A 114,528-nucleotide genomic window follows, 5' to 3' on the forward strand; every position below is an offset into this window, starting at 1 on the left:
GGGAGTTGTTTTTCTCTTTGCTGCTGTATGCCTATCGGTCGGGGGTATTTGTTCCCCCCGGTGGTGGCGGGTTGGCGCCGTTCGGGGCCCGGCCCCCCACGCGGGTCAGCGGGCTGCGAAGTCGAGCCCGTCGTCGGCGACGGCGACGACGCTCCACGCGCTGCCCTCGTCGTCCGTGAGCTCGTAGCTCGGCACGAGCACGCTCGACCCGTCCGCCTGCGCGACCATCGCGAGCCCGAGCCGCGCCGACGTCAGCGTGACCTCCTGGACCGGCCACGAGATCGGCGAGCCCGCCGGGGTCAGCGCCGGGACCGTCGGCTCCTGCCCGGCGCCGTCGGGCGACACGGCGCCGGCGTCGTCGGTCGCGATCATGGGCTCCGCGAACGCCGCGCGGGCCTGCCCGGCGAGCGGCATCACGCCCACGGGCGACGAGCCGAAGCGCGGGTCCATGAGCCGCTCGACCGCCACCGCCGGGCTCACGACGTCGTACTCGCCGAGCTCGACGACGGGCGCGAGCGAGCCGTAGAGGGCCTGCACGCCGTCGGCGACGAACGTCAGGCTCCACGACACGCCGCTGCGCTGCCCGTCGAGCACCTGGTGGGCGTAGACGGTCGTCGCCGCGGGCTGCCCGGTGTCGGTCGCGACCTCGAGCTCGTACCCGTCCGCGTCCACGCCGAGCCGGCCGAGCAGGTCACGGGTCTGCGCGATCGCGTCGTCGCCGCTGGGCGCCGGCCCCTCGGACGCGCACGGGGGCACCGCACCGAGTCCCGGGTCGCCCTCCCCCTCGGTGAGCCCGCTGGTCGCGGGGCCGTCCGGCTCGGCCACGTCGGTGCCCGGCTCCGCGGGGGCGACGTCCAGGGTCTCGGGCGCCGACCGTACGCAGCTCCACGGGTCGCGCGCGGGGTCGGACCAGCTCAGGCTCGCGAGCCCGTCGGGCTGGAGCTGGAGATTGGGCCCGGTGCCGTCCTGCGCACCGACCGTCCACGCGCCCCACTGCTGCGTCGCGGCGCCCTCGACGCCGAGCACGCCCGCGACCCGCTCGGCGGTCTCCTGCGAGAACACCGACGCCGGGTCGAACGTCCACGCGCGCGCCGACCCGCCCTCCTCCGACAGGCCGACCCCGGTGAACACGGTGCGTCCCCAGAAGCCCGGCGCGATCATCTTGGTGGCGGCGGTGCTCTGGTCGGCGGCCATCGACTCGGCACCGGACGCCGGGGCCGCGGCCCGGCCGGCACCGTCGAGCGTGATCGGTGCCGCGGCCGGGGCCGGGACGTCACCGCGGCCGAGCGCGTAGGCACCCGAGCCGATCACGGCGGCGCCCGCGACGACCGCGGCGACCTGCAGCCACCGGGCCGGCCGCCGCGCGGTGCGGGCGTCCCGCGCGGCCCCGAGGTCGGTGACGCCCGACACGTCGGCGCTGCCGCTCGCCGCCCGCGCCGTGACCGCCTGCCGCAGCGCCGGAAGGTCCGCGACGGTCGACGCGGCGGGGTCGGCCGCCCGCACGCGGTCGAACGCGACGTCGGGCGTGGGCTCGGGCGCCGCCGAGGGCTGCGGGCCGTCCGGCGTGGGCCCGTGCGCCGCCGCGGGCTGCGGGCCGCCGGGCGTGGGCGCGTCGGTCGGGCCGGTCGGGCCGTCGGGGGTCGACGTCATGGTGCTCTCCTCGGTGTGGTGCGGAAAGTGCCGCTACCCCACCTGTGTCCCGGGCGGCCTGGTCCTTGCACGGCCGACGACCCCGGCCTACGACCCCGGCGCGTCCGCCCACGCCTCGCGGAGCCGGGCCCGTGCCCGCGAGAGCGCCGCGTCGGCCCCGCCGCGCGAGATGCCCAGCACGTCCGCGAGCGCGTCCCCGGTGAGCCCCTCCCACGCGTTGAGCAGCAGGACCCGGCGGTCGCGCGGGCTCAGCGCCGCGAGCACCTCGCGCACCCGCTCGTCGGTCACCGCGAGCTCCGCGGGGTCGTCGTCGGCCGCGACGTCCGGCACGTCGCCCACCGGGACCGGCCGGCCCTTGCGCCGGTGGTTCGCGAGAACGAAGCCGGCGGTGCGGTACAGCCACGGCAGCTCGGCGCCGAGCGGCACGTCGCCGCGCCGGCGCCACGCGACCGCGAGCACGTCCGCCGCGAGGTCCTCCGCGTCACCGCGCGCCCCACGCCGCACGAGGTACCGCAGCACCGCGGTGGCGTGCTCGCGGAAGAGCCCCTCGAACCAGGCGTCGTCGCGCGGGCCGTCCGGCCGGGTCGGCGCGGCGGGACGGTCGGGGTCGACGGGGACGTCCGGGCTCGGGTCGGTCCGGGGCTGCACAGGGGCTCCTGGGGCTCGGTGGCGCGTCCCGGGCGGACGGGTGCCTGTACCCGCACTGTGTCGCGGCGCCCCGCCGTCTTGCACCGGCGGCGGGACCGGCGGGACCCGCCGCCGCGCGCGGGGGCTCAGAGCCCGTCGGCCACCGTCGCGGTCACCTGCAGCCACGCGTCGCGCGTGCGGCGGTGCAGGGACTCGTACTCGATGGGTCCGCCCGGGATCAGGCGCTTGTCGTGCGGGACGTCGAGCACCGCGCGGGTCAGCGCACCGAAGTGCTCGTGCAGGCGCTTGCGCAGGTGCTTGTCGACCTTGGGCTCGGGCGCCGAGAGCACCGTGACCGCGTGGCGCACCATCTCGGCGTGCCCGGTGGCCCGGAGCGCGTCGATCGCCCACGCCGCGGACTGCGCGGTGTCCTCGCGGACCGTCGAGACGATGACGAGCTGGTCGGCGGCGTCGATCGCGGCCTGCCAGTTCGAGGCGCGCATGTTGTTGCCGGTGTCGATGACCATGACCCGGTAGAACCGCGAGAGCGCGGTGTGCAGCGACGTGAACCCCTGCGCGTCGACCGACGCGGCCGACGCGGCGTCCTCGTCGGACGCCAGGACGTCGAACTGCGAGCGGCCCTGCGAGCGCACGTAGCTGTCGAGGTCGCCGACGCGCGCCGAGGCGAGGTCGGTGAACCGGCCGATGTCCTGGAGCAGGTTGACCGCGGTGTTGGAGTGGCGGGCGTGCGTCGAGCGCCAGCCGAGCGTGCCGCGTGTCTCGTTGTTGTCCCACGCGAGCGTGTACCCGCCGCGGTGGATGCCGAACGTCGCGGCCATGAGCAGCGTCGCGGTGGTCTTGTGCGCGCCGCCCTTGGGGTTGATCACGACGATCGTCTTCGGGCCGTCCAGGCTGCGCTGGACGGAGTCGATCGCGGCCCGGCGGGCGCGCTCGGCACGGCCCGGAGCGGGCGAGACGAGGCCCCCGGTGACGCGGCGGAGCCCGGCCTGCCAGCCGTTGTGCGCGGCGCCCTGCTGGCCCGTGCGCCGGCGGGTCGCGAGCAGGTCGTCGAGCGTGGGCGCCTGATCGGCGGCGGCGGCGGCGACGGTCCGGTGCTCGCCGGTGCGGGTCCGGGTGCGCTCCTCGGCGCGGGTCTCGGACACGGGCGCGGGGGCGGCAGGGGTCGCGCCCGACGCGGTGTCGGGGACCACGCTCGGGGCCTCCTCGACGCTGCCGTCCGGGTGGATCAGGAGCGACCACACGCCGTCGGGGTCCTCGACGGTCGCGGGCACGGGGCGTCCGAGCCCGGCGGCGATCTCGGCGACGAGCCCGGTGACCGCGGCACCGGCCTCGGCGACGCTGCCGAGGGCCACCCGACGGACGGATCCGTCGACGACGACCTCCGCCGTCCCGTCCGCCCGGACCACTGCCTGGACGGCGGACGGACCGGGTGACGGGTCTGCCGTCAGGGCACTGCTCTCGCTCATGGGTCGGCCTCTTTCGTCGACGGTCACGCCAGGCACGAACCTACGCCGCATCGCCCTGACGTGCCCAAGTGTGCCCGAAGGTCCGGTATCGGACTCCACCCGCGCCACTCCTCACGGGTGTCGAAGCGGTTCCGATGGAGGGGTCATGACGATGTCGACGACGCGCGTGGGGAGCCCGGCCGCGGTGCCGTGCGCCGCGCGGCCGTACGCGTCGCTCGTCCACACCGACGGTGCCTGCCGCTGCTTCACCGGCGGGCCGCCGCCCGAGTACGCGGCCCCGCGCCCGCTCGGCGCCCGGCTGGGTCTCGTCGGCGGTGGGCTCACGTCCGGCACCCGGTGGGTCCCCACCACGACGACGACGCAGGCCGAGCGCGCCTGCTGACGCCGGCGTCGGACGCCCGCAGCGCATCTCGGGGAAGTCGTGCACGAGCCGGCGCAGCGTCTGGTTCTCGTGCTCCTGCCCGATGCGGAACCACCCGGTGTTCGCCGTCCCCAGTCGGTCAGCATGAGCGGCCCCGGGAGACCGCCCGCGCGGGTCCGGACCCCCGCCCCTACGCTCGTGGCGTGCGGCCGTTCCTCCTGCTCGCGTCCCGCGCCGACGACCCCGCTGCCGACGGCGAGTACGCCGCGATGCTCCGCTACGGCGGTCTCGCCCCTGAGCGCCTGCACCGCGTCCGCATGGAGGCCGGGCCGCTCCCCCGGATCGACCTCGACCGGTACGCCGGCGTCCTCGTCGGCGGGAGCCCGTTCAACTCGGCGGACCCTCCCGAGCACAAGTCCGAGGTCCAGCAGCGCGTCGAGGCCGAGCTCGCCCCGCTGCTCGACGAGATCGTCGCGCGGGACCACCCGTTCCTCGGCGCGTGCTACGGCGTCGGCACGCTCGGCGCGCACCAGGGGGCCGTGATCGACGGCACGTACGCCGAGGAGATCGGCTCGGTCGAGGTCACGCTGACGGACGCCGGTGCGGCGGACCCGGTGCTCGAGGGCGTGCCGCGGGCGTTCGAGGCGTTCGTCGGGCACCGCGAGGCGTGCCGGACTCTCCCGGCGCACGCGGTGCTGCTCGCGTCGTCGGCCACGTGCCCCGTGCAGATGTTCCGCGTGCGCGAGCACCTGTACGCCACGCAGTTCCACCCGGAGCTCGACGTGGAGGGGATCGTGACGCGGATCGAGGTCTACCGGCACGCCGGCTACTTCCCGCCGGAGGACGCGCAGCGGGTCGAGGAACGGGTGCGACGCGGCACCGTCACGCACCCCCCGACCATCCTGCGGAACTTCGTGCGGCTCTTCGGGTGAGCGCGACGGGCTGACGAATCGATTCGAAACGCCCCCGCCGCATTGTTACCGATCGGTACCTATTGTTCCGGCCCCGGGGGCTGGCTAACTTCGCCTCGCCGCACGCACCTGGCGGCGAGGCGTCGGCGCGTACCGGCGCGAGCCGACCCGAGGAGCCGCACCGTGGTGACCCGCCGAGAGCTGTCGACCGCCTCCCGCGGCGTCCCGACCGTCACGTCGACGCCGGGACCCGCCCCCACCACGCCGCCGCCCGCGGGCGGCCGGTCTGCGACACCGGCGTGGCTCCCCGTCCTGCTCGGTCTGCTCGCGCTCGTCCTGGTCGCCGGCAGCGCGCTCGTCGGCGTGCGTGACGCCGCGTTCGAGGCCGAGGCGGAGTACGGCTGGGTCGTCGTGCGGGACGTCGGCGACGGCTCCGTCACCGCGGTCCAGGACCTCGACCCGGACGGCCCGACGCTCACCCTCGACGTCCCGACGACCGCGGGCCTCGAGGCGGGCTCACGGATCGCGGTCCGCTACGACGCGGACGACCCGTACGACGTCGTGCTGGCCGACCACCCCTCACGGCTGCCGCTGCTGCTCGGAGGCGGGGTCGCCGGGCTCGTCCTCGCGGGCGTCGCCCTCACGCTCGCGGCCCGGGTCCGCCGGGCGCGCGCCCAGGTCACGCGCCGGTCGTGAGGTTCCGCTCCGCACGACGGTCCGCCGTCGCCCAGCCGTGCACCGCTCGCGCCAGCATGACCCCGCCCGCGAGCACCGCGGTCGCCGAGAGCGCGGTGCCGAGGGTCCGCAGCGTGGACGCGTAGGACGCGACAGCGGCGGCCGCCCCGACACCGACCACGAGACCCCAGATGATCATGGCGTTCTTGGCACGCTCGCGGAGGGCGTCGAACTCGCGGTTCAGCTTCCACTCCGGCAGTGCGGTCTCGTGCGCGGCCATGGGGCCCTCCTCGTCGGTGTCCACGGTGACGAGGAGCGCATCGGCACCGTGCGGCGGATGCTGAGGAGCGGGCCGTTGCGGCACCCCGGCGCGCGACACGATTCACTCGGACGGGCGTCCAGGACCCGTCCTGGCGCCCGGCCCGCGCTGGGTCCTAGCGCTCGGCCTCGGGGTCGACGGTGAACCAGACGGTCTTGCCGCCCGGCTCACGACGCTCGATGCCCCACGCGGTCGACAGCGCCGCCACCAGCGCCATGCCGCGGCCGCTCGCCGCCGTCGGGGCCGGGTGCAGCACGCGCGGGCGGTCGGGGCTCTGGTCGGTGACCGAGACCTTGACCGCCTCGCCGTCGACCCTGACCTCGACGCGGATCTCGCCGTCCGGCGGCCCGTGCAGCACCGCGTTCGCCACGACCTCGCCCGCGAGGAGCTCGATGACCTGGTTCGAGACGCCGTGCACCCCCGCCTCGGCGATCGACCGCATGATCCAGTGCCGGGCGGCGCGCGGGGCCGCGCGCTCGGGCGTCAGGACCAGCTCGACGGTGTGCGCACGGGCATCCTGACGTCGCGCGCTCGCAGCGCTCCGCAGCTCCCTGACATCGCCCACCGGTCCACTGTGCCCGACTGCGCGGGAGTTCGCCGGGTGAACAGTCGACCCGATCCGGTGAGCGGCGCCCCGGATCAGGGTCCCGCGACCGACCAACGCACGGTCATCGGCCGGTCAAGTGCGGGCTCCGGGGGTCGGCAGGTCGCCTCCGGCTCCGGGGCGGACACCGGCCCCGGGGCGTGGCAGCCTGGACCGCATGACCTTCCCGCGACGACGTCTCGGACGCTCCGGGCTCGACACCGGCGCGCTCGGCCTCGGCTGCTGGGCCCTCGGCGGCCGGATGGCGAGCGGCGACCAGCCCCTCGGGTACGCGGGTGTCGACGAGGACGAGGCGACCCGCGCCCTGCACCGCGGCGTCGAGCTCGGCGTGACGCTGCTCGACACCGCCGACGCGTACGGCGCGGGCCGCAGCGAGGAGCTGCTCGCCCCCGCGCTCGCGGCGCACCCCGACGTGCTCGTGGCGACGAAGTTCGGCAACACGATCGACCCCACGACCCGCCAGCTCACGGGCGTCGACGTCTCCCCCGCCTACGTGCGCGGCGCGCTGCAGGCCTCGCTCCGCCGGCTCGGGCGCGACCACGTCGACGTGTACCAGCTGCACACCCCGACGGCAGGCGCCGCGGTCGCCGAGGAGCTCGCCGCGACGCTCGAGCAGCTCGTCGACGACGGGCTCGTGCGGTGGTGGGGAGTCAGCACGGACGACCCCGACGAGGTCGAGGTCCTCGCGCACGCCCCGCACCTGGCGGTCGTGCAGGTCCAGCTCAACGTGCTCGACGACAACGCCCCGATGCTCGCGCTCGCGGAGCGGCACGACCTCGGGGTGCTCGTGCGCTCGCCGCTCGCGATGGGCCTGCTCGGCGGGCGCTACGCCGCGACGAGCCGGCTGCCGGAGGACGACGTGCGCGGGCGCGAGCCCGAGTGGATGCGCTGGTTCACGGGCGGGTCGCCGGCACCCGAGATGCTCGAGCGCGTCGACGCCGTGCGCGAGGTCCTCACCGCGGACGGCCGCACGCTCGCGCAGGGGGCGATCGGGTGGATCTGGGCGCACGACGAGCGCGCCGTACCGCTGCCCGGCTTCCGGGACGTCCGCCAGGTCGAGGAGAACGTCGGGGCGCTCGCGGCCGGACCGCTCGACCCGGCCGCGCACGGGGAGATCGAGCTGCTGCTGGGCCGCGGGTCGGGCTGACCGGGCTGCGGGTCGGGCTGACCGGGCCGCGGACGGCTCCCCGGGCCCGGCACGCACCGACGGGCCGCGGGTCGCGCGTGACGGCTCGCCCCGGCCGGATCGGGGATGTGGGCGCCGTGCAGGACGATGGGCCGGTGCCCGACTACCTCGCCCGCATCACCGTCCAGGACGTGCCCGACGACGACACCCGCGCCGGCATGGCCGACGCGCTCGGGGCCGTCGACGACGTCGCCGACGAGGCCGCGCTTCCCGGCGCGCCGCTGCCCGGCCCCGTGACGTTCACGGTGCCGGGCGAGGCGCCCGACCTCGAGACGGCGACCGGGGTCGCGCAGCGCCACGCGGCGGAGCTGCTCGACGGGTTCGAGTTCGAGGTGGACGTCACCGAGCGCTGACGGCCCGCCGGCCCGGCCGGTGCGTGGCCCGCGCGGTGCGGGGCGTCACGCAGCCGGCGGCGTCGAAACACCCGGAGCCGGGTAGCCCGCGTGCACGCGGGCGAGCTTCTCCTCCGCCGGCATGAGGATCCAGAGCACCGGGTACACGATGAGCTGGCTGCCCGGGATCACCATGAGGACGAGCAGGAAGAGCAGCCGCGCGGGCCAGGGGTCGAGCCCGAACCGGCGGCCGAGCCCGGCGCACACGCCGCCGAGCACACGGCCCTGGACGGGGCGGATCAGGCCGTCGCGGCCGAGGGTCTCGTGGATGCTGGTCACGGGGTTCACGTTCCTTCGTTCGTGGGGTGTCGTTCTGACACCTCCACGGTGCCCCCGCAGCACCCGCCCCCACATCGGGGACGTGCCCTGAGCCGACCCGGACCGCGCCCTGACGCCGCCCTGACCGCGGCCCGAGCCGACCCTGACCGTCGGCCCGTCCTGACCGGCTGCCCGCGGAGCCCGCCACGCGGGCATCCCGCCGCCCCTGCGATGGCCGTGCGTCCGGCAGGACCTGGACCCAGCCGGCGTCGTCCTGCCGACCGGCTCACCCGACCGCCGCGCCGCCTGCAGCAGGCCTCCGTGGCGTGCGGGTCCCCTGGGGTCGGCGATGCCGGGAGTGGCGGGTTGCTCGCTAGAGCCACTTCTTGAGCTTGAAGATCACGTAGAGCCCTCCGCCGAGGAGGAGCATCGCGACGAGCGCGATGGGGTAGCCGTAGGTCCAGTGGAGCTCGGGCATGTCGTCGAAGTTCATGCCGTAGACGGCGCCCACGAGGGTCGGGGTGAACAGGATCGCGGCCCAGGCGGAGATGGTCTTGGTGACCTCGTTCTGACGCTGGCCCACGAGCGTGGCGTTCACGGTGAGGATCTGGCCGAGGACGTCCCGGATCTCGGTGACCCGGGTGTTCACACGCGCGAGGTGGTCGGCGGCGTCCTGGAGGTAGGTCTGGAGCTCGTCGGCGGTGCCGTGCTTCTCGAAGCCGGCGCGCAGCGCGTCGACGACGTCCACGAGCGGTGCGGTCGCGTGCTGGAGGTCGACGACCTCGCGGCTGAGGCGGTAGATGCGCTGGGGGACGGCGGCGTCGCCGCTGAAGACCTCGCGCTCGATCTCCTCGACGTCGAGGCTGACGCCGTCGAGCACGGCGAAGTAGCCGTCGACGATCTTGTCGATGATCGTGTAGAGGATCGCCTCGGGGCCGAACCGGAGGAGGTCGGTCTGCTGGCGGAACCCGTCGAAGTCCCACGGCGGGTCGCCGGGCTCGCCCTGGCGCATGACGGCGGTCCAACCGCCGCGGATCACGACGTGGAGCTCGGCGGTGACGACGTCCTCGGCGTCGTCCTGGTAGGCGGCGGCGCGCAGCACCACGAAGAGCGTGTCACCGTAGCGCTCGAGCTTGGGGCGCTGGCGCTTGTGCAGGAGGTCCTCGAGCAGCACGGGGTGCAGGTCGAGCAGCTCGCCGAGCTCGCGGACCTCGGCCTCGCTGGGCCGGTCGTAGGCGAGCACGGCCATCTGGTGGGGCGGATCGAGCGTCGCGGCGGCGAGCTCGGTGGCCGTGCGGATGTTGTCGTCGGTCACCGGCACCCCGTCGTCCAGCGCGACGAGGTGCCGGAGACCGCGGCCCGGCGGGGCCGACGGCGGAGCGGCGTCACGGTCCCGGCGCCCGAACAGCGCGATGGTGTGGCCGCGGCGTGCAGGGCCGGGGGTGGGACGAGCCATCGGAGGTTCCTTCCGGCGGGGCGGGTGCGGGACGGGGCCCGAGGTCAGGCCTACGCCCTGCGGACGGGGAGCTGCAGGTACGACGCGCGGTCGCCCCCGGTGTGGATCACGTGCTGCCCGGTGTTCGCGGGGACGTACTCGCGGATCCCGGGCATGAGGGTGCCCAGGAGGTTGCGGGCGCTGATGACGAAGCGCAGCTGCTCGCCGGGGTGGAACGCGAGGCCGACGGGGAGCAGGTCGATCGCGACGTCGACGACCTGGCCGGGCGTGAGCTTCTCGACGCGGTCGAACGTGTGGGCCGGCACGTCGTCGGTCGCCAGTGCCGCATCGAGGTGGCGGGCCGAGACCCGCAGCCGCCCGTCGGAACCCTTGTAGCGCAGGATCGTCGCGCCGTGGTCGGTGAGGTCGTGGTTGACCGCGCCCTGGTTCGGGACGGTGAACGCCTGCAGCGGGGTGCCGTGCGCGTCGAGCTTCTGCACCAGCACGAACAGGTCCAGGTCGTCGGCTCCGCGGGCCTGGACCCACAGGTGCGCCTTGGGGTAGCCGACCAGCACGGTCTCCTCCGCGAAGCGCACCAGGAACGAGACGGCGGCCGGGTTGCCGTCTGCGGCGTAGGAGGTCTCGGCGCCGTCCGCGGGCGCGTGCGTCGTCAGCGCGCGGGTGCGCGCGTCGAGGTAGTACCGCGTCGGGGTGACGTCCTCCGGCGGGAACGACTGCGCGGGGACGCCCACCTGATCCCCGCCCTGGAGGTCCAGGACGGAGTAGCGCACGCGCGGGGTGGTCTCCCAGCCGTTGTCCTGGTCCTTGAGGTAGCGGTCGAAGAACCGGCGCAGGTCCTCGACGTTCGCCGGCTCGTAGTAGTCGGGCCACTCCTGCCCGTTGTGGATGCGCAGCCACTTGTGCTCGGACGCGATCCGCCGCCACGCGCGGAACGTCCCGGCGGTGTGCAGGGTGTTGGAGTAGCTGGACACGACGTAGGCGGGGACCGTGATCCGGTCGAAGTCCGGGATCTTCTCGGCCCAGAGCTCGTCCATCAGCGGGTGCTGCCGGACCTCGGTGAGGATGTCCTCCTTGCGGCCCCGGCCGAAGAAGCTGCCGTCCTGGAGCTGCTGGGCGAACCCGGTGTCGGGCATCCCGCCGCGGTGGACGAGGTCGCGGTACACGTCGCTGACGCCCTCCCAGGGGTTGATCGCCGCCAGGTGCGGGGGCTGCTCGGCGGCGGTGAACCACTGGGCGACGGCGAGGTAGGACGTGCCGCTCATCCCGACCTTGCCGGTGCACCAGTCCTGCTCTGCGAGCCACTCGACGAGGTCGTGGCAGTCGCGGCCCTCCTGGCGGTCCCAGAGGACGCTGTCACCCTCGGAGTCGACGACGCCGCGGACGTCCGGGTTGCACACGGCGTACCCCTGCGCGCACCAGTACGCCGGGTCCGGCCCCTCGAACTTCTCCAGGCCCGAGACGATCGCGTTGTCGAGGCCGACGAGCCCGAAGACGCCCATGACGCTGCCCGAGGTGCCTTGACCCTTGCCGTACGGGCTCCACGCCACGATGACCGGGACCGGACCGGCGCCGGCAGGGCGGAACACGTCGACGTAGATCGTCACGCCGTCGCGCAGGCGGACCGGGACGTCCTTGTCGAGCACGACGTCGACCGGCAGCGCCCGGAACGGCGGGGCGATCCGGGTCCCCGCGGCCAGGGTCCGGGTGCCGGGGTCGAAGCCGGTCAGCAGGCCGGTGCGGCCGGGCGGGAGCGGGCGGGACGGGACGAACACCTTCTCGCTGCTGACGCTCATGACGAGCTCCTCTGTCTCTGCGGGACCCGGGACCAGCTCTCAGGCCGCGGCGAGCGTAGGACCGCCCACGGCAAAAACTCAACACCTGTTTATATTTTCGCCCGGTGCGAGGTAGGTTCACGTCGTGACCACGCACGCTGACCCCCCGACGGCCGCCCCGCGCGGGCGTCGGCGCGGAACGAGCACCTCCCGCCAGGCCGTCCTGGACGCGGCCCGGGCCCGCTTCGCCGCTGACGGCTTCGCCGGCACGACGATCCGCCGGGTCGCCGCCGACGCCGGGGTCGACGCCTCCCTCGTCATGCAGTTCTTCCGGTCCAAGGACGAGCTGTTCGCCGCCGTCATGGCGATCCCGCCGGAGGCGCTGACCGGCTTCACCGCCGCGTTCGACGGGCCCGACGACGGCCTCGGCGAACGCGTCGTGCGCGCGTTCCTCGGGATATGGGAGGACGACGCCGCCACCGCCGAGCCCCTCATGGCGATGCTCCGCGGCGCCCTCGCCCACGAGCAGGCGAACCGGCAGCTGCGCGAGTTCCTGCACGAGCGCCTCCTCGCCGGCGCCGTCGCCGCACGCACCGTCGACGACGCCTCGCTCCGGGCCGGCATCACCGCCTCGATGCTCGTCGGGCTCGTGGTCGGACGCGACGTCGTTCGAGTCCCCGACCTTGCCGCGGTGGACCGCGAGAGACTCGTCGCCCTCACGGCCCCGGCCGTGCAGTGCGTGCTCGTCCCCTCGACATCGGTCTGAACGCCGTCGAGCTCGGGCACGTTGCTCCGGTCGTCACGCGAGTACCGAGGTGACGGACACCGGACACCGCCAGGTGGTCGTCGTGACCGCAGGCGCGCCGCGCGGGGTGGTTCAGCCGGTCGGGGGCCGCGGGATCCGGCCGTCCGCGCGCAGCGGGTACCAGCGGTTGCCCCAACGTCGCGTGACCTGCGGCTGGTCCACGGTTGCGAGCGCCGTCACGGTGCGGGTGACGACGCCGGCGACGTGCAGCGCCGCGGGGTCGTCGTCGGCGGTGAACCGCACCGTGATGCGGGCCCGGCCGCGCACGACCCCCAGGTCGTACGCCTCGACGGTCACGAGCTCACGGGCCGCAGCGGTGGCGGCGGGGAGCACGTCCTCGGGCGCGGTCGACCCGCGCAGCAGCCCGACGCCGAGCGTCACGCGGTACGAGGGCACGTCGCTGTGCGGGGTCTGGCGCGGGGCGGTCGGGTGCGGTTCGCGTCAGGCGGCGAGGACGCGGACGCCCGCGCCCGAGACGTCGAACCGCACGGCACCGAGGTCGGCGACCACGACGTCGGCCGTCAGCGCGTCCCCGTGCGACTGGGTCGCGAGCGCGAGCGTCGCCGCACCCGCGTCGCGGCCCGACTCGAGCCCCGCGGCGGCGTCCTCGACGACGAGGCAGCGCGCCGGGTCGACACCGAGCCGGCGTGCACCGAGCACGTACGGCTCGGGGTCGGGCTTGCCGCGCGCCACGTCGTCGGCGGTCACGACCACGTCGGGGACGGTGAGCCCGGACGCCGCGAGGCGCGCCCGCGCGAGGGTCAGGTCGCACGACGTGACGATCGCGCTGCGCCCGCTGCCCACGAGCGCGGCGAGCGCCTCCGCGGCGCCGGGCAGCACCTCGATGTCGCCCGTGTCGGTGACCTCGAGCTCGACGATGCGGCGCAGCGCCCGGGCGCGCTCCTCGGGCTCCCGGTCGGCGAGCAGCGCGTCGACGATGTCGCGCGCGGGCACGCCGTGGAACCGGAACTCGCGGGCGCGCACGTCGTCGATCCTGAACTCGTGCGCGAGCCGGGTCCAGCTGCGCACGACCGACGCGAGCGAGGAGATGAGCGTGCCGTCCATGTCGAACAGCACGGCGTCGAACGTCGCGCCGTCGAACAGCACGGAACCGGGGGCAGCGGTCGACAGGGGCATGGCCCGAGGGTGTCACGGGCCGCGTACCGGGACCGAATCCGCTGGCCGCGCGCCCGGGGACGGCGTGGCGGTCGGCGACGGCGGACGCACGCGTGACCGCACCTCAGGCGTGACGCGGGGCGTCTGAGGTACCTCAGGGCCTCCTCAGGCACGGACCGGTGCGCACGACCCGTCGACCGACCGATCCGCTCCCACCCCCCTCAGGACGAACGTGAAGGTCGTGCAGGAGCGGGTCCTGCGCCACGGAGGAGGAGCCGACATGAACGGGATGTGGGGACCGGCGCTCGACGCCGAGGTGGCCTACCGGGTCGAGCAGCTGCACGCGGCGTCGCGGTCGGGCAGCGCGCAGGGGCGCAGGGCCGAGCGGGCCGACGGGCGCGGCTCCCGGTCCCGGGTCCGCACGGCCGCCGGGGTGCGACCGGGCCGTGGGTGGCACCTGCCAAGATCGGGGGCATGGCACGCAGCGCGGTGAGCACCCCGTTCGTCGCCCGGGCCGACGAGGTCCGGCGGCTCACGGACGCGCTGGGGCGCGCCGGCGCGGGGCAGCCCGGCGTGGTGCTCCTGGGCGCCGACGCCGGGGTCGGCAAGACGCGGCTGCTGCGCCGCGCCGCCGAGCTCGCGGAGCAGGCGGGCGCGACGGTCGTGACGGTGCACTGCGTGGACCTCGGGGAGATCGGCCTGCCGTACCTGCCGTTCGCCGAGGCCCTCGCGCGCCTGCGCGACCAGGTGCCGGGGGTCGTCGAGCCGGCCCTGGACGCCCGCCCCGTGCTCACGCGGCTCGTGCCGGCGCGGCGCGGGGCCGGCCTCGCCGCCGTCGGTGCGGGCGGGCACGCCGGTGCGGGCGGGACGGGTCCGGGCGGGACGGGCGCGGGTCGCGCCGGTGGCGAGCAGGGGGCGCCGCCGGACGACGCGCGCGACCTCGGGCCCGGCGAGGACCAGGCGGGCCGCCTCCAGCTGTTCGACGGGATCGCCGCGGTGCTCGGTGCCGTCGGCCGGCCCGGGGCGCCGCTGCTGCTCGTCATCGAGGACCTGCACTGGGCGGACGCGTCGAGCCGGGACGTGCTGCGCTTCCTCGTGGCGCGGCTGCGCGACGAGCACCTCCTCGTCGTCGCGAGCTACCGCACCGACGACCTGCACCGGCGCCACCCGCTGCGCCCGATGCTCGCCGAGATGTCGCGGCACCCGCGCGTCGAGCGCATCGACCTGCCCGCCTTCACGCGCGACGAGCTGCGCGAGTTCGCGGCGGCGTTCGTCGGGCACCCGCTGCCCGAGGCGGACCTGCTGCGCGTCGCCGAGCGCTCGGAGGGCAACGCGTACTTCGCGGAGGAGCTGCTCGACGCCCGCTCGGGCCCGGAGACGCTGCCGTGGACCCTCGCGGACGTGCTGCGTGCGCGCCTCGAGCACCTCGACCCGGCGGTCCAGCAGCTCGCGCGCATCGCGTCGGTGGCGGGCCGCCGGGTGACGGAGCCCCTGCTGCGCGCCGTCGCGGCGGACCCGGAGGCGGGGTTCGGCACGAGGTCGGTCGACGACGCGCTCCGCGAGGCCGTCGCGCACCACGTGCTCGTCGGCGAGGAGGGGCGGATCGCGTTCCGGCACGCGCTGCTCGCGGAGGCCGTCTACACCGACCTGCTGCCCGGCGAGCAGGTCGCGCTGCACCGCGCCTACCTGCGGGCGCTGCGCGCCGAGCCGTCGCTCGGGCCGCTCTCGCGCCTCGTGGTGCACGCGCTGGAGTCGCACGACCTGCCCGTGGCCGTGGACGGGTCGTGGCGTGCCGCCCAGGACGCGGCGTGCGTGCTCGCCCCGGCGGAGGAGCTCCGGCACCTCGAGACCGTGCTGCGGCTGTGGGAGTCGGTGCCGGGCGTGGACGGGCTCGTCGGGGTCGTCCGGGTCGACGTGCTGGAGCGGGCGGCCGACGCCGCGAGCCGGTCCGGGCAGGTCGAGCGCGCGATCACCCTCGCCCGGGAGGCCGTCGCGGCAGCCGAGGACGACCCGCGCCGCCGCGTCGCGCTCCGCACCGAGCTGGCCCGTCACCTGCTCGCGGCGGACCACGAGCTCGAGGCCCTGCGCAACGCGACGCGGGCGCTGGAGGACGACCCCGAGCCCCGCCAGCTCGGGTGGGTGCTCGCGACGCACGCCCGTGCATCGCTCCGGGCCGACCGGGACGACGACGCCCGCGCCTCGGCCACCCGGGCCGTCGAGGTCGCGCGGGAGCACGGCGAGGCCGCCGCGGAGTCCGACGCGCTCGCGACCCTCGCGGTGCTCGTCGTCGACGATCCCGCACACGCCGCCGAGCTGCTCACCACCGCCGAGCGCCGGGCCCGCGACGCGGGCGACCTCGTGACCGTCCAGCGCTGCACGTACAACCTGGCGACGACGCTCTACTACGACGGTCAGCTCGGCGAGGCGTCCCGCGTCATCGCGCGCGGGCTGGACGAGTCCGCGGCGACCGGGCTGGCCTGGACGGAGTTCGGCGTCGCGCTGCGCTTCTTCGGCGAGCTCGTGCGGTACGCCCTCGGGGACCTGACTCCGGCGCGCCTCGGCAGCGAGCCGCTGATCGAGCTCCAGCCCGGGCTCATGGCGTCGGTGGGCCTGTACGCGGCGGTCGCGCGCGGGGACGCGGACGCCGTCACCCGGGGGCGTGCGTTCGAGCCCGGCTGGGAGCGCGACGCCCAGATCGCGCTGCTCAGCGGCGGCTGCCTGATCGACGCGCTGACCTGGTCGGGCGAGGTCGAGGAGGCCGCGTCCGTCGGCCAGCGGCTCATCGACCACCTGGGGCGCACGTGGAGCGAGACGTTCCTCGGCGCCATCTGGCTCGCGGCGCTCACGATCGCCGCTCTCGCCGACGACGCGCACGGGCGCCGGCTCGTCGGGGCCGACGCCGCCGACCTCGTCGAGCACGGCACGGCGCTCCTCGCACGTGCAGCGCGGGTCGCCGAGCGGGGACGTCCCCGCGGCGGGCGGCTGGGGCCCGAGGGTCGGGCGTGGCTCGCGCGCGCCCATGCCGAGCACGCGCGGCTGGTCGGCGCCGACGACCCTGCGCTCTGGCGGGCCGCGCGCGACGCCTACGCGTACGGGTACCGCTACGAGGTGGCCCGGTGCGAGTGGCGCTGGGCTGCGGCGCTGCTCGACGCGGGCGACCGTGCGGCGGCGACGGAGCACGCGCGGATCGCCCACGAGGAGGCGGAGTCGATGGGTGCCCGGCCGCTCGCCGGCGCCGTCCGCGACCTCGCGCGCCGCGGCCGGCTCGACCTGCCCGGCGTGCGCCCCACCGGGGTCGACGTGCTGACGGCGCGCGAGGCCGAGGTCCTGCGGCTCGTGGCGCGAGGGCTGTCCAACCGGCAGATCGGCGAGGAGCTGTTCATCAGCGCCAAGACCGTCAGCGTGCACGTGTCGAACCTGCTCGCGAAGCTCGGGGCGTCGGGGCGCACCGAGGCCGCGACCCTGGCGCACCGGCGGGGTCTGCTCGACGGGTCGTGACGCCGGCAGCGGGCGGGCGCGAGGGCCGTGCCGGGGCGGTGGCCCGCACCTCCGGTCCGGCGAGAGTGCCGTCACGCGTGCGTGCGGAGTGCGTCGGGAGGCGTCGGGGTCGGACGTGAGGTAGTTCACCCGGCGTTCACGAACCCCCGGGGTTACCGTGGAGGTCGGCCCACTTTCCCTGTGCATCGCCACGCGCCTCCTCGAGAAGAGCCCCTCATCACGCGTCCCGTCGTCCTCGTCCACGGTGTCCGCACGTCGTCCGCGATCTGGACGCACCAGGTCAGCGCGCTGGCCCGCAACGGCCACCGCACGATCGCCGTCGACCTGCCCGGCCACGGCCGGCGCGCGCACGAGCGGTTCACGCTGTCGGGTGCGCTCGCGACGATCGACGACGCGGTCGCCTCGTGCGATGTCCCGCCGCTGCTCGTGGGCCTCTCGCTCGGCGGGTACATGTCGCTCGCCTACGCGGCGCGCCACCCGTCGAAGCTCGCCGGTGTGCTGCTCGCGGGCTGCTCGACCGAGCTGCGCGGCAAGCCGCTCGGTGCCTACCGCCGGCTCGCCCACCACGTGACCGGGGCGCTGCGGATCGGCGGCGGCACGTGGCACGTCGTGACAGACATGCTCGCGGCGGTGCGCGGGTACTCGCCGCTGGCGGACCTGCGCCGCGTGCACGTGCCCGTCTGGCTCGTGAACGGGCGCCGCGACCCGCTGCGCCTGGACGAGCGCCGCTACGTCAGCGCCCGCCCCGGCACCCGGCTCACCGTGGTGCCGCGCGCCGGGCACGACGTCAACAGCCACGCCCCCGCGGCGTTCAACCGGGTGCTGCTCGCGGCGATGCACGAGCTGCGGCTCCCGGAGCCGGCGGTCGTCGCGCGGCTCGCGTCGGCGGCCTGACTTCGCCCGTCCGGCACGGCGACACGTCCCGGCCTGACAGTCCCCCTCCGGGCACGGCGACAGCCCTCCGCCCGACCGTCTCCCGCCGCGGACGGCGTCAGGCCTCCGCCTCCCGGCGCACGACCCGCACGAGGTTCTCGACGCTGAGCCCGAGCTCACGCGTCCGCCGCACGTACTCCCGCGCCGCGACCGACGCCTCGCGCTCGCGGTCCGCGCCGCGCACCGCCACGAACGTCCCGAGCCGGCCACGCGTCTCGACGACCCCGGCCTGCTCAAGCTCGCGGTAGGCGCGCGCGACGGTGTTCGGGGCGAGCCCCAGGTCGTCGGCGAGGCGGCGCACGGTCGGCAGCCGGTGGCCGGGCGGCAGCTCCCCGGCGACGGCCTGCGCCTCGAGCTGGCTGCGCACCTGCTCGTAGGGCGGCACGTGCGAGGCGGGGTCGACGGCGAGCGTGGACGGCATGACCGGGCTCCTCGTGTCGCGGTCCGGACGGGGGCGCCGGACGATCTGTACCGCGTTCGTCTCACCTCGACGGTACAGACGTGCGACAGACGGTGTCAGGAGTCGGACCCGTCCGCGTGGCGCTCGACCTTGGTGTCCGGGCCGGGGAACACCAGCGTGCGCTCCCCCGTGTCCGACCACTCGACGACGAACGGCGGCTGCCCGTCCGGGTGGCGCAGCTCGACGACCACACCCTCGCGCACATGGCCGCCGACGATCGTCGGCCGGCTCACGATCAGGTCCCCTACGGCCGCTCTCATGGCACGTCTCCCCTCACGAGCGGGTGCCCTCCCATCATGCGCGCGCGGCGCCGCCCACGGAACCTCGCCGAGCACCGCGCCGGCTTCCCCTCCGGGACGACGTGGGACCGCGCGGGCCTCCCTCCGGCGCGACCCGAGACCCGCGCCGGTCGCGTCCGCGCAGGTCCGGACCGCACCGGCCCGAGCGCCGCACCACCGGCACGCCGTCGGGAACCGGTGCGCCCGTGGGCGCCCGCGTCTACGGTGAGGCGCATGGCGCCGTCGAAGACACCTGCGGTCGAGCTCGAGGTCGAGGGCCGGACCGTGCGGGTCACCAGCCCGGACCGGCTCGTCTTCCCCGAGAGGGGGCTGACCAAGCTCGACGTCGTGCAGTACTTCGTGTCCGTCGGCGGCGGGATCCTCGGGGCGCTGCGAGAGCGGCCGACGACGCTCGAACGGTGGCCCAAGGGCGTGTTCGAGGGCGCCCGGCTCTCGACCCGCACCGACTCGACGGGCGACGCCTTCTTCCAGAAGCGTGTGCCCCAGGGCGCCCCCGACTACGTCGAGACCTGCACCATCGCGTTCCCGAGCGGCCGCACGGCCGACGAGGTCTGCCCGACCGAGCTCGCGGTGGTCGCGTGGGCCGCCAACATGGGGACCCTGACGTTCCACCCGTGGCCGGTCCTGCGCGCCGACGTCGACGCCCCCGACCAGCTCCGCATCGACCTCGACCCCCAGCCGGGCACCGACTACGCCGACGCCGCACGCGTCGCCCCCGAGCTCCGGGCGATCCTCGAGGAGCACGGCCTGCAGGGGTTCCCGAAGACCTCAGGCGGGCGGGGCCTGCACGTGTTCGTGCCGATCCAGGCGCACTGGACGTTCACGCAGGCCCGCCGCGCGACGATCGCCGTCGGCCGCGAGCTCGAGCGGCGACTCCCCGACCAGGTCACCACGAAGTGGTGGAAGGAGGAGCGCGGGTCCAAGATCTTCGTCGACTACAACCAGATGGCCCGCGACCGCACGATCGCCTCCGCGTACTCGATCCGCGCGAACCCCCGCGCGACCGTGTCGGCGCCGCTGCGCTGGGACGAGGTCCCCGAGGTGCACCCCGACGACTTCGACGTGCTGTCCATGCCCGCACGGTTTGCGCAGGTCGGCGACCTGTTCGCTCCCCTCGGCCCCGACCGCAGCGGGCTGCCCGACGACGGGTACTCGATCCGTCCGCTGCTCGACCTGGCGGACCAGGACGAGCGCGACCACGGGCTCGGCGACCTGCCCTACCCGCCGGAGTACCCCAAGATGCCCGGGGAGCCCAAGCGCGTGCAGCCGAGTCGCGACCGGGACCGCCCGGCGGCCGCCGCGGAGCCGGACGCGCCCGCCGCGGACTGACCCGAGTCCGGGTCGCTGCACCCGCGACTCAGCACCGACACCGAAGCCGACCCGGAGCCTGGTGCCTGGTGCCTGGTGCCTGGTGCCAGGTGCTCAGGTGCTCAGGTGCTCAGGTGCTCAGGTGCCAGCACGCTGCCCGGACGAGGCGGTCCGCGGCGCACCCCCGACGCGCCAGGAGGGCGTTCGACGGCGCGCGGTTCGACCGGTCGGTCGTCGACGGCGCGCGGTTCGACCGGTCGGTCGTCGACGGCGCGCGGTTCGACCGGTCGGTCGTCGACGGCGCGCGGCCCCGCCGGTTCAGTCCCCAGCGGTTCAGTCCCCGCCGCGTCGGTCCTCGACGGCAGGCGGCCGCGTGATCCGCACGACGCCCGCGTCGAGGTCGACGTCGAACGGCGGCGCCTCCGACGGGCGCTGCACGATCGCGGTCCGCTGCCGCTCGCGCTCCTGCGTCAGGTGGGTGCGGCTCGGCTGGAACACCTCGACGAGCTCGCCGAGCATCCCGGCACCGGCACCGGCGCCGTCGCTCGCGGCGCCGCGCGCCCCGCGCAGACCACGTGCGCTCAGGCGCTCGAGCAGCACGAGGACGACCGCGACCAGCACGACGACCGCCACGAGGACGCCCCACCCGCTACCCATCACCCGAGCGTACGGCGGCGTGCGCAGCGCCGTCCGACCGGGCGCCGACGGCACGCCGCGGCGGCAGTCGTTAGCGTCAGGGCATGTTCCTGCTCGACGACGGCGCGCCCGTGCTCAGCCCGAGCGACCTGGCTGTCTCCGCGACGTGCGAGCTCGCGGTCCTGCGGCGCCTCGACGTGCAGCTGGGCCGGGCCGAGGCCGTCGTGAGCCCGCCCGGTGCGCTCGACGTGCGCACGGCGCAGCTCGGCGACGCGCACGAGCAGCAGGTCCTGGCCCGGTACCGCGCGCTGCACGGGGCGTTCGACCCGGCGACGGGGCGGGGGGTCGCGGTCGTCGAGCGGCCGCCGTTCGTCTGGGCCCGCGACCGGCGGGTGCTCGAGGACAAGCACGCCGAGACGCTCGCGCTGCTGCACGGCGGCGCCGACGTCGTGCACCAGGCCGGGCTCTTCGACGGCGGGCTCAGCGGCTGGGCGGACTTCGTGGTCCGCGAGGGCCACGGCGACGCGGGGGGCGACGTCGCACCCCGTCCCGGGCACACCACGCAGTACACGGTCGTGGACGCCAAGCTCGCGCGGCACGCCCGCACCACGGCGCTGCTCCAGCTCGCGGCGTACGGCGACCTGCTGGCCCGCGCCGGGGTGCCGGTGTCGCCGCACGTGCACCTCGTGCTCGGCGACCGCACGGTCACGAGCCACCGGCTCGACGAGCTCGCGCCCGTGTACCGCGAGCGCCGTGCCCGCCTGGAGCGGCTCGTCGAGGCGCACCTCGCGCAGCCCGGGCCTGCGGTGTGGGGCGCGCCGGGCGTGCGCGCGTGCGGGCGCTGCGACGTGTGCGCGGCCGAGGTCGAGCGGACGCGGGACGTGCTGCTCGTCGCGGGGCTGCGCACCACGCAGCGCGCGCGGCTGCACGAGGTCGGGGTGCGCACGGTCGACGAGCTCGCCGCGAGCACCGGCCCGGTCCCCGGGGTCGGCGCGGCGACGCTCGACACCCTGCGCGCCCAGGCCCGGCTCCAGGTGCGGCAGTCACCGCCCGGCGGGACGGGCGCTCCCTGGGCGGGGGATGCCACCCGCGGCGACGCCGCGCAGCCGGACGGGTACGGCGACGTCGAGCCCGACGCGCTCGGCCGAGCCCGCAGAGGCGAGGCCCCGCTCGTCGTCGACCTGTTCGCCCCGGAGGTCGTCGGCCTGCTGCCGGCGCCGGATCCCGGGGACCTGTTCTTCGACTTCGAGGGCGACCCGCTGTGGGTCGACGGCGACTCCGGCGAGTGGGGTCTGGAGTACCTGTTCGGCGTGGTCGAGGCCCCGGCCCGTCCCGGCGACGAGCCCGTGTTCCGCACGTTCTGGGCGCACGACCGCGCGGCCGAGAAGGGGGCGCTGCTGGACTTCCTCGACTACCTCACCGAGCGTCGCCGGAACCACCCGCACCTGCACGTCTACCACTACGCCGCGTACGAGAAGTCGGCGCTGCTGCGCCTCGTGGGCCGGCACGGTGTCGGGGAGGAGGTCGTCGACGACCTGCTGCGCGACGGCGTCCTGGTCGACCTGTACGCGACCGTGCGCGCGAGCCTGCGGACGGGCGCGTCGTCGTACTCGATCAAGAAGCTCGAGCCGCTGTTCCGGACCGGCGCCCGGGACGGGTCGGGGGTGACGACCGCGGGCGACTCGATCGCGGAGTACGCAGCGGCGTGCACGCTGCGGGCCGTCGGGGCGCTCGACGAGGCGCAGCGCCGCCTCGACCAGATCGCGGCGTACAACCGGGACGACTGTGTCTCGACGCTCGGCCTGCGCGACTGGCTGCTCGCCCGGGCGGCGGAGCACGGCGTGCACCCACGGCCGCCGATCGACGCCGAGCCGCTCGACGGGGTCGACGACGAGGCGCCCGAGCGCGACCCGCTCGTCACGACGCTTCTCGCGTACGCCGACGACCCGGCGGGCACGCGGGCACCCGCAGACGCGGCGCCGAACGACGCCGAGCCGACGCGCACCGGGCCTCCGCCCGCCGGGCCCGGACGCACCGCCGCCCACGGCCGCACCGCCGACCAGCAGGCCGTCGCGCTCCTGGCGGCCGCGCTCGGGTACCACTGGCGTGAGGACAAGCCGTTCTGGTGGGCGCACTTCGACCGGCTGAGCGCCGCGCCCGACGAGTGGACGGAGCGGCGCAGCACGTTCGTCGCCGACGAGGTCGAGGTCGTCGAGGGCTGGTCGACCCCGCCGCGCGCCCGCACCGCGCGACGCGTGCTGCGCCTCGTCGGCCGGCTCGAGCCGGGCAGCGACCTGCGCGTCGGCGCCACGGCGTTCGCGCTCTACGACCCGCCGCTCCCGTCGGCGGCGAAGCGCAGCGAGGGCGGCCTGCGCGGCTGGACGGAGCGCGTCACGGTGCGCGCGGTGGGCACCGAGACGACGCTCCAGGCACCGGACCGCGACGTCGTGCTCGTCGAGGACGCCCTGCCGTCGGACGCCGCCGAGCACGACGCGCTGCCGATGGCGCTGGGTCCGTGCGCGCCGCCCCGGACCGCCTCGATCACCGCGGCGGTCCGCGCGCTCGCCGAGGACGTCGCCGCGCGGCTGCCCGCCGTCCCGCACGGCCCCGCGCTCGACCTGCTCCGCCGCGTCCCGCCGCGCACCCGCACCGGCGCCCCGCTGCCCGGGGTCGGACGCGCGCTCGACGGCACCCCGCGCTACGTCGAGGCGATCACGGCGGCGCTGCTGGACCTCGACGAGTCCTACCTCGCCGTCCAGGGACCGCCGGGCACCGGCAAGACGTACACGGGCGCGCGGGTCGTCGCGGCGCTCGTCGCGCGGGGGTGGCGCGTCGGCGTCGTCGCGCAGTCGCACGCGGTCGTCGAGAACTTCCTGCGTGCGCTCGTCGCCGCGGGCGTCGACCCCGACCGCATCGGCAAGAAGCCGTCCGAGGCGACCGACCCCGGCGCGCCCTGGCGGCACCTGCGCAGCGAGGTGCAGTTCGCCGAGCTCCTCGGGGACCCGGGTGCCGGGGGCGGTGCGCGCACGGGCGAGGGTGCGGTCGTCGGCGGCACCGCGTGGGACCTCACGCACACCGGCCGGGTCCCCCGCGGCTCGCTCGACCTGCTCGTCGTGGACGAGGCCGGGCAGCTCTCGCTCGCCGACACCGTCGCGTGCTCGGTCGCGGCGCGGCGGCTGCTGCTGCTCGGCGACCCGCAGCAGCTCCCGCAGGTCAGCCAGGGCGTGCACCCCGAGCCCGTCGACCGCTCGGCGCTCGGCTGGCTGACCGACGGCCACGACACGCTCCCGCCGCACCTCGGGTACTTCCTCGCGGAGACGTGGCGCCTGCACCCGGCGCTGTGCGCGGCGGTCTCCCGGCTGTCGTACGAGGGGCGGCTCACGAGCGTCCCGGCCGCCGGTGAGCGCTCGCTCGACGGGGTCGAGCCGGGCGTGCACCGGGTGGTCGTCGAGCACGAGGGCAACGCCGTGGCGTCGGTCGAGGAGGCCGCGGCGGTCGTCGCGCTCGTCCGCGACCTCGTCGGGCGCCGGTGGTGCGACCCGTCCGCGCACGCGCCCGGCGCCGCAGTGGACCGCCCGCTCGAGGCCTGGGACGTGGTGGTCGTCGCACCGTTCAACGCGCAGGTGTGGACGGTCCGCCGCGCGCTCGACGCCGCGGGGTTCACCGGCACGCGCGTCGGCACGGTCGACCGGTTCCAGGGCCAGGAGGCGCCGGTCGCGGTCCTGACGACCGCCGCGTCCTCGGCCGAGGACGTGCCGCGCGGCATCGAGTTCCTGCTCGACCGGAACCGGGTGAACGTGGCGGTCTCGCGCGCGCAGTGGTGCGCGTTCGTCGTGCGGTCGGACGGGCTCACCGACCACCTGCCGGCGACGCCCGAGGCGCTCGCGCAGCTCGGGGCGTTCGTCGGGCTCTGCGAACCGGCCCGGACCCCTGCCGGGGCGCACCCCGGCGGCGCTAGCGTGGCGACGTGAACCGTCGCCCGCTGCCCCAGTCCCTGCTCGGTGTGCTGGTCGTCGCCGTCGGGGTCGCCGCGCTGCTCGACGAGCTCGACGTCGTCGACGTGAGCCTGGGCGACATCGTCTCGACGTGGTGGCCGCTCGCCGTCATCGGTGTGGGCGTCGCCGCACTCGCGACCGTCCCCCGGGCCTGGGTCGGCCCCGTGGCGGTCCTGACGGTGGGTCTCCTGCTCCAGCTCGGTGAGCTCGGCCTGCTCGACGTGAGCTTCTGGGGTCTGCTGTGGCCGATCGGAATCATCCTCGTGGGCATCTCCCTGATCACGCGGCTCGGCACCCCCGGAACCGACGACGCGGTCGTCAACTGCGCGGTCGTCTGGTGGGGCGCCGAGCGGCGCTCGACGTCGCGCACGTTCCAGGGCGGCAGCCTCACGGCGATCATGGGCGGCATCGACCTCGACCTCCGCCAGGCCGACATCGCGGGCCGCGCCGAGATCGCGGTGTTCGCGCTGTGGGGCGGCGTCGAGATCAAGGTGCCGACGACGTGGCGCGTGACCGTCACCGGGCTGCCGGTGCTCGGCGGCTGGGACAACAAGACGACCCCGCCGCTCGACCCGGACGCCCCGGAGCTCGTGGTGCACGTCACGGCGATCATGGGCGGCACCGAGATCCGCAGCGGCGTCCTGCTCAGCAAGGACTGAGCCGGGATGCCCCCGACCGGCACCCGGCACGACGTGCGTCTCGACGACGGCCGGACCCTCGCGGTCCACGACACCGGCCCCGTCGCCGGCGCCGGCGGCGGCTCCGCTCCCGGCGCGGGCGACGCCCTGACGCTCGTCTGGCACCACGGCTCGCCGCAGACCGGCGCCCTGCTCGACCCCCTGGTCCGCGCGACCGCGTCCCGCGGGATCCGGATCGTCTCCTACGGGCGCCCGGGCTACGGCGGGTCGTCGCCGCTGCCCGGCCGTGACGTGGCGTCGGCGGGGCGCGACGTCGAGCAGCTCGCGGACGCGCTCGGGATCGGCCGGTTCGCCGTCATGGGCTCGTCGGGCGGGGGTCCGCACGCGCTGGCGTGCGCCGCCGCCCTGGGTGACCGCGTGACCGGGGTGGCGACGTTCGCGAGCCCGGCGCTCTGCACCGGGGACGACGCCTGGTTCGCCGGCATGGCCGACGACGCGGCGCTGCGGGCCGCGCTGCTGGGCCGGGACGCGCGGGCGCGCTTCGAGCTCACCGCGGAGTTCGACCCGAGCGTCTTCGTGGCCGCCGACCGGGAGGCGCTCGCCGGGCCGTGGGCCGCGATGGACGACGACGTCGCGCTGGCCGCGAGCGCCGGCAGCGACGGGTTGGTGGACGACGACGTCGCGCTCACCCGGCCGTGGGGCGTCGAGCTCGGGCAGGTCGGGTCGCCGGTGCTCGTGGTGCACGGCGAGGCGGACCGGATGATCCCGGTCGCGCACGCGCACACCCTCCTGCGCGGCTGCCCGCGCGCGGAGCTGTGGCTGCGGCCCCGCGACGGGCACGTCTCGGTGCTGGGCGCGGTCCCCGTCGCGCTCGACTGGCTGCTCGACCACGCGCGCGACGCGGCGGACGGCACGTCCTCCGACGGGCGGGCCGCCGCCCCGCACGTCGCACGGGACGCACCGGCCTGACGCGGTCGCCCGCGGACGGACTCACCGGCGTGAACCGGTCGCCCGCGAACGCGCCCCGGGTCAGGGCACCGGCACCGGGTCGCCCTGACGCACCCGCGCCCGGTACGCCTGCGGGCTGACCCCGTGCGCGCGGCGGAACGCGGCGCTGAGCGCGAACGCGCCGCCGTACCCGACCTGGCGGGCGACCGCCCCGAGGGTCGCGTCGGTGCTGCGCAGGGCGTCGGCCGCGAGCGCCATGCGCCAGCCCGCGAGGTACGTCATGGGGGGTTCCCCGACGAGCTCGGTGAACCGGCGGGCGAACGCTGCGCGGGACACCCCGACCTCGGCGGCGAGGCCGGCGACGGTCCACGGCGCGTCGGGCCGGTCGTGCACGAGCCGCAGCGCGCCGCCGACGACCGGGTCGCCGTGCGCGCGGAACCACGTGGGGGCGTCGGCCCCGGGGCGTGCGCACCACGCCCGCACGGCGGCGACGAGCACGAGGTCGAGGAGCCGGTCGAGCACGACGGCCTGACCCGGTGCGTCGCGCCCGATCTCGGCCGCGAGGGCGTCGACCACGGCCGTCGCGCCCTCACCGTGCCGCACCACGACGAGGGGCGGGAGGGCACGCAGCAGGCGCTCGCCGACGACGCTGTGCTCGGGGTAGGTGCCGACCAGCATGAGGTCGGGGCCGTCGTGGTCGTTGCCCCAGGTCCGCACGCCGAGCTGCATCGCGAGCTCGAGGCTGCGGCCGTCGAGCGTCGTGCAGCTCTGGTCGGGGTGGATGACGACGCTCGGCGGGGTCCCCGGCTGGTCGGCGAGCGTGTACGGGTCCGGCCCCCGCAGGATCGCGACGTCGCCGGGACCGAGCGCCTCGGGTTCCCCGGAGTCGGGCAGGGCCCACGCGGAGCCGCGCAGGAGCGCGACGACGGTGATCGGCGCGCGGTCCTGCACCCGGATGGACCACGGCGGTGCCATGACCGCGCGGAGGAGGAACGCGCCGAGCGCGCGGGGTGAGTCGAGCAGCCCGGAGATCGGATCCATGACCCCACCGTAGACGCACGCACATGCTCGTGCGCGTCTCGGCCATTCACCGTCTCATCTGGGCGCGGTTGGCTCGTCCCATGACGACGACACCGAGCTCCCCGACCACCACCCCGACGACCGCAGCAACCGCCCCGGGCGGCGACCCCGGCCGCACGACCTCCCCCAGCCCGGGGACCGTCCTCGTCCTCGGCGGCACCGGCAAGACCGGTCGCCGCATCACCGCCCGCCTGCGCGACCGCGGCGTGACCGTGCGCGTCGGCTCCCGCTCGGCGACCCCGGCGTTCGACTGGGAGGACGCGACCACCTGGGACGCCGCGCTCGACGGCGTCGACGCCGTGTACGTGTGCTTCGTGCCCGACCTCGCCGTCCCCGGCGCCGCCGGCTCGATCGCTGCGTTCGTCGCCCGGGCCGAGGCCGCCGGCGTCACGCGGCTCGTGCTCCTCTCCGGGCGCGGCGAGGAGGGCGCGGAGGAGTGCGAGCGCCTCGTGCTCGCGAGCCGGATCCCCGCGACGGTGGTCCGGGCGGCGTGGTTCGACCAGAACTTCAGCGAGTACTACCTCGTCGACGGCGTGCTCGCGGGCGAGGTCGTGCTCCCGGCCGGCGACGTCACCGAGCCGTTCGTCGACGTCGACGACATCGCGGACGTCGCGGTCGCCGCGCTCACCGAGGACGGCCACGCGGGCGAGCTGTACGAGGTCACGGGGCCGCGGCTGCTCACGTTCGCGCAGGCTGCGGCGGAGATCGGCGCCGCGACGGGTCGCCCCGTCGCCTACGTCGAGGTCCCCGTCGCGGACTACGCCGCGGCGATGACGGGCATGGGGGCGTCCGACGACGAGGTGTGGCTGCTCACGTACCTGTTCTCGACGGTGCTCGACGGGCGCAACAGCTCGCTCGCCGACGGTGTGCAGCGGGCGCTCGGCCGCCCGCCGCGCGACTTCGCGGAGTTCGCGCGCGACGCGGCCGCCGCAGGCGCGTGGGGCACGCCGGCCGCGGGCTGAGACGACGACGGGGGCCCCGCACCGTCCCGGGTGCGGGGCTCCCGTTCGTGCGGGTCCGGCGCGTCAGCGGCGGAAGTACCCCGACACGTCGACCACGAGGTCGGTGCGGTCGTTCGCCGAGTAGACCGACACCTTCCCCCCGGTGCCGAGCCGCACGATCGCGAGGTTCGGCTCGTCGCGCCCGGGCACGAGGTTCAGGTTCGAGATGTCCGGGAGCGTCGCCGGCACCGTCGTCGGGAACACCCGCACGTGCGTCCGCCCGCGCGGGTCGGACGCCGTGACGTTGAGGACCACCGCCCCCGCGTCGACCGGGACGCCCGCGACACCGCCGACCGCGAGCACCGCGGGGACCCCCGTCGCGAGGGGGCCGGCGGGCAGCCCGAACCCGCTGCGGGTGTCCGCGATGCGCTGCGGGGCGAGCGGCACGTACCCGTGGTCCCCCGTCGGCGTGTAGTAGCCGGCGAGGTCCGCGAGGAGGTCGAGGTCGGAGCCGTGCGTGTAGAGCCGCACACGCCCGCCGTCGCCGACCCGGACCGTCACGAGGTTCGCCTGGTCCCGCCCCGGGTACAGGTTGAGGTTCGAGACGTCCGGCAGCTCCTGGCTCTCCGACGCCGCCGGCGCCGGGACGACCCGCACGTGCGTCTCCCGCTGGACGTTGGTCGCCGTCACGTTGAGGACCACCGCGCTCGCGTCGGCCGGGACGCCGTTGCGCCCCGTGACGACGAGGTCGACCCAGCGCCCGGCCCGGATCCGGGCCGAGGGGACCCCGCCCGTGCCGTTCCGCGTGTCGAGCGCGCGGACCGGCGCCACCGGGACGTACGCCGTCCCGCCGCCGGCGGTGTAGTACCCGGCGAGGTCAGCCACCAGGTGCGTGCGGGTGCTCGACGCGAGGAGGCTCACGTACCCGTCATCCCCGAGCGCGACCGTCACGAGGTTCGGCTGGTCGACGCCGCGCACGATGTTGAGGTTGGACACCCCCGGAGCGGCCTGGCCGGCGCGCGTCGGGTACACGCGCACGTTGCCGGCACCGGTCGCCTGCGTGGCCGTGACGTTGAGGACGACCGCGGTCGCCTCGCCGGGCACCGCGTCCCCGCCCAGCTTCAGGTCGACGACCTCGTCCTCCTCGAGCATGCCCGCACCGACGCCCGTGCCGTTGCGCGTGTCGAGCACGCGCGCCGGGTCGACCGCCGTGAAGCGGTCCCCGTCCGCTGCGACCGTGAACCAGGTGCGGAACACGTCGGGGTGCACGCGGCCCTCCGTGTCGGTGACCCCCGCGACGACGACCTCGTAGTGCGTGCCTCGCGCGAGGTCGGCGGTCGGTGTCAGCGACACCCGCCGCGTCGCAGGGTCGTAGCCGACGGACGCCGGTACGTCGGCACCCGTGGCGCCGTCGACGAGCCGCACCGTCTGCGCCGAGACCGAGGACCCGGCCAGGTCGCGGCCGGTGGTGACGGTCGCCGTGGGTCGCACGCCGACGCCGGCGGTGTGCGGTGCGGGATCGGCCGCGTCGACCCAGCCGCGCGGGGCCGGGTCGTCGAGCCGGACCTGGCGCAGAGCCACCAGGGCGTCGCTCGCGAGGACGGCGTCGAGGTGACCGTCGCCGTCCAGGTGCGCGAGCTCGAGCGCCCCCTCGGTGAGGAAGCCCCAACCGCCGACGGCCGTCGTGACCGGGGCGCCGAGACGCCCGTCCGCCTTCTGGTGGAGGGCGCTGACCTCGTGGTCCTGCGACCCGGAGCCCACGAGGACGTCCGTGCGCCCGTCACCGTCCAGGTCGCCCAGCGCGTGCGTGTCGAGCCCCCGCGCGAGCGGGTAGGCGGTGCTCGGCCCGAAGCCGCCGTCCGGGAGCTGCGGTGTGACGTACAGGCTGTCGGTCCACGGGTCGGAGCGCACCACGTCCGCGCGGCCGTCCCCGGTCACGTCGCCGACCTGGGGAAAGTAGCCGGTCGCGTCGAGCGGGATCGCGGTCCCGAACCCGGCCCCCGCCACCCGCGGCAGGACGCCGTCGCGGCAGACCGCGTCGGGCAGACCGTCGCCCGTCACGTCGACGACAGCGGCCGTGCAGGCCGGCAGGTCGCCGCCCCGGGTCAGCCGTCCCGTCCCGTCGTTCAGGTACGTCGTGGGGACGCGTGCCCCGAAGTCGGCGCCCACCGCCGTCGCGGCGTCGACGTCACCGTCCGCGTCGAGGTCCACCAGGGTGAGCTCGTGCGCCCCGCCGGGGACGGCGAGCGCCGCGCCGAGCACGAGCGCGTCACCGTCCTGCTCGAGCACCTGGAGCCCGGCGGTGGTCGCCACGACCGCGTCGGCGTCACCGTCGCGGTCGAGGTCCGCGGACGCGACCCCGCGCCGGGCGCGGACCTGGCCGAGGGGGACGTCCGTGAGCGGCGCGAGGGTGCCGTCGCCGAGACCCCGGTACACGTGCGCCGACTGCATGCCCTCGACGACGACGAGCGCGTCGGTCGCAGGGTCGCCGGTCAGGTCGCCCACCGCGACCCACGCCGAGGCGTCGACCACGTAGGGCTGCCGGCTCGCGGTGAACTGTGCCGGGCCGTCCGGCGTGACGCTCACGCGGTACGTCTCGTCGGTGACGGCGCCGCTCGCCTTCGCGACCCGCACGTACAGCGGGCCCGCGGACGGGCTCGGCACGCGCACGTGCTCCTCGCTCCCCGAGCCGCTCGCGTCGACCTCGGCGAGCACGCCGTCCGCGGCGCTGCGCACCTCGAGGGACAGGTCGGCCTCGGCCGAGGCGCTCGGTCGGCCATCGACGAGTGGGTCGACCTGCACGCGGTACCACCCGGCGGCCGGCACCTCGAGGCGGAGCCAGTCGACATCGCCCTCGGGGCTCAGGTTCGCGACGACGCTCGAGCCCAGGACGCGCCGGGCGCTCGCTCGGGTGTCGTCCGGCGTCGCCTCCCCCGGCGCCCGGTCCAGGGGCACCGCCGGCGCCACGGTCCTCGCCGGGGCGTCGACCGCTGCCGCCGCGTCGAGCACGCCACGCCCGTAGAACGGGTCGACGCCGCGCGGTCCCGCGTCGCGTGCGGTGCTCAGGATCCGGTCCTCCACCACCGCGGGCGTGGCGCGCGGCGTGCGCGCGAGCACGAGTGCCGCCGTGCCGCTGACGAACGGGGCCGCGAGCGACGTCCCGCTCGCCTGGTTGTACCCGCCGCCGAGAGCGGGCCCGACGATCTCCGAGCCCGGCGCCGCGATCGAGACCCAGTCGCCCCAGCTCGAGAAGTCCGTGAGCGCACCGTCGTCGTCGGTCGCGCCGACCGCGAGCACGCCGGGGACCTGTGGCGCGTACGCCGCGGGGTACTGCGCGACGTCGCTCCCGTCGTTCCCGGCGGCGACGACCACGACGACCCCGCGGGCGACGGCCGCCTGCATCGCGGCGAGCAGCACGGGCGACAGGTCCGGGCCCCCGAGCGAGAGGTTGAGGACGTCGGCGCCGTGGTCCACCGCCCAGGCGATGCCCTGCGCGACGACCGAGTCGGAGCCGCGGCCCCGGGCGTCGAGCACCTTGACCGGGAGGAGGCGCGCGCCGTGGGCCGCCCCGACCGCCCCCACGCCGTTGTTGCCGTGTGCCATCGCCGCGCCGGCGACGACGGTGCCGTGGCCGTGGTCGTCGGCCGGGTTCGCGTCCCCGTTGACGAGGTCGGTGCCGGGCTCGATCGAGCCGGCGAGGTCGGGGTGCGTCGCGTCGACGCCGGTGTCGAGCACCGCGATCACGGTGCCGGCGCCCGTGCTCATGTCCCAGGCGCGCGGGAGCCGGGTCAGGTCGAGGTACGGCCACGTGTACTCGACCAGCGGGTCGTCGGTCCACGCGGCGGCGGAGCGCACGTGGTCGAGCTGGACCTCGGCGACGAGCGGGTCGGCCTCGAGGCGCGCGACGACGTCCTCGGGCGCCTCGTCGCCGAGCGGGACCTCGACGAAGCCGGTCCCGGCGACGTCGTCCGTCGCCCGGACGTCGAGCGCACCGAGCGCGGACCGCTGCTGGTCCTCGCCCGCGCCGTCGACGAACCGGACGAGCACGCTCTGGGGCGCGGGCAGCTCGGCCTCGGCGCCCCGCTCGTCGCCGAGCGCGCGGACGTCACCGCGGTCCGTCGGGCGCTCGCCCCCGGTCGGGTCGAGCACCTCCTCCGACGGCGCGGCGGGCGCCTGGAGGGCTGCGGGGCCGGCGGCGGCGGGGAGGACCCCCGCCGCCAGACCGAACCCGACGCACACGGCGGTCAGGGCGGCGATGCGAGGACGCACGATTCTCCCGGTCTCGTTCCCCAAGGACGTGCTCACGCCCCCGGCCACTGCACGCAGCGGGCGCGTCGCCGGCCGCGTCGTCGGACGCGTCGGAGACCCCCTGCACGCCGCCGTGCCCGCGCTGCGCCGCAGGTCGGGCGCGCGGCTGGGGACGGCGGCGTGTGGAGGATAGGCCCCGGGCGGCTCACCCGGACAGGGACTTCTTCCTCGCCCGGCGAACATCACCCCCACGGGTGCACGTCGCCCTCCCCGGCGGCGGCCGGGGAGGGCGAGGCGTTGACGACCGGGTGGTGTCGGGTCAGGTGCCGGCCATCGGGTTGGGCCCTTCCATACGGGTCGCTCCGCGCCGCCGGACCGACGTGACCGGCTCGGCGATGTCCTCGAGCGACTGGCGCTCGGCGTTGATCCCGATGAACCACGCCACGAGCCCACCCGTGAGCATGAACGCCGCACCGACGAAGTACCCCACGGTCAGCGGGCCGCGCTCGCTGCCGTCGCCGACGAGCGAGGCGTACACGACTGCCGAGACCGCGCCGGCGGCCTGCGCGATGCAGAAGAAGAACGCGATCGCCTGGCCGCGCAGCTCGATCGGGAAGATCTCGCTCACGGTCAGGTACGCGGACGACGCCCCGGCCGACGCGAAGAAGAAGCAGATGCACCACAGCAGCGTCTGCGTGGTCGCTGTCAGCATGCCCGCGCTGAAGAGCACGGCCGCGAGCGCGAGCACCACCGACGCGAGCCCGTACGTCAGCAGGATCATCCGCCGCCGGCCCCACGTGTCGAACAGGTGCCCGAGCAGGAGCGGACCGGCGAGGTTCCCGATCGCGAACGGGATGAAGTACAGCGGGACCCGCTCGTCGGGCACACCGAAGAAGTTGCTCAGCACGAGCGCATAGCTGAAGAAGATCGCGTTGTAGAGGAACGACTGCGTGATCATCATGGTCGCGCCGAGCACCGCGCGCCGCGGGTACTCCCGGAACATGATCCTCGCGACCCGGGTGAGCGGGATCGACTTCTCGCCGACGACCTCGATGGCCTTGGACTCGTCGACGGGCGGGAGCTCGCCGCCCTGGCTGCGGACGGTCGCCTCGATCGCGTCGACCGTCGCCTCGGCCTCCTCGGTGTACCCGTGGGTGAGCTGCCAGCGTGGGCTCTCGGGGATGTGCCGCCGGATGTAGATGATGACCAGGCCGAGGACGGGGCCGATGAAGAAGCAGATCCGCCAGCCCCAGAAGATCGGCACGAGGTCGGGGTCCAGCAGGACGAGCGCGCCGAGCGACCCGAGCAGCGCGCCGCCCCAGTAGGTGCCGTTGACGGCGATGTCGACGCGGCCGCGGTAGTGCGCCGGGATCAGCTCGTCGATCGCGGAGTTGATCGCGGTGTACTCCCCGCCGATGCCCATGCCGGCGATGAACCGGAACAGCAGGAACGAGTACAGGTCCCACGACAGGCCCGCGAGCCCGCTGCCGACGAGGTAGATCATCAGCGTCAGGATGAACAGCCGGCGCCGCCCGAGCCGGTCGGTCATCCGGCCGAACACGAGCGCCCCGACGACCTGGCCGATCAGGTACACCGACGCGAGCAGCCCCACCTCCGTGTTGGAGATGCCGAGGCCGCTCTCCTCCTTCGTGAGGATCGAGCCGACGTTCGCGACGAGCTGGATCTCGAGCCCGTCGAGGATCCACGAGATGCCGAGCCCGACGACGACCATCCAGTGGAACTTGGTCCACGGGAGCCGGTCCATGCGGGCGGGGATGAGACTGCGTACTGCGGGCCGCTCGGTGAGGCCCTGGGCTGTCGCGTCCATGCGGACTCCTGTGTGCGCGTGGCGACGGGAGGGCGAGGGGACTCCGACCACGCCCGAGTCCGGACGCTAGGCGCGCCGCACGAGGCCCGCAACACGAACCGCTCAGCGGGTCCCGCGGTACGCGCCCCGGCACGCCGAGCCGTCGTCGGAGTCCACCGGTGCGCCGGCGTCGAGCACCGCGGCGGCCCGCGACCGTGCGAGGTGCGCGTCGCCGATCCCCTCGGGCACGACGACGCGGCGGCCGTCGAGCACGCACGAGCGCAGCGGCTCGTCGAGCACGTCCAGCGCGGGCACCGCGTCCGCAGACAAGCCCCGCAGGTACAGCACGTCGAGCTGCTCGCGGGCCTCCTCGGTGGTGTTGTGCCGCACGATCAGCGCGTCGGGGTTCGCGAGCGCGAGCGCGAGCATCGCGACCGCGACGACCTGGACCGCGGCGCGCGGCAGCCAGGTCCCGCGCCAGCGCACGCCCGCGGCCATGACGAGCACGAGGAGCGCCGCGAGCACGATCTCCCCGACGAGCACGAGCAGCCGCAGCCGGGTCAGCCCGAACGTCTCGACGTACAGGTCCATGCGGCGCAGCGCCGACGCGACGACCCCGAGGGACCCGACGCACAGGAACGCGAGCGCGACCCGGGAGACGAGCCGGTCCTGCGAGGTCCCGCGCGGCGCCCGGCGGGCCGCGACACCGACGACGACGAGGGTCAGCGCGGTCACGGCCACGAGCTGCGCGAAGCCCTGGCGCGCGTACTCCGCGTAGGTCAGCCCCAGGGTGTCGAGCACGTGCCGGTGCCCGTCGACGAGCGCGCCGACCTGGACGAGCACGAACGCGAGCACGAGGAACCCGAGGGCGACGACCGGCAGCAGCCACTCGCCGCGCCGGGCGGGCCGCCCCTCGGGCAGCCGGTGGTCGGACCACGCGGGCGGCGCGAGCGCGAGGTGGGCGAGCGTCGCGGTGACGAGCGCGACGAGGGCCCCGACGGCGAGCTGGGCGGGCAGCAGCCCGACCCCGAACCGCGGGAGGTAGCTCGCGAAGACGGTGTCGGCGCTCGCGAACAGGGCACCGAAGACGACGAGCAGGGCGACCGTGACCGCGATGCTGCGGAGCGCGACGAGCAGCTCCGCGCGGCGCGTGCCGACGAGCGCACCCGCGCCGTGCCGGACCCACGGGAGCGCGCGCAGCAGGCCGGCCCCCCAGCCGAGCAGGCTCGAGGCGACCGCCGGTGCGCTGCGGGCGGACGTCGCCGCGACGGCACCCGCGATGGCGGCGACCGTCAGGCAGAGCGCGACGACCCAGTCCGCGTCCCGCACCGCGACCACGGCCACCAGGGCGACCGCGAGCGCCGCCGTCACGAGGGAGCCCCACGCCCTGCGGCGCGCGAGCACCGGCACCGCCGCAGCCCAGACGGCGAGCCCGACGAGCGCCGCCCCGAGGCCGAGGGGGTGACCGACGAGCAGCACCCCGCCGACCGCACCGACGCCGGCGCAGGCCGCGAGCGTCGGCGCGGGAGCCGGTGCCGCCCGGCCCGCGGCCCAGAACGCGTCGCGCGCGAGCGTGAACCGGGTCGGCGGCAGCGGGGGCGGCAGGTACGTGGGGGCGGGCCACGTCGTGGGCGGGGCGGCGGTCGCGACGCCACCCCGCGCCGGGGCGCCGTACGGCGCGGCTGCAGCAGGGGCGTGCGGGGCGGTCGCGGACGAGGTGGGAGCAGGGCCCCGCGGGGCGGTCGCCGGCTGCGCGGGGTTCGACGTCGCTGCGTCCGGCGGCCCGGGCGACGGCGCCACGGCCGGCGCTGCCGGAGCGGGCGAGGCGGCGGTCGGCGGGGCGTCGGGGTGCGGTTCGGCGGGGGTGGCGGGCGGGCCGGCGTCGGTCATGGGGCCACGCTAGGGAGCGCCGCGAGCCCGCGACGGCCGTGCCGGGGGCGGTCCGGTGAGGGTTGTGTCAGGGTCCGTGCACATCCGGTGACGGCGCCCCGCAGACACCCCTGCCGCGCAGGTCAGAACGTCGCCCGGCCGTGCTCCGGCATCGGGTGGTCGGCGGCCGCGAACGGGGTCGGGCGCAGCGCCGAGTAGACCGCACCGGCCCGGGTGCGCCGCTGCTCGACGAGGTCGAAGCCGGTCGGCGGGGCGTCCTCGGCGAACAGCCGCTTGCCGTGCCCGACGGCGACCGGGAACACGAGGAGCCGGAACTCGTCGACGAGCCCCGCGGCGTGCAGCGCGCGCACCAGCGCACCGCTGCCGTGCACCTGCAGCTCGTCGCCAGGCTTCTCCTTGAGCGCGGCGACCGCCTGCACGACGTCGCCCGCGAGCACGGTCGTGGAGGCCCAGCCGGGCTCCGTCACGGTGCGCGACGCGAGGTACTTGGGCAGCCCGTTGAGCGCGACGCCCACGAGGTCGCCGGGGTCGGTGACCTGCGTCCAGTAGTCGCGCATCATGTCGAACGTCGTGCGCCCGAGCAGGATCGCCCCGGCGCGCGTGAACCAGTCGTCGACGATCGCGCCCATGTCCTCGTCGGCGTACGGCACGAGCCACCCGCCGCGCGTGAAGCCGCCGGAGGGGTCCTCGTCGGCCGCTCCCGGGCCCTGCATGACGCCGTCGACGGTGAGGAACGTGTGCACGGTGAGCCGCATGGGTGTCTCCTCCGGAGCTGGTCGTCGGTCCGGGGGTGGACCGGCAGGCGCCCGGGAACTCATCGTTCGCTGCGGGCGGACCTCGGGTCCGGTGCGCACGCCGCGCGCGCTGCTACGTTCGCCAGGAGACGACCCGGGAGGTCCCCATGGCGCGTGAACCCCTGCTGCGGCGGCTCGTCGGCGCGATCCTGCGGGCGCGGCGCGAGGCCCAGGGCCGCACGCTGCGCGACGTCGCGACCGACGCCCGGGTGTCGGTCGCGTACCTGTCCGAGATCGAGCGCGGCCGCAAGGAGGCGTCGTCCGAGGTGCTCGTCGCGGTCTGCGGCGCGCTCGGGATGGGCCTGGCCGACCTGCTCGCGGAGGCGCACCGGACGCTCGTCGGGCACGTGCAGGTCGTCGACCTGACGGCGGCCTCGGCACGGACGAGCGGCGGCACGCTGCACGTGCTGCAGCCCGCGCACGCACCGGGCCCGGCGACCGGCACGTCGCCGACCGTGCTCCTGCGCGCGGCCTGACCGGGCGCAGGGACCCGGGCCGCAGGGCGTCCCCGACCTCCGCGACGGCCGGGCACGGGCCGGCGCCCCGGCCCGGCCGCCCCGCACGGCTACGCCGCCTGCACCGCGCCCGCCTTGAGCGTCCGCACGACCCCGTCGACCAGCCCGTACGCGACCGCCTCGTCCGCCGTGAGGATCCGGTCCCGGTCGGTGTCGGCGCGCAGCTTCTCGACGGTGTGGCCGGTGTGCCGCGCGAGCACCTGCTCGACCTGCGCGCGCAGCCGCAGGACCTCGCGGGCCTGGATCTCGAGGTCCGCCGCGGTGCCCTCCCCGCCGCCCGACGGCTGGTGCAGCAGCACCCGCGCGTGCTCGAGCGCGAACCGCTTCCCCGGCGCCCCGGCCGCGAGCAGGACCGCCGCCGCCGACGCCGCCTGCCCCATGCAGAACGTCTGGACCTGCGGCTTCACGAACTGCATCGTGTCGTAGATCGCCATGAGCGCGGTGAGCGAGCCGCCGGGCGAGTTGATGTAGAGGCTGATGTCGAGGTCGGCGCTCTCCGACTGCAGGTGCAGGAGCTGCGCGATCGTCACGTTCGCGACGCCGTCGTCGATCTCGGTGCCGAGGAAGATGATCCGCTCCGACAGCAGCCGGCTGTAGACGTCCGAGAACCGCTCCCCCGTGGGCCGCTGCTCGACGACCATCGGGACGGTGTACTGCCCGGCCATCAGAGGCCGACCTTCGCGCGGCCGGCGTCGGGGCGCACGTCGTCGAGCTGCGTCACGACCCGGTCGACGATCCCGTACTCGCGCGCCTCGTCGGCCGTGAACCAGCGGTCCCGGTCGCTGTCGCGCTCGATGGTCCCGACGGGCTGGCCCGTGTGCTCGGCGATGAGCCCCTGCATGGTGCGCTTCACGTGCGCCATGTTCTGCGCCTGGATCGCGATGTCGACCGCGGTGCCGCCGAGCCCGCCGGACGGCTGGTGCATGAGCACGCGGGCGTGGCGCAGCGCGAACCGCTTGCCGGGCGTCCCGGCCGCGAGCAGGAACTGGGCGGCGCTCGCGGCGAGCCCCATCGCGAGGGTCGCGACGTCGTTCGGGATGAGCCGCATGGTGTCGTAGATCGCGAGCCCGGCGCTCACCGAGCCGCCCGGGGAGTTGATGTACAGCGCGATGTCGCGGCGCGGGTCCTCGGCGGACAGCAGCAGGAGCTGCGCGCAGATGCGGTTGGCGATCGCGTCGTCGACCTCCCGGCCGAGCACCACGATGCGCTGGTGCAGGAGCCGGGTGGCGAGCTGGTCGTCGAACGGCGCGAGCGGCGCCTCGGTGCGCGCCGTGGGTCGGGGGACGCTCGTCGGGAGCACGCCGAGCAGGGACGGGACGGTCATCGTGGTGCCTTCCGGTGCGGGGTTCGGTCCCCCCACCGTCACACCGACGGAGCCCCCGGGACCCGCCCGTCTGCCTGCGGCAGATCTGCCGACGGCAGACGCGTCCGTCGCGCGAGCACCCGCCACACGATCCCGCCGGCGAGCATGAGGAACCCGACGAGCCCGAGCCCGATCGTGAGGAAGACCCCTAGGATCGACCCGAAGATCCCCGTGAGGAACGGCGCGAGGTCCTGGTCCGGGGCGAGCAGCACGGTCGCGGGCGAGCCGTCCTCGGTCGGCGGGGCGGCGACCGTGTACGTGCCGGGCTCGGTGATCGTGAACGACGCGACGGTGCGCGCGGTGACGCCGCCCCCGCCCGTGGTCGACGTGACCTGGGGCCCCCGCGAGGTGTCGACCGCCGCGCCGTCCGCGGCGGTGACCACGAGGTCGGACGCGAGCCCGGACCCGGCGCCGTCACCGCGCTCCCGGTCCACCGACGGCTGCGCGAGGTAGACCGCGTACCGGTCGGCGGCGAGCTCGACCTCGGTGACCCCGGGGGCGTCGAGGCTCGCCACCACCGCGGAGCCGGGCTCGCCCTGCGACGTGACGACACCGAGCGGCAGCACGCCCAGGAACACCCGGGCGACGCCGGTGCCGAGCGCGAGCGTGAGGAGCAGCACGAGCACCCCGCCGGCGATGAGGATCGTCGCCCCGCGCGTCGATCGTCGGGTGCTCGCCGCCGCGGGGCTCGGCCCGGTCGGGCGGTGCGGCGCCGGGTGATCGCGGGGGGTCGGGCCGTGCTGCGGGACGGGGGTGCTCATCCGCGGACCGTAGCGCCCGGCGGCCCGAGCGGGGATGCGCGACGCCGGTTCCGTTGACGGGACAAGACGGAACGTAGTACATCTACTACACAACATCACAGGCTGACGACAGACGAGAGGTGAGCGCGTGCGCCACGACGAGGTGGTCATCGACGTCCGCGACCTGCGGATGCGCTACGGCAGCACCGACGTGCTGGACGGCGTCGACCTGCACGTCCGGCGCGGCGAGGTCATCGCCCTGCTCGGGCCCAACGGCGCCGGCAAGACCACGACCATCGAGATCCTCGAGGGCTTCCGGAACCGTTCCGGCGGCGAGGTCCGGGTGCTCGGCGAGGACCCCGCGAGCGCCGGCGAGGACTGGCGCGCCGGCATCGGCATCGTGCTCCAGTCGTGGCGCGACCACGGCCGCTGGCGGGTCCGCGAGCTGCTCGCTCATCTCGGCCGCTACTACCTGCCCTACGGCGTGCCCGGGCGGCCCCGGCCGCGCGACACCGACGAGCTCATCGCGACCGTCGGGCTCACCGCGCACGCCGACCAGAAGATCTCGACGCTGTCCGGCGGCCAGCGACGGCGGCTCGACGTCGCGATCGGCATCGTCGGGCGCCCCGACCTGCTGTTCCTCGACGAGCCCACCGCCGGGTTCGACCCCGAGGCCAGGCGCGAGTTCCACGACATCGTCGCCAGGCTCGCCGACCTCGAGGACACCACGATCCTGCTCACGACCCACGACCTCGACGAGGCCGAGAAGCTCGCCGACCGCATCCTCATCCTCGCGGGCGGCCGGATCGTCGCCGACGGCAGCGCCGACGCGCTCGCCCGCGAGGTCGCCGGGACGTCCGAGGTCCGCTGGGCCCGCGGCGGCGAGAGGTTCGTGCACCCCGCGCACGACGCCACCGCGTTCGTCCGCGAGCTCCTCGCGCAGCACGACGACGTCACGGACCTCGAGGTCCGCCGCACCACGCTCGAGGACTCGTACATGACCCTGGTGCACCGGCACGAGACGGCCCCGGACAGCCGCCGGCTCCTGGAGGTGACCCGGTGAACCGCACGACGTACGCGGTCCGCGTCGGGATCCACCGCGGTCTCGCGGAGTTCCGGCAGAGCCTGCGCAGCTCGCAGGACTGGATGTTCTACGTCGTCGTCGGGCTCGGGTCCCTCGCCTACCTGTGGGCCAACCGCGCCACGCCCGTCGAGGGGACGGGGCTCCTGCTCCCGAGCCTCATCCTGCCCAGCATGCTCGGCGGCCTCGTGGTCTTCGGCGGCGTCGTCGGCCCCGCGTTCACGCTCTCGATCGAGCGCGAGGACGGCACCCTGCTGCGTGCCAAGGCGGTGCCGCACGGCATGACCGGGTACGTCTCCGGGCAGTTCCTGTTCCAGAGCATCGGCGTGCTGCCCATGCTCGTGGTGCTGCTCGTGCCGAGCGCGCTGCTGTTCGACGGGCTCATGCACCAGGGAGCGCAGGGCTGGCTCGCGGTCGCCGGCTACCTCGTGCTCGGGCTCGCCACCTGCCTGCCCATCGGCTTCATCATCGGCTCGCTCGCCGCGAGCCCCAACAAGGTCAGCACCTGGGGCATGCTCCCCGTCCTCGGGCTCGCGGCCATCTCCGGCATCTTCGTGCCGCTCAGCTCCCTCCCGGGGTGGCTGCAGAGCGTCGCCCAGGTCTTCCCGATGTACTGGGTGGGGCTCGGCATGAGGTCCGCCTTCCTGCCGGACGCCGCCGCCGCGCTCGAGATCGGCGGCTCGTGGCGCACGCTCGAGACGCTCGTCGTGCTGATCCTGTGGGCGTTCGTGTCGATGCTCCTGCTCCCCCCGCTGCTGCGCCGCATGGCCCGGCGCGAGTCGGGCTCGTCCGTCGAGGCCCGCCGGCAGGAACGGATGCAGCGCGTTGGCTGAGGCCGTGGGCCGGGAGGCGGAGGGACCGCAGGCCGCGGGGTCACGGGCATCCGAGACCGTCCACAACCGCATCGCGGTGCTGCGCGCGGAACGCGGGATCTCGCGCCGCCAGCTCGCCGAGGCCCTCGACGTGCACTACCAGACCGTCGGCTACCTCGAGCGCGGCGAGTACAGCCCGAGCCTGTTCCTCGCGCTGCGCATCGCCGAGCACTTCGAGGTGCCCGTCGAGGTCGTGTTCTCGACACGCCCGTTCCCCCGCATCGGGAGCTGACCGGCGAGCCCGCCCACCGGCGAACCACCACGGGTCCGTGCCGTCAGGCCCCCGGCTCGGGCTCGGGCTCCGGCTCGGGCGGGAGCGCGGCCTCGACGGACGCGAAGCCGCACCCGGCGAACGGGACGAGCAGGACCCGCCGGTGCGCGGCGGCCAGCGCGTCGCCCGCAGCGAGCGCGGTGGCGGCGTTCTGGATGCCACCGGCGACCCGCGAGACGTACACCCCCTCGGGGACGTCGTCGTCGGTGAGCCCCGTGCTCCGGAAGGCGGCCAGGGAGTCGCTGTACAGCGAGGTCTTCACCGACGCCGGCAGTGCGACGTCGTTGAGGGCTCGACCGGCCGCGACGACGGCACGACTGGGCACCGCGAGCTCCGCGTACCGGCGCCACACGGGCTTCCCGGTCGAGCGCACCTCGTCGAGGAAGGCCTCGACGACCTCGCTGTGGGCGCCGTACTTGTTCGTCATCTCCGCCTTCCGTCTCATGTACCCGACGCGGCGACCGCGTCGACCACCCTGATCCGCACGTTCATCCGGACGTCCCCGAGAAGGTGCGGCGGTATCCCGGACTCGGCCGTCACGGCGTCGAGCTCGAGCCGGAGCGTCTCCGCGTTGCGGCCGGCACCCCAGCCCCAACCGTAGGCGCTGTTCACGCCACCCTCGCCGAGCCCGGTGAAGTGCCGCGGGTTGCCGCCACCGCGCTGGTCAGGGCCGTGCAGCGCGAACTCGTTCGCGAGCTCCGTGCGCGCGCGGGCGAACGCGTCCCGCCTGCCGACCCCCTCCCGCATGAACCCCTCGGCCATGAGGCGGATCTGCGCGCGGCGGTACTGCCCCTGGAACTTCTCGTCCGTCCGGCCGTGGGTGTCGTAGTTGCTCATGCGCTGGTTCCAGTCCGCGACCGACTGCTGGTTCACGCTCTGCTGCTGCAGCCGCCCCTGCCGCGCGAACTCCGCGGCGTCGTGGTTCGGGTTCGTGCGCGTGAAGGTCACCTCGATCGGCTCGGCCATGCGGAGCACGCCGTCGTCGATGACGACCACGCCGCGGTCCACGAACGGCTGCAGCTGGTCGGGGACCAGCGCCGGGTGCAGGAGCCGACCGCTGTTCGTGAGCCCGCTCGGCGAGATCGTGTCGGGGTCGATGGTCCCGACGTTGCCGTGCTGACCGCGCGGGACCGCGTCGTAGTGGGGGTGGGCGGGGTCGAGCTCCGGGTTGCCCCAGTGCTCCTGCGGGACGACGCGCACGTCGGGCCGGCCGTTGACCCGCGTGGGCCCGTTCCACTCGGGCGCGTGACCGTTCGACAGCGGCGAGCTGCCGCCGCCGGTGCCGTGGCCTGCACCGCCGCCGCCCGGCGTCGCACCGCCGCCGCCCGGCGTCGCACCGCTGCCGCCCGGCGTCGCACCGCTGCCGCCGCGTGCGGTCGACGGGAACAGGTCACCGCTCACCGGGGTCCGGTGCGGCACGACGTGCGACGGCGTGCTGTCACCGACAGCGTTCACGAGGCCCGTGAGGCTCAGACGGACACCGCCGCCCGCGGCTCCCGCGCCGGCCAGCGCCGGGCCGCGGAAGCCTCCTGCCATCAGGTCACCGCCGAGGACCAGCGACTGGCGCAGCCCCGACGCGAGCCTGATGCCGCCCTTCACGACCCACGACCCGCCCTGGACCACGAACTCGGAGCCGGCGGCGGCGATGCGCGCGACCTTGGCGCCGACCGAGCCGGCCTTGAGCCCCGCACCGACCTGCCCGGCCCCTGGGATGAAGAAGGTGCCGATGCTCAGCACCGCGCCGGTGCCGGCGGCGACACCGTCCTCCTTCCACTTGTGCCAGCCGTCCTCGGCGCCGTGGTCGTAGCCGATCAGGCTGCCGAGGCCGCCGACGACCGTGTCGTAGCGGTCGTCCATGAACCGGACGAAGTCGTTGTCGGTGTGCCCGGTCGCCTGCATGCCGATCCCGACCCAGGCGACCGGTGTGGCGAAGAGCGCGATGGACCCGACGAGGTCACCGAGCCCACCCCACGCCTGCCCGTACGCCTTGCCCTCGAACCAGCCGCCGGTCTCCGGGTTGTAGCCGAGGACGAGCTGCCCCGCGCCCTGCAGCAGGTCCTTGCCGAACGTGTAGGTGCCGCTGCCGACCGACTCCGGGCAGTTGCGGTCCTCCTCGCGCGGCTCGCCCCACGGCATGGGCTGCGCCGGGTTGGTGAACGCCTCCGCCGGGATGGCCTCGACGGGCGTCACGCACATGTTCGTGACGAGGCGGTTGATGTCGTTGGCGCACTGCGCACTGGCCGTCGAGACGTCCTCGAGGAGCTCCGCGTACTCGGCGAGCAGGTCCTTGTTGCGCTGGACGGTGTCGCCGTCCTCGTACCAGGGGACGGTCACCTGGCGCTCGTCGACGCCGGGGATCCAGTCGACCGCGCCCTTCGCGTAGTCGCCGAAGCCCGCCTCGTTCGACGACGACGCGTCGACCTGCACGCCGTTGACGACCTCGGCCCGGAACGCCGCCGCGCGCTGCTCGAACGACGCCAGCCGCGGCTTGATCCCCGCGAGCGCCGTCGCGTACGTCTCCAGGTGCCCCGCCATCGTGTGGAACGCGGTCCTCAGCTGGTTCGCGGACGTCACGGCCGGGCGCATCAGGTCGTAGACCCGCTGCTGCTCGGGTGCCTCGTAGCTGTGCGTGAGCCCGTTCCAGCTCGTCGCGATCGAGCTCGTCTCGTCCTGCACCGACGTGCCCATCGTCTTCACGGACGCCGCCGAGACCCGAACCTTGTCCGGGTCGAGGTCGGCGGACTTCGCCGGGAACGCCGCCGGGTTGATGAGCCCGCCGTCCGCGACGCACTGCGTCGGTGTGACCGTCATGTGTGCCCCCTCAGGCCTTGTACCCGTGCTTCACGAAGTACGAGAAGTCGCCCGACTCCGCGGACTTCAGCAGCTCCGCCTGGTACGACCCGGCCATGTCCTCCTGGCCGTTGTTGTACGCGATGACGGCGTTCGAGACGCCGACGACGCCCGCGTTGATGCGGTTGCCGATGTTGCGGAGGTTGGCGCTCTGGTCGCCGAGGACCGCGTTGACGGCGGCCGGGACGTCCTGCGTGAGCGGACCGCCCCAGAGCAGGCCGTCGAGCACGCCCTGGAACTTGTCCTCGGTGAGCGCCTTGCCCAGCTGCTCGGCGTCCGCGTTGACCCCGGTCAGGATGCCCTGCACGTCAGCCGGCGTGATCTTCCAGCGCGTCATGCCCGCTCCCCTCTCCCCCTGGTGACCGCCACGGTGGTGCGGGCGGTCCTGATGGTCCTCGTGCCGGTCGTGCTGCTCGTGCTGGTGCTCCGGCCGCCGGAGCCCGCGCCGCCCCTGCTCGTGCCGCCCCTGCTCGTGCCGCCCCTGCTCGTGCTGCTCGCGCTCGTCAGGCCCGTGCGCGTCGGGCCCCTGCGCGTGCTGGTCATGCCCGCTCCCGGATCACGCCGCCCACCGCCTCGGCGATCGCCTCCGCGAGAGCGCGCGCCGTCTCCGGTGCGCCGTACGGGACGGCCAGGTCGGTCCAGAGCGCGAAGGACTGCGGCGGGTCGTGCACCGCGGCCGCCGCCTCCCGCGGGACCGAGACGGGCCGCGTCCGGTAGACCTGGAGCAGCGCCCGGCCCTCGGCGTCGACGAGCTGGCGGATCTGCCCGTCGCGGTACTCGAGGAACGTCCCCAGCGGGTGGTCGACGGACGCGGCGCGCACCATCGCCTCCGACGTCGGCTCGACGTCGCTCAGCAGCACGAGCTCGGTGGGCACCTCACACCTCCCTGTCCAGCCCGGTGGCGGCAGCGATCCGGTCGGGCCCGAGGTCGTGCGCGAACGCGACGAGCTGCGCCCAGAGACCCACGTCGGGGTCGCTGAACCGCACGAGGACGCTCGGCAGCCGCGTGCGGCCGAGCACCGTCACGTCGTGCCGCTCCGCGAGCTGCGCCGGGTCGACCCGCAGGTCGTGCACGCCGCGCGGGCCGATGACGACGGCGAGCGGGACCTCGAGCCGCTTCGCCGACGCGCCCTGCGTCGCACCCTCGTCGGTCTCGGCGAGGGACACGAAGCCGATCGTCGGCTGGAACCGCTCCGCGACCGTCGCGAGCGTCGCCGACGCCTGTGCGACGACCCCGGCGATCGTCCGGGGGTACGCCCCGACCGGGACCCCGCCTTTGACCCGCTCGAGCACCCCCCGCCGCGTCCGCGCGACCGCCACGTCCACGAACGAGCCGTCGGGCCCGCGCGCGTGCATGAGCTCGGACGCCGGCATCCCGCGCCGCGCCGTCTCGGTGAGCACACCGGTGTCCCACCCGTCGACGAGGGGCTCGTGCAGGCCCCACACGTCGAGCGCCTGCCCGCCGAGCGAGCCGACGACCGACACGGCGAGGTCCCCGATGCGCGTGTCCGCCGCGGCGCGCTGGTGCGCGAACACGTCGAACATCAGCGTCCCGAGCGGCTCCGGCGACGAGCGCTCGAACGTCCCGAGCCGCTCGCGGTCGGTGCCCGAGCGCTGCCACAGGTCCGGGAACGCGTCGATGCGGTAGCCCGACAGCCCGTCGAACACCCGGCCGTCCTCGTGCCGCACCGCCCAGTGCCCCGCGGCCCGGCGCATCGCGAACGAGACGAACGGGCTCAGGCGCGCGTCCGACGACGTCACGAGGACCGGGCGCAGGTGCTCGGTCGTCGCGTGGTCGAGGAACGCGGCGAGCGGCTCCGACAGCAGGACGGAGCGGCCCGACGCCACGAACACCGAGTACTCGTCATCCCACTCGTCGGCGACCGGGTGGACGATGTGCACGGTCAGTCCGGGATGTAGGACGCGGCCTGCTGCAGGCCACGACGCGCGATCTCGTCGTTGTCGGCCAGCGAGTTGCGGATCGCCGCGATGATGCCGCGGACCTCCGTGCCCGCCGCGTTCCACTGCTGCTCCATCGCCGCGTAGCGGTCGCTCACACCGTCGGCCTGGTACACCGCCATCGCGGCCTTGACGTCGGCGTCGCGGCGGGCGAGGGCAGCCTCGAGCGCGCTCGCGGCCCGCTCGAAGTTGGCCTGCGCCGACTGCGAGGCGTTGATGTCGTAGTCGTTGCGGTCCAGCTGGTTCGTCGACATGGCGGTCCCCCTCAGGCCCTCGGTGCGAACTTGGACGTGTCGGCACCCGCGAAGTCGGCGGAGCCCTCGGCCGCGCGGTGGACGTCGGCCCCCTCGTCGGCGGTCGTGACGAACGCGCGGTTCTGGCCGGCGATCGACTCGGTGATCCCGACCAGGGCGTTGTTCAGGACGGTCGAGATGTCGTCGGTGCGCTCCTTGAACGACACGAACGACGCCTTCGCAACACCGTTGAAGGTGCCCTCGAGCGGCTCGGCCGCCTCCTTGAGATTCCGCACGAGCTGCCCGAGGTCGTCGGACTCCGTCGCGGTCTTCCGGCCGAGCACCTGCAGCGCGTCGGCCTCCATGGCGAACTTCATGAACCCTCCCCTGCACGTCATGAATCCACCCGAATCGGGCAGCTCGTCGATCGTAGGGCGGGCGTCCGACACGCGCTACGGAGTACTGCCGACCGGCACGGAACCTCCACGACAGATGTGGGCGGCACGCGCTAGCGTCGAGGCCGGTCAGCCAGCACAGGGGGTCCCATGCCGACGTTCACGAGCTTCACCCGCACCTCGGCGGTCGCCGAGGAGACCGTCGCGCGGTTCGAGGCGTCCGTGCCGCCGGAGATCGCCCGGGTGTGGCGTGAGGACGGCGCGGGTCGCGTCGGCGACGGCTTCGTCCGCGTCGTCGACCCGGACCGCGCGACCACGATGCTCGAGGGGGTCGTCGGCATGCCCGCGGGCGCCGTGCCGGTCCTGACGACGGCCCTCGCGGACCTCGTCGTCTACATCCGTCCGCTGTTCCACGTGCTGCGGTTCCGGTTCGGGGTCATCGACGTGATCGGCTTCGACGCGCCGCAGCTGCTCGCGGACCTGGAGGACGAGACGTTCCTCGACGAGGTGCTCGCCCGGCAGCCCTACCCGGCCGGGGTCGAGCGGCTCGGCGTGCCCGGGCCCGACGAGTGCTTCGGGTTCGTCCCGCTGCTCGCGCTCGGCGGCGCGCCCGACCCCGCACGCCTCGACCGCGGCGGGCTCTGGGAGCACATCGCGATCATCATGGAGCTCGCCGGCCCGCCGCGATCGCGCGCGAGCTCCTGACCCGCCGCCGCACCGCCCGCCCACGGACCACCGCCGGTCGCCCCCGATGACAGCCTTCACCGCCGTCGACCCGCCGCGCACGGACGCGCCGTCCGCCGTGCCGCGCCCGCCCGTGCCCGCGGCGGTCCTCTTCCACGGCGTCGTGCTCGCCGAGACCCGGCGGACCTGGGCGCTGCTCGTCGACGCGGGCGTCGTCGTGCTCGCCCTCGTCGTCGGGCTCGGGGTCACGCCGCTGCTCGGGCTCGCGCTGCCCGTCGTCACGCTCCTCGTGATCGTCGCCGGGCTGATGCGGCACGGACGGACCCCGGGCCACCGGGTCCTGCGGCTGCGGACCGTGGACGCCCGCACGGGCCTGCCCGGGAGCCCGCTCGCGCTGCTGCCCGCGCGCGGTGTGACCGCCGACCTCGTGCGCGGGCGCGACCCGTTGCAGGTGGTCCCGTCGGCCCTGGCGCCGGTTCCGCGGACGTCCGCCCCGCGCGCCGCCGACCCGTGGGCGGCGGGCCGCCGGCAGCCGTCGACCGTCGTCCTGCTGACGGACGACGGCTCGGTGCTGCAGGTCACGGGCCCGACCATCGTCGGGCGCAGCCCCGTCGACCCGACCGGCGCCCACCTGCTGCTCGGCATCCCGGACCTGAGCCGGAGCATCTCGCGCAGCCACGCCCTGCTCGAGCCGCACGGCGCCTCGGTGTGGGTCACGGACCTCGGGTCGGCGAACGGCACCGCGGTCGCGCTGCCCGGGGAGCCGCTCGTCCGGCTCGCCCCGAACGTGCGCGTCGAGGCCCCGTTGGGTGCGCGGCTCGCGCTGGGCGACCGCGTGGTGCACCTCGCGCAGGCGCAGCCGGCGGAGCGCGGGGACGCCGGCGGGCGCGGGGACGCCGGCGTGCGCGTCACCGGGCGCCGCGCGGCGGGCCCCCGACCGGGCGCGGCGGACCTGGGACCGGCTGACCCGGGCGCGGCTGACCCGGGGCCGGAGGGAGCACGGTGAACGACCCGGACCGGACCCTGATCGAGACGACGCGGACGCACCGCGACCGGCTCGCGTCGGCGCTGTCGTTCGGCGCGCTCGACCGGCGCCGCCCGGTCAACACGAACCTGCGCCGGTTCGTCGGCTCCGTGGTGCTCGCCGCCGTCGCCGGTGTCGGGTGCCTGACCTTCTCGCTCGTCGTGCACCTGCTCGACGACCGGCGGCAGGACCAGGCGCTCGCCGCGTTCCGCGCCGCGCTGTCCGCCAACCCGATCCAGCCGACCGACCAGATGCCCGAGGACCCGCTCACGGGCTTCCTCGAGGACCCGGCGTCCGAGGACCTCGTCGACCCGCAGACCGGGTTCGTCGTCGACCGCGAGACCGGGCTGGCCCGTGACCCCGAGGGGAACACCATCGACCCGCGCATCGACTGGTACCTGGACCCGGCGACCGGGTACTACACCGACCCGGCGACGGGCGTGACGATCGACCCCCGCACGCTGCAGGTCGTCGAGGAGGACCGGTGACCGAGTACACGCGGGTGACGGTGCAGGGCGAGGGCCGCAAGGCCGACCTCGTGCTGCCCGACGACGAGCCGGTCGCCGCGATGCTGCCGGACGTGCTGTCGCTGCTCGACGACGGCCAGGCCCGCTCGGCGCGTCCCGTCGCGCTCGTCACGACCGTCGGCGACCAGCTCGACCCGTCGCTCACCCTCGCGGAGCAGGCGGTTCCGCACGGCACGATCCTGCGCGTCGTCCGGGTCGACCAGGCCCCGCCGCCGCCCGAGGTCGCGGACGTCACGGACGTCGCCGCGGACGCGGTGCAGTCCCGGTCCGACGCGTGGCGACCCGTGTGGGGCGTGGTCGCCGGGGCGGTGCTCGCGGGCGTCCTCGGGTTCGTCGCGGCCGGGCTCGCCGTGCGTGACCTCGACGTCGCGGCCGGCACGCTGCTCGGGGTGTGCGCCGCGCTCGCGGTCGTCGCGGCGCTGCTCGCGCGCCGGGGGCGCACGGAGCCCGCCGTCGTGGCCGTCGCCGCCGCGGTCGGGGCCGCCGTGGTCGCCGCCCGCGAGGCCACGTCCGGCGCGCCCGGGGAGACGGCGCTGGTCGCGTTCGGGCTCGTGGGCCTGCTCGTCGCCGTGGTCGCCGGGGCCGGGACCCGCGACGCGGGGCTCGCGCTCGGCGGGGTCACCGCGGCCGCCCTCGTGGGTGCCGTCGCCGGCATGCACGCGCTCGACGCCGAGCCCACGCACACCGCCGCGGTCGTCGCGGTGCTCGGCTGCCTCCTGGTCGGGCTCCTGCCCGGCGTCGCGATGTCGGTGAGCGGCCTCAACGGGCTCGACGACCGGGTCGTCGAGGGGCGGCGGGTCTCGCGCTCGGAGGCGCACCGCGCGGTCGGCACGACGCACCGGGCGCTCACGTGGTCGACCGTCGCGACCGCCGTCGTGGCCGGGGCGTGCGCCTGGGTGCTCGCCGGCGGCGAGGACCCGTGGAGCCGGCTGCTCGCCGTGGCGGTGGCCGGGGTGCTGCTGCTGCGCACGCGCATCTTCCCGCTCGCGCCGCAGCGCCTCGCGCTCCTCGCCGCGGGCGCCACGCCGCTCGTCGCGCTGCTGGCCCAGCTCGGGCGGACCGACCCGGCTCGCGCGCTGGCCGTCACCGCGGTCGCGCTCGTCGCGCTCGCGCTCCTCGTCGGAGCACGGCCCCGCGAGCACGTCGTCGCGCGTGCACGCCGGCTGGGGAACGTCCTCGAGCTCGTCGCCGTCGTCGCGCTCGTCCCGCTCGTGCTCGCGCACCTCGGCGTGTTCGCGGACCTCGTGGAGACCTTCTGATGGGACGTGCGTGGACGACCGTGGTCTCGTCGCTGCCCGGGCGCGTCGACGAGCTGCGCAGGCTCGACGCGGCGGTGCGCGCACCGCTGCCGCTCAGCACGCGCGTCGGGTTCACGGGCGTCGCCGGCGGGATCGGCTGCTCCGTTGCCGCGGGGCTCGCGGCGTCGGTGCTCGCCCGGCGGCGGGACCACCGCGTGCTCGCGGTGAACGCCTCGCCCTCGACGCGCTCGCTGCTCTGGCACGCGGGGCTCACGTCGCCGGCGGCGAGCACCCCCGCGCACGAGGTCGAGCGCCGCGCCGCACGGCACTCGTCGGAGGCGACCGCCGGCCTCGCGCTCACGCCCGGCGGGCTGCACTGCCTCGACCTGCACGCGGACGGCACGCCCGTGCGCGACGCGCGCTGGTGGGAGGCCGTGGCGCCCGCGGGCCGGTTCTTCGACTTCGTGGTGACCGACTGGGGCGTGCGGGACGCGGCGACGATCGGCAGCGTCGTCTCGGCGAGCACGGTCGTGTGCGTCGTGACCGCCCCGGACCGCGCGTCCGTGCAGGCCGGGGTCGACCTCGCGCACACCGTCGACGACCCGGCGGTCCGCGTGCTGCTCGCCGTCGTCGACGCGTCCGGGTCGCGGCGGCCCGCGACCGGTGAGCTCGTGCGGCTGCTCCCCGTGCCCGCGGTCGAGGTCCCGCGGGACCGCGCGCACGGCGCCGCCCGACCGGCGCCCGGTGCGCGGCTGCGCGCGTCGACCCACCTCGCGGCCCTGCGGCTCGCGGCGGCGCTCGTCGACGCGGCGGCGCCCGGCGCTCCTCGGCCGTCCGCACGGCCCCGGCGGGAGCACGCGGCATGACGCTGACCCTCGTCCACCGGCCCACCCGGAGCACGGTCCCGCTGACGCGCCCCGACGCCGAGCAGATCGCGCCGCCGCCGCCGCTCGGCGACGACCCGGGCGGGCGAACCCCGCTGCAGTTCCTGCTGCCGGTCGTCGGCGCGATGTCGTCGGTCGTGATGATGGTGGTGCTGCGCAACGGGCAGCCGCTGTTCCTCGTCGTCGCCGCGCTCGTGTTCGTCGTCGCGGTCGTCGCGGGCGTCGGGTTCGCGATCTCGTCACGCGGCGCGCAGCGCAAGCAGCACCGCGCGCAGCGTGAGCTCTACCTCGACTACCTCGAGCAGCTGCGCCGCGACCTCACGCGGCGCACCGAGGACGCGCGGCTCGACGCCGCCGTGCTGCACCCCGAGCCGGCCGCGCTCGTGCCGCTCGTGCGCGACCCGGCACGGCTGTGGGAGCGGCGGCGGCGTGATGCCGACTTCCTGTCCGTGCGGCTCGGGACCGGCTCGGTGCCGTGGTTCGGCCTGTCGGTGCCGCCGCCCGAGTCCCCGATGCAGCCGCACGACCCGATCCTGCTCTCGGAGGCCCGGCTCATCGCCGAGCAGGCCGAGCGCGTCGAGGCGATGCCGGTGACGGTCGACCTGCGCGGCGCCGGGGTCGTCGCGGTCATCGGGGACCGCGAGGGGGCCGTGGGGGTGGTCCGCAGCCTGCTCCTGCAGCTCGCCGCGCACCACGGTCCCGACGACGTGGCCGTCGCCGCCGCGTTCGACGAGGACCGCGCCGCCGACTGGCAGGGCCTCGACCTGCTGCCGCACGTGCAGGACCCCGAGCTGTTCGACGGTCCGGTCCCCGCGCGCCGGATCGCACCGGACGTCGACGCGCTCGCGCACGTGCTGGGCGCCACGCTGACCGACCGCCTCCAGCACGCGCACTCCGCCCGGCGCACCGGCGCGACACGCACGCAGCCGTCGCGGCTGGTCGTCGTCGTCGACGACCACGGCCGGCGTGCGTCCCGGCTGCCCGTGGGCGGCGGGGCGTCGCTGCGCGAGCTCGGCGTGACGGTCGTGCACGTGCTCGCGGACCGGCTCGACGAGCCGAACGACGTCGACGTCCGGGTCACCCTGCGCGACGCCGGCTCACCGGGCCCGTCCGGCGGCGGCGGTCCGGTCGGGACGGCCGTGCGCGAGCGCGCCCACCGGTCGGCCACCACCGCCGCCGGCCCCGCCGTCGGCACCGGCGACCGACCCGTCGACGGGCCGAGCGTCCTGACCGTCGACGCGGGCACCCCCGCGGCCGTCGACGTCGCGCTCGTCCCGGACGTCACCGGCCCGGCGCTGTTCGCGTCGACCGTCCGCGCCATGGCGGCGCTCCGCGTCTCGGCGGCGGCCGCGCAGGACGAGCAGGGCAACCGCACGCTCGACGTCGCCGAGCTCCTCGGCGTCGAGGGCGTCGAGGACCTCGACCCCGAGCTGCTGTGGCGGCCGCGCGCCGCGTCGGAGTTCCTGCGCGTGCCGTTCGCGACCGACGACCTCGGCGGCCCCGTGCACCTCGACCTCAAGGAGAGCGCGCAGCTCGGCATGGGCCCGCACGGCATCTGCATCGGCGCGACCGGCTCCGGCAAGTCGGAGATGCTGCGGACGCTGATCCTGTCGCTCGCGCTCACGCACCCGCCCGAGGACCTGTCGATGATCCTCGTCGACTACAAGGGCGGCGCGGCGTTCGCGCCGTTCGTCGGGCTCCCGCACCTCGCCGGGCTCATCGACAACCTCGCCGACGACCCGCAGCTGACCACGCGGGCCCGGGCGTCGATCCAGGGCGAGGTCGTCCGGCGTCAGCGGCTGCTCAAGGACGCGGGCTCGTCGCCGTCGATCACGCACTACCGGGAGCTGCGCCGCGAGCGCCCCGACCTGCCGCCGCTGCCGCACCTGTTCGTCGTGATCGACGAGTTCGGCGAGCTGCTCACCGCCGAGCCCGAGTTCATCGACCTGTTCCTGCAGATCGGGCGCATCGGCCGCTCGATCGGTGTGCACCTGCTGCTGTCGAGCCAGCGCATCGAGGGCGGCAAGCTCCGCGGGCTCGACACGTACCTGTCGTACCGGCTGGGGCTGCGCACGTTCAGTGAGCCCGAGTCGCAGATGGTGCTCAGCACGGCCGACGCGTACCACCTGCCCGCGCTGCCCGGGTACGGCTACCTCAAGGTCGACACGAGCGTGTACACGCGCTTCCGGGCGGGCTACGTCTCGGGCCCGGTCGAGCGCCTGCGAGCGCCGCGCGACGAGGCCGCCGAGCCCCGCCCGCTGCTGCTCCCCCGGTACAACGGCATCCGGCGGGGGCGGTCCGACGACGGCGCCCCCGTGCTCTCGCGCCCCGGGACCGGGCGCACGTTCATCGACGAGTCCGTGCAGCGCGTCCGGGACGACGAGCGCGCAGTCCGGCCCGTGTGGCTGCCCCCGCTGCCCGACCGGCTCGCGCTCGGCCTCGTCGTCGACCGGGCGGGCGACCGCGGCCCCGGGCTCAGCACGGTCATGGGCCTCGAGGACGACCCCGCCCAGCAGCGCCAGGAGCCGTGGCGCCTCGACCTCGCGCGCGCCGGTGGCCACGTCGCCGTGATCGGCGCACCGCAGTCGGGCCGCAGCACCCTCCTCCGCACGATCGCGGCGTCGCTCGCCCTGACCCACACGCCCCGCGACGTCGCCGTCTACGGCATGGACCTCACGGGCGGCGGGCTCCAGCGCATCGAGCAGTTCCCGCACGTCGGCGGCGTCGCCACGCGCGCGAACCGCGACCGGCTCGCGCGGCTCGTCGAGGAGCTCGGCGGGATGCTCGCGCTGCGGGAGCAGGTCTTCAAGGCCCGGTCGATCGACTCGATGGCGCAGCTGCGCGTGCAGCACGCCGCGGGCCGGGTCCCCGAGCTCGACGCCGCCGACGTCGTGCTCCTCGTCGACGGGTACGGGCAGATCCGCCAGGACTTCGAGGAGCTCGAGGGCGCGTTCGTCGACATCATGCTGCGGGCCGCCGGGTTCGGGATCCACCTCGTGCTCGGCATGACCCGGTGGAGCGAGCTGCGGATGGGGCACCAGGCGCTCGTCGGTACCCGCGTCGAGCTGCGCCTCAACGACCCCACGGAGTCGAGCATCGACCGCAAGCTCTCCTCGACGATCTCGGTCGACACCCCCGGTCGGGTGCTGCTCGACAGCAAGAACTTCGCCCACGTGGCCCTCCCGGTGCTCGACGTCGTCCCGGACGAGGCGGTCGGCGACGAGCTCGAGGCCCTCGCGCGGCGCACCGCGCAGTCGTGGAGCGGCCCGGCCGCGGCGCCGATCCGGCTCCTGCCGCTGCACGTCGACCCCGCCGAGCTGCCCGACGCGTTCGACGAGCCCGACGTCGTCCCGATCGGCCTGCGCCAGGACACCATGGAGGCCGCGCTGTGGGACTTCGCGGGCGACGACCAGCACCTGCTCGTGCTCGGCGACGCGCGCTCGGGCAAGTCGACGCTGCTGCGCACGATCGCGCGGGGGCTCCAGGCCCGGTTCTCGAGCGACGAGCTCGCGATCGCGGTGGTCGACGTGCGCGGGCACGTGCCCGGCGTCATCGACGACGACTACCTCGCGGCGCACGCCCGCACCGCCGCGCAGGCCCGCGGGCTCGCCGCGTCGATCGCGGCCGAGCTCGAGAAGCGCCCGACGCGGGACGCCGAGCAGCGCGCCAGGGAGCCCCGCATCGTCGTGCTCGTCGACGACCACGACATCGTCGCGGCGGGCGGCGACGACCCGCTCGCGCCGCTCCTGCCGTACATGCCGAGCGCCCGCGACCTCGGCCTGCACGTCGTGCTGACGCGGCCCGTCGCCGGTGCGAGCCGCGCGATGTACACGCAGGTCGTCCAGACCACGCGCGACACCGGCGGCTCGGTGCTGCTCATGTCGGGCGAGCGCAGCGAGGGGCAGGTCGTCGGCCGGATCTACCCCGAGCGCTTCCCGCCCGGGCGCGGCCGGTTCGTGCGCCGCGGCGTCGCGCCCTACGTGGTGCAGGTCGCCGCGACGCCCGAGGGCGAGGCGTCGTGAGGACGCTCGCGCGGGACGCGGCGACGACCAGGCGGTGGCGCGTCGCGAGGGCTCGTGCGCGGGGCGCGGCGACGACCGGGGGGTGGTGCGTCGTGAGGGCTCTCGCACGGGGCGTGGCGGCGTCCGGGGGTGGCGCCTCGTGAGGACGCTCGCGCTCGTCGCAGCCTCGTCCGGTGCCGGGGCGACGACCCTCGCCGCGCTCGCGTTCGCGGGTCTGCGGGGCGAGCCGCGCGGTGCGCCCCGGCTCCTCGGCGCCGCCCACGGCGGGCTGCGCGAGCGGGCCGACGGCGCGCAGGCGGACACGGTCGACCCGGAGCGCGCGGTCTGGGACGCCGGGGTCCGCCCGCTCGGCGAGGTGCTCGCGGTGCTCGGTCCGCACGACCCGCTCGTCGTCGTGGCCCCCGCGACGCCCCTCGGCGCGGCCGACGCCCGGCGGCTGCTCGACGAGGTCGCCGCGACCGACCCCCGCGGGCTCGACCGGGTGACCGTCGTGCTCGCAGAGGTGCACGGCCGCGCCCGGACGCTCGCCGCGCCGCCGGGTGCCCCGGTGCTGCGGCTCCCCCACGACCGGGCGCTCGCGCGGCCGGGTGCCGTGCCGGACGCGGCTCGGTTCGCGCGCCGCACGCGGGCCGCCGTGACCGCGTGGCAGGACTGCTGCGCGGAGCTGCTGAACCGCTGAGGGGATGGGCGGCCTGGGCGGCGCGGTCACGCGCCGGTGCGCCGGTGCGTGACTGCGCCGGTGCGCCAGTCGGCGGTGTGCCCCGCGCGTGGGTGCGCCGCCCGGCACTCGCCCTCTGCCTCGGCGAGACGTGAAACCGCTGGCCAGGCGCCCGGGGTGGTCTGGCACCATGTGCCGCTCGACACCGAGGAGGGCGCATGGCCGACAGGCAGCGCGACGGCTACGAGCTGACGCAGGACGCGGACCGCATCGACCTGGACCGGGTGCACCGCTGGCTCTCGGTCGAGTCGTACTGGGCGACGGGACGCGAGCGCGACGCGATCGAGCGCTCGATCTCCGGGTCGCGGCCGTACGCGGTCCACCTCGACGGGACGCAGGTCGCCTTCGCGCGCACGGTAACCGACGGAGCGACGTTCGCGTGGGTCTGCGACGTGTTCGTCGACGAGGCACACCGCGGCCGGGGGCTCGGGACGTGGCTCGTCGACAGCATCGTCGAGGACCTGACGCAGGCGGGTGTCCCCCGGATCCTGCTCGCCACGCGCGACGCCCAGGAGGTCTACGCGCGCTCCGGCTTCACGGTGCTCGACGCGGGCGGGCGCTACATGGAGATCGACCACCGCCCGACGCGCGCGGCGGTCCTCGGGCTGTCCTGAGCACCGGGCACCCCGGCCTCTCCGCCGCCGTGCCCGCCGCCGTCCTGGTCGGCCGGAGTCGTACCGTGGCGGGATGGACGAGCCGACGGCGCTGAGCCCGCGGGACCTCGCGCACCTCCGCCGCTGCGTCGAGCTCGCCCGCGAGGCGCTGGCCGACGGCGACGAACCCTTCGGGTCGGTGCTGGTCGACGCCGCGGGCGCGGTGCTGTACGAGGACCGCAACCGCACCGCGGGCGGCGACCAGACCCGGCACCCGGAGCTCGCGCTGGCGCAGTGGGCGGCGGCGCACGTGCCGGCCGAGGTGCGGCCCACCTGCACGGTCTACACCTCGGGAGAGCACTGCCCGATGTGCGCCGCCGGGCATGCCTGGATCGGGCTCGGCCGCATCGTGTACGCGGGCTCGGTCGGGCAGCTGACCGAGTGGCGGCGGGGCTGGGGGCTGCCGCCGTCCCCGGTCGCGGCGCTGCCCATCACCACCGTGGCGCCCGGGGTGCCCGTCGCCGGGCCGGCACCCGAGCTCGCCGACGAGCTGCGCGACCTCCACCGGCAGCACGCCGAGCGGCACACCGCGCCCTGACCCGGATCGACCTCGTCGTATCAGCGGCCCCCGTCGAGCGTCTCCACGAGCACGCGGGTCTGCGGCAGACGCGTCGTGAAGCTCACCCCGGGCGCGGTCAGCGCCAGCCGACCGACACCACTGACCGGACCCGCGAGCCCCCGGGCGCGCGCACACCGGACCGCGCGACCCTCGCGAGGCCCGCTCCCGGCTCCGCACGAGCCGGGCACGCCCGACGCGAACGAGGCCGATCATGTGCTGGCACAGGGAAGACAACGCACCACCGACCTACGCGTGGACCCTCACGACGACGACCGTCGCGGGCACCACCGTGCGGTACCACAACCCGCCGGGCGCGCTCGGGCTCGTCATCCTCTTCGACGGCGGTGGCGGCGGCAGCGTGTGGTTCACGCTCATGGAGAACCGTCTCCTGGTCGAGGCGCTCGTCGACGCCGGGTACGCGGTCGCGGCCCTGCAGAGCGCGGGACCCAGCGGCGACTTCGACATGACCGACGACCCGCTGACGAACCAGGACCTGCAGAACGTGGAAGGCACCATCACGGCCCTCGGCTTCGCGGGCGCGGACCTGTACTACGTCGGCTTCTCCTCGGGCGGGCTGTTCACCGGCATCGCGACCGTGTACACCCCGGCGCGCGCGATCGCGCTGCTCAACGTCCGCGGACTCGCGAGCACCTACACCAACCCGCTGCTCCCCCCGCCCCCCACGTTGTGGGTCGTCGGCCGCAACGACCTGCGCGTGCCACCGACGGACGCCGGGCTGGCCGCGAACTGGGCGGCCATCGCGGCCAGCGGCATCGACTGGGAGCTCTACGTCAACGAACCGGCGGGCCTGCTGCCCGAGGCCTTCGAGCGCATCAGCGACCCCGTCTCGAGCGTGAGCCCGGCCGACTCGAGCGCCGCCGTCGCGGACCTGCAGGCCGGCGGGCAGCTCGACGCCTGCGGAGTGCCGATCGGCCCCGCGAACACCCTGAACTGGGGCGTCGTCTCGCCGGGCCCGTCGTTCACCGCGGCCTTCCAGGCCGAGGCGCAGCGGCAGGTCAACGAGCTCTACGGGTCGCACGTGGTGACGGCCGACTTCCGGCAGCAGATCGCCGACTTCTTCCTCTCGCACCCCTGAGGGGTTCTCCCGGCCGGTAGCGCGAGCAGAGCAGGCGGGTCCTGGTCTTTCGGGGCGAGCGGGACGCCAGACGCGAGCGGCCCAGCGAGCACCCTCGCACACCCTCGCGGGGCTGTAATTCACCCTGCCCCCCGGCGCAGAACGGGCGGATCATGGCAAACGGGACATGTGCGCCGTCGCACGTCGAGCCCGGCACCGGGGGGTGGGGCATGGTGGAGCCGTTCGCAGACCTCGAGATCGCCCTGCGCTGGAAGGACGACGACCGAGCGTTCGACGTCGGTCTGCGATACGTCCGGTCCGACCAGAACGTCGACGAGTGGGAGCACCCCGACGAGCTGCTGCTGCTCGACCTCGAGCAGCTGGCGCTGCACGCGAACGACGTCGACCGGTACGCCGCCGAGCTCAGCCGCGCTGTCTTCCGCGAGGACGTCGCCACGTTCTACGACAAGAGCCGGGCGCGCTCCCAGGGGACGCCGATGCACGTGCGCCTGACGCTCGACGCGCCGCCGACGCTGCACCGGGTGCGGTGGGAGCTGCTGCGAGACCCCCGGGAGGACCATCCCGTCGCGACGGCCCCGGACGTGCTCTTCTCGCGCTACCTCACGAGCGCGGACTTCCGGACGGTGCGGTGGAGCACCCGGCGCGCCAGTCGGGCGCTCGTGGCCATCTCCAGCCCGACGGACATCGAGTCCTTCACACCGAACGGCCGCCCCCTCGCCCGGGTCGAGGTCGACAAGGAGCGCCGTTACGCTGAGCAGGCCCTGACGGGAATCCAGACCGTGTTCCTGGACGGCGGCGGCACGGCGACACTGGCGAACATCGCGCGCGAGCTCGCCAAGGACATCGACATCCTCTATCTGGTGTGCCACGGCGCCCTGCTCACGGACGTCCCGATGATCTTCCTCGAGCACCCGGACGGCACGGCGCACGACGTGGACGCGCGTCGGCTCCAGGAGATGGTCGCCTCGCTGCCCCGGCGCCCGACCCTGGCGCTCCTCAGCTCGTGCCAGTCCGCCGGCCCGGGGGGTGCCGAGACGACCACGGACGAGGGCGTGCTCGCCGGCCTCGGACCGCGTCTGGCCGCCGCGGGCGTCGCGACCGTCATCGCGATGCAGGGCAACGTGGCCGTCGACACCGCACGGCGTTTCGCGGAGCGCTTCTTCACCGAGCTCCAGGACGACGGGGTCATCGACCGGTCCGTCCAAGCCGCGCGCCGCGTCCTGCGCGACGAGGGGCGGACCGACTGGTGGGTGCCCGTCCTCTTCTCCCGGCTGCGGACCGGCCGGAGCTACTTCAAGGCGCAGTTCACCGGCGACGGCGAGCGGCTCTGGCAGCAGCTCGCGGCACCGCAGAACACGGAGTACCAGATCACACCGGTCCTCGGCCCGGGCATGAGCGACGAGATCATCGGCCCGCGGCAGGCCATCGCGGAACGGTGGGCGAAGCACTGGCAGATGCCGCTCGCCGCCCACAACCGCGAGGACCTGTCGAAGGTCGCCCAGTACCTGAAGGTGCACTTGCGGGCGCCCGGCGCGATCGCCATGCGCGTCGCCGAGTACCTGCGCGAGGAGATCGAGCAGCGGGTCGAGGACGCCCACGACAGGCCCGACGACCCGTTCCACGGCGTCGACGCCGACCAGCCGCCGCAGGACGCCATCCTCGCCGCAGGTCGCCGGCTGCTCGCGAATGACGAGGGATACGCGTACCGCGTGGTCGCGGGCATGCCGGTCCCGGTCTACATCACGACGAACTGGACGCCGCTGCTGAAACAGGCGCTCGAGGCACGGACGCCTCGCCGGACCCCCGAGACCGCCTACTTCGAGTGGACCGACCACGCCGACTGGCCGAAGCGGCCGCCCAAGAACTTCGTGCCGACGGTCGAGCGGCCGTTGATCTACCACCTGTTCGGGCGGATGGACGACCCGGACTCGCTCGTGCTGACGGAGGACGACTACTTCGAGTGGCTCGTCGCCTGGGTCGCACGCCGCACGACCGTCCCGGACGAGGTCCAGAAGCGGCTCACGAAGCGTGCGCTGATGTTCCTGGGGTACAACCTCGACGACTGGGACTTCAAGGTCGTGTTCCAGAGCATCAAGAGCTACCCGTCGAGCACGACGCTGCTGCGCAGGAACGCGCACGTGGGCGTCCAGCTGACGCCCGGGACCCGAGACATCGACCCCGAGTCCGCACAGGAGTACCTGGAGTCCTACCTCGACAGCGACAACGTCGGAATTTACTGGTCCGACACCCGCCGGTTCCTCGACGAGTACCGACAGCGGACGGGGATCGTGACATGAAGTGGTCCTCGGCGCCAGGTGCGCCCGTCGTGCCGACAGCTCCGCAGCGCCAGCGCCGCAACCCGTTCCGCGGACCGCGGCAGTTCGACCGCAGCGACCTGCTGCCGAACCGCCGCAGGGAGTCCGAGGAGCTCGCCAACCTGGTCATCGCCAATCAGGTCGTGCTCCTGCACGCACCCTCCGGCGCCGGCAAGACGTCGCTCATCGAGGCAGGCGTCGTGAGGGAGCTGGAGCGCGAGGGCTTCCACGTCACCCCGCGGCTGCGGGTCAGCACGCCGACGGGGCTGCAGAACGGGAACCCGTACATCCAGAGCCTCGTGGGCTACCTGCTCGCCGGGTCCTCGGCGCCGGCGTCCGAGGCGACGACCCTGCTGCAGGCGGTCATCCGGTGGGAGGCCGAGCAGGAGCGGCCCGACACCGGTCTCGAGCCGATGACCGTGCTCGTCATCGACCAGCTCGAGGAGGTCCTCACGTGCGACCCGACCGACTGGTCCGCCCAGGAGGGGTTCTTCCGTGAGCTCGGCGACCTCCTCAGGACCCGACCCGTCTGGGCGCTGCTGTCGATCCGTGAGGACTACATGGGGGGACTGGACCGGTACCTCGACCTCGTTCCCGGGTTCCTCCAGACGCGGTACCGGCTCGACTTCCTCACGCACGAAGACGCGAAACTGGCGATGCAGGTCCCGAGCCGGGAACAGGGCGTGACCTTCCACGCCGACGCCGCCGCCGAGCTCGGCCGCAGGCTCGCGTCGGTCGAGGTCCAGCAGCCCGGCAAGGACACGGTCCAGCGGACCGCGCGGTACGTCGAGCCGTTCCAGCTCCAGGTCGTCTGCCGGCAGCTGTGGAAGAAGATCCGCAAGGAGCGGGGTGACGACTTCCCCGACATCACCCTCCACGACGTCCACGAGTACGCCGACATCGACCAGGCTTTGACGCGCTACTACGGCGACACGATCGCGACTGTGGTCGCGCGGACCCGCGTGGACGAGCGGGTGCTGCGCGACTGGTTCGAGACCGAGCTCGTCACCAAGAACTCGATCCGCAGCCAGACGCTCGAGCAGCCGGCCACCGCAGACCCCTCGGCCGTGCTGCGCGAGCTCGAGGACGGCTACCTCGTCCGGGGCGATGTGCGGGGCGGCTCGACGTGGTACGAGCTGACCCACGACCGCCTCATCCGGGCCGTGCAGCGGAGCAACGAGACGTGGCGGTGGGAAAAGCTCGAACCGTGGCAGATCGCGGCGCACAAGTGGAACCAGTTCGACCACCACCCCGCGTTCCTGCTCACGCCGTCCGAGCTGCCCGGACCGTCCGTCGCCACGACGCGCCTCACCGACGTCGAGCGGGACTTCCTGCGGGCGTCGAACGCGGACGCGCAACGCAGTGCGCTCATGAGCCGGCTGCGTTCGACGAGCCGCATCGGCTACCTCGCCGCGGCCGAGGCGGTCGTCATCCTCGTCCTCGTCACCCTCCTGCTCGTCTGACCGGCGGGAGGTGACGATGTCGGACAGCATGGGCCTCGACGACCTGCCCCACCTCGACGAGGACGAGCTCGTCTTCAACGGCGTCGAGCTCGAGACCGGGGCTGCGCTCTTCCCTCCGACGCGCCTGTCGGAGCTCGCCATCGCCGTCCGCGGCGACGCGCGCGACCCGGCGCACGTCGCCGACCTCGCCGCCCGTCACCGCGCGGACACCGAGGACCACCTCGGCGTCGTGTACGGCCGGGCACCCGACGACCTGCGGCAGGTCGGTTGGTGCCTGGTCGCGGCGGACGACGTGGGACCGGACGTCCGGGACGCGCTCGCACCCCTGTGCGACTGGCGTCGTGAGCAGTCCGGTGACCTGTTCCGGATGCTCACCGGCCCCAGCGACGGCGTGCACCGGTCCGAGGGCAAGCACGAGTTCCTGCTCCGCCACAGGGTCGCGACGATGGACGTCGTCGACCCCCGGCAGCTGCCGTACTACCTGCTCCTCGTCGGCAGCCCCGAGCAGATCTCCTTCTCGCTGCAGTACCAGCTCGACGTGCAGTACGCCGTCGGGCGCGTGCACTTCGACACCGCGGAGGAGTATGCGCAGTACGCCCGCAACGTGGTCGCGGCGGAGAAGCGGGACAGGACGGCGTCCGGGGTCTCGTACGTCTTCGCACCGCGCAACCCTGCCGATCTGCCGACCGCCCTGAGCTCCTCGCGGCTCGCCCTCCCGCTCGTCGAGCACCTCCGCGAGGCGGGCGCCGACGTCGACGCGGACCTCGCGGCAGGTGCGACGAAGCGCCGGCTGGGTGAGCTGCTCCAGGGCGACCGGCCGCTCGACCTGCTGTTCACCGCGACGCACGGGGTGGGGACGGCCGGCCCGCGGCAGCGGGACATCCAGGGGGCGCTCCTGTGCCAGGACTGGGGCGGACCGACACGTACCCAGCCGCTCACCGGCGAGGAGTACCTGAGCGGCGCCGACCTCGACACGGCACGGGCCGTCGCCCCGAACGTGGTGTTCAGCTTCGCCTGCTACAGCGCGGGGACCCCGGACGTCTCCGACTTTCTGCACGCGCCGACGCCTGCCGCGAGCGCGGACCCACCGTTCGTGGCGCGGCTGCCGCAGCGTCTGCTGGCACACCCGAGGGGCGGCTGCCTCTCGTTCGTCGGGCATGTGGACCGGGCGTGGAACTGCAGCTTCCTGTGGAAAGGGCTCGACCCACGGATCATCCGCTTCACCTCGTGCGTGGACGCGTACCTGGCGGGCGCCCCGATCGGGCTCGCGATGGAGTACGTGAACGCGAGCTACGCGACGTCGGCGACGGACCTCGTGAACCTCCAGCACCGGATGCGGAGCTCCGGGCTGAACGTGCCGGACCGGACGCTCGCCGAGCTGTGGCTCGCGACGAACGACGCGCGCAACTTCCTCGTTCTCGGCGACCCGGCGGTGCGTGCGCCGTCCTCGCCCCGACCGACCATCAGCGCGTAGCGCGAGCACGACGGAGGTAGACGTGTCACTCGAGCGGTCTCCTGACCACGACGTCCCATACCACCTCGTCGCGTTCGACCGGGAAGGAACGGAACGTGCGGGCGCCGCCGGGCCGGCGAGCGCCGCGCTCGTCGACGCGGTCGAGCTGGAGGAGCCGACGGACGTCTTCCTCTTCAGTCACGGATGGAACTCCGGGCCGCGCGACGCGCTGGACCAGTACGGGGCGTGGGTCGACGCGATGGCCGCACGCGACGTCGACCGAGCTCGGCTGCACGACCGCACAGGCGGCTTCCGCCCGCTGCTCGTCGGTCTCCACTGGCCCAGCAAGGCGTGGGCGGACGAGGACCTGACGAGCCTGGCGTACGGGGTCGACGCAGTGCAGCGTCCGGCGGCGAGCGGCGTACCGCAGGACACTGCACCATCCGAGCATCAGCAGGGCGGGCTCGGACCTGCGACGGAGGAGTACCTCGAGAGCCTGGGCGACGACGAGACCACGCAGGCGGCGCTGCGCACGATTCTCGCCGCGGCGCATGACGACGCGGCTCCCCCGACGCTTCCCCCCGAGGTCAGGCGCGCGTACGAGACGATCGACACCAACCTCGCATTCGGCGCCGCCGGTGCGGGAGCACCGCCGGGAGCCGACCGGGAGCCGTTCGACGCCGAGGAGACCTATCAGGCCGGGCTGCTCCTCGACGTGGTCGACGCGGTGTCCTTCGGTGGGCTGTCCATGGGCGGGCTGCTCGCCCCCCTGCGTGTCCTCTCGTTCTGGGCGATGAAGCGGCGGGCACTCCACTTCGGCGAGAACGCCGCCGCGCGGCTGTTGGCCACGCTCCAGCGGACCGCGGGACCCGAGACACGGGTCCACGTCGCCGGGCACAGCTTCGGCTGCATCGTCGCGTGCGCCGCGGTCTCCCGCGCAGCGATCGAGGGCGGCGGCGGCCGCCCGGTCACGACCTTGGTGCTGCTCCAGGGCGCGATGTCGCACTGGTCCTTCAGCGACGACATCCCGGCCCGCCCGGGACACCCCGGGTACTTCCACGGCCTCGTGCGTGACAGCCTGGTCAGCGGCCCGGTCCTCGTCACCACCTCGGTGCACGACCGGGCGCTCCGCTCCTTCTACCCGCTCGGCGCAGGTGCTCGTGCGCAGGTCGAGTACGGGACGGCGCTCCCGCTCTACGGCGCTGTCGGGACGTTCGGCACCAACGGTCCGGGGCTCCGGGTCGTGCGCGAGCGAGTCGAGGACGTGGGCGACGCGTACGCCTTCGAGGGCGGGACGGTCTACAACCTCAACGCCGACGCCGTCATCGCGAACGGCTCGGGTCCGAGCGGCGCTCACAGCGACATCGCTCGGCCGGAGATCGCCCGCGCGGTCCGGCGGGCGGTCGAACGTCGCTGAAAGAACGCGTCCATGACGACCTCGGCGCGTTCTGCGAAGGAAGGGCGCCTTGCCGGGCGACTACGCCGGGCAAGGCGCCCTTCCTTCGTGGAGCCGCCTAACAGAATCGAACTGTTGACCTTCTCATTACGAGAGCGTTCCGTGCGCCTTCCGGCAGGGCGGTGCAGCGGTGAACACGGTGCTTCGGTGCCTCACGACGCACACGATTTTCGGTGCGGGGGGCACCGGGGGGCACGCCCAGCGTCGGTGATTCTGTGTGTCGCCCGCGTGGCATCCGCGAGCCACGGCTGGCGGGTGGGAACTTGAAGTGTGCGTCCGGTAGCGACGCAGGGGGCCTCGCGCGCAATGACGCGTGCGACGAGTTGCGAGCAGGTGCTCGACGTCCTGAGGCGCGTCACGCGCCCCACACCAGAGAACCAGGACACATCCTCACCGGAGGCAGTCATGAGGGCTGTATCGAACGCGCACGCGCTGGCGACCCAGGTCGGCGGTTTCGGGACGACGGGCCTGTCGGCATGGATCCAGGACAACGTCATCACAATCATCCTGCTGATGATCGCGGCGACGGCGCTGTGGGCTGGGAAGAACGGGAACATCTCCAAGGTCGTGACCATCAGTGCGTGCGCCGTGATCGGCGTCGCCGTGCTGGCTCTCGCGACGACGGGCGCGGCTACGGACGTCGGCGCCTGGCTCGTGGGTCTGTTCCGATCGGCCTGAGGTGCGTCATGCGCCTGCCCGACGATGACGAGATCTACGACGTCGACCAGACGTACCTCGGGCCTCCGGGGCGGTACATCGGTCGCTTCCGGTACCGCGCGATCCTGATCGGCCCGGTCGTGTTCCTGGTCGGGTTGGTCGCGGTCAACCAGAGCGGAGTCGGATACTCACTCCTCTCTATAGGGCTGCTCGCGATCGGGACCGGCTGGCTGACGGGATGGATCGTCGACCACACGAGCCAGGAGCGTCCCGTCGGTGTGCTCATCCAGACGATGGCGCACGAGCTCACCGCCCGGCGCGCTCTCACCAAGGGCAGCCGGAGCCGGCCGACGCGGGCGTTCCAAGCCCGCACCACCGAGATCTGCGCCGTCCACGAGCTGCCTTCGGGGCGTCGTCGGTGGCGCTCGTACGCGAACCGCGCAGCAAGCGAGGGGTCCTGATGCACGTCAACCTCACCGGCCTGTTCGCCAAGGGCAAGCCGCAGGCGGCCGAGGAGCCGCTCATCGAGTACGACCCCTCGGAGGAGTCGGCGACCGGGCGTCCAGCAGTGGGCACCCGGCGCCGGTCCTCCTACCCCGACGTCCCGAAGTCGCACGGCGTGCAGATGAAGTGGGCGCTCTCGCGAGTGGCGAACCACGTCACCTTCACCGACCGGCGGATGACGGCGTGGTACCTGCTCGATCCGCAGATGTGGAGCTTCCGCTCCGTGGCGGACGGCGAGGCACTCATCTCCGCGATGGCGGGACAGCTCGCGGAGCTGACCGGGCGCACGATGTACGGACGGATCACCAATCGTCCGTACCCGGTCGCGAGCTGGGCAGAGGCGGCCTACAAGAACTCCCCCGCACCGACCCGCGGGTTCGAGCAGATCCTCGAGCGCGATCAGCTCCAGCTCGCGACCCGGATGCAGAGCGACAAGCTCGTGTACTTCGGGGTCGACCTGGGCACCCGATCCACCGTCGTCGACGTGACCTCCCGCGTGGTCTCGGACGTCGCACGCCGCGAACGTGCCGCGCTGCAGGCCAAGCTCGATGAGACCGACGCGATCATGACCGGGCCCGGTATCGAGGCGATCCCCGCGGTCGGGAACGACATGGCGTGGCTACTGGCTCGGTCGTTCGCGCTCGGGTGCCCGGTGCCGCAGCAGGACACGGTCGAGGAGTTCTCCTGGACGACGGAGGACCTCGACGAGTTCGCCGGCGCCGTGGACTGGACCGCGGAACCGCTGGCGCTGTCGACCCGGATCGAGTCGACGATGGGCGACCGGCGGCTCGTCCGTCACGTCGTCGTGCTCACCGTGGGACGGATGGGCGAGCTGTTCATCCCGGAGAAGGAAGAGCCCTGGATCGCCAAGACCGACAAGCTCCGCTTCCCGGTCGAGTGGTCCTTCCGTGTCGACGTGCGACGCCCGGAGGAGACGTCGCGCGAGATGAACAAGCTCTCCGATCGGATCGTGTCGCAGATCGACCACTACATGAAGGACCACGACAAGGAGCCGCCTCGCCAGCTCAGCCGTCAGTCCTCGCGGGCGAGCGAGGTCGAGGACGAGATGCGCTCCGGCTTCGACGGTCTGCGCACCCGCACCCGCGGCTGGTTCCGGATCGCCGTCTCGGCCCCGACGGAGGACGAAGCCCTGGCGCGGGCGACCGCGGTGCAGAACCTCTACAAGCCGAACATCCGGCTCGAGCGCGAGTTCGACCAGTACCGCCTGGCCCGCGAGTTCGTCCCCGGCGAGCCACTCGCCAACTCCGGCCACACCCGCCGCATGCCCGTGCTCAAGCTGGCCTCCGGAGTGCCGGCTGCGACAGCGGAGGTCGGGGACAAGCGCGGAGTCCTGCTCGGGTACACCGCCGGATTCGCCGAGCGGGCCGTGACCTGGGACCCCTGGTACGGCCCGGAGGTCGTCGAGGGGTCGGGGCTGGTGCCGCTGGTTGGCGGGCTCGGTGCCGGGAAGTCCTGGCTCATGGGCGGCATCGTCTACAAGACGTGTGCACAGGGAGTGGCCTGGACGATCATGGATCCGTCGGGCCGGCTCGGGGCGCTGACGACCCTGCCGGAGTTCCGCGGCATGGCACTGAACGTCAACCTGCTCGACTCCGAGCCGGGCACGCTGAACCCGTACGCGATGGTGCGGAACCCGCTGCTGCAGTGGTTCGCCGACGAGGACCAACCTGAGGTCGCCTGGCGCCTGGCGATGAGCGCCGCGGAGGCTCAGCGACGGGACCTCGCTTACGACACGCTGCGGTGGTGCCTGCCGCCGGCAACCGCCGTGCGCGAAGACGTGCAGAGCGTGCTCCGCGACGCCATCTCCGCGTCGGCGGCCACACCTCAGTCGACAGTCGAGGCGGTGCTGTCGGTACTGCAGGGTCGGGCGAACCATGACGACGCTGTCGGACGGACGATCCACGCGCGGCTTCAGGAAGCGAAGGAGCGCGAGCTCTCTCGGCTGTTCTTCGCCACGCCCGGTCGAGGTCACGACGGAGGCGAGGCCCGGACGCCGCGGCTGACAGTGTTCAACCTCAAGGGGCTGGTGCAGGCGCAAGAGGGAAAGCCGCGTGAGGACTGGTCCTACGACGAGCTGATGAGCCGGCCGATCATGAACCTCGCCGCGTGGTCGGCCCTGCGGAACGTGTACCGGGCCGACGTGCACGAGCGGAAGGGCATCGCGATCGACGAGGCCCACGAGATCACCAAAGTCGGCACCGGCGCGACGCTCGTGCAGAAAGTCGCCACCGACACCCGCAAGCACAACATCGCCGCCCTGCTCTCGACCCAGAACGCGAGCAACGTGCTCGGCCAGAACATCAACAACTTCGTCGGCGCGGCCTTCGTCGGGAAGACCACAGACGAGCAGGCGCAAGCCGACGCATGCCGGCTGCTCGGCCTGCCCGTCGGCGTCGGATACGAGACGGTGATGGGTCGGCTCAGTCCACGCTCACGCCGGTCGAACGAGCGCAACCAGGAGCCCCGCGAGTTCATCTTCCGCGACGGCATGGGAGGCGACGGCGGCCGCGGCGGCATCGAGAAGATCCGCATCGACTTCACCAACCACCCGGGACTGTCCGCGGCGCTCGACACGACGGCCGACCCGACGAAGAGACGGTCGCTGCGCGTAGTCAGCGACGGCACCGAGGGGGTGGCGTGATGCCAACCCGCACTAGGAGATGGGCACGGCGCCTCGGCATCGCGGTGATCGTTGCCGCTGCCCTCGCTGTGTGGCCGGTTCTAGCGGCGGCCGGACTGTCGTCGGCTGTAGCCGCGCCAGCACGACCAGTGGTGACCGCGCTGAAGGCCTGCGCCCCGCCGCCCGCGCCCAACCGGCCGACCGCTGGCCTGCCCGGCAAACTCTCCCCCGGCCACCCAGCCGCCGATCCCGGCGACCCGTTCACCGACACGGACGTGGCGATCTCCGACGTCTACGGCTACAGCTACCGCTGGGTCAACTACGACACCGGATGCGTGCCCGGCTCCAGCTGGGGCCCAGCGTTCGTCACCGGCGTGGGCAACCTGCTGCTGGCGGGAGCCGCGAGCACCAACGCGCTCGTGCACAGCACGCTCGGATTCGTCGTCGAACCGACCTGGCTGCGACCACTGGACCGCACCATCACAGAGGCCACCGAGACCGTGCGGTCAGGGGTGTGGACCCCGTGGATCTCCGTGGCGCTGATCCTCGTGGCGGGGACGGTGCTGGTCGCAGCCGCGCGGGCGGAGATCTCCAACGCCGTGACGTCGGCGGCCTGGGCGCTGCTCGTTCTCATCGCGACGACGTATGTCATGAGCTACCCCGTCTCGTCGGCGCAGGCGGTGGACGGGCTGATCCAGGAGACGGTCACCGCCTCCGCCCGCGCTACCACGACGGGTAGTGCAGACGACGCGACGACGTCGCTGAGGCTGCAGATGGACACGATCAACCGCAACACCCTCTACTCCGGATGGCTCGAGGGCACCCTCGGTTCCTCGGACAGCGCCGTCGCCCGCGAGCACGGACCGGACCTGTTCCGCGCCTCGCACATGACGTGGTGGGAAGCCGAGACCCTCGACGAGGACCCGGCCGCGGGGCAGGCGATCATCGAGGAGAAGAAGAACCTGTGGGCCACGACCGCGGCGAAGGTCGAGACCGCCGACCCTCTCGCCTACCAGCAGCTCACCGGCAACCAGGGCCGCTGGGACGCCGCGGCGACCGTCGCCATCATGGCCGCCATCACGATGCCGTTCCTGCTCGTGGCCGGCGTATTCGTTGTCATCGCCTACGCCGTCACCCGGCTGTTCATCCCGCTCGCACCGGCGCTCGGGGTGTTCGGGATGCTCGAGCTCGCGCGCGGCTGGGTCATCGGCGTGGTCGGTCAGCTCGGGCGGTTCCTGATCCTCGGACCGCTGTACTGGATCGGGGCGCTGATCAACCTCACGCTCATGTCCTCGGTGTTCCAGTCCGACCTGCCGTTCGGCGTGCAGGCGGTCATCGCGCTCGCACTGCCCCTCATCCTGTTCAAGCTCTTCCGACCCAAGAGCGGCATGCCCGGCGGACGCCTCCTGCGACGGATGGGGCGGCTCGCCGTGGACGCGGCTGCGACGAAGGGCGCGGTGAAGGCCGGGATCGACGAGGCGGCGCTGTCCGATGAGCAGCCGGCGTCGAGAAGTGCAGGACCTGTAGCTCACAGCTCGCGGCCGACTGATGCCGCTCCCCCGGCGGCCGGGTCTCTGCCTGGCGGTCCGCCCGGGACCACCGGCACAGCGGTAGCCACTCGTCAGACGTTCGTCGCTACGGGCCAGCGTTCACACGACAACGACGGACGGCAGCCCGGGAACGACATCGGCTTCGTGACCGGAGGTGGCGTGACCGCGCGGCGGGCGGGCTCATCGGCGATCACGGACGGCTCTCTCGAGCGAGGCGTGCTGCGCGAGAACCGAGGACTGGCCTGGCGCGAACATCCGGCGCTCACCGCGGGAGACTTCGGCGACCAACCGAACGGCCGTCCCCCGAGCGACTATCGCGGCACCGGTCGGCCTCACGTGGCGACCCCGGCCGACGGGGACCTTGCCGCACCCGCATCGTCTCGGCTGATGCGCCCCGAGGACCCGATGCCCGTCGGGATCGCGGAGGCCAACGTGCGAGACGTCGACGGGGAAGAGGTCTTCACGCTCTGGCGACCCGCTCGCCCTGGATCAGCGGACGACGACGACGCGGACGGCTCGGAAGGTGAGCGCTGATGTGGCACCTCCTCGGCCCCTTCGTCCGCTGGCCTCTCCACTCCCCCTGGCGCCTCCTCGGAGTGGTCGCGGCCGGGATCGTCGCCATCGCGCTCCTCGGTGCGATCAACGACCGCGGTGCAGCGCCGACCACGGCTCCTCACGAAACGCGAACGTCGAACGCAGCTCAGTTGCAACGTGATGTGCCGCCGTCCCATTCGACTGGTACTCCCCTGCCCACCTCATCTCGCACCGAGCGACCCGGCGTCGGCGCCGGCGGAACCGATGCGTGGAGTGACGACCCGGCCGATCAGGACCCGCTCGTGGCAGCCGAGGAGGCTACGGCGCAGTTCATCGCCGCCTGGGCCCGGCCCGACCTCGACTCGACCGCCTGGCAGGCCGGACTCGCACCGCTCACGACTCCACAGTTTCTGCAGGCCCTGACGGATACGGACCCGAGCAACGTCCCCGCCGTGACTGTCGCCGGTCAGCCGGTCCGGGTCGCCGCCAACGCGGAGGCAGGCGTGTTCGACGTACCCACCACCGGCGAGTTCGTGCGGGTCTTCGTCCAGCTCGTCGACGGCGTGTGGCTCGCCGCGGACGTGCAACCGACCACCTGATCACGCCGCGTCGCCGAAGGAGGTGACATGGACATCCTGACCTACCTCGCGAAGTGGGCAGCGCTGCAAGGCGCGTCATGGCTGCTCCGCCACCGCGGCAGCCTCCTCGGGTTCATCGGGCTGGTGAGCGTGGCTGCGCTCCTCGTAGGCGCGGGGCTCGGCGCCAGCGTCTCTGCCGGAGGAGCAGACGAGCAGGCTCGTGCGACGTGTCGAACTATGGGGTTCGACGTTGCGAGCGCTCCTGGAGGAGCAGAGGCGGGCTACGTCCCGGCGCCCGTCGATGCAGTTCTCGAGATCCCCGAGGGCGGCGCCGTTGACGGATTTGGCCCTGGCGAAAGCGAGCAGATCGCGGTCGCCCAGGCCATCATCGCCGCCGGCTATGCTGCCGGCGTCGGCACCCGCGGACTGGTGATCGCAATCGCGACCGCCCTGCAGGAGTCCGGACTGCGCGAGCTCAACTACGGAGACCGCGACTCGCTCGGGCCATTCCAACAGCGCCCATCACAGGGATGGGGTACTCCCGAGCAGGTCACCGACGCCGGCTTCGCGGCTCGCGCCTTCTTCGGCGGCCCTGCCTCACCTCATTTCCGACCTAGCACCGGCCGGGCGAGCCCGGGAGGGCTGCTCGAGATCGACGGCTGGATGGAGATGCCGGTCACCGTCGCCGCTCAGAAGGTGCAACGGTCAGCGTTCCCGAACGCGTACGCCAAGCACGAGGCGCGGGCGACGCGGATCCTGGCGGCGCTGACGGGAGCTGCTGGTCCCCTCGCTGCGCCGATGGCTGTTGCACCGACTCGCGTGGAGATGAGCGGCGCGGCGAGCATCCTCAGCGTCGAGGACTACCGGTCATCTGGCTTCGACATCGACGCCTTCTGTGCCGCCAACGTCGCTGGTGATCAAAGCCCGGCGACCGCTGACGGGGAGATCATCCTCAGCGGGTCATGGACTGCTCCCCTGACCAGCCCGATCACCTCGGAGTTCGGGATGCGCCTTCACCCCGTCCATCGCGTGTGGAAGTTACACGCCGGCACAGACTTCCAGGCGACTGTAGGGACGCCCCTGCGTGCCGCGTCAGACGGCGTGGTTACGACCGTCACGTGGTACGGCGGCGGCGGGCTGATCGTCGCGGTCGAGCATGCCGACGAGGCGGAGACGTGGTTCCTGCACCTGTCGCAGGTTCTTGTTCGACCCGGAGACGTCGTGGCAGGCGGGGAGGTGATCGCCCTGTCCGGGAACACGGGCGTCGCGACGGGGCCGCACTTTCACTTGGAGACGCACGTCCGCGGGGTCCCGGTCGACCCAGTGGCGTTCTTCCGCACCCGCGGCGTCGAACTGACCGTCGGCCAGCGCTGACAGGTTCCTCCGGGAGAGATCGCGCCGCTTTACAGCAATCTGTGGGACGTAACCGACCGTGAGCTGATCGAGGCAAAAGGCATCGGTACCCGCAGAGAGCTGCGCACGGCCGTTGCTCAGCTCTCCGACTACGCGCCCTTTGGGGACGACCACTAGAGGGCGGTACGCCCTACCGAACCCCTCCGCCCGGACCTCGTTGCATACCTGCACTCACTCAGCATCGCTGCTATCTTCCCCGACGGCGACGACTTCGCGCGCTCGAGGAAGGTCTACGGTGCCGAAAAGCGCGCAAGCGCGGGGGACCTGGACGGGAGTCCCTGGCGGGGAGATGACACAGGGTCAGACGAGAGGACCGCCTGGTCGGACAGCCGCCGAGCACGCCGACCACTCTAGGCTGGCGATGCGACGGCGCGTCGTCCCAGCTTGCGCGGACTGCGGAGGAGATCAACGAAGTGGTGTCTACAGATGCGGCAGGTCGGTCGTGAGGTTCGCCAAGATCGACGTGCCGCAAGAGTTGATCGCCGCTCACTCAGATGGCGAGGTCGTATTCTTCGTGGGCGCGGGCGCGTCGATGCCCGCACCGACAAAACTACCAAGTTTCATCGAGTTGACCAGAGAGATAGCACACCTCACGGCGTCCACTCCGCCGACCGGGGCGGACCTAGCAGAGCCGGACGTATATTTAGGGCGCCTCGACGCTGACCCTGCGATCGATGTGCACGGACTGGTCGAACGGCGAATACGGCTAGGACGCTATAGGAATCCTCTTCACGATGCCCTGGCCAAGTTGGCGACAGCTTCCGGACACCCGCGCATTGTTACCACCAATTACGACAACCACCTCCACAACGCCCTGAAGCAGGTTGGCGTTAGACATGCCGTGTTTGAGGCACCCGCACTCCCGGCGGGGAATGACTTTGAGGGGCTCGTGCACCTGCACGGACGCCTAGGACAGCCGGCGAGGCGTCTCGTTGTCACTGACTCAGACTTCGGCACCGCCTACATCACCCGTGGCTGGGCACCAGATTTCTTGCGCGACGTCTTCGCGCACTTCGTCGTGTGCTTCATCGGATACAGCCACAATGATCGAATGATGGAATATCTGGCCAAAGGTTTACCCTCACAGGCGCGAGCCAGGTACATCATCACGGACGAGGACGACCCAGCTAAGTGGAAGCGGTTACGCATCTCGCCGATTTTGTACGCACACCGCGAGCACCATCTAGTCGTAGATCTACTCAATCGATGGGGGACATGGGCGCGCGACACGCCTTTCGACCGCGCGGCCCACATTCGCCTGCTCTCCGGAGGCACACCGCCCGCCGATCCGGACGACCATGACTTTTTGGTGGCCTCGGTTGAGGATCCGAGACTGGCTCAAGAAGTGTGCCGAGTGGCAACGGGCGCAGAGTGGATCGACTGGATGGTCCAGCGGAAGCCGTTCCGCTTCCTCGTCGGCGACGAAAAAGAGCCCTTCCACTCTGAGATTCTCCGGTGTGTCGCAAGTTGGGTAGCCCGGGAAGGGATAGGCACCGAGGAAGGCGAGCGCTTAGAACACGCGGTCGCACAGGCGTCCGGGCCAATACACGACACGCTCTTTTCGGCGGTTCTGGAGAAGATTACCTATGAAGAGGTAGATGACAAGCAGCGTTCCGTCTGGCTGCGCTGGCTACTGCGCCATGAGGATCGGCGACGGACTGAGGCATACTCCTTGGGGCTCCTTTGGGCCTCCCAAGTCAAATTGTCCTGGGCCGACTCGCTACTGCTCGTGGACCATCTTGCGAATAAGTGGCAAGAGTCGCGCCCTGTATGGCACCGCGGATTTCAGCCGCCCGACCTGACAGATGACTGGTATTTCCGGGAAGGCATCAGGCGACTTCGCGACGCGCCGGACGACGATGGGCTCCGTGAGGTATTGAATTGGCTGACGTCCTATCTTGAGCTTACTCATTACCGCATCAAGACCTATGGGAGCGGCTTCGATCGCTGGTCCTTCGCGCGCGCATCGATCGAACCTCACGAGCAGGACCGACAGGGCGGCGGATCAGACCCGTCAGACGTGCTGATTGACCTCGCGCGGGACACGCTGGCCGAAATGCGGCGGCTCTCGCCCGAGGTCGCTGTAGTCTTCCGCTCGATTTGGCTGGCGAGCAACGCGCCCCTACTAAGACGGCTCGCATTGAATGATCTCGCCAGATCGACGTCGGAACCGTCCGACCTTGAGGCTATCTTGTGGGACCGCGAGGCCGTCTTTGATAGGGAACTTCGACACGAGATTTATGAATTGCTCGCGGTGAGTCTTCCCGCGATGTCGGACGAGCAGATCACTATGCTGGTGGACAGGATCGCCGAGGGACCGCAGCCACGTGGTCGGCAGGGCGATCCACTAGCACAGTCCGCCCGCGACCGCTCGGTCTTCGACTTGCTGCACTGGGTGACCAGGCACCGCACGGACTTAAGCGCTCCGGAGGCTTTGAGCGCCATCCAGACAACGTACCCAAAGTGGAGGGAAGATGACCAGTCTTCCTTCCGTAGTTTTGTCACGGTGAGTTCTAGAAGCATCGAAGACGACTGGCCGTGGCAGCCGGATGAGTTACACCGGATGATCGACGACGACGCCATCGATGCGACTGAGCAATTGGAGGCTCACCCTGCGAAGGACGCGGACTTCGGCTGGTGGGGTGCCGGGAACCTGTTGGCTCGGACTGTTGAAAGGTGGCCGGATGACGGGTTCTTGCTGTGGCCCGTAGCGTCCAAGGTGGTGCGCGCATGCATCATCGTTGGTTGGTCGGGTGCAACGATGTCAGACGCGCAGCTGGATGGTGTGGCCAGCCGTCTCTTAGACATCGACCTCCAAGGTTTGGATCACGAGCTCGCCGGGCTTCTGCGCCCCTGGACGAGCGATGTTTCCCTTCGCGATAGATGGATATCCCGACCGCAGGGTCGCGAACTGGCTCGACGAGCATGTGCCGCCGTGAGGAACTTGGAGGTTGTGGCGAGTTCAGACCTCTACACGCAGGCGATAAACACGACGCCGGGAATTTTGGCCGAGTACTGGATCGGCGTCGCAGTCCAAGAGGCGCGAGAAGGGGTCTACCCCGGAGGGGGACTGTCGAGCGAGGTCGCGGCAGCCCTACAAGATTTGCTTACACCATCCTCCTTTGCCCCACTAGCGCAAGCGGCTCTGCTGCGGCAACTCAACTTCATTCATAGAGTAGACCCGCAATGGGCACGAGAGCATCTCCTTTCAGAAATTGATCCGGAGCTGCACCCATGGTCTGAAATCGAGGCGCTGTGGTCGGTGCTCCTTAGCGGTCAGTTGAGCGACGATCTACTAGACGATGGCTTCTTGCGATGGATAACGCAGGCGGCTGGCCAGGTTGAGCCATCCGCGGGAATCGCCAAGGATTTTTCTCGTGTCGCCGCACTCGTCGCGGTTCACAGCGGCATGGACGACTCTTTGCGTCTTGAATGGTTGACTGACTTCACAGCCGGATCGCCCGTCGACGTTACAGTGCTGTGGCTGCAAGAAGTGACGGAACAAGTAGCGGGTTTGGAGCCAGACGCGCAGGCATCGTTGTGGCGCCGGTGGATGTTCCCGTATCTTTCTCGAAGGGTCGTAGGTGTGCCACGCACGCTCACCGCGGCTGAAGTGACTGCGCTGGTCGGTTGGCTCCTGGTGGTTCGGAGCGAGCCTGAGCTTCGAGCCGGGATCGATGCGCTGCTGAGGGCGCAGGTGGGACTCGCTCCGGCTCACGGTCTATGGCACGGATTCGATCTGCCGACGGGCGGCATACAGAAGTGGCCCGATCTGTGGGTGCGACTCCTAACTGGTCTACTGCAGCGCACGTTCGCGCCGCCCCATGGGCTCCAGCGCCACTTGCGGCTTATGCTGACGAGTCTCGAGGGGGCGCTTCACGAGTCGGTCGCTCTTCAGACGCTTAGGGCCGAGATGTACCGGCTGTTTGGTGCGTGAATCGTGTGGCGTTGCATTCGACGCCTCGCCGGCACGTCGCCTCGGCGCCCGTCCATCTGCCTGCACGCTTCCGCGGGACGGGCGCCGAGGACGGCGCGCCAGCGCCGCCCGGAGGCGCCGCGCCGGCGCAGCCGGCGCCTTGATCCCATAGAGGCCGATTCGGCAAGACCGCGTGGGTTATTGGGCAGGAGAGTGCCGCTTGAGGCCGGTACTCTTCTTGCCGCGCTGGAGCCGCCAGTCACCAGTTGGACTTGCGCGACCAACGGCTCCGGAGTGTCGTGAACCGGGGATTCACCGAGATGACCGTCGTTTGGGGGGATGGCCACCCGGCGGTGTCAACTACGGGGGCTAAGCAGAACCGCACGGCCGCGGGATGATGCCAAAGGTCTGGGCACGTCGCCGCGCCAATCAAGCGCAAGAGACTCAACTTGTCGGCGGTGCTTAGCGATGATTGCGCCGCGTACGCAGCCGCTACGTGATCAAGCCCATCCGCCTCGACAGACGCCAGTCGAGGCGGAGTCCGCCCCAGCGATCTCCTCGGATAGCAGATCGACCCGAAGCGGGACGGGAGTGGCCATGCCACGGAGGCGGGCAGGTGCCTGCTCGCGAAACGTGCAACGATGCTGCACCATATGTGGGAGTCGACGACGGTGTGTGCAGCGACTTCCGAGCGAACGATCGGAATGGCGTCTCGCGTCAGCCGATCGACAAAATCGCGCCGGGCGAGACGTTCGACGTCGGTGGCAGCTAGACTTGCATTCGCCACGGCGATGAAGAACGCGTGCAGCCCTTCGTCGACGAGGAGCGTCTCAAGCCAACTCGCCCCGCTTCTGACGTCTAAAGACATTGTCGCTACGGCAATGGCGGACGGCACGGGCCGGCCGCGGCGTGTCGGCACAGCGACATCGCGCTCGCTACTATGGAAGCCGCCGAACGCCCGTTCGAGGTCATCTAGGAGCGCGGTCATGTCCGCCGAGTTGGAACAGGAGGCCGCGCGGGCTACAAGGTCGTGTTGATGACCGGCTCCGTGGCAGAAGCACTTGCAGTCCGCCTGTGCGGCGTTTTCGCACGCATGATTGTGCTCCACAGCTGGGGTCGGCGCGCTCATGACGCCGCCCGTGAGTCGCTTCCAAGAACGCGTGAACGACTCTTCGCTGCGCTGCGACCTCTGTGCGACATAGCGCCCACATTGGCCCTGTATGGCTTCCGAGCAAAGAGTTAGTCCAAAATTTCACCCGGCGCGCAAGGGCGCGCCCTTCCTCGAGGGCTAGAGGAAGCGGTCGACGCACGCGGCTCGCGAGGTGCGCGTGGACGCAGAGCCTCGACGGCCATGTCAGCGGCTCGCGGAGCTCCGCCGGGTGTCCACGTGGGAGATCTGTGTGTCGGCGCCGGGCCAGGCCGTCTGAGGGCGCCACGTGGCGTTCACCAGGTCGCGTTCGACGAGTGGACGAGTCCGGACCAGCGCATCCCGGTCGCAATTTGACGGATCCTACGTAGGCTACGTAGAGTCAGAGCACCGCACCTCACGTAGGTTGGCGCCAGCGAGGTGCGGTGCATGTCCGATGTAGCCACTACGGACCCTTAGGAGGGTACCCAGTATGAGCACTCAGCTCACCTTCAAGCCCGCGTTCCTCTCCAGCGACGGCGGGGAGGAGGTCTTCGAGCTCCGCACCACGCTGCGCGAGATCGTCAGCCTGTATGACTCCGGCATCCTCGAGGTGGGAAACATCCGCCCCGATCACGCGAAGGTCGTGACGAAGCGCGGTGGGGAGCGCTTCAAGCGCACCTCCGACCGGCAGAAGCGCTGGACCGAGCAGCTCTCTCGTGGTCGCGGCATCCTGGGCAACCTGTCGTGGAACGCGGACCCGACGTTCAACGAGATCGAGTGGGACGAGGAGGATGGCCGGCTCTTCGTTCGAGGCCGCGACGGAGGTGAGCCGCAGCTGCGGACTCCCGATAGCGCGACGCGTCATCGCTCGATCATCGACGCAGCGAAGGCGCCGATGCCGACGGTCGATCTGGATCGTCCGGTCTCGGTCCGCGTCTGGATGGTTCCGGTGCAGGGCGCCGCTCCGGACGAACTCACGGAGCCCGCGGTCTTCGACAGCTACAACCAGGACGGACAGCCGGTCAACGCCACGGTGGCCAAGCACTCTTACCAGCGGGATGGTCTCGAGGTTCTCGTCCGCGAGCTCGTGTACAACAGCCCGCACCTCGGCCTGGACAACGTCGAGACGATCCAGAACAGCGTCGCGCGGGAGTCCAGCAAGCTGGTGGCGTACAACACGTTGTTCACTGCCTTCAAGGACGGCTACACCCTCGACGTGGACGACCCGGACGCGCGCAAGACGGAGCTGGCGTGGCTGCTCCGGTTCTGGGATGCGCTGGTCGCGGCGGTTCCCGAGGTTGGGCGCGTAAGCCTGGCTCAGCGGAAGGAGTACCGCCGGGACTCTGTCGCGGGGTCTGCCACTCTCGTTCACGCATACGTGCGGCTGGCCAACTACCTCCGCACGCAGGGCATGGACCCCGAGCTCGTCGGGGCTCTCGGCGGTCGCAAGGTGGTGCTCGAAGAGGACGGGGTGCGCACGGTCATCGATCCGGTCACGGGCAATCGCCGGGCCCTGTACGGCAGCGGCGATCGCGTCGAGTTCTTCTCTCCGGACAACCCGCGCTGGGTCACCGCCGGCGTGGTCGTGGCGAAGCCTCAGAAGGACGGCTCGACGGCCGCTGAGGTCCGCAACGCCTTCCAGACCCGCGTCGCAGCAGCCAACGTCCTGGTCGAGGAGATCGAGCCGGCCGCGCTGCGCACCAAGCAGGACGCGCTGAACTACCTGTGCGACCTCCTGGGTATCACTCGGCTCAGCATCGGTGTCGGGAGCAGCGTTCCTGCGGCGCTCTTCGACGCGATCGCGCTGCGCGTCGGCGTGGAGTCCGGTCCCATGCCGGTCGTGGCGCGTCGTGTCGTGGAGAAGGCTGGCATGTCGTGGTCTGCCTCGTCGGACAGCACGGGCACACCGTCGGGTGGCGGCTCCACCGTGACGCTGGACGGGCTGCGTCAGATCACCAAGGCCGTCAAGCAGCTCATCGACGCCGCCTGACGCGACACTGCCGGGAGGGGCGCTTCACCGCTCTCCTCCCGGCAGTCGGTGTTTCGCTCACCGGGTGGCCGATGCCGTTGCCGCTTGTGTGGAGCGGGCCCAGGCTCGCATGTCGGCGCTGAAGACATCAGCGGCTTCACCCGGAGAAAGGCTGGCGTCAGCAGGCCAGCACAGGTGCGCCACGTTCACGTCGCCGACATGCAGCACGGGGAGCGCTTCCTCGCGGCCGTGGCGGGCGAACGTGACTACCGCGGCGTGGTCTGCCCGGTAGCCGGTGGCGAACGCCACGACTTGGTAGAGGTCGGAGTTGTTCCACTCGCCTGAGTGCAGTTTGTACTTGACGTCCCCGACGGCGCGGCCAGCGTCGAGAACGAGGTCGGGGTTGAGGGTTTTCGTGCTCGGGGCCAGACGCCGCGCGCCCTTGGTCACTTGATGCTGGGGAAGCGCTGCCTGGATCGTGCGGCGGATGCCCTCCTCGATGGCCTCGGGCGTGCGGAGCAAGAAGGCCCAGGCAGACGCCGGACCATCGTCGAGGTTTCGTGCGGTGCTGGTGAGGATGTGTCGCGCGAGGATGAGTGCGGGTGCGTAGTGGCGATCGCGGGGGTCGGTGGCTCGGTGGTCGGGAGCCGTAAGTGGGCCTACTCCGTCGAACCGTCGAGCAGCGCGAGCTGCACGAACGGCTGTCGTCGGCCGGGTCCGCGGCGAAGAGCTGACGGCTCGCAAGCCGGCGAGGAGCATGCGGTTCGCGGGGTTGTCAGCGTCGAACTCCTGCACCTCGCAGTGCACGGCGAGGTTTCCGCGCACCATGCTCGCAACGGTGCGAGGCGCGTCGACACGGCCTCGGACGACGCGCAGGACGTCTTGGGTCGTGCGGTAGTCCCGAATGAGGTCGCGACGCAGGACGTCCTCGATCGTGGCGCAGTACCAGCGGCTGATGAGGTCCCACAGAGAGTCCCCTTCCGCGAGCTGCGCGTGCGAGGCGTCCATCCGAGGGATGACACCCGCGGCTGCGAGCAGGGCCAGAGCGTGCGAGATGGGGATCTTCGGCTGTACGACGAGGCTCATTCCACTCGTAGCGATGACGCCGATGGCGTCATTCACGCGTATGTCCCACGCAGTGGCGGTGGCCTGGCGAACCGTGATCGCGCTCGGCAGGTCCCGTGAGGCGGCCGCGCTCGAGGACGCACCCCACCACTCGCGTGCCCCAGCAAGGCGCCTGCCCAGCGCAGCCAGGCTTTTCGCCTGCTCTGCAGTGAGTGTAAGGCGCGTAGTCACTGACTCGACGAGCGTGACCTCAGTCGACCGCATCAGGCCAGAACTCCTCCATGCGCAGGCCTTCAGCGGTCTCCGGCTGGTCGAAGAAGTACTCCTCGAACAAGGGCTGCAGCTGACGCTGCCACACGGCTCGCAGTCGACGGTTGTCGAGTCCGTCCGCCATGAAGAACGAGTGGCCCACGGTGTGGTGGCGGTCCAGGAGCTGCGTCAGCCGCAGGTTCAGCTCGATGAAGCCCTTGAGGAGCCCAGGAACCTCGCACCGGTGTGTCTCGTAGTACTTCGCCAGGACCTGAGGAGACGGTGGGCACTCGAAGACCTCGAAGCGGCGGCGCAGGGCGATGTCGAGACTGCGGATGCTCCGGTCAGCGGTGTTCATCGTGGCGATGAAGAGCAGGCGCCCAGGGAGCGTGAATCCGGTGGAGTACATCAGGTCGGCGGGCTCGTCGCGGTACTCCAGTAGGTAGAGGAGCTCACCGAAGACCCTGGGGACGTTGGCTCGGTTCAGCTCGTCGAGGATCATGACGTTGGGGTGCGTCGCGGTCTCGGTCATCTCTGCCGCCATCCTCAGCACTGCGCCGTCGACGCGGTCGAACACCAGTCCGTTCTCGTGCGGCTCTGGGCGCAGACCTTCGATGAACTCCTCGTACCCGTACGACGGGTGCATCTGTAGGACCCGGGACGCGAGCGGCTGGTCGCCGGTCAGGTAGCGAGCGAGCGCCTTGGCAAGCCATGTCTTCCCCGTGCCGGGCGGTCCCGCGAGGATGATCTGCGGTCGCCGCTGCAGCGTCTCGAGGACATCCTCCAAGGCTGCCGGGTCCCACAGGGTCTGCTCGACGAGCCACTCCATGTCGAGCCCAGCTGGTGACTCAGCGGCGACTTCAAGAGAATCAGCGGGCACGTGCTCATGTCTCGCACCTGAGTCGGTGCGTCGGCGCTCGTAGACGCGCAGCGGGCTCGTCTGGTTGCCGAGCGCTCCCGGCAGCGCGGCAGGGTCTGGGTTGCTGGCCAGCAGCAGGTTCTCCAACGCCCAACCCGGGGGCATCTCCTCGAAGTCGGAGAGCTCGACGAAGACCTGGCATTCGTCGGCGCTGTAGTAGTCGGGTAGACGCGCAGGGTCGACCTTGTCGGCATCGGCGGTCAGGCCGTGCAGGCGGGTCCGCCACAGCTCGTCCCGGCGGTACAGGTAGCAGTGGGTCAGGGTCCCGCCCGCGATCTGCCGATTGAGGTCCTCCAGCGAAGCGCTGAGCGGGCGGAGTTGACCGAACTTGCCCCACCACACCCGGCCGTGCTGGTCGGCCAACGCGCGGTGGTCGGTGACGGTGGAGGGCCGGCGATCCGAGTTCCACTTCAGGAGCAGGTGCGACGGCTCGTACTCCTGATCTAGCGCCATTCCTGCATCCTCCAACGCGGACAGCATCTCGACGAAGCGCATGAGGTCCGCGCGGAACTGCTCTGCGTCTGGGAGTGATCCGCGCTCGTAGACGGTGGCGTAGGCGGTGGCGGCCTCGTAGTTCTTGGGCCGCTCGACCGAAGATGCCAGGGAGATGCTCGTGAGAAGGTCACTCGCCGGCGGTAGGGCATCGCGCACATCGAGGGCCCGTTTGCGGAGTACCGCGGTCCCCCCGCGCACACTCTCCGTGCCCTGGTTGAGGGTCAGGTACGCGCGCGAGCCGTCGGCCGCGAAGAGCAGGACCACGTAGACCCCGCTCTTCGCGGACGCGTTGGACGAGCGGAAGACACCCACCCACGGCACGTCCGCGACATCACCGACGCCGACGCGCCCTCGGACGCCGAACCGTTCAGGAAGGACGGCGCGAAAGGCGCCCGGTATCCCGTCCTCGACCGCCTCCCGGTAGACCTCTGCGCTGCGTGGGTTCCCCGCTCGGCGGCTCAGCGAGGTAAGCACGTGCTCGACGAGCGCTGGGATCCGGTCCCACCGTGCCGCGCTCGTGCGCCCCTCCGTGCCGTGCCCAGCAGGACGGACGTCGTTGAGGGGCGGGTTCAAAGCGTCCATCACCTGGGCCTTGAGCGCCGTCGGTTCATCGGTGTAGGCCACGGCGAGCCAGCCCGCTCGCAGGCGATCTGCGATCTCGTCTCGACTAGCCGGTCTGGCGAGGGACGCATCGAGCAGCTTCCCGACCTTCTGGTGCAACGTCGAAGCCGTGCGGTCTCCGGTCAGGTGCTGGCGCAGTCGCGTGCGGGTCCGTCCGCTCGACCCGACGTAGAGCAGTTCCCCGTCCGGTGCCCAGACGACGTGGACACCTGGCTTCTCTGCCGCGGCTCCCACGGCGTCATCGGTGAACTGGCGAGGGGTCTCGAAGTGCTCGAGTACTGGGGCGTCAAGGAACGCTAGCGGCGCTTCCGTGGTCACCGACCCACCCTAGGTTGCCGTCCGAGCGCATCAGCCGCCCCTGAGCGACGTGTCTCCTGCCTGGGCGTTCCTGCTCTGTCGGCGAGGCGGGCTAAGCTTCCCTTATGCCCGCAGATGCAGCAGCGCCCCCCTGGACGTTCATCGACTTGTTCGCGGGCATCGGCGGCTTCCACGGAGCGCTTGGTGCGCTTGGCGGACGGTGCGAGTGGGCCAGCGAGATCGACACGGCCGCCGCCGACGTCTACCGACGCAACTGGGGCCGGGCTCCGGCTGGCGACATCACGCGCTACACGCAGCCTGAGGTCACCGCCGAGGTCCCTGAGCGATTCGACGTCCTGGCCGCGGGCTTTCCGTGCCAGCCGTTCTCCAAGTCAGGCAAGCAGCACGGGTTCAAGGACGAGACTCGCGGGACGCTGTTCTTCGACATCTGCCAGATCCTGGAAGCGCGCCAGCCGAAGGTGATCTTGCTCGAAAACGTGCGCAACCTCGCCGGACCTCGTCAGCAGGAGACGTGGACGACAATCGTGCGCAGCCTCCGGGATTTGGGGTACCGGGTGAGCGACGTCCCCACGGTGTTCAGTCCTCATCTGCTGCCGCTTGAGCTTGGCGGAGCGCCCCAGGTGCGTGAGCGCGTCTTCATCACCGGAACCCTGGTCGGCCCTGAGCGCGCGTGGGCGGAGGCGAGCAGTGAGCCGGTGGTGCCGCTGCGCCCCGTGATGGGCTGGGACCCGAGTGTCTCGTGGAACGTCGCGGACGTGCTTGATCCGGACGGTCCGGCGACCGAGCCATACCGGCTTCGGCCAGCGGAGCGTCGATGGATCGACTGCTGGGACGATCTCGTGGGACGGCTCCTTGAGGAGCGCGAGGGGGTACGGCTCCCAGGGTTTCCCCTCTGGCTCGATGACTTCAGGCCCGAGCCGAACTACCCCGAAGACGACCCGCAGGGGTTGCGCGTACCGGGGTGGAAGAGCGACTTCCTCCGCAAGAACAGTGCGTTCTACCTCCAGCACCGGAACACTATCGACGCTTGGAGAAGGGCATGGTTCCCGGCGTGGCACCCGGCCTGGGACGGCGATGACGAGCTTGCCGTGTGGATGAGCCCTGAGAGCGCAGGAGACCCGGACTACGGCGGCGAGGGTGACGTGTACTTCCCTCCGTCCCGTCGGAAGCTGGAGTGGCAGGCACAAGACGAGGCCTCTCTTTGGGACACCGTCATGCACCTCCGACCCTCCGGTATCCGTGCTAAGCGTCCGACATACCTGCCGGCACTAGTCGCCATCACCCAGACCAGCATCTACGGCCCTCGGCAGCGCCGGATCACCCCCCGAGAGGCTGCACGGCTGCAGGGGCTACCTGACGACTTCGACTTCGGGCCCCAGAAGGACGCTGCTACCTACAAGCAGCTGGGCAACGGCGTCAGCATCGGCGCCGCCTACTACGTCCTCCGCCAGCACATCCTGGCTGACCAGGACGACCTGCAGACGCTCGCCCCTGACCTGCTTCGAGCAGTCCAAGAAGCTGGCGACAAGCCGATCGTGCGCCGGACGCCGGCGGCCCTCGCGGAAGGATCTGGGTCGACGCACTTCGAGTGATTGGCCTGTCGGCCGGCTCACCAGATCCGAAACGGCGTTAGTCACACGATGCGATGGTCCTCATAGCGGAGCAACATGGCGGTGCCTCGGCGGGGTCAAGAGTGGCCGCAGGCCATCACGGAGTGACGCCAGGGGCGCCCTTGACCCCGCCGAGGCACCACCAGATCGTGACTGCGGAGAGAGCAGGCGCGCACGTCAACTTCGGCGATCCTCGGTCGATCTACACGGTGCACCACACGGCACAGCGCACACAGCGCACACAGCGCACACAGCGCACACAGCGCACACAGACAGGGCTCTGCCTTCCGCGCAGCAAGGAGCGGCACATGATTCCCCAGTTCGGGCGCCTCCCGAGTGACGAGGTCGACTTCGACCAGCTCGCTCAGCTCACCGGTGAGGAGCTCGACTCCGGCTCCTTCACCGGCAACGCCCAATACGGCTACCCCCTTCCGGTGGAGTGGGAGGACGCGGCCGAGCTGCTCCGCTGGGAAGAGGCCGCCCTTGCGCGCCTGGACGAGGCAGCCGGCGACGGCGCGCAGTACGAGCAGCTCGCGGTGGATCTCGAGGGAGGGGACGACTACCTACCCTCGGACGTGGTCGGACCCATCGACGTGGGTGCAGCGGGCCTCGTCGCTGCCCTGCGCTCTGCCGGCTTCTTCACCTATAACAGCTGCCGAGGCCACGTCGACTCGCACGGCAACGAGGGTCTCCCGTTCGTTGGTGTGGTGTCCGACGCTGCACACGCCCGGGCACTCAAGCCGCTCGTGCGCCAGGCGGACGTGGGTTGGGGCCTAAGCCCGGAGGGTCTGCTCCAGGTCTTTGCGCCGAGTGTGACCGAGCTGCACGCGCTTGCACGGCTGATCCACGACGAGCGCCCGACGTTCGACGCGCTGCCGTGGACACCGGTGGTCGAATAGCCCGTGATGCGCAGCGGTGGCCGGGGGTGCTGTTCTACCCTGCCTGGATGGCGGACGACGCGCAGCACGAGTACGACACCACCCCGGAACTTCGCGAGCTCCTGGCGCGGGCGGCACAGTCGCCCACCGTCCACCGACCTCTGCGCGCCCGCCGGTAGCGAGCCATCAACCTCCCGACCGGAGGCGCCACTTCTCAGCATTCGGCAAGCGCGGTCTGCGACGCGGCTGTTCGACCCCGCGGTCGCAGATGCCGCGGCACGGAGGCGCGCCGCCGGTGTCACAGTCGAGCGTGGGACACCGATGAGTTGGAGCGGGCGGTAGCGTCGCCCGCCAACGGCGCTGGTGGGGAGCCCGTTCCTCGCAGGGGAGCAGGTGGAACGCAAACAGGCGCAGCGCCGGTCGTTAGTGTGAGGCGATGGCTGGCCCGTCACTCCCCCTTGCGATTCAGTTGGCCGAGGAACACGTCGCACACCTCGGCCAACGTTGGACGCATGTGAGGGCGGTGGGCGCGCGCTGCGCGAGCCTCTGCCTCGACCACAACCTCCCTCAGGCGCTGGCAGTGGCGGCCTGGCTTCACGACATCGGCTACGACCCCCGTCTCGCCCGTACCGGTTTCCACGCTCTCGACGGCGCCCGGTTCCTTCGCGAGCTGGACTCAGACGACGTCGTTGTTTCGCTGGTGGGATACCACTCTGGCGCCGTGTTCGAGGCTGAAGAGCGAGGGCTATCGGTCGAGCTCGCCACCCTGTCACCCCCGCCCCAGGAGCTCCTTGATGTGCTGACTTGGGTAGACATGACGACGAGCCCGGGCGGTCACGTCGTGCTGGTTGATGATCGGTTGGCAGAAATCGGTGAGCGCTACGAGACGTCGGATCCGGTGTCGCGCGCCATCGCGAGGTCGGCGACGTCATTGCGAGAAGCGTCGGTCCGTGCCGCAGCTCGCCTTGGGCTAGCCGATGTAGGGAGTGTCCCGCTCGTCTAGCGCATGCTGGATGCGCAGGCGCATCGAGGGGTGCAGCGGAAGGCGAGCGATCGCGTCCTCACTGACCCATTCAACTGCCTTACTTTCGCTGCTTGTGGCCGGCTCTCCCCCGACGAGGCTTGCTCGGAAGGCGATGGAGAACTGCTGCCGCACCTCGCCATCGTCGTAGGCCATGACGTGCCGAGGATTCGTGTAGAGGCCCGTGACGCGCTCGACCACCACGTCGTAGCCCGTCTCCTCCTTGACCTCGCGAACCACTGTGTCCGCGATCGACTCCCCAAGCTCGTGTCCCCCGCCGGGGAGCGCCCACAGGTCGTTGTCAGTCTTGTGGATGAGGAGGACTCTTCCCTCGTCGTCGGTCACGACCGCGACGACCGAGGGCACGACGCTGTTCGCCTTGGGCGCGTTCGGGTCGTCGATGTAGTCGATGCGAGCCACATAGCGAGCCTAGGCGGCGGCGTCCTTCTGCACGAGGGTGGCCGTGTCCCAGACTCGCTCGAACGCGCCCATGAAGTGGGGGAAGAGCCGACCGCCGATGACCCGGTGCAGGTGCAGCACGGGGGAGTGGTTCGCGGGCGCGCCGTAGGCGTGGGTGTTGGCGAACAAGTCCTCGTCAAATCGGAAGATCGAGGAGTAGAGAGTCGTGTCGTGCATGCGGGCCTCGATACCCTGCACTCCGAGGCACGGCCTGAGGTACTTCCAGGTCAGGGAGCATCGAGCGGAGAGCGAGTCGCCGATGTTCTCCTCCTCGCCGCGGATCTGGACAGCGCGACCGGCGGGGTCGCCGAAGAGGAGTCGGACCCGGACTCCCTGACGTGCCTTCCTGAGCAAGACGTCGTCGAAGTCGGCGATGGTGTCGTGGAAGAAGCTGGCCGCGAAGGCCAGGACGTCGATCGACTCGGTGGCCCCCTCGAGCAGGGACTGCCAGGTGCCTGCGGGGACGGAGCCGCGGTTGGGGTGCATGGCGACGAACTCCGCCTGACTAGCTGACTGCGCGCGGGCCTCCGAGACAGCGGCCGGCCACAGGAATGCCTCATCTCGTCCGAGCGCAGCGCACAGCGCTTGGCGGTTCGTGCGGTGCGGCACACGGTCGGTCGTGATCCAGCGCTCAACCGTCTTCGGATCGACTCCGATCCGCTCGCTTAGCGCTGCCAGCGTCATGCCCGACCCGGAGATCGCGGAACGCAGCCTCTCGTTCGCCATCCCGCCAGCGTCGCAGAAGGGGACGTTTTGTCAAGACGCAGACGTCCTCAAACGTCCCTCGGCGCGGTGATGCCGTCCCACTCGGCGGAGGTCTCCTGGAGACGAGCCACTTCCGGCTCGCCACGAGAAGGGGATCACCATGGCACTCGCGCGGCGGTTCAAGGTCCCGCACCACGACGTCTTCCCGTTCGGGGCGTACCTCGTCTCGGAGGTGACGCCCGTGTACGACTTCGAGAAGTCGACGCGGGAGGTGAAGGTGCAGGACCACGACAAGGAGACCGGCCTGCCGCTGTGGCAGGTCGACGTCCTGGACGCGGACCCAGAAGCGGCCCGGAAGTCGAAGACGGTGACGATCAAGATGGCAGCGAAGGTGCAGCCGGTGCCGCCGCCGAACGACGGCTCGTCGCCGTTCACGGCCGTGGTGTTCGAGGGTCTGACGGCGACGCCGTGGGTGGACTCGACGCGGTGCACAGGGCCCGACCCGGGGAAGTCGCACCGGTGTCGGGCGCAGTCGGCGTGGTCGTTCCGCGCGGAGGGTATCGCCCCGAGCAAGCGGGGCACGGGCACCGCCTCGACAAGCAACGCCGCGTGACGTCATGAGCTTCGTCCTGCTCCTGTGCCTGGTAATCAGCCCCGCGGTCGCGGCGCTGGTCGTCCGGTGGCTTTGGCGTCGCGGGGTGCCGGTCCTCGGCTGGCTCGTGCACCACCCGGCCGCGGCCGTGGCGATCGTGGCGGTGATGTGGCTGCAGCGCGTGGGCGCTGAGCACGGAGCCGGCGTCGTGATCGTCGCCGTCACGCTGATGGTCGGGGTACTCGTCGCCCTCCGTGTCGTGCTCCCCGAGCGCTTCTCCGACTGGGTGTCATCGAGGGCCCAGGGGTGGTGGCGTGAGGCGCGTGTCTACCGCGGCACGTGGCAGGCCGCGATGGCGACGACAGGCCTGGCGCTTCGGATGGGCCGCGCGCAGCGGCTGCCGGGACTGGTGAGTGTTCGCAGCCGTGGCGGGATCGACCTGGTTCGCGCTCGGATGCTGCCTGGCCAGGTGCTGGAGGACTGGGCTCAGAACGCACCGCGACTGGCGCAGACCTTCGGGAGCCAGGAGTGCCGCGTGCGGACCGTCAAGCGGCGACCGCACCAGCTCGAGCTGTGGTTCCTCGCGAGCGACCCGCTCTCGAGCGACGTCATGCCGTTCGACTCGGAGGAAAGCGACCCATCTGCGCTGCCGGTGGCGGTGCGGGAGGACGGACGGCGCTACGACCTGCCCCTGCTGGGGACGCACGTGCTCGTGGTGGGTGCGACCGGCGCCGGTAAGGGCTCGGTGCTGTGGTCGATCGTGGCCGCGCTCGGTCCCGCGATCCGCGACCGCACGGCGCAGGTGTGGGCGCTCGACCCGAAGGGCGGCATGGAGCTCGCCGGTGGTCGTGCGCTGTTCCACCGGTTCGTCTACGGCGACCCGCAGGACGACGCGGTGTACGAGCTGGACTTCGCGCGGACGCTAGAGGACGCCGTGGCGGTCATGCGCCGGCGCCAGTCGGTGCTGCGTGGGGTGGCTCGGTTGCACACGCCCTCCGCCGACGAGCCGCTGATCGTGCTGCTCGTCGACGAGCTCGCCAGTCTCACGGCTTATGTGGCCGACCGTGACGCCAAGCGCCGGATCGGGTCGGCACTCGCGCTGCTCCTGTCCCAAGGACGCGCCGTCGGCATCAGCGTCGTCGCCGCGGTGCAGGACCCCCGCAAGGAGGTAGTCACCGTGCGAGACCTCTTCCCGACGCGAATCGCGCTGCGTCTCTCAGAGGCGGACCAGGTGGCCCTGGTCCTCGGTGCGGGCGCGCGAGACCGCGGTGCTCGGTGCGACGACATCCCTGAGTCGCGTCCAGGGATCGGGTACGTCGGGATCGATGGCGTGGCGGAGCCGGTGCGCGTGCGCTTCTCGCATATCACGGACGTGGAGATCGCGAGCCTGGTCGCTCGCTTTGGCCGGCCGGCGACTCCGGTGCCCGTGTCCGAGGAAAGCGCGGCGTGATCATGGCCAGCGCACTCCCCGACACGCGCTGGATGACGGACGCCGCGTGCGCCCAGCGTCTCGACCTCCCGTGGCTCGCAGACGCCGCGGACGTCAGCCCGTCGGACGAGCTGGTGATGTTCGACGTCTGCTGGCACTGCCGGGTCTCTGGGCCGTGCTACGACTTCGCTCAGCGCGTCGGCGCCTGCGGCGGCTTCTGGTCCGGCGTCAACCGTGACGTCGACGCGGACTTCCTGCCTGGGTTGGGGGATGTGGCATGAGGGGCATCGGCATCGACGACGAGGTCATCCGCGAGCTCGCGATCGAGCAGGCCGTCTGCGTGCGTCCGGTGATGCGGCGCGTGACCGACCGCGTGACCGGTGAGGTGACGACCGTACCGATCCGGTGCGGAGCCACGCGCGACTCGGTGTGCCCCAGCTGCGCCGCGAAGGCCCGCCGGCTGCGGATGACCCAATGCGCGGAGGGCTGGCACGCCGAGTCGGAGCCGGTGGCCCCCGACGACGGCCAGCTCGCCGAGGCGCCAATCGCGGAGCCCGCCGAGACGGATAGCGGCGACACACACCGACAGACGCGCTCGACTCGGCGGCGGGCGGACGCTCCGGACCTGCCGACCCGTCCCACAGATCCCCGCACGATCGGACAGGTCTTCGCCGCTCCGGACGGCAAGGTGTACCGGCCGTCGATGTTCGTCACGCTCACCCTGCCGTCCTACGGCAAGGTGAAGCCGCACCTCGGAGTCCCGGTCGACCCCGCCCGGTACGACTATCGACGCGCCGCACTCGACGCCCTGCACTTCCCCAAGCTGCTCGACCGGTGGCTGCAGAACCTGCGCCGGTGCGCCGGCTACCAGTGCCAGTACTTCGGCGCCGTGGAGGCGCAGCGCCGCCTCGCTCCGCACTTCCACATCGCGATCCGCGGCGCCATCCCACGTGCGACGGTTCGCGCGGTCACGCGCGCCACGTACCTCCAGCTCTGGTGGCCGCCGATGCTCGACCCCGCTTACGTCCAACGGGTTCCCGTCTGGGCTGACGAGCACTACTGCGACCCCGACACCGGCTGCCCGCTGCCCACGTGGGAGCAGGCAATCCAGGCCCTAGACGACGACCCGGACGCCCGGCCCGCGCACGTGATGCGGCTCGGGCAGCGGGTCGACATCAAGGGCATCCTCGGGGGCACCCCGAACGCCGACCGCGCCGTGCGCTACCTCACCAAGTACCTCACCAAGGCGGTCGCCGAGACCTACGCCGACGACGACGGAGGTGACGCGGCCTACGAGGCGCACATCGACCGCCTCCACGAGCACGTGCGCTGGCTGCCCTGCTCCAAGGAGTGCGCGAACTGGCTGCGATTCGGCGTCCAGCCGCACGACGCCGGCCCGGGTCTGGTTCCAGGGCACTGCGCGTCCAAAGCACACGACCGCGATCACGTGGGCGTCGGCGGGCGACGGGTCCTGGTATCCCGACGCTGGTCCGGCAAGACCCTCACGGAGCACAAGGCAGACCGCGCCGCCGTGGTGCGTGCCGCACTTGAGGCCGCGGGCATCAAGCCACCGGCGGCCAACCGAATGGCCGCAGAGACGCTGCACGAGGACGGCAAGCCGCGCTTCGTGTGGGACGACGTCCCACTGTCCCAGTACGACTACGGCCGCGTCGTCATGGCGACGGTCGTAGAGGCGCGGCGATGGCGGGCGCAGTACGACCGAGCCAAGGAGCTGCTGGCGGGCACAGATCCGCCTGTGGACAAAGGTTCGGCAATCGCCAGTGTGCGGGCCAGCAGCATGCGACCCGCCGTGACCGAAGGGATCTGACGATGAGCGCAGGAACGAAGTCCGCCGCGGTCCGTACGGAGCTGCCGGTGATGCTGACGAGCTATGAGGTGGCCCGGGTCCTGCAGGTGTCGCCGTCGACGCTGTGCCGCTGGCGGCAGACCGGTCAGGGGCCACGGGTCACGTGGCTGACGCCGAACTGCCCGCGCTACGCAAAGGACGACGTCGACGCGTGGCTGGCGAGGATGGCGGCATGAGCGTCGTGAAGCTCACGAACGGCCGGTGGCGGGCGAAGCTCAAGAGCGGCCGGGTGGACGTCGCGAGCAAGGCCTTCGACACGCGGCGCGAGGCGGTGGCGTGGCTCGCTCGGGAGCGGGCGGCACTGGCCGGCGGGGTCGACCCGCGAGCTGGTCGGGAGCGGGTGCGGGCGCTGGTGATCCGGTGGTTGCAGATCCGTCGGACGACAGTGGCCGGCAAGACGTACCGGTCGGACCAGGACCTCCTGCGGCTGATGCCGACGAGCATGCTGGCGCTGCAGGTGGGATCGGTGTCGGGGCGGGAGGTCGCCCGCTCCTATGAGGCGCTGCTGGCCCGCGGTCTGGCGGAGGGCACGGTGCGGCGGTACCGGGCGAGCCTGTCGTCGTTCTTCGCGTGGTGCGTGCGCGAGAAGATGATCGCCGCCAACCCGGTGACCGACGTCCGGGTCCCCCGGCAGTCGCACGTCGTCGAGGAGATGGACCCGTTCACGGAGTCGATGCTCGAGGACGCGCACGCGGCGTGGTCGGAGGCGTCCCAGCAACTAGCGGACATCCTGCTCGTGCTGGCCTGGACCGGGCTGCGGTGGGGTGAGGCGCGGGCGATGCGCGTCGAGGATGTGATGCAGATCCCGACGCCCGGTCTGATGGTGCGGCGGTCGCAGCCGGAGGGTCAGCCGGTCAAGGCGACGAAGGGTCGCGCCTCACGACGGGTGCCGCTGGCGAACCGCGTGCTGCCGGTCGTCCTGCGGCTGGCGGCGGACAAGGCGTCGAGCGACCTGCTGTTCACCACGGCGAGCGGAGGGCAGCTGCATCGCACGGCGGCGGTGCGGTCGGTGCGTTGGGCCGAGACGAACCGCGGGCGCCGCGTGCACGACCTCCGCCACACCGCCGCGTGCCTGTGGCTGGCCCGCGGTGTCGACCCCGGGACAGTGCAGGCGTGGATGGGTCACGAGTCGATCGCGACCACGAACCGGTACCTGCACTTCCTCGGGACCGGGGCCGATTTGGTGGGTCTGGAGAGGCTGAATACCGACCTGGGGGGCACCAGGGGGGCACGACGGGACACGTCAGGGGGGTGGGAACGATGAAACCCCGCCGGACTGTCAGCGTTTCCGCTGGTCCGACGGGGTTCCGGGTGGAGCCGCCTAACAGAATCGAACTGTTGACCTTCTCATTACGAGTGAGACGCTCTACCGACTGAGCTAAGGCGGCACTGCTGCTTGCTGAGGCACTGCTGGGTGCTGCTGTGGTGCGCGCGCCGCGCGGTCGAGCCGAGCGGGCTGCGCCACTCTACCTGGCGTCCGGCCCAGGATTCAAAACCAGCGCCCGCCGGACCCGTCGCCGCAGGCCAGGGCCGTCAGCCGACCGTGGCCAGCGCCGCGCGCGGCCGGCGCCGGCGCCCGTCAACAGCGCGTCCCGTCCTCGGGCACGGTGCCCTCGAGCAGGTACGCGTCGACGGCCCCGGAGATGCACTCGTCGGACCGCCCGTACGCGGTGTGCCCCTCGCCCTCGAACGTGAGGAGCACCGCGGAGGACAGCGTCTCGGAGAGCGACTCGGCCCAGACGTAGGGGGTCGCGGGGTCGTTGGTGGTGCCGATCACGACGATCGGCGCGGCACCCTCGGCCGTGTACGAGTCGAGCTCACCGGCCACGGGGACCGGCCAGCGCGCGCACACGACACCGCCGTACCCGAAGTACCGCCCGATCGTCGGCGCGACCTCGACCATGCGCTCGGCGGAGGCCCGCATCTCGTCGGGGTCGGTCGTGGCCCGGTCGTCCGCGCATCCGATCGCCCAGAACGCCTCGGTCGTGTTGCTCGCGTACGTGCCGTCGGCCTCGCGGTCGTAGTACAGGTCCGCGAACTGCAGGAGCCGCGAGCCGTCGCGCTGCTGGATCGCCCCGGTCAGGCCCTCGGTGAGGTAGGGCCACAGCGAGTTCGCGTAGAGCGTCTGCGCGATGCCCGCGAACGCGAGGCTGCCCGTGAGCTGCCGGTTCGGGTCGGAGGTGTCGATCGGGTTGCGGCGCGCGTCCTCCAGCAGGTCGGCGACGGCGGCGAGCCCTTCGTCGACCGTGCCCTCGAGCGGGCAGGCCTTGCCCGCCTGGCAGTCCGCGACGTACGCGCGCAGGGCCGACTCGAAGCCGGCCGCCTGGCCCGCCGCGACCTCGTCGGAGTCGAGCGTCGGGTCGAGCGCACCGTCGAGCACGAGCCGGCCGACGCGCTCCGGGAACAGCGAGGCGTACGTGGCGCCGAGCGCCGTGCCGTACGAGAAGCCGAGGTAGTGGAGCTGCTGGTCGCCCAGCACGGCGCGCAGCACGTCGAGGTCCCGGGCCGCGCTCACGGTGTCGACGTGCTCGAGCACCTCGCCGGTCCGCTCGAGGCAGCCGGCCCCGAGCTCGCCGTACATCGCCTCGACCTCCTCGAGGCCCTCGGGCGTCGAGTAGTCGGCGTCGAACGCCACGAGCGCGTCCATCTCCGGACCGTCGACGCACTCGACCGGGTGCGACGTCCCGACGCCGCGCGGGTCGAAGCCGACGAGGTCGTAGCGCTCCTTGACCTCGGTGCCCACGCGCTGCAGCACGACGCTCTCGAGCGCCTCCGTGCCCGACGCCCCCGGCCCGCCGGGGTTGGTCAGCAGCGACCCGATCCGGTCGCCCCCGGTCGCGCGCGAGCGGTTGACGGCGAGCTCGATCGACGCACCGCCGGGCTCGGCCCAGTCGACCGGCACGACGACGGTCGCGCACTCGAGGGCGCCGCACGCGGTCCACTCGGGCTGCTGCTCGTAGAACTCCGCGAGCTCCGGGGCGACGCCCTCGCTCGACGCGGGCGGGGCGCTCGGGTCGACGGTGACCTGGTTCTTGGGGCTCGAGCACCCGGCCAGCACGAGCGCACTCACCGCGAGCAGACCGGCGGCGCGCAGGAGCGGGCCGGAGGCGCGCCGGGCCGGGCGCAGCGGGGAGGGCGTCACCGCGGCCAGGGGCTGCTCGGCGGCACGGCGGACGTCACGTGGGGCGAGGGGCACCGCCCCAGCCTAAGCGGGATGCGACGCCGCTCTCGTCGCCCGTTCGGCGCAGCGGGCCTCGCGCGAGCGCCCGGAGGCTCAGCCCTGGGGCCGCAGCGCGGACGCCCGGAGGCTACGCCCTGGGGCCGCAGGGCGGACGCCAGGGGGCTCAGCCCTGGGGTCGCAGCGCGATCGCCATCGCCTCGACCGCGAGCAGCGGCGCGACGTTGCCCGCGAGCCTCGTCCGGGCCACCCCGACGGCGTCCATCCGGCGCAGCGTCTGCTCCGCGGTGCTGCTCTCGGCGAGCGTCCGCACGGTCTCCTCGTGCTCGACGTTCACGAGCTCGACGCCCGCGGCGAGCTGGATCACGAGGACGTCGCGGTACAGCGACAGGAGGTCGACCATCGCGCGGTCCAGCACGTCGCGCTGCGCCCGCGTCGCGCGGCGCTTCTGGTCCTCCTCGAGCTGACGGACCTGGGCCCGCAGCGCCGGCGGGATCGTCGCCGCGCCCTCCGCGCCGAGCGAGCGCAGCAGCGCCGAGCGCTCGCTCGCGTCGCGCTCCTCGGTCGCCGCCTTCGCGTCGGCCTGCGCGGTCTCGACGAGCTCGCCGGCGGCCAGCACGGCGTCGCCGACCCCGCGCACGCGCGGCGCGAGCGAGAGCACCTTGGCCCGGCGCGCCCGCGCCTCGGGGTCGCGCGCGAGCCGCCGGGCGATGCCGATGTGGCTCTGCGCCGCCCGGGCGGCGACGGCGGCGACGTGCGGGTCGACGCCGTCGCGGCGCACCAGCAGCTCGGCGACCGCGTCGACCGGCGGGACGCGCAGCGGGACGGAGCGGCTGCGCGAGCGCAGCGTCACGAGCACGTCCTGGGGGCTCGGCGCGCACAGCAGCCAGACCGTGCGCGGCGGCGGCTCCTCGATGGCCTTGAGCAGCACGTTGCCGCTCGTCTCGTTGAGCCGGTCCGCGTCCTCGACGACGATGACGCGCCACCGGCCCTCGGACGGCGAGCGCTGCGCGAGCTCGACGAGCGGCCGCGCGGTGTCGACGCGGATGAAGACGCCCTCGGTCGCGACGAGCGTCACGTCGGGGTGGGTCCCGTGCAGCACCGTGGTGCACGCGTGGCAGTGGCCGCAGCCGCCCTCGAGGCACTGGAGCGCCGCCGCGAACGCGCGCGCCGCGTTGGACCGTCCCGAGCCGGGCGGCCCGGTGAGCAGCCACGCGTGCGTCATGCGGCTCGGGTCGAGAGCCGCACCGCGCAGCTCCTCGACGGCGGGCTCCTGCCCGACGACGTCGTCCCAGACGCTCATGCGGCACCGGCCCCGGGCGTCGCACCCGGGACGGCGTCGGGCCCGGCCGCAGCGGTCGCCGCGTCGGACCCCGGCACCGCAGGCTCGCCGCCCGCCGCACGCACCGGCGTCCGGTCGCCGGCGTCGAGGTCGTCCTCGAACCCGCCCGCCGCGGCGACCCGCGCCAGCACGCGCGCGGCGAGCTCGTCGACCGGCCGGGTCGCGTCGAGCACGAGCCAGCGGCCCGGGTCGCGCTCGGCGCGCGCGAGGAACGCGGCGCGGGTGCGGCGGTGGAAGTCGTCGCCGGCCCGCTCGAGCCGGTCGGGGTCACCGGTGAGCCGGGTGCGGCCGACGTCCGGGTCGAGGTCGAGCAGCACCGTCACCGCGGGCAGCAGACCGCCGGTTGCCCAGAGCGAGATCCGCTCGACCTCGTCGGCCCCGAGGTCCCGCCCCGAGCCCTGGTACGCGATCGACGAGTCGAGGTAGCGGTCCGTGAGGACGACGGCCCCGCGCTCGAGCGCCGGGCGGACGAGCGACGCGACGTGGTGCGCGCGGTCCGCGGCGTAGAGCAGCACCTCGGCGCGAGGGTCGACGTGGTCGCCGTGCAGCAGCGCCTGGCGGAGCTCGACACCCAGCGGGGTGCCCCCCGGCTCGCGTGTGAGCACGACCTCGCGGCCCAGCGCCCGCAGGCGGTCCGCGAGCGCCCGCGCCTGCGTCGACTTGCCCGCGCCGTCGCCGCCCTCGAAGGAGACGAAGAGGCCGAGGGCGGACGGCGCGACCGACAGGTTGCCGACGGACGCCCTGGTCCGGCTGCCGTCCGTGGTTCCGGCCGCGGCCGGCACCGTCGCGTCGCGCGGGCCGTCGGCCGGGATGCCCTGAGCGGCTCGGCTCGGGGGCTGGGCGTCGCTCGAAGTCACGACGCCAGGGTAGCCCGCACCTCCGCCGAGCCACCCCGGCTGACGTGCGGCTCTGGTGCCCCGCTGCGCGCACACCCCCCTGCGCGGACGGGGTGACGCCCGCGCGGCCGAGGCCTCCCTTTCTCCGACGGACCGTCGCGCCCTAGGGTCGGCGACCATGAGTCAGCAGCTTCTCCTCGGGCACCGCCGCATGCGTCTCGCGGTGCCCCTCGCCGGCCGGGACCCGGACCAGCACGACCGCGGCGCGACGCCCCTCGAGCTGTTCTTCGACCTCGTCTTCGTGGTCGCGGTCGCCCTCGCCGCCGAGGGCCTGCACCACGGCATCGCGGAGGCGCACACGGCCGAGAGCCTGGTCCGGTTCGCGATGGTCTTCTGCGCGATCTACTGGGCGTGGGTCAACTTCACCTGGCTCTCCTCGGCGTACGACACCGACGACATCCTGTTCCGGGCGCTGACGTTCCTCACCATGACCGGTGCGCTCGTCTTCGCCGCGGGCGTGCCGCGCGTGATGGCGGACGGCGACTTCTCGGTGGTCGTCGCGGGCTACACCCTCATGCGCGTCGCGCAGATCCTGACCTGGCTGCGCGTGGCGCGAGGCGACACCGCCCGGCAGGCGACGGCCTTGCGGTACGCGGGTGGCCTGGCCGTCGTGCAGACCGCCTGGGTGCTCACGCTGCTCGTCCTGCCGTCGCCCGCGTGGATCGTCGCATGCCTGCCGCTGGCCGTCGTCGAGGTGCTCCTGCCGATGTGGGCCGAGAGAGGCAAGGCGATCCCCTGGCACCCCGACCACATCGCCGAGCGCTACGGCCTCTTCATGATCATCGTCCTCGGCGAGTCCGTGCTCGCCACGTCGCGCGCGGTCCAGACCGCGCTCGACGAGGGCGCCGCGGGCGCGCTCGCCCCGGTCTTCGTCGGCGGGCTGCTCGTCCTCTTCTCGATCTGGTGGGCCTACTTCGAGCGACCCGCCGACCACCTGGGCTCGTCACGGTGGTGGCCGTGGGTGTGGTCCTACCTCCACCTGATCGTGTTCGCCGCCGTCGCCGCCGTGGGCGCCGGGCTGGCCCTGGTCATCGAGGAGGCCGCGCACCACGGCGAGGTGGACCCGACCACCGCCGCGGCCGCCGTGACCGTCCCCTACGCCCTGTTCCTGCTCAGCCTGTGGGGCATGTACGTGCGGCACGACGAGCCCGCGGTGCGCCGGTTCGGGGTGCCCGTCGTGGTCGCTGTCGTCGCGGCGCTCACGCTCGCGACGCGGGCCGGGATGATGCCCGGCACCGTGGTGCTCGCGGTCGGCCTCACGGCGGCGGTGCTCGTCGTCGTCGAGGCCTGGCTGCGCCTGCGCGGCGACGGCGACGCGGCGGCGCTCCCGCGATAGGCGGAGACTCGCCGGGCCGCCCACCTGACCGGCAGGACGACGGCCCCCGCCGCGGCGCACCGCGGCGGGGGCCGTCGTCGTCCCGGCGGACCGGCTACTTGCGCCCGGCCGTCCAGTTCATGCCCCAGCCGTACTGGCGGTCGAGCTCGGCCTGGCTGCCCTGGATGTAGCGGACCTCGCGGTTCACGGAGAGCTCGCCGCCCGTGTTCTCGATCATCGCGATCGCGCACATCGGCGAGCGCGGGTCGTGCTCGTCGAGCCGGACCTCGATCTCGGGGCCCGACGCGGGGAACAGCGTCACGACGCCGTCCGCGGCGGCCCAGTTCGGCACGCCCTGGTAGATGAACGCGAAGACGAGTATCCGGCGGATCTCGCTCACGTGGGCGAGGTTGACGAAGAGGTTCTCCCCGCCCGAGTTCGTGCCGCTGCGGTCGTCGCCGTCGAGCCACGTGATCGCCTCGCCGCTGCGCGTGTCGCGGAACGCGTTGCCGAGCGCCTGGACGACGCCCTTGGACCCGTCGGTGTACTCGTACAGTGCCGCGAGGTCGAGGTCGATCGACCCGCCGCCGCCACCGCCCGTGAGGCGCTTGAGGAACCCGCCGCCCTGCGGTGCACCGGCGGGGCGCGCGTTCCAGTTCAGGTTGACGCGCAGGATCCCGCTCGCGCCGCCGCGCTTGGTCAGCGACACCGACGGCGCCGCCTTGGTGAGCGTGACCTTGCTCAGCGAGACGGGGGCGGATCCGCCCGCCGCCGCGCTGCTCTCGGGTGCGGGGTCGGGCGCTCCCGGACGCTTGGTGTAGTCGATTCCCATGCTGACCTCCTCGGTGTGCCGGCGGACCGGCGGCTGGTCGTGCTGCTCAGGATTGCTGGGTCGTGCTCTGCGGCTCGCGCTCTGCGGCTCGTGCCGTGGGGCTCGCACTCCGTAACTCCGGCGCGGCGGCGCGGGTTCCGCGCTCCGTGGCTCGCGGGCGCGAAACGGCCGTGCGGCGCGCGCCTCACACGAGCGGGGTCCGGGTGTCGACCCAGGTGATCTGCTCGAACCCGTGCGCGGTGCACGCGTCGCGCAGGGTGCCCTCGATGAGCTCGTCCTCGGCGCGGAGCACGAGCTCCCCGCCGACGCGCAGCACCGACAGCGCGACGAGCACGCCCGCCGACCGCCCGTGCCGCAGCGGCGCCTCGACGCGCAGCCCCCCGAAGCCGTGCACGACGAGCGTGCCACCCCAGTCGAGCGCCGCGCCGGACTCGGAGTACGCGAGCACGACGAGCCGCTCGACCGCACGGACCTGGCGCAGGTCCACGACGAGCTGCTCGAAGCGCTCGCGCGACGAGACGATCACGGGCCGGCGGGTGTGCAGCCCGGCGACGGGGATCTCGCGGCTGTGCGCGACGAGCGAGGGCCGGGCGCCGGCCAGCCGGTACGCGCACGCGAGGCGCAGGTCGCCGACCGCGTCGGAGCACGCCGCCTCGACGGTCAGCCCACCGACGCCCGACTGCAGCGCCGTGAGCGCGACGACGGGCTCCGTGGGGGTCAGCACGACCGGCGACCCCGCGTGCACGCGCGGCGGCGCGAACGCCAGCACGAGGTCGCCCGCGGCGGCGGACGGGGGCTCCGGGCGGGCGCGACGGGCGGTAGCGGCGGGCGCGGTCGAGGCGGTGAGGTCGAGCGACGTCACCGGGCGTGCGCCCTGCGCGGTGACCGGGCTGACCGCGCTCGACGGGTTCGACGGCGCGTGCGGCCCAGCCGGTCCGGGTGCCGGGGTCGGCGCTGCGGCCCGGGACGGCGTCGCGGTCCGTGCCGGGCCCGTCCCGAGGTCGAGCGACGTCGATCCCGTGCTTGCGCGGCCGAGGTCCAGCGACGTGGATCCCGTCCCCGCGGAGCCGAGGTCGAGCGACGTCGAGCCAGCGCCCGACGTGCCGGGGGTCGACGGCGTGGAGCCCGTGCCCGCGGAGCCGAGGTCGAGCGACGTCGAGCCCGCACCCGGCGAGCCGAGGTCGAGCGAGGACGACCCGGAGGTCGCCGGAGAGCGGTCCGCCGCCGCCGGCGGAGCCACGGCCGGCGCCGGGGTGGTCGGCCGCACCGGCGTCCCCGAGCCGGTCGGCACCGCCGACGCCCGCGCCGCCGCGGGCGCTCCAGCCGCAGCACCCCCCGTCGCGGACACCCCCGTCGCGGACACCCCCGTCGCGGTCGCGCCCGCCGCGGTCGCGCCCGCCGCGGCCGCACCCCCCGCGCCCCGCGTCCGCAGCGTCCGGCGCCGCAGCCACGGCAGGTCGTGCCGCACCTCCGTGCCGGGCCTGGGCGACCGGGGCGACGTCACAGCGGCACGCCGTAGTCGGCCGCCATGCCCTCGAAGCCGTTCGCGTACCCCTGCCCGACGACCTTGAACTTCCAGCCGGTCGTGTGCCGGTAGAGCTCGCCGAGCACGAGCCCGGTCTCGGCGCGCAGCGACGGCGCGAGGTTCTCGGAGCGGACGAGCTCGGAGCTGTCGCGCAGGTCGAGCACGCGCACCGCCGCCTCGCGCAGCTGCCCGAGGGTCCGCCGCTGCCCGAGCGCCTCGTTGATGTACGCGACGACCACGATGCGTGCGACGTCGGCGGGGACGCCCGCGAGGTCGACCTCGACCTGCTCGGTGTCGGTCCCGACGACCCGCTCGAGCTGCGCGACCGAGAGGTCCGGCTCGACGAGCTGGTTGAAGAACACGACGTGCCGGTCCGAGAGCACGCGGCTGCGCGCGTCGCACAGCAGGGTCGCGACGACGATGTTGTCCATCAGCACGGGCTCGCTCGACGCGAACCGCACGCCGAGCACGACGCCGGTGAGCGACGGTATCTCGCGGGTCAGCTCGACGTTCGAGCCCCGCGCCATGGGCCGCGCCGCCATCACAGGTCCAGGTCCGAGCCGGAGAACCGTGTGCGGAGGAAGTTGCCTTGCGTCATCAGTGCGTCAGCGTCCTGGTTCTGGGTGGCGTGCAGGGTCGCGGTCGCCGACTGCAGGAGCGCGTCGAGCTGCATCATGAGCGACTGCGTGGGCGTGTGGCCGGCTCCGCGCGGGGTGTCGAGCAGCCGCGCGTCGACGGCGAGGTAGGTCTGGAGGGTCGTCGGCAGGTAGTCCTCGACGGTGCCGCGCACGGACATCGTGGCGTACACGTCGAGCGGCCGGGTCTGCGCCTGCGCGACGACGGCCCGCAGCACGTCGGTGATCCGGCGGGCGTTCGCGACGGCCGCGGCCGGCAGCCGCCCGGCGTTGCCGTTCACGAGGCGTTCGAGGCCCGCGACGCCCGCGAGCAGCTGCTCGACGCTGTCCGCGGGGTCGTCGGCGGGCGGCAGCGGCAGCGGCGGGACGACGGCGTCCTCGCGGGCGTCCGTGAACCGCCTGAACCACCTCACGGTCGGGCTCCTCCTCGGTCGGGCGTCAGGACGTGATCTCGCCCTGCCGGGTCCGCGCGAGGTACGGCTGGGCGCGCTGGATCTGCCCCTCGAGTGCGGTGACGGTCTGGGCCATGCTGTCGACGGCCTGCGCGCGGAACGTGTCCAGCGCGTCCATCGTCGCGAACACGTTGTCGAACGCGGCCTGGAGCTTCTCGACGTCGATCGTCGACTGCGCGGCCTGCTGGCTGATCTCGGCGCCCTGCGTGCGCAGCTGCTGCGACGTCTGCTCGATGAGGTTCGACGTCACGGTGTTGAGCGCGGTGATCTGGTCGAGCACGAGCTTCTGGCGCGAGAGCGCCTGGGACACGATGACGGCGGTGCGCAGCGCCGCGATGGTCGTGGTCTGCGCGCGGTCGACGCCCTTGATGAGCTCGACGTTGTTCTTCCGGACGAGGTCGAGCGCCATGTAGCCCTGGACGTTGACGGCCATCTGCGTCATGAGGTCCTGGCGGCGCTGGCGCACGGGGAACAGCGCGTCGGCGCGCACGGTGTCGGCGTCCTGCTGGCGGCCCGCCGCCTCGAGCTGCGCGACCTTGTCCACGAGCGCGGCGTCGAGCGCCGCGGCGAGCTCGTTGTACTCGGCGAGCCGGCCCATCGTGGCCCACATGTTCGCCTTCTCGGTCTCGATCGCCGCGTTGTCCTTGCGGAGGTCGTCCTGGCCCGAGCTGAGGGACTTGATGATCGCGTCGAGGTGCTGCTGCGCGGACTGGTACCGCTGGAAGTAGGTGTCGATCTTCGAGCCGCCCGGGAGCCAGCGCAGGGCCTTCTTGACGCCCGTGAGGTCGGCGCGGTGCGGGTCGAGCTCGGTGACGGTCTGCCGGAGCTGCGCGATGGTCGTGGCGACCCGGACCTGCGCGTCGCCGCTGCCCGCCGCCGAGCCGCCCTTCGCCTTGCCCATCGCCGCCGCGGGCCGGTCGAGCATGCGGCTCGACACCGCGGCGGCGGCGCGCATGTCCTGCTCGCCCATCGACGTGATCGAGGCGACCTTCTGCGTGAACTCGGGCGAGCGGGTGTCGAGCGCGACGAGCTCGGTGACGAACGCGTCGGCCTTCTGCCGCAGCTCGACCTGCTTCGCGGAGGCGACGGGGACGGCCCCCGCGGCCTGCTCCGCCTCGACGACGACGACGGGTGCGGGCGGCGTGAGGACGAGCGCCCCGGACGTGGGTGCGGCGGCCGCCGGGCCGGGCGTCGCGGTGGATCCCAGGTCGAGCTCGGACATCGTCGTGTCTCCCTGTCGTCGTGTGCGCCGGCGCACGGGCTCGCGCGCGTGTCCGGTCCGTGTCGACTCTAAAGTCTCGGCGGCGCGCGGGGGGCCGCGCGACCCCTGATGTCACCCTGAACGGACCCTGATCCTGCACCGAAGGAACTCCGGTGCGGACACCTGCGTTGTTAGCATCGGTGCGCCGTCGAGCCTGGCGGCAGCGCGTCAGCACGACGGGGGGCACGCCTCCGTCAGAAGCCTCTGGAGGATCCGTGGGAGTCAGCCTCAGCAAGGGCGGGAACGTCAGCCTCACCAAGGCCGCACCCGGCCTCACCGCCGTGGTCGTCGGCCTCGGCTGGGACGTCCGCACGACGACGGGCACCGACTTCGACCTGGACGCCTCGGCGATCCTGGTCGACGCGAACGGCAAGGTCGTCTCGGACGGGCACTTCGTGTTCTTCAACAACCTGAAGAGCCCCGAGGGCTCGGTCGAGCACCTCGGCGACAACCTCACCGGTGAGGGCGACGGCGACGACGAGCAGCTCAAGGTCCAGCTCTCGACGGTCCCCGCGGAGGTCGACAAGATCGTCTTCCCCGTCTCGATCTACGACGGCGCGGGCCGCGGGCAGAGCTTCGGCCAGGTCCGCAACGCGTTCATCCGCATCGTGAACCAGGCGGACAACAACGAGCTCGCGCGCTACGACCTCACCGAGGACGCCTCGACCGAGACCGCGATGGTCTTCGGCGAGCTGTACCGCAACGGCGCCGAGTGGAAGTTCCGCGCCGTCGGCCAGGGCTACGCCTCGGGCCTCTCGGGCATCGCGAAGGACTTCGGCGTCAACGTCTGACGCCCACGCACGACGGTCGGGCGCGCCTCACGGGGTGCGCCCGACCGCCCGCGTCACCGGCCGCGCAGCCTCGCGCGAGCGCGCACGTCCGGCACCACCCCGCCCGGCCCCGCCGGTCCCCGCACCACCGCACCGACCTTCCCGAACCGGAGGAGACCGACCATGGGCGTCAGCCTGAACAAGGGCGGCAACGTCTCGCTGACCAAGCAGGCCCCGAACCTGACGGCCGTCGTCGTCGGTCTCGGCTGGGACGCCCGCACCACGAGCGGCGCCGCGTTCGACCTCGACGCGAGCGCGCTCCTCGTCGGCCCCGGCGACCGCGTGCTGTCCGACCAGCACTTCGTGTTCTTCAACAACCTCGCGAGCCCCGACGGCTCGGTCGAGCACACCGGTGACAACCTGACCGGCGAGGGCGAGGGCGACGACGAGTCGATCAAGGTCGACCTCGCGCGCGTCCCCGAGCAGGTGACCCGGATCGTGTTCCCGGTGTCGATCTACCAGGCCGGCGAGCGAGGCCAGAGCTTCGGCCAGGTCCGCAACGCGTTCATCCGGATCATCAACCAGGCCGACGAGCAGGAGCTCGCTCGGTACGATCTGAGCGAGGACGCGTCGAGCGAGACCGCGATGATCTTCGGTGAGATCTACCGGCACCTCGGCGAGTGGAAGTTCCGGGCCATCGGCCAGGGCTACACGTCCGGCCTGCACGGCATCGCCAAGGACTTCGGGGTCGACGTCGGCTGACCCTCACCCCGGGGCTCCCCCGCCCTGGTGCACCACCCCCCTGCAGCGCCCCCGGGCGTGCTTCATCCCGAGAGAACGAGGACCCCCCTGTGGTCATGCGTACCTTCGGCTGGTCGTTCGCCGTGACCGCCGTGTCCCTCGTCGTGGCCTTCCTCTACGGAGGCCCGACCGCGCTCTTCCTGTGCCTGATCCTCGGTGTCCTCGAGGTCTCGCTGTCCTTCGACAACGCCGTGGTCAACGCCAAGATCCTCGTGCGGATGAGCGACTTCTGGCAGAAGATCTTCCTCACCGTCGGCATCGCGATCGCGGTGTTCGGCATGCGCCTGGTCTTCCCGCTGCTCATCGTGGGCATCACCGCCGACCTGAGCCCGGTCGAGGCGATCTCGCTCGCGATGGAGAAGGGCGACCCGGAGACGCCGGGCAGCTACGCCTACCTGCTCAACGAGGCCCACCCGCAGATCGCCGCGTTCGGCGGGATGTTCCTGCTCATGCTGTTCCTCGACTTCATCTTCGAGGACCGTGACATCAAGTGGCTGACGTGGCTCGAGCGCCCCCTCGCGCGCATCGGCAAGCTCGACCAGCTCGGCGTCGTCGTGGGCGGTATCGCGCTCGTCCTGGTCGCCGAGCTGCTCGCGGAGGACCCGGCGATCGTCATGGTCTCCGGCGTGCTCGGCATGATCACCTACATCGCCGTCAACGGCCTGGGCTCGCTGTTCGAGCAGGAGGGCATCGAGGAGGCCGGCGGCACGATCATCGAGGACGGCGCAGCCGAGGAGGGCTCCGGGGCCAAGGACCGCACCGGCCCGTCGGAGCTCGCGAAGGCCACCGGCAAGGCCGGGTTCTTCCTGTTCCTCTACCTCGAGGTGCTCGACGCGTCGTTCTCGTTCGACGGCGTCATCGGCGCGTTCGCGATCACGTCCGACCCGATCATCATCGCCCTGGGCCTCGGCTTCATCGGCGCGATGTTCGTCCGGTCCATCACGGTGTTCCTCGTCCGCAAGGGCACGCTGAGCGACTACGTGTACCTCGAGCACGGTGCCCACTGGGCGATCGCTGCGCTCGCCGCGATCCTGCTCGTGAGCATCGGCTACCACGTCGACGAGATCATCACCGGCCTCGTCGGGGTCGCCTTCATCGGTGCCGCGTTCGCGTCGTCCATCCTGCGCAACCGTCGCCTCAAGGCGGCCGGCGTCGAGGTCGGGCACGTCGACGTGCACGCCGGCTGACCACCCCGACGATGCGCCACTTCGCGCACCTCGCGCCCGACGAGCGCGAGCGGCTCTTCCACGTCGAGCCGCAGGAGTTCACGGCCCACGACGACCGTGACCTGCTCGCGGTCGCGCTCGGCGCCACGCTCTACCTGCCCGGGACGAGGCCGGCCATCGCGGCCGACCTCGTCCGGCGGGCGGCGCAGGGCGTCACGAGCGCGGTCGTCTGTCTCGAGGACGCCATCGCCGACCGGGACGTCCCGGCGGCGGAGGCGAACCTCGTCGCGCAGGTGCGGAACCTCGCCGAGTCGGGTGAGGCCGGCCCGCTCGTGTTCGTGCGCGTGCGCACACCCGAGCAGATCGGTCGCGTCGTCGCGGGGCTCGGCGAGCACGCCGGCGCGCTCTCGGGCTTCGTCGTGCCGAAGTTCACGGAGGACCGGGGCAGCGACTTCCTGGACACCGTCGCGCAGGTCTCCGAGCTCACCGGTCACCGGTACTTCGCGATGCCGATCCTCGAGTCCGCCGAGGTCATCCACCGCGAGACGCGCACCGACGCCCTGGTGGGCATCCGCCGGGCCCTCGACAAGCACCGGGAGCGGGTCCTCGCGGTGCGGATCGGCGCGACCGACCTGAGCTCGGCGTACGGGATCCGGCGCAGCCGGGACCTCACGATCTACGACGTCCTGCCGGTCGCGCAGGTCATCGCCGACGTGGTCAACGTGCTCGGGCGCGCCGACGACACCGGCTTCGTCGTCACGGGCTCGGTCTGGGAGTACTTCGAGGGGCAGGAGCGGCTGCTCAAGCCCCAGCTGCGCGAGTCGCCGTTCATCGAGCACGACGAGCGCGCGCTGCGGGCCCGCCTGATCCGGAAGGCGCTCGACGGCCTCATCCGCGAGATCGTGCTCGACAAGGCCAACGGGATCACCGGCAAGACCGTCATCCACCCGTCGCACGTCGCCGCGGTGCACGCGCTGTCCGTCGTGACGCACGAGGAGCACAGCGACGCGGCGCACATCCTGGGCGTCGAGATGTCCGACGGCGGCGTCGCGGCGTCGGGCTACCGCAACAAGATGAACGAGGCGAAGCCGCACCGCGCGTGGGCCGAGCGCACGATGCTCCGCGCCCGGGTGTTCGGTGTCTCGGGCGAGGACGTGTCGTTCGTAGACCTGCTCGGCGCGGGCGACCCGGCGTGACGGGACGGCACGTGGCGGGGGCCGCACGCGCGGGCGGGGAGCCGGGACCCGCGCGCACGGGCGCCGCGAGCACGAGCGGCCCGTCGGGCGGTGCGTCAGGCGGTGCTGCGCCCGGGATCCGGGCCCGGCAGCGGCGAACGGACCGGCGCGGCCCGTGGACCGGCGGCTGGGTCGCGGACCGGCTCGGTGTCGCGCTCGTCACGACGGGCTCGCCGGTCGGGGTGACGCTCCCCGAGCTCGTCGGGCTCTCGCTGCGCCGCAACCCCCGCCGCGCGCACCTGCTCGTCTCGACCGTGCTCGGCAAGCACGTGCCGACCGACCCCCGCGTGGTGCACGCGTCCGCGCAGCTGCTCGGCGCGCTCGCAGCCGCGCGGATCGCGGGCTCGGGGGACGACGACGCGTCGACGCCCGCCTGGACCGCCGCCGTCGACGCGTTCGCGCCCGCGGTGGCCGGGTCTCCCGGCGCGGCGGCGACGTTGCGCACGCGGACCGACGCCCTCGTGACCGACCTCCGGGACCGGCACGCGTCCGCGCTGACGGGCACGGTCGTGCTCGGGTACGCCGAGACCGCGACCGCGCTCGGCCACGGCGTCGCGGAGGCGCTCGGGGCCCGGTACCTGCACTCGACGCGACGCGCGGTGCCCGGGGTCGCGCTCGCGGGCGGCTTCGAGGAGCAGCACTCGCACGCGACGTCGCACCTGCTGCTGCCCGAGGACCCCGCCTTCCTGGCCGGGCCGGGCCCCCTCGTGCTCGTCGACGACGAGCTCTCGACCGGGCAGACGATCCTCAACACGATCGCCGCGCTGCACGAGCGCTACCCGCGCGGCCGGTACGTCGTCGCCGCGCTCGTCGACGTGCGCTCCGACGCCGACCGGGCGCGCCTGGCCGACCTGGCCGACCGCCTGGGGGTACGCATCGACGCGGTCGCGCTCGTCGCCGGGACCATCGCGCTCGGGGAGGACGTGCTCGCGGAGGGCCGACGGCTCGTCGAGGAGCACTCCCCGCGGGAGGACGCCGCGCCCGGCGCGAACTCGGCCGACGCCGACGTGCCCGACGCCGGAGCGCTCGACGCCGGAGCGCCCGACGCCGCCTCGCCCGCCGGCTCCGACCCCGCCGGTCACGGAGCCCGACCCGGCGCCGTCGCCCGGCTCGACGCGCTCGAGTGGCCCACCGACGTCCCGGACGGCGCGCGGCACGGGCTCACCCCGGCGCAGCTCGACCGGCTCGCCGCAGCAGCGAGCGCCGCGGCCTCGGCGCTCGCCGAGCACCTCACGGGCACGGCGGGCGCAGCACCGGCACCGGCACCGGCACCGGCACCGGCACCGGCGAGCGGGGGTCCCGCAGTGCCGGTCCCCGCGGCACCGGCTGCGGCACCCCACGTGGCCCCTGCGGCACCCGGCACGCCGCCCGCTCCGCCCGCCGCCGCGTCGGCGGCCCAGCGCGTCCTCGTGCTCGGCACCGAGGAGCTCATGCACGCGCCGCTCCTGGTCGCGGCCCACCTCGCCGACCGGCTCGACGCGCACGGCACCCCGGTCGCGTTCTCGTCGACCACCCGCTCGCCCGTCCTGGCGCTCGACGCCGAGGACTACGCGATCCGCACCCGCCTGGTGTTCCCGGCCCACGACGAGCCCGCCGACGGTCCCGGCGACCGCTTCGCGTACAACGTCGCGCCCGGCGTCGACGCGCGCCGCCGGTTCACGGACGTCGTCGTCGTCGTCGACTCGGCCGGCGACACCCCCGCGCTGCGCGCACCCGGCGGGCTCCTCGCCCGCGTCGCGGAGCACACGGACCGCGTGCACGTCCTCGTCCTCCCCTCGTACCGGCCCGCCGCCGGAGCACCTCACCCGCAGGAGACCACCCCGTGACCGCGACCACGCCCACCCCGCTCCCCCCGCCCCTGCGCGGCCCGGAGTTCGGGAGCTACGCCGCCGACGAGGTCGCCTGGCTGCTCACCGACCTGACGCACGTGGCGCTCGAGGCGCCGCTCGAGGAGCGCGAGGAAGCCATCCAGGCCGGTCAGGCGCACTACGCCGAGTCGCTCCCGGTCGAGTACCAGCCGAGCGCGGAGTACCAGGAGCTGTTCCACGCGTCGCTCGCGGAGTCGGCGGCCAAGCTCGCGCACGCCGTCGGGGTCGTCACCGAGCTCACCCTCGCGGCGCGCGGCCGGGGCGCCGTGCTCGTGTCGCTCGCACGCGCGGGGACGCCCGTCGGGATCCTCATGCGCCGCTGGGCGCGCGAGGTGCACGGCCTGGACCTCCCCCACTACGCGGTGAGCATCGTGCGCGGGCGCGGCATCGACACCGTCGCGCTGCGCCACCTCGCCGAGCACCACCGCCCGCAGGACGTCATGTTCGTCGACGGGTGGACCGGCAAGGGCGCGATCGTGCGGGAGCTGACCGCCGCGGTCGCGGAGGCGAACGTGGCGCTCGGGCTCGGCGCGGGCGAGGGCTTCCGCCCGGACCTCGCGGTGCTGGCGGACCCGGCGGGCTGCGTCGAGCTGTACGGCACCCGCGAGGACTACCTCATCCCGTCGGCGTGCCTGAACTCGACGGTCTCGGGCCTCGTGTCCCGCACGGTGCTCAACGACGACCTCATCGGCCCCGGAGACTTCCACGGCGCCAAGTTCTACGCCGAGCTGGCCGCCGCGGACGTCTCGAACCGGTTCCTCGACGCCGTCTCGGAGCGCTTCGCCGAGGTCGCCGACGACGTCGCGCGCGACTGGCCGGTCCTCGCGGCGAGCGACCGCACGCCCACGTGGAGCGGCTGGGCGACCGCCGAGCGGCTGAGCGTCGAGCACGGCATCCACAGCGTCAACCTCGTGAAGCCCGGGGTCGGCGAGACCACGCGGGTGCTGCTGCGCCGGGTCCCGTGGAAGGTCCTGGTCCGGCGGCGCGCCGACCCCGAGCTCGCGCACGTCCTGCTGCTCGCCGAGCAGCGCGGCGTCGAGGTCGTCGAGGTACCCGGGCTCTCGTACCGCTGCGTCGGCCTCGTGCACCCGGGGTTCACGCGCGGGGCTCGCGCGGCGGACGCCACGGGCGACGAGGTCCTCGCGACGGAGGTCCGCGCATGACCGCCCACCCGACGCCCACGCCGCGCACGGCCCCGGCCGACCGGACGGCAGCCGCCCACCCGTCGGCCCACGCCCACCCAGTGGCCCCCGCCCGCCCGGCCGGACCGGCAGCGGGACCGACCGTCGTCGCGTGCGACCTCGACCGCACCCTCATCTACTCGCGCGCCGCGATGGCGCTCCCGGACGGCCCCGAGCCGGAGCTCGTGTGCGTCGAGCACTACGACGGCGCACCGCTGTCGTACGTCACCGGGCGCGCGGAGCGCCTGCTCGTCGAGCTCGCGGCGTCCGCCGTCGTCGTCCCCACGACCACGCGCACGCGCGCGCAGCTCGCCCGGATCCGCATCCCCGGCCCGCCGTCGCCCTACGCGATCGCGGCGAACGGCGGCATCCTGCTGGTCGACGGCGAGCCCGACGCCGCCTGGACCGCCGCGGTCCGCGAGCTGCTCGCCGCGAGCAGCGTCCCCCTCGCCGACGTCCGCGAGCACATGCGCACCGCGTTCGACGACGCGTGGACCCTGTCGCGCCGCGAGGCCGAGGAGCTGTTCTGCTACGCGGTCGTCGACCGGGCCGCGCTGCCCGCGGGCTTCGTCGAGGACCTGTCCGGGTGGGCTGCCGAGCGGGGCTGGACCGTCTCGCTGCAGGGCCGCAAGCTCTACGTCGTCCCGGCGGCCCTGACCAAGGGCGCCGCGGTCACGGCCCTCGCGGACCGGGTCGGCGCCGCGCGCGTGCTCGCCGCGGGCGACTCGCTCCTCGATGCGGACCTCCTCGACGCCGCGCACGCCGGCGTCCGGCCGGCGCACGGCGAGCTCGCCGAGAGCGGCTGGACGCGGCCGCACGTGGCCGTGACGCCGCGCGCGGGGATCCTCGCGGGCGAGGACGTGCTGACGTGGCTGCTCGGCGAGGTCGCGCGGGGCACGGGCGGCACCGTCGGCACGGTCGGCGCGCACGCCGGGTCCGCCACGGCCTGACGGGCCGTCACCGGCCGGTCCACCCGCTCCCGCCCTGCGTCCGCGGGACACGTGCTGTCACACTGGGAGGGGGACGAGGCCGTTCCCGGGACCGGGACGAGGACGCGGGAGGTCGGCATGACCCAGCTCTACCCCGCGGCGCTCCTCCCCGGCTCCGTCCTGCTGCCGGCGCGGCGCGACGAGTCGTTCGAGCGGTTTGCGCGCGTCGCGCAGCGCCACCTCGGCGTCCCGCTCGCGCTCGTGTCGCTCGTGTCGCAGGAGGGCCAGGTGTACCCCGGCGCCGCCGGGCTGCCCCCGGACATCGACGAGTCCCGGCACACGCCCCTGACGCACTCGTTCTGCAAGTACGTCGTCGCCGACCGGTCCCCGCTGATCGTCGACGACGCCCGCCGCGTCGCGCTGCTCAAGGACAACCCCGCGATCCCGGAGCTCGACGTGATCGCGTACGCGGGCTACCCGCTGCTCGACGACACGAACGCGGTCGTCGGGTCGATGTGCGTGATCGACCACGTGCCGCGCCGCTGGACGGCCGACGAGCTCGCGCTCCTCGAGGACCTCGCGGCGGCGTGCAGCTCCGAGCTGCGGCTCCGGGGGGAGCGTGAGCGGGCGCGCCGCTCGCAGCAGCAGGCGACGCTCGCGTACCGCCAGGCCGGGCTGCTCCTGCTCGTGAGCGACGCGTTCCAGGACGTCCTCACGGTCGACGACGTCGCAGCGACCTCGGCGCGCGTCGCGGACACGGGTCTGGGCGCCACGATGTCCGGGATCGCGCTGCTCGACCCCGACGGCCGGGGCCTGACGTACACGACCGTCGAGCGCTTCACCGACGGCTTCGACCCGCGCTGGCAGCACGCGCGCATCGACGAGGACCGGCCGGTCGCGCACGTGGCCCGCATGCGCGAGCCGCTGTTCTTCCGGGACAACGCCGACCTCGTCGCCCAGTTCCCCTCGATGGCGCGCCCCGCGACCCGTGAGGCGGGGGCGAGCGCCGTGCTGCCGCTGGTCTCGGGGCAGGAGCTCCTCGGCGTCCTCACGCTCGGCTGGCGGCTGCCGCGCGAGTTCGACGAGGGCAACCGCACGATCAAGAACGCTCTCGCGGCGTACACCGCGCAGGCGCTGCAGCGCGCGCAGCTGCTGCAGCAGCGCCGGGACGTGGCGCGCACGCTGCAGGACGCGATGCTCACCGCCCTGCCCGAGCCGGCGCACCTGCGCCTCGGCGCGCACTACCTGCCCGCGGGGCGCGCGGACCGCGTCGGCGGCGACTGGTACGACGCGATCGAGCTTCCCGACGGCGGCGTCGCGCTCATGGTCGGGGACGTCACCGGTCACGACATGGACGCCGCGGCCCGCATGGGTCAGCTCCGCTCGACGCTGCGCGCGTTCGCGTGGGACCACCCGGACACCCCGTCCTCGTGGCTCACGCGGCTGGACCGGGCCATCGAGGGGCTGGGCCTCGGGACCATCGCGACGGCCCTCGTCGGTCGCATCGACCGCGACCCGGGCACCGGTGCGTACCGGTTCACCTGGTCGAGCGCCGGGCACCCCGCGCCGGTCCTCGTGCGGCCCGGGCAGCAGAGCGCGGCGCTGCGGGCCCCCCAGAACGACCTGCTCCTCGGGGTCGACGCCCGCACGACCCGGCACGACCACACCGACGCGCTCGCGCCCGGCGAGACGCTGCTGCTGCACACCGACGGCCTCATCGAGCGGCGCGGGACGTCCCTGCAGGACGAGGCGGTCGCGCTCGTCGAGGCCGCGGGGAGGCTCGCGCACCTCGACCCCGCCCAGCTCGTCACGTCGCTGGCCCGCGGGCTCGTCGTGGGCCAGCCCGCGGACGACGTCGTGCTGCTCGCCGCCCAGGTCGTCGACCCCGGCTGAGAGCCGACGCCGCGGTCACTCGCCGGGGTAGACCACCCCGACCTGCGCGCGCACCGAGTCGAGCGTGCGCATGACCTCGACGGTGTGGTCCCACGTCATGAGCGGGCTCTGCGTCTCGCCCGCGGCGACCCGGCGCGCGACCTCGGCCGCCTCGTACTGCAGGCCCTTCTTGCCGGGCTGCTCGAACGTCCACACGCGGCCGTCGCGGCGCTGCACGCGGAACGACGACGGGCCGTAGAAGTTGCCGGCGACGTGGATGAAGCCCTCGGTGCCCGAGATCGCGGCGGTCGTCGGGGTCTTGGCCCACAGCGTCGTCGAGAGGGTCGCCTGCGTGCGGTCGCCGTAGCTCAGCACGATCGACGCCTGACCGTCGACGCCGGTCTCGGTGAGCGTCCCGGTCGCGTGCACCGCGTCGGGGACCCCGAGGAAGTCGTGCGCGAACGACACCGGGTACACGCCGAGGTCGAGCAGCGCACCGCCCGCGAGCTGCGGGTCGAACAGCCGGGACGTCGGGTTGAACGGGAAGAACTGCCCGTGGTCGGCGGTGAGGTTGATGATCTCGCCGATCTCGCCCGCGTCGATGACCTGGTGCAGCGCGGCCACGTGCGGCAGGAACCGCGTCCACATGGCCTCCATCACGAAGACCCCGGCGGCCTTCGCGGCGG

The 114,528-nt window shown here is 73.2% G+C and carries 97 protein-coding genes, 1 tRNA gene and 1 pseudogene (1 of these 99 cut by a window edge); 57 read left to right on the top strand and 42 right to left on the bottom strand.

What is annotated here, in order from left to right; genetic code table 11:
* Nucleotides 1–105: 105 nt before the first annotated feature.
* From ACWFNE_RS09025 to ACWFNE_RS09035, 3 genes are all read right to left on the bottom strand, one after another.
* A complete protein-coding gene (locus ACWFNE_RS09025) occupies nt 106–1,650 on the bottom strand; it encodes a hypothetical protein (RefSeq protein ID WP_452122085.1) in 1,545 nt (514 codons plus the stop codon).
* Nucleotides 1,651–1,737: 87 nt separating this feature from the next.
* On the bottom strand, nt 1,738–2,298 hold the full coding sequence (locus ACWFNE_RS09030; RefSeq protein ID WP_452122086.1) for an RNA polymerase sigma factor: 561 nt from the start codon (nt 2,296–2,298) through the stop codon (nt 1,738–1,740).
* Nucleotides 2,299–2,423: 125 nt separating this feature from the next.
* Nucleotides 2,424–3,764, bottom strand: coding sequence for a chromosome partitioning protein (locus ACWFNE_RS09035; RefSeq protein WP_452122087.1), 1,341 nt, complete (start codon nt 3,762–3,764; stop codon nt 2,424–2,426).
* A gap of 145 nt (nt 3,765–3,909) precedes the next feature.
* Between ACWFNE_RS09035 and ACWFNE_RS09040 the strand changes: the two genes are divergently transcribed.
* The 3 genes from ACWFNE_RS09040 (at nt 3,910) to ACWFNE_RS09050 (ending at nt 5,732) form a co-directional block, all read left to right on the top strand.
* A complete protein-coding gene (locus ACWFNE_RS09040) occupies nt 3,910–4,146 on the top strand; it encodes a hypothetical protein (RefSeq protein ID WP_452122088.1) in 237 nt (78 codons plus the stop codon).
* Nucleotides 4,147–4,328: 182 nt separating this feature from the next.
* A complete protein-coding gene (locus tag ACWFNE_RS09045) occupies nt 4,329–5,057 on the top strand; it encodes a glutamine amidotransferase (RefSeq protein ID WP_452122089.1) in 729 nt (242 codons plus the stop codon).
* Nucleotides 5,058–5,219: 162 nt separating this feature from the next.
* Nucleotides 5,220–5,732, top strand: coding sequence for a hypothetical protein (locus ACWFNE_RS09050; protein WP_452122090.1), 513 nt, complete (start codon nt 5,220–5,222; stop codon nt 5,730–5,732).
* Here ACWFNE_RS09050 and ACWFNE_RS09055 read toward each other — a convergent pair.
* Together ACWFNE_RS09055 and ACWFNE_RS09060 are read right to left on the bottom strand one after the other, a co-directional pair.
* The gene (locus tag ACWFNE_RS09055; RefSeq protein ID WP_452122091.1) at nt 5,716–5,991 is read right to left on the bottom strand and encodes a hypothetical protein; all 276 of its coding nucleotides are present in this window, start codon (nt 5,989–5,991) and stop codon (nt 5,716–5,718) included. The genes ACWFNE_RS09050 and ACWFNE_RS09055 overlap by 17 nt on opposite strands.
* 154 nt (nt 5,992–6,145) lie before the next feature.
* On the bottom strand, nt 6,146–6,595 hold the full coding sequence (locus ACWFNE_RS09060; protein ID WP_258724354.1) for an ATP-binding protein: 450 nt from the start codon (nt 6,593–6,595) through the stop codon (nt 6,146–6,148).
* Between the two features lie 196 nt (nt 6,596–6,791).
* Between ACWFNE_RS09060 and ACWFNE_RS09065 the strand changes: the two genes are divergently transcribed.
* Together ACWFNE_RS09065 and ACWFNE_RS09070 are read left to right on the top strand one after the other, a co-directional pair.
* Entirely contained in the window at nt 6,792–7,781 is a 990-nt protein-coding gene (locus ACWFNE_RS09065; protein WP_452122092.1) for an aldo/keto reductase, read from the top strand.
* 134 nt (nt 7,782–7,915) lie between these two features.
* The gene (locus ACWFNE_RS09070) at nt 7,916–8,173 is read left to right on the top strand and encodes a hypothetical protein (RefSeq protein ID WP_258724356.1); all 258 of its coding nucleotides are present in this window, start codon (nt 7,916–7,918) and stop codon (nt 8,171–8,173) included.
* Nucleotides 8,174–8,218: 45 nt separating this feature from the next.
* Here the strand turns inward: ACWFNE_RS09070 and ACWFNE_RS09075 are convergent, their stop codons facing one another.
* The 3 genes from ACWFNE_RS09075 to ACWFNE_RS09085 all read right to left on the bottom strand — a co-directional run bounded on the left by ACWFNE_RS09075 (nt 8,219) and on the right by ACWFNE_RS09085 (nt 11,719).
* The gene (locus ACWFNE_RS09075; protein ID WP_452122093.1) at nt 8,219–8,491 is read right to left on the bottom strand and encodes a PspC domain-containing protein; all 273 of its coding nucleotides are present in this window, start codon (nt 8,489–8,491) and stop codon (nt 8,219–8,221) included.
* A gap of 352 nt (nt 8,492–8,843) precedes the next feature.
* Nucleotides 8,844–9,926, bottom strand: a complete 1,083-nt coding sequence (locus ACWFNE_RS09080; RefSeq protein WP_452122094.1) for a magnesium and cobalt transport protein CorA — start codon at nt 9,924–9,926, stop codon at nt 8,844–8,846.
* Nucleotides 9,927–9,976: 50 nt separating this feature from the next.
* Nucleotides 9,977–11,719 (bottom strand): CocE/NonD family hydrolase, encoded by a 1,743-nt coding sequence (locus ACWFNE_RS09085; RefSeq protein WP_452122095.1) that lies wholly within the window; start codon nt 11,717–11,719, stop codon nt 9,977–9,979.
* Nucleotides 11,720–11,843: 124 nt separating this feature from the next.
* On the opposite strand from ACWFNE_RS09085, the gene ACWFNE_RS09090 reads away from it, so the two are divergent.
* Nucleotides 11,844–12,464: a TetR/AcrR family transcriptional regulator gene (locus tag ACWFNE_RS09090; protein WP_452122096.1), complete on the top strand. Its 621-nt coding sequence runs from the start codon at nt 11,844–11,846 to the stop codon at nt 12,462–12,464.
* A 111-nt stretch (nt 12,465–12,575) separates the two neighbouring features.
* Here ACWFNE_RS09090 and ACWFNE_RS09095 read toward each other — a convergent pair whose 3' ends face one another.
* Both ACWFNE_RS09095 and ACWFNE_RS09100 read right to left on the bottom strand, forming a co-directional pair.
* Nucleotides 12,576–12,884, bottom strand: a complete 309-nt coding sequence (locus ACWFNE_RS09095) for a hypothetical protein (protein WP_452122097.1) — start codon at nt 12,882–12,884, stop codon at nt 12,576–12,578.
* 60 nt (nt 12,885–12,944) lie between these two features.
* Nucleotides 12,945–13,640: an HAD-IA family hydrolase gene (locus ACWFNE_RS09100; RefSeq protein ID WP_452122098.1), complete on the bottom strand. Its 696-nt coding sequence runs from the start codon at nt 13,638–13,640 to the stop codon at nt 12,945–12,947.
* A gap of 453 nt (nt 13,641–14,093) precedes the next feature.
* Between ACWFNE_RS09100 and ACWFNE_RS09105 the strand changes: the two genes are divergently transcribed.
* A complete protein-coding gene (locus ACWFNE_RS09105) occupies nt 14,094–17,117 on the top strand; it encodes a helix-turn-helix transcriptional regulator (RefSeq protein WP_452122099.1) in 3,024 nt (1,007 codons plus the stop codon).
* 180 nt (nt 17,118–17,297) lie between these two features.
* Nucleotides 17,298–18,011, top strand: coding sequence for an alpha/beta fold hydrolase (locus ACWFNE_RS09110; RefSeq protein ID WP_452122100.1), 714 nt, complete (start codon nt 17,298–17,300; stop codon nt 18,009–18,011).
* Between the two features lie 97 nt (nt 18,012–18,108).
* Here the strand turns inward: ACWFNE_RS09110 and ACWFNE_RS09115 are convergent, their stop codons facing one another.
* Both ACWFNE_RS09115 and ACWFNE_RS09120 read right to left on the bottom strand, forming a co-directional pair.
* Nucleotides 18,109–18,471 carry a GntR family transcriptional regulator gene (locus tag ACWFNE_RS09115; protein ID WP_452122101.1) on the bottom strand — a complete coding sequence of 121 codons (363 nt, stop codon included), beginning with the start codon at nt 18,469–18,471 and terminating at the stop codon, nt 18,109–18,111.
* A 95-nt stretch (nt 18,472–18,566) separates the two neighbouring features.
* The gene (locus ACWFNE_RS09120; RefSeq protein WP_452122102.1) at nt 18,567–18,770 is read right to left on the bottom strand and encodes a DUF1918 domain-containing protein; all 204 of its coding nucleotides are present in this window, start codon (nt 18,768–18,770) and stop codon (nt 18,567–18,569) included.
* 252 nt (nt 18,771–19,022) lie between these two features.
* Between ACWFNE_RS09120 and ligD the strand changes: the two genes are divergently transcribed.
* Nucleotides 19,023–20,138, top strand: coding sequence for a non-homologous end-joining DNA ligase (gene ligD, locus ACWFNE_RS09125; protein WP_452122103.1), 1,116 nt, complete (start codon nt 19,023–19,025; stop codon nt 20,136–20,138).
* Between the two features lie 312 nt (nt 20,139–20,450).
* Here ligD and ACWFNE_RS09130 read toward each other — a convergent pair whose 3' ends face one another.
* A complete protein-coding gene (locus ACWFNE_RS09130) occupies nt 20,451–20,774 on the bottom strand; it encodes a DUF6191 domain-containing protein (RefSeq protein WP_452122104.1) in 324 nt (107 codons plus the stop codon).
* A gap of 83 nt (nt 20,775–20,857) precedes the next feature.
* Here ACWFNE_RS09130 and ACWFNE_RS09135 point away from each other — a divergent pair, with 83 nt between their 5' ends.
* Genes ACWFNE_RS09135 through ACWFNE_RS09145 form a run of 3 tightly spaced genes read left to right on the top strand, consistent with a single transcriptional unit; the run spans nt 20,858 to nt 26,355 of the window.
* Entirely contained in the window at nt 20,858–24,724 is a 3,867-nt protein-coding gene (locus tag ACWFNE_RS09135) for a TM0106 family RecB-like putative nuclease (RefSeq protein ID WP_452122105.1), read from the top strand.
* Nucleotides 24,721–25,407: a LiaF transmembrane domain-containing protein gene (locus ACWFNE_RS09140; protein WP_452122106.1), complete on the top strand. Its 687-nt coding sequence runs from the start codon at nt 24,721–24,723 to the stop codon at nt 25,405–25,407. Before ACWFNE_RS09135 ends, ACWFNE_RS09140 begins: the two co-directional genes overlap by 4 nt.
* A 6-nt stretch (nt 25,408–25,413) precedes the next feature.
* Complete coding sequence (locus ACWFNE_RS09145; RefSeq protein WP_452122107.1) at nt 25,414–26,355, top strand: alpha/beta fold hydrolase; 942 nt, start codon at nt 25,414–25,416, stop codon at nt 26,353–26,355.
* A gap of 60 nt (nt 26,356–26,415) precedes the next feature.
* Here ACWFNE_RS09145 and ACWFNE_RS09150 read toward each other — a convergent pair whose 3' ends face one another.
* Nucleotides 26,416–27,375: an AraC family transcriptional regulator gene (locus ACWFNE_RS09150; RefSeq protein WP_452122108.1), complete on the bottom strand. Its 960-nt coding sequence runs from the start codon at nt 27,373–27,375 to the stop codon at nt 26,416–26,418.
* Nucleotides 27,376–27,455: 80 nt separating this feature from the next.
* Here ACWFNE_RS09150 and ACWFNE_RS09155 point away from each other — a divergent pair, with 80 nt between their 5' ends.
* The gene (locus ACWFNE_RS09155) at nt 27,456–28,376 is read left to right on the top strand and encodes an NAD(P)H-binding protein (RefSeq protein ID WP_452122109.1); all 921 of its coding nucleotides are present in this window, start codon (nt 27,456–27,458) and stop codon (nt 28,374–28,376) included.
* A gap of 63 nt (nt 28,377–28,439) precedes the next feature.
* On the opposite strand, the gene ACWFNE_RS09160 is transcribed toward ACWFNE_RS09155, so the two are convergent.
* From ACWFNE_RS09160 to ACWFNE_RS09175, 4 genes are all read right to left on the bottom strand, one after another.
* Nucleotides 28,440–32,624 carry a S8 family serine peptidase gene (locus ACWFNE_RS09160; protein ID WP_452122110.1) on the bottom strand — a complete coding sequence of 1,395 codons (4,185 nt, stop codon included), beginning with the start codon at nt 32,622–32,624 and terminating at the stop codon, nt 28,440–28,442.
* 298 nt (nt 32,625–32,922) lie between these two features.
* Nucleotides 32,923–34,431 (bottom strand): MFS transporter, encoded by a 1,509-nt coding sequence (locus tag ACWFNE_RS09165; protein WP_452122111.1) that lies wholly within the window; start codon nt 34,429–34,431, stop codon nt 32,923–32,925.
* Between the two features lie 102 nt (nt 34,432–34,533).
* Nucleotides 34,534–36,300 (bottom strand): DUF4153 domain-containing protein, encoded by a 1,767-nt coding sequence (locus ACWFNE_RS09170; protein ID WP_452122112.1) that lies wholly within the window; start codon nt 36,298–36,300, stop codon nt 34,534–34,536.
* Between the two features lie 122 nt (nt 36,301–36,422).
* A complete protein-coding gene (locus ACWFNE_RS09175) occupies nt 36,423–37,055 on the bottom strand; it encodes a dihydrofolate reductase family protein (RefSeq protein ID WP_452122113.1) in 633 nt (210 codons plus the stop codon).
* Between the two features lie 146 nt (nt 37,056–37,201).
* On the opposite strand from ACWFNE_RS09175, the gene ACWFNE_RS09180 reads away from it, so the two are divergent.
* The gene (locus ACWFNE_RS09180) at nt 37,202–37,570 is read left to right on the top strand and encodes a helix-turn-helix domain-containing protein (protein WP_452122114.1); all 369 of its coding nucleotides are present in this window, start codon (nt 37,202–37,204) and stop codon (nt 37,568–37,570) included.
* Nucleotides 37,571–37,659: 89 nt separating this feature from the next.
* Here ACWFNE_RS09180 and ACWFNE_RS09185 read toward each other — a convergent pair whose 3' ends face one another.
* From ACWFNE_RS09185 to ACWFNE_RS09195, 3 genes are read right to left on the bottom strand one after another with little or no spacing between them, the layout of a single operon-like run.
* Nucleotides 37,660–38,274 carry an ATP-dependent Clp protease proteolytic subunit gene (locus ACWFNE_RS09185; protein WP_034633378.1) on the bottom strand — a complete coding sequence of 205 codons (615 nt, stop codon included), beginning with the start codon at nt 38,272–38,274 and terminating at the stop codon, nt 37,660–37,662.
* A complete protein-coding gene (locus ACWFNE_RS09190; protein ID WP_452122115.1) occupies nt 38,274–38,933 on the bottom strand; it encodes a ClpP family protease in 660 nt (219 codons plus the stop codon). Before ACWFNE_RS09190 ends, ACWFNE_RS09185 begins: the two co-directional genes overlap by 1 nt.
* Nucleotides 38,934–38,971: 38 nt before the next feature.
* Nucleotides 38,972–39,733, bottom strand: a complete 762-nt coding sequence (locus tag ACWFNE_RS09195; RefSeq protein WP_452122116.1) for a hypothetical protein — start codon at nt 39,731–39,733, stop codon at nt 38,972–38,974.
* A 127-nt stretch (nt 39,734–39,860) separates the two neighbouring features.
* Between ACWFNE_RS09195 and ACWFNE_RS09200 the strand changes: the two genes are divergently transcribed.
* Genes ACWFNE_RS09200 through ACWFNE_RS09210 form a run of 3 tightly spaced genes read left to right on the top strand, consistent with a single transcriptional unit; the run spans nt 39,861 to nt 41,897 of the window.
* On the top strand, nt 39,861–40,775 hold the full coding sequence (locus tag ACWFNE_RS09200; protein WP_452122117.1) for an ABC transporter ATP-binding protein: 915 nt from the start codon (nt 39,861–39,863) through the stop codon (nt 40,773–40,775).
* Nucleotides 40,772–41,626, top strand: coding sequence for an ABC transporter permease (locus tag ACWFNE_RS09205; protein ID WP_452122118.1), 855 nt, complete (start codon nt 40,772–40,774; stop codon nt 41,624–41,626). Before ACWFNE_RS09200 ends, ACWFNE_RS09205 begins: the two co-directional genes overlap by 4 nt.
* 4 nt (nt 41,627–41,630) lie before the next feature.
* Entirely contained in the window at nt 41,631–41,897 is a 267-nt protein-coding gene (locus ACWFNE_RS09210) for a helix-turn-helix transcriptional regulator (protein WP_452122119.1), read from the top strand.
* 43 nt (nt 41,898–41,940) lie between these two features.
* On the opposite strand, the gene ACWFNE_RS09215 is transcribed toward ACWFNE_RS09210, so the two are convergent.
* The 7 genes from ACWFNE_RS09215 to ACWFNE_RS09245 form a co-directional block, all read right to left on the bottom strand.
* Complete coding sequence (locus tag ACWFNE_RS09215) at nt 41,941–42,363, bottom strand: hypothetical protein (RefSeq protein ID WP_452122120.1); 423 nt, start codon at nt 42,361–42,363, stop codon at nt 41,941–41,943.
* A 14-nt stretch (nt 42,364–42,377) separates the two neighbouring features.
* Complete coding sequence (locus tag ACWFNE_RS09220; protein ID WP_452122121.1) at nt 42,378–44,747, bottom strand: polymorphic toxin type 15 domain-containing protein; 2,370 nt, start codon at nt 44,745–44,747, stop codon at nt 42,378–42,380.
* A gap of 10 nt (nt 44,748–44,757) precedes the next feature.
* Nucleotides 44,758–45,123, bottom strand: coding sequence for a DUF6507 family protein (locus tag ACWFNE_RS09225; RefSeq protein WP_452122122.1), 366 nt, complete (start codon nt 45,121–45,123; stop codon nt 44,758–44,760).
* 202 nt (nt 45,124–45,325) lie between these two features.
* The gene (locus tag ACWFNE_RS09230; RefSeq protein ID WP_452122123.1) at nt 45,326–45,661 is read right to left on the bottom strand and encodes a hypothetical protein; all 336 of its coding nucleotides are present in this window, start codon (nt 45,659–45,661) and stop codon (nt 45,326–45,328) included.
* Between the two features lies 1 nt (nt 45,662).
* Entirely contained in the window at nt 45,663–46,688 is a 1,026-nt protein-coding gene (locus ACWFNE_RS09235) for a DUF6177 family protein (RefSeq protein ID WP_452122124.1), read from the bottom strand.
* A 2-nt stretch (nt 46,689–46,690) separates the two neighbouring features.
* Nucleotides 46,691–46,999, bottom strand: a complete 309-nt coding sequence (locus tag ACWFNE_RS09240; RefSeq protein ID WP_452122125.1) for a hypothetical protein — start codon at nt 46,997–46,999, stop codon at nt 46,691–46,693.
* Nucleotides 47,000–47,010: 11 nt separating this feature from the next.
* Nucleotides 47,011–47,355: a hypothetical protein gene (locus ACWFNE_RS09245; protein WP_452122126.1), complete on the bottom strand. Its 345-nt coding sequence runs from the start codon at nt 47,353–47,355 to the stop codon at nt 47,011–47,013.
* A 168-nt stretch (nt 47,356–47,523) separates the two neighbouring features.
* Here ACWFNE_RS09245 and ACWFNE_RS09250 point away from each other — a divergent pair, with 168 nt between their 5' ends.
* The 22 genes from ACWFNE_RS09250 (at nt 47,524) to ACWFNE_RS09355 (ending at nt 80,377) form a co-directional block, all read left to right on the top strand.
* Nucleotides 47,524–48,078 carry a T6SS immunity protein Tdi1 domain-containing protein gene (locus ACWFNE_RS09250; protein WP_452122127.1) on the top strand — a complete coding sequence of 185 codons (555 nt, stop codon included), beginning with the start codon at nt 47,524–47,526 and terminating at the stop codon, nt 48,076–48,078.
* A gap of 46 nt (nt 48,079–48,124) precedes the next feature.
* On the top strand, nt 48,125–49,063 hold the full coding sequence (locus ACWFNE_RS09255; RefSeq protein ID WP_452122128.1) for an FHA domain-containing protein: 939 nt from the start codon (nt 48,125–48,127) through the stop codon (nt 49,061–49,063).
* Complete coding sequence (locus tag ACWFNE_RS09260; RefSeq protein WP_452122129.1) at nt 49,060–49,569, top strand: hypothetical protein; 510 nt, start codon at nt 49,060–49,062, stop codon at nt 49,567–49,569. Before ACWFNE_RS09255 ends, ACWFNE_RS09260 begins: the two co-directional genes overlap by 4 nt.
* On the top strand, nt 49,566–50,867 hold the full coding sequence (eccD, locus tag ACWFNE_RS09265; protein WP_452122130.1) for a type VII secretion integral membrane protein EccD: 1,302 nt from the start codon (nt 49,566–49,568) through the stop codon (nt 50,865–50,867). The genes ACWFNE_RS09260 and eccD overlap by 4 nt, the downstream gene beginning before the upstream one ends.
* Entirely contained in the window at nt 50,867–51,712 is an 846-nt protein-coding gene (locus ACWFNE_RS09270) for a hypothetical protein (protein ID WP_452122131.1), read from the top strand. The genes eccD and ACWFNE_RS09270 overlap by 1 nt, the downstream gene beginning before the upstream one ends.
* A complete protein-coding gene (gene eccCa, locus ACWFNE_RS09275) occupies nt 51,709–55,752 on the top strand; it encodes a type VII secretion protein EccCa (RefSeq protein WP_452122132.1) in 4,044 nt (1,347 codons plus the stop codon). The genes ACWFNE_RS09270 and eccCa overlap by 4 nt, the downstream gene beginning before the upstream one ends.
* A gap of 139 nt (nt 55,753–55,891) precedes the next feature.
* Complete coding sequence (locus ACWFNE_RS09280) at nt 55,892–56,431, top strand: hypothetical protein (RefSeq protein WP_452122133.1); 540 nt, start codon at nt 55,892–55,894, stop codon at nt 56,429–56,431.
* 197 nt (nt 56,432–56,628) lie between these two features.
* Nucleotides 56,629–57,084: a GNAT family N-acetyltransferase gene (locus ACWFNE_RS09285; protein WP_452122134.1), complete on the top strand. Its 456-nt coding sequence runs from the start codon at nt 56,629–56,631 to the stop codon at nt 57,082–57,084.
* Nucleotides 57,085–57,157: 73 nt separating this feature from the next.
* Nucleotides 57,158–57,661: a nucleoside deaminase gene (locus tag ACWFNE_RS09290; protein ID WP_452122135.1), complete on the top strand. Its 504-nt coding sequence runs from the start codon at nt 57,158–57,160 to the stop codon at nt 57,659–57,661.
* 232 nt (nt 57,662–57,893) lie between these two features.
* A complete protein-coding gene (locus ACWFNE_RS09295) occupies nt 57,894–58,778 on the top strand; it encodes a hypothetical protein (RefSeq protein ID WP_452122136.1) in 885 nt (294 codons plus the stop codon).
* Nucleotides 58,779–58,987: 209 nt separating this feature from the next.
* The gene (locus ACWFNE_RS09300; protein WP_452122137.1) at nt 58,988–61,075 is read left to right on the top strand and encodes a CHAT domain-containing protein; all 2,088 of its coding nucleotides are present in this window, start codon (nt 58,988–58,990) and stop codon (nt 61,073–61,075) included.
* The gene (locus tag ACWFNE_RS09305) at nt 61,072–62,556 is read left to right on the top strand and encodes an ATP-binding protein (protein WP_452122138.1); all 1,485 of its coding nucleotides are present in this window, start codon (nt 61,072–61,074) and stop codon (nt 62,554–62,556) included. The genes ACWFNE_RS09300 and ACWFNE_RS09305 overlap by 4 nt, the downstream gene beginning before the upstream one ends.
* A gap of 16 nt (nt 62,557–62,572) precedes the next feature.
* Entirely contained in the window at nt 62,573–64,030 is a 1,458-nt protein-coding gene (locus ACWFNE_RS09310; protein ID WP_452122139.1) for a hypothetical protein, read from the top strand.
* 22 nt (nt 64,031–64,052) lie between these two features.
* Nucleotides 64,053–65,426: a hypothetical protein gene (locus tag ACWFNE_RS09315; protein WP_452122140.1), complete on the top strand. Its 1,374-nt coding sequence runs from the start codon at nt 64,053–64,055 to the stop codon at nt 65,424–65,426.
* A 444-nt stretch (nt 65,427–65,870) separates the two neighbouring features.
* The gene (locus ACWFNE_RS09320) at nt 65,871–66,143 is read left to right on the top strand and encodes a hypothetical protein (protein WP_452122141.1); all 273 of its coding nucleotides are present in this window, start codon (nt 65,871–65,873) and stop codon (nt 66,141–66,143) included.
* An 8-nt stretch (nt 66,144–66,151) separates the two neighbouring features.
* Nucleotides 66,152–66,583, top strand: coding sequence for a hypothetical protein (locus tag ACWFNE_RS09325; RefSeq protein WP_452122142.1), 432 nt, complete (start codon nt 66,152–66,154; stop codon nt 66,581–66,583).
* Complete coding sequence (locus tag ACWFNE_RS09330; RefSeq protein WP_452122143.1) at nt 66,583–69,288, top strand: ATP-binding protein; 2,706 nt, start codon at nt 66,583–66,585, stop codon at nt 69,286–69,288. Before ACWFNE_RS09325 ends, ACWFNE_RS09330 begins: the two co-directional genes overlap by 1 nt.
* Nucleotides 69,288–71,351: a hypothetical protein gene (locus ACWFNE_RS09335; RefSeq protein ID WP_452122144.1), complete on the top strand. Its 2,064-nt coding sequence runs from the start codon at nt 69,288–69,290 to the stop codon at nt 71,349–71,351. The genes ACWFNE_RS09330 and ACWFNE_RS09335 overlap by 1 nt, the downstream gene beginning before the upstream one ends.
* Nucleotides 71,351–71,950 (top strand): hypothetical protein, encoded by a 600-nt coding sequence (locus ACWFNE_RS09340; RefSeq protein WP_452122145.1) that lies wholly within the window; start codon nt 71,351–71,353, stop codon nt 71,948–71,950. The genes ACWFNE_RS09335 and ACWFNE_RS09340 overlap by 1 nt, the downstream gene beginning before the upstream one ends.
* Nucleotides 71,951–71,977: 27 nt before the next feature.
* Nucleotides 71,978–73,303: a M23 family metallopeptidase gene (locus ACWFNE_RS09345; protein WP_452122146.1), complete on the top strand. Its 1,326-nt coding sequence runs from the start codon at nt 71,978–71,980 to the stop codon at nt 73,301–73,303.
* Between the two features lie 481 nt (nt 73,304–73,784).
* Nucleotides 73,785–77,279, top strand: coding sequence for an SIR2 family protein (locus ACWFNE_RS09350; protein ID WP_452122147.1), 3,495 nt, complete (start codon nt 73,785–73,787; stop codon nt 77,277–77,279).
* Nucleotides 77,280–78,877: 1,598 nt separating this feature from the next.
* Nucleotides 78,878–80,377, top strand: a complete 1,500-nt coding sequence (locus ACWFNE_RS09355; RefSeq protein ID WP_452122148.1) for a DNA sulfur modification protein DndB — start codon at nt 78,878–78,880, stop codon at nt 80,375–80,377.
* 57 nt (nt 80,378–80,434) lie between these two features.
* On the opposite strand, the gene ACWFNE_RS09360 is transcribed toward ACWFNE_RS09355, so the two are convergent.
* Nucleotides 80,435–81,478 (bottom strand): 5-methylcytosine restriction system specificity protein McrC, encoded by a 1,044-nt coding sequence (locus tag ACWFNE_RS09360; RefSeq protein WP_452122149.1) that lies wholly within the window; start codon nt 81,476–81,478, stop codon nt 80,435–80,437.
* A 193-nt stretch (nt 81,479–81,671) separates the two neighbouring features.
* A complete protein-coding gene (locus ACWFNE_RS09365; RefSeq protein ID WP_452122150.1) occupies nt 81,672–84,023 on the bottom strand; it encodes an MrcB family domain-containing protein in 2,352 nt (783 codons plus the stop codon).
* Nucleotides 84,024–84,127: 104 nt separating this feature from the next.
* Between ACWFNE_RS09365 and ACWFNE_RS09370 the strand changes: the two genes are divergently transcribed.
* The 3 genes from ACWFNE_RS09370 (at nt 84,128) to ACWFNE_RS09380 (ending at nt 87,514) form a co-directional block, all read left to right on the top strand.
* On the top strand, nt 84,128–85,615 hold the full coding sequence (locus ACWFNE_RS09370; RefSeq protein WP_452122151.1) for a DNA cytosine methyltransferase: 1,488 nt from the start codon (nt 84,128–84,130) through the stop codon (nt 85,613–85,615).
* 326 nt (nt 85,616–85,941) lie between these two features.
* Entirely contained in the window at nt 85,942–86,532 is a 591-nt protein-coding gene (locus ACWFNE_RS09375; protein ID WP_452122152.1) for a hypothetical protein, read from the top strand.
* Nucleotides 86,533–86,947: 415 nt separating this feature from the next.
* Complete coding sequence (locus tag ACWFNE_RS09380) at nt 86,948–87,514, top strand: HD domain-containing protein (RefSeq protein ID WP_452122153.1); 567 nt, start codon at nt 86,948–86,950, stop codon at nt 87,512–87,514.
* Here ACWFNE_RS09380 and ACWFNE_RS09385 read toward each other — a convergent pair.
* Together ACWFNE_RS09385 and ACWFNE_RS09390 are read right to left on the bottom strand one after the other, a co-directional pair.
* A complete protein-coding gene (locus tag ACWFNE_RS09385) occupies nt 87,482–87,952 on the bottom strand; it encodes an NUDIX hydrolase (RefSeq protein ID WP_452122154.1) in 471 nt (156 codons plus the stop codon). The two genes, ACWFNE_RS09380 and ACWFNE_RS09385, sit on opposite strands and share 33 nt — an antisense overlap.
* 9 nt (nt 87,953–87,961) lie before the next feature.
* Complete coding sequence (locus tag ACWFNE_RS09390; protein ID WP_452122155.1) at nt 87,962–88,717, bottom strand: XRE family transcriptional regulator; 756 nt, start codon at nt 88,715–88,717, stop codon at nt 87,962–87,964.
* Nucleotides 88,718–88,856: 139 nt separating this feature from the next.
* On the opposite strand from ACWFNE_RS09390, the gene ACWFNE_RS09395 reads away from it, so the two are divergent.
* Genes ACWFNE_RS09395 through ACWFNE_RS09420 form a run of 6 tightly spaced genes read left to right on the top strand, consistent with a single transcriptional unit; the run spans nt 88,857 to nt 93,848 of the window.
* Complete coding sequence (locus ACWFNE_RS09395; RefSeq protein ID WP_452122156.1) at nt 88,857–89,309, top strand: plasmid replication, integration and excision activator; 453 nt, start codon at nt 88,857–88,859, stop codon at nt 89,307–89,309.
* A 4-nt stretch (nt 89,310–89,313) separates the two neighbouring features.
* Nucleotides 89,314–90,738 carry an FtsK/SpoIIIE domain-containing protein gene (locus ACWFNE_RS09400; RefSeq protein WP_452122157.1) on the top strand — a complete coding sequence of 475 codons (1,425 nt, stop codon included), beginning with the start codon at nt 89,314–89,316 and terminating at the stop codon, nt 90,736–90,738.
* Nucleotides 90,735–90,998: a hypothetical protein gene (locus ACWFNE_RS09405; protein WP_452122158.1), complete on the top strand. Its 264-nt coding sequence runs from the start codon at nt 90,735–90,737 to the stop codon at nt 90,996–90,998. Before ACWFNE_RS09400 ends, ACWFNE_RS09405 begins: the two co-directional genes overlap by 4 nt.
* The gene (locus ACWFNE_RS09410) at nt 90,995–92,545 is read left to right on the top strand and encodes a replication initiator (RefSeq protein WP_452122159.1); all 1,551 of its coding nucleotides are present in this window, start codon (nt 90,995–90,997) and stop codon (nt 92,543–92,545) included. The genes ACWFNE_RS09405 and ACWFNE_RS09410 overlap by 4 nt, the downstream gene beginning before the upstream one ends.
* Before the next feature lie 2 nt (nt 92,546–92,547).
* Complete coding sequence (locus ACWFNE_RS09415) at nt 92,548–92,760, top strand: helix-turn-helix transcriptional regulator (RefSeq protein ID WP_452122160.1); 213 nt, start codon at nt 92,548–92,550, stop codon at nt 92,758–92,760.
* Nucleotides 92,688–93,848, top strand: a complete 1,161-nt coding sequence (locus ACWFNE_RS09420) for a tyrosine-type recombinase/integrase (protein WP_452122161.1) — start codon at nt 92,688–92,690, stop codon at nt 93,846–93,848. The genes ACWFNE_RS09415 and ACWFNE_RS09420 overlap by 73 nt, the downstream gene beginning before the upstream one ends.
* Before the next feature lie 48 nt (nt 93,849–93,896).
* On the opposite strand, the gene ACWFNE_RS09425 is transcribed toward ACWFNE_RS09420, so the two are convergent.
* The 4 genes and pseudogenes from ACWFNE_RS09425 to tmk form a co-directional block, all read right to left on the bottom strand.
* Nucleotides 93,897–93,972: transfer RNA gene (locus ACWFNE_RS09425), tRNA-Thr, on the bottom strand.
* A gap of 191 nt (nt 93,973–94,163) precedes the next feature.
* The gene (locus ACWFNE_RS09430; RefSeq protein WP_452122162.1) at nt 94,164–95,780 is read right to left on the bottom strand and encodes an alpha/beta fold hydrolase; all 1,617 of its coding nucleotides are present in this window, start codon (nt 95,778–95,780) and stop codon (nt 94,164–94,166) included.
* Between the two features lie 148 nt (nt 95,781–95,928).
* Nucleotides 95,929–97,065: a DNA polymerase III subunit delta' gene (locus ACWFNE_RS09435; protein ID WP_452122163.1), complete on the bottom strand. Its 1,137-nt coding sequence runs from the start codon at nt 97,063–97,065 to the stop codon at nt 95,929–95,931.
* A gap of 152 nt (nt 97,066–97,217) precedes the next feature.
* Nucleotides 97,218–97,829 (bottom strand): annotated as a pseudogene (tmk, locus tag ACWFNE_RS09440) (dTMP kinase); the annotation flags it as partial.
* A 289-nt stretch (nt 97,830–98,118) separates the two neighbouring features.
* Here tmk and ACWFNE_RS09445 point away from each other — a divergent pair.
* A complete protein-coding gene (locus ACWFNE_RS09445; protein ID WP_452122164.1) occupies nt 98,119–99,336 on the top strand; it encodes a low temperature requirement protein A in 1,218 nt (405 codons plus the stop codon).
* A 94-nt stretch (nt 99,337–99,430) separates the two neighbouring features.
* On the opposite strand, the gene ACWFNE_RS09450 is transcribed toward ACWFNE_RS09445, so the two are convergent.
* The 5 genes from ACWFNE_RS09450 to ACWFNE_RS09470 all read right to left on the bottom strand — a co-directional run bounded on the left by ACWFNE_RS09450 (nt 99,431) and on the right by ACWFNE_RS09470 (nt 103,981).
* Nucleotides 99,431–100,147, bottom strand: coding sequence for a TerD family protein (locus ACWFNE_RS09450; RefSeq protein ID WP_452122165.1), 717 nt, complete (start codon nt 100,145–100,147; stop codon nt 99,431–99,433).
* Between the two features lie 184 nt (nt 100,148–100,331).
* The gene (locus ACWFNE_RS09455; protein WP_452122166.1) at nt 100,332–101,414 is read right to left on the bottom strand and encodes a hypothetical protein; all 1,083 of its coding nucleotides are present in this window, start codon (nt 101,412–101,414) and stop codon (nt 100,332–100,334) included.
* Nucleotides 101,415–101,647: 233 nt separating this feature from the next.
* The gene (locus ACWFNE_RS09460) at nt 101,648–102,214 is read right to left on the bottom strand and encodes a TerD family protein (RefSeq protein WP_452122167.1); all 567 of its coding nucleotides are present in this window, start codon (nt 102,212–102,214) and stop codon (nt 101,648–101,650) included.
* The gene (locus ACWFNE_RS09465) at nt 102,214–102,720 is read right to left on the bottom strand and encodes a hypothetical protein (RefSeq protein WP_452122168.1); all 507 of its coding nucleotides are present in this window, start codon (nt 102,718–102,720) and stop codon (nt 102,214–102,216) included. Before ACWFNE_RS09465 ends, ACWFNE_RS09460 begins: the two co-directional genes overlap by 1 nt.
* A gap of 25 nt (nt 102,721–102,745) precedes the next feature.
* Nucleotides 102,746–103,981, bottom strand: coding sequence for a toxic anion resistance protein (locus tag ACWFNE_RS09470; protein WP_452122169.1), 1,236 nt, complete (start codon nt 103,979–103,981; stop codon nt 102,746–102,748).
* Nucleotides 103,982–104,235: 254 nt separating this feature from the next.
* Here ACWFNE_RS09470 and ACWFNE_RS09475 point away from each other — a divergent pair, with 254 nt between their 5' ends.
* From ACWFNE_RS09475 to ACWFNE_RS09510, 8 genes are all read left to right on the top strand, one after another.
* On the top strand, nt 104,236–104,811 hold the full coding sequence (locus tag ACWFNE_RS09475; protein WP_412870829.1) for a TerD family protein: 576 nt from the start codon (nt 104,236–104,238) through the stop codon (nt 104,809–104,811).
* A gap of 162 nt (nt 104,812–104,973) precedes the next feature.
* Nucleotides 104,974–105,552 (top strand): TerD family protein, encoded by a 579-nt coding sequence (locus ACWFNE_RS09480; RefSeq protein ID WP_452122170.1) that lies wholly within the window; start codon nt 104,974–104,976, stop codon nt 105,550–105,552.
* 95 nt (nt 105,553–105,647) lie between these two features.
* A complete protein-coding gene (locus ACWFNE_RS09485) occupies nt 105,648–106,778 on the top strand; it encodes a DUF475 domain-containing protein (RefSeq protein ID WP_452122374.1) in 1,131 nt (376 codons plus the stop codon).
* Nucleotides 106,779–106,789: 11 nt separating this feature from the next.
* Entirely contained in the window at nt 106,790–107,953 is a 1,164-nt protein-coding gene (locus ACWFNE_RS09490) for an HpcH/HpaI aldolase/citrate lyase family protein (protein WP_452122171.1), read from the top strand.
* Entirely contained in the window at nt 107,950–109,818 is a 1,869-nt protein-coding gene (locus ACWFNE_RS09495) for a phosphoribosyltransferase family protein (protein WP_452122172.1), read from the top strand. Before ACWFNE_RS09490 ends, ACWFNE_RS09495 begins: the two co-directional genes overlap by 4 nt.
* Complete coding sequence (locus ACWFNE_RS09500; protein WP_452122173.1) at nt 109,815–111,023, top strand: cysteine protease StiP family protein; 1,209 nt, start codon at nt 109,815–109,817, stop codon at nt 111,021–111,023. Before ACWFNE_RS09495 ends, ACWFNE_RS09500 begins: the two co-directional genes overlap by 4 nt.
* The gene (locus ACWFNE_RS09505; RefSeq protein ID WP_452122174.1) at nt 111,020–111,991 is read left to right on the top strand and encodes an HAD family hydrolase; all 972 of its coding nucleotides are present in this window, start codon (nt 111,020–111,022) and stop codon (nt 111,989–111,991) included. Before ACWFNE_RS09500 ends, ACWFNE_RS09505 begins: the two co-directional genes overlap by 4 nt.
* 117 nt (nt 111,992–112,108) lie before the next feature.
* Nucleotides 112,109–113,863 (top strand): GAF domain-containing SpoIIE family protein phosphatase, encoded by a 1,755-nt coding sequence (locus ACWFNE_RS09510; RefSeq protein WP_452122175.1) that lies wholly within the window; start codon nt 112,109–112,111, stop codon nt 113,861–113,863.
* A gap of 15 nt (nt 113,864–113,878) precedes the next feature.
* Here the strand turns inward: ACWFNE_RS09510 and ACWFNE_RS09515 are convergent, their stop codons facing one another.
* Nucleotides 113,879–114,528 carry the 3' portion of a Gfo/Idh/MocA family protein gene (locus tag ACWFNE_RS09515; protein WP_452122176.1) on the bottom strand. 355 nt of this gene lie beyond the right edge of the window, so 650 of the gene's 1,005 nt are visible here — the last part of the coding sequence; its start codon lies beyond the right edge, outside the window; it ends in the stop codon at nt 113,879–113,881.

The organism is Cellulomonas sp. NPDC055163 (assembly GCF_053607065.1).

What these genes read in the sequence shown, in the direction of transcription:
- ACWFNE_RS09025 (WP_452122085.1), bottom strand. Translation starts at nt 1,650, where the DNA reads ATGACGTCGACCCCCGACGGCCCGACCGGCCCGACCGACGCGCCCACG.
- ACWFNE_RS09035 (WP_452122087.1), bottom strand. Translation starts at nt 3,764, where the DNA reads ATGAGCGAGAGCAGTGCCCTGACGGCAGACCCGTCACCCGGTCCGTCC.
- ACWFNE_RS09040 (WP_452122088.1), top strand. Translation starts at nt 3,910, where the DNA reads ATGACGATGTCGACGACGCGCGTGGGGAGCCCGGCCGCGGTGCCGTGC.
- ACWFNE_RS09055 (WP_452122091.1), bottom strand. Translation starts at nt 5,991, where the DNA reads ATGGCCGCGCACGAGACCGCACTGCCGGAGTGGAAGCTGAACCGCGAG.
- ACWFNE_RS09065 (WP_452122092.1), top strand. Translation starts at nt 6,792, where the DNA reads ATGACCTTCCCGCGACGACGTCTCGGACGCTCCGGGCTCGACACCGGC.
- ACWFNE_RS09080 (WP_452122094.1), bottom strand. Translation starts at nt 9,926, where the DNA reads ATGGCTCGTCCCACCCCCGGCCCTGCACGCCGCGGCCACACCATCGCG.
- ACWFNE_RS09085 (WP_452122095.1), bottom strand. Translation starts at nt 11,719, where the DNA reads ATGAGCGTCAGCAGCGAGAAGGTGTTCGTCCCGTCCCGCCCGCTCCCG.
- ACWFNE_RS09100 (WP_452122098.1), bottom strand. Translation starts at nt 13,640, where the DNA reads ATGCCCCTGTCGACCGCTGCCCCCGGTTCCGTGCTGTTCGACGGCGCG.
- ACWFNE_RS09105 (WP_452122099.1), top strand. Translation starts at nt 14,094, where the DNA reads ATGGCACGCAGCGCGGTGAGCACCCCGTTCGTCGCCCGGGCCGACGAG.
- ACWFNE_RS09115 (WP_452122101.1), bottom strand. Translation starts at nt 18,471, where the DNA reads ATGCCGTCCACGCTCGCCGTCGACCCCGCCTCGCACGTGCCGCCCTAC.
- ACWFNE_RS09120 (WP_452122102.1), bottom strand. Translation starts at nt 18,770, where the DNA reads ATGAGAGCGGCCGTAGGGGACCTGATCGTGAGCCGGCCGACGATCGTC.
- ligD (WP_452122103.1), top strand. Translation starts at nt 19,023, where the DNA reads ATGGCGCCGTCGAAGACACCTGCGGTCGAGCTCGAGGTCGAGGGCCGG.
- ACWFNE_RS09130 (WP_452122104.1), bottom strand. Translation starts at nt 20,774, where the DNA reads ATGGGTAGCGGGTGGGGCGTCCTCGTGGCGGTCGTCGTGCTGGTCGCG.
- ACWFNE_RS09135 (WP_452122105.1), top strand. Translation starts at nt 20,858, where the DNA reads ATGTTCCTGCTCGACGACGGCGCGCCCGTGCTCAGCCCGAGCGACCTG.
- ACWFNE_RS09145 (WP_452122107.1), top strand. Translation starts at nt 25,414, where the DNA reads ATGCCCCCGACCGGCACCCGGCACGACGTGCGTCTCGACGACGGCCGG.
- ACWFNE_RS09150 (WP_452122108.1), bottom strand. Translation starts at nt 27,375, where the DNA reads ATGGATCCGATCTCCGGGCTGCTCGACTCACCCCGCGCGCTCGGCGCG.
- ACWFNE_RS09155 (WP_452122109.1), top strand. Translation starts at nt 27,456, where the DNA reads ATGACGACGACACCGAGCTCCCCGACCACCACCCCGACGACCGCAGCA.
- ACWFNE_RS09165 (WP_452122111.1), bottom strand. Translation starts at nt 34,431, where the DNA reads ATGGACGCGACAGCCCAGGGCCTCACCGAGCGGCCCGCAGTACGCAGT.
- ACWFNE_RS09170 (WP_452122112.1), bottom strand. Translation starts at nt 36,300, where the DNA reads ATGACCGACGCCGGCCCGCCCGCCACCCCCGCCGAACCGCACCCCGAC.
- ACWFNE_RS09175 (WP_452122113.1), bottom strand. Translation starts at nt 37,055, where the DNA reads ATGCGGCTCACCGTGCACACGTTCCTCACCGTCGACGGCGTCATGCAG.
- ACWFNE_RS09180 (WP_452122114.1), top strand. Translation starts at nt 37,202, where the DNA reads ATGGCGCGTGAACCCCTGCTGCGGCGGCTCGTCGGCGCGATCCTGCGG.
- ACWFNE_RS09185 (WP_034633378.1), bottom strand. Translation starts at nt 38,274, where the DNA reads ATGGCCGGGCAGTACACCGTCCCGATGGTCGTCGAGCAGCGGCCCACG.
- ACWFNE_RS09190 (WP_452122115.1), bottom strand. Translation starts at nt 38,933, where the DNA reads ATGACCGTCCCGTCCCTGCTCGGCGTGCTCCCGACGAGCGTCCCCCGA.
- ACWFNE_RS09195 (WP_452122116.1), bottom strand. Translation starts at nt 39,733, where the DNA reads ATGAGCACCCCCGTCCCGCAGCACGGCCCGACCCCCCGCGATCACCCG.
- ACWFNE_RS09215 (WP_452122120.1), bottom strand. Translation starts at nt 42,363, where the DNA reads ATGACGAACAAGTACGGCGCCCACAGCGAGGTCGTCGAGGCCTTCCTC.
- ACWFNE_RS09220 (WP_452122121.1), bottom strand. Translation starts at nt 44,747, where the DNA reads ATGACGGTCACACCGACGCAGTGCGTCGCGGACGGCGGGCTCATCAAC.
- ACWFNE_RS09225 (WP_452122122.1), bottom strand. Translation starts at nt 45,123, where the DNA reads ATGACGCGCTGGAAGATCACGCCGGCTGACGTGCAGGGCATCCTGACC.
- ACWFNE_RS09240 (WP_452122125.1), bottom strand. Translation starts at nt 46,999, where the DNA reads ATGTCGACGAACCAGCTGGACCGCAACGACTACGACATCAACGCCTCG.
- ACWFNE_RS09245 (WP_452122126.1), bottom strand. Translation starts at nt 47,355, where the DNA reads ATGAAGTTCGCCATGGAGGCCGACGCGCTGCAGGTGCTCGGCCGGAAG.
- ACWFNE_RS09250 (WP_452122127.1), top strand. Translation starts at nt 47,524, where the DNA reads ATGCCGACGTTCACGAGCTTCACCCGCACCTCGGCGGTCGCCGAGGAG.
- ACWFNE_RS09255 (WP_452122128.1), top strand. Translation starts at nt 48,125, where the DNA reads ATGACAGCCTTCACCGCCGTCGACCCGCCGCGCACGGACGCGCCGTCC.
- ACWFNE_RS09270 (WP_452122131.1), top strand. Translation starts at nt 50,867, where the DNA reads ATGGGACGTGCGTGGACGACCGTGGTCTCGTCGCTGCCCGGGCGCGTC.
- eccCa (WP_452122132.1), top strand. Translation starts at nt 51,709, where the DNA reads ATGACGCTGACCCTCGTCCACCGGCCCACCCGGAGCACGGTCCCGCTG.
- ACWFNE_RS09285 (WP_452122134.1), top strand. Translation starts at nt 56,629, where the DNA reads ATGGCCGACAGGCAGCGCGACGGCTACGAGCTGACGCAGGACGCGGAC.
- ACWFNE_RS09290 (WP_452122135.1), top strand. Translation starts at nt 57,158, where the DNA reads ATGGACGAGCCGACGGCGCTGAGCCCGCGGGACCTCGCGCACCTCCGC.
- ACWFNE_RS09295 (WP_452122136.1), top strand. Translation starts at nt 57,894, where the DNA reads ATGTGCTGGCACAGGGAAGACAACGCACCACCGACCTACGCGTGGACC.
- ACWFNE_RS09300 (WP_452122137.1), top strand. Translation starts at nt 58,988, where the DNA reads ATGGTGGAGCCGTTCGCAGACCTCGAGATCGCCCTGCGCTGGAAGGAC.
- ACWFNE_RS09305 (WP_452122138.1), top strand. Translation starts at nt 61,072, where the DNA reads ATGAAGTGGTCCTCGGCGCCAGGTGCGCCCGTCGTGCCGACAGCTCCG.
- ACWFNE_RS09310 (WP_452122139.1), top strand. Translation starts at nt 62,573, where the DNA reads ATGTCGGACAGCATGGGCCTCGACGACCTGCCCCACCTCGACGAGGAC.
- ACWFNE_RS09320 (WP_452122141.1), top strand. Translation starts at nt 65,871, where the DNA reads ATGAGGGCTGTATCGAACGCGCACGCGCTGGCGACCCAGGTCGGCGGT.
- ACWFNE_RS09325 (WP_452122142.1), top strand. Translation starts at nt 66,152, where the DNA reads ATGCGCCTGCCCGACGATGACGAGATCTACGACGTCGACCAGACGTAC.
- ACWFNE_RS09330 (WP_452122143.1), top strand. Translation starts at nt 66,583, where the DNA reads ATGCACGTCAACCTCACCGGCCTGTTCGCCAAGGGCAAGCCGCAGGCG.
- ACWFNE_RS09335 (WP_452122144.1), top strand. Translation starts at nt 69,288, where the DNA reads ATGCCAACCCGCACTAGGAGATGGGCACGGCGCCTCGGCATCGCGGTG.
- ACWFNE_RS09340 (WP_452122145.1), top strand. Translation starts at nt 71,351, where the DNA reads ATGTGGCACCTCCTCGGCCCCTTCGTCCGCTGGCCTCTCCACTCCCCC.
- ACWFNE_RS09345 (WP_452122146.1), top strand. Translation starts at nt 71,978, where the DNA reads ATGGACATCCTGACCTACCTCGCGAAGTGGGCAGCGCTGCAAGGCGCG.
- ACWFNE_RS09355 (WP_452122148.1), top strand. Translation starts at nt 78,878, where the DNA reads ATGAGCACTCAGCTCACCTTCAAGCCCGCGTTCCTCTCCAGCGACGGC.
- ACWFNE_RS09370 (WP_452122151.1), top strand. Translation starts at nt 84,128, where the DNA reads ATGCCCGCAGATGCAGCAGCGCCCCCCTGGACGTTCATCGACTTGTTC.
- ACWFNE_RS09375 (WP_452122152.1), top strand. Translation starts at nt 85,942, where the DNA reads ATGATTCCCCAGTTCGGGCGCCTCCCGAGTGACGAGGTCGACTTCGAC.
- ACWFNE_RS09380 (WP_452122153.1), top strand. Translation starts at nt 86,948, where the DNA reads ATGGCTGGCCCGTCACTCCCCCTTGCGATTCAGTTGGCCGAGGAACAC.
- ACWFNE_RS09390 (WP_452122155.1), bottom strand. Translation starts at nt 88,717, where the DNA reads ATGGCGAACGAGAGGCTGCGTTCCGCGATCTCCGGGTCGGGCATGACG.
- ACWFNE_RS09395 (WP_452122156.1), top strand. Translation starts at nt 88,857, where the DNA reads ATGGCACTCGCGCGGCGGTTCAAGGTCCCGCACCACGACGTCTTCCCG.
- ACWFNE_RS09400 (WP_452122157.1), top strand. Translation starts at nt 89,314, where the DNA reads ATGAGCTTCGTCCTGCTCCTGTGCCTGGTAATCAGCCCCGCGGTCGCG.
- ACWFNE_RS09410 (WP_452122159.1), top strand. Translation starts at nt 90,995, where the DNA reads ATGAGGGGCATCGGCATCGACGACGAGGTCATCCGCGAGCTCGCGATC.
- ACWFNE_RS09415 (WP_452122160.1), top strand. Translation starts at nt 92,548, where the DNA reads ATGAGCGCAGGAACGAAGTCCGCCGCGGTCCGTACGGAGCTGCCGGTG.
- ACWFNE_RS09435 (WP_452122163.1), bottom strand. Translation starts at nt 97,065, where the DNA reads ATGAGCGTCTGGGACGACGTCGTCGGGCAGGAGCCCGCCGTCGAGGAG.
- ACWFNE_RS09445 (WP_452122164.1), top strand. Translation starts at nt 98,119, where the DNA reads ATGAGTCAGCAGCTTCTCCTCGGGCACCGCCGCATGCGTCTCGCGGTG.
- ACWFNE_RS09450 (WP_452122165.1), bottom strand. Translation starts at nt 100,147, where the DNA reads ATGGGAATCGACTACACCAAGCGTCCGGGAGCGCCCGACCCCGCACCC.
- ACWFNE_RS09460 (WP_452122167.1), bottom strand. Translation starts at nt 102,214, where the DNA reads ATGGCGGCGCGGCCCATGGCGCGGGGCTCGAACGTCGAGCTGACCCGC.
- ACWFNE_RS09470 (WP_452122169.1), bottom strand. Translation starts at nt 103,981, where the DNA reads ATGTCCGAGCTCGACCTGGGATCCACCGCGACGCCCGGCCCGGCGGCC.
- ACWFNE_RS09480 (WP_452122170.1), top strand. Translation starts at nt 104,974, where the DNA reads ATGGGCGTCAGCCTGAACAAGGGCGGCAACGTCTCGCTGACCAAGCAG.
- ACWFNE_RS09485 (WP_452122374.1), top strand. Translation starts at nt 105,648, where the DNA reads ATGCGTACCTTCGGCTGGTCGTTCGCCGTGACCGCCGTGTCCCTCGTC.
- ACWFNE_RS09490 (WP_452122171.1), top strand. Translation starts at nt 106,790, where the DNA reads ATGCGCCACTTCGCGCACCTCGCGCCCGACGAGCGCGAGCGGCTCTTC.
- ACWFNE_RS09505 (WP_452122174.1), top strand. Translation starts at nt 111,020, where the DNA reads ATGACCGCCCACCCGACGCCCACGCCGCGCACGGCCCCGGCCGACCGG.
- ACWFNE_RS09510 (WP_452122175.1), top strand. Translation starts at nt 112,109, where the DNA reads ATGACCCAGCTCTACCCCGCGGCGCTCCTCCCCGGCTCCGTCCTGCTG.